The following is a 114,004-nucleotide window of genomic DNA, read 5'->3' on the forward strand; positions in this document are numbered from 1 at the left end:
GTCGCGTTCGCCCGCGTCGACCTCTGCCTGCTTCACCCGGTCGCGCACCGCGGTCTCGGTCAGGTCGAAGTCCTTCGCGACCTGCCCGACCGACCGGTCGCCCTGCCGGCACAGCGCGACGATCTCGGCTTTGAACTCCGGCGTGAACGAGCGGCGAGGCCGAGGCTTCTTCTTCCCCATGCTCTCCATGATGGACATCCTCCCCAGAGAGGCCAAAGCCCCTCATCCAGGGTGTCCGTCAAAGTGGATCAAGCCCACCTCCGCCCCACGGCCTCGTCGCACTCCCGACCCGCCCTCACTCCCATGCCCCGACCCACGCCTACCCGCACCTCCACCCCCGGCGCGTCAGCGCCCCCGCCCCAGTCCACCCTGGTGATCGACGTGCGAAGCGCGGAGAGCGGCGGAGCCGCAAACTTTTGACTTCGTGGCCCGTAGCGAAGCGAAGGGACACGAAGTCACGAGCGAGGGGCCACTTTTTTGTGGAGGAGCCCGCGACGGAGCAAAAAGTGGTGCCTCGCGAGCCGGCGCCGAAGGCGCCCAATAGAAGCAGCGCTGCATCGCCAAAAGCCGCCCGCCCTGCTCGCTACGCTCACGACCCCGGCCCACCACTCCCTGCACTTGCGACTTGGGTCGGCCTACCCGCCCCCGTCCACGACACCGGCCACCGGCTCGCCGCGCCCACGACTCCCCCACCGGCTCACTCCGCTTGCGACTTGCGTCAGCCCGTTCGCTGAGCTTGCGACTCCGGCTCACCGGATCACTACGCTCGCGACCCCACGCCGCCAACTCCCCACACTCGCGACTCGCGCCGGCCTACCCACCCCCTCCAGAACTCCCCCCACCGGCTCACTCCGCCTACGAATTGCGTCAGCCCGTACGCCGAGCCTGCGACTCCGACTCACCGAACTGCTGCGCTCGCGACCCCACGCCGCCGACCCCCGCACTCGCGACTCGCGTCGGCCTACCCGCCGTGTCCACGACTCCGGCCACCGGCTCGCCGCGCCCCCGACTCCGGCCGACCAAGCTCGCCGCGCCCATGACCCGCCGCCCCGCCCGGCTGCCGGCCCCGACATCCGCGTCCCGATCCGAGCCGAGCCGAGCCGATCCAGCCCAAACCAATCCGAGCCGATCCGAGCCGATCCGCCCCCTATGTCCCATGCGTGGCGGTGGCGTTGGGGCCCCGAGGAGCCCTACTCCACCTCCACCCCGTGGGACTCGGCGACGCCCAGGAGGCCGTTGCGGAAGCCGTTGGTGGTGGGGGAGAAGGTCCAGGTGTCGTCGGTGCGGACGAATGCGCCCAGGACCATGGCGGTTTCGCCCGGGCGGCGGGTGGGGACCGGGTTGTCGCCGAGCCGGCGGCCGTCGGCCTGGTCGAGGCGGGTGAGCCTGGCTCCGCGGAGGGCGGCCAGGTCGCCGTTGGGGGCGCGTTCCTGGTCGACGGCGGCGGCCAGGACCAGGCGGTCGGCCTCGCGGGGCAGCAGGGTCAGGTCGACCAGGAAGGCCACGCCGTCGCCGATCCGGACCGCGCCTTCGGGGCTGGCCGGGTTGTTGAAGAACACGAAGTGTTCGTCGCCGAGCACTCGGCCACGACGACAGACGAAGGCGCACGGGTCCAGGGCCGGCGCGTTGCCCGGTTCCCACGCGAGTTGCACCAGGATCCGGCTGCCGGGCGCGGCCGGCGCGGTGCCGCCCGCACCGGGGCCGAGCCGACCGCGCAGGCCGTGTTGTCCGAGCAGGCCGACCAGTTCGGGGCCGGTGATCAGGCCCAGCGGCTTGTTCCGGATGAACTCGTGGCTGCCGGGCCCGAACCCGGAGGTGGTCACCAGCAAACCCTTGTTCGCGCCGTGGTGTTGCACCGTGCCGGCCAGGTCCCGCACCGCCGTGGGCGGGACCGTGTTGCGGTAGCGCTTGACCTGCACGACGATCTTGCCGCCGCGGATCGGGTCCGGGTCCACCGCGACCACGTCCACCCCCTGGTCGCCGCTGCGCGCGGTGGTCTCGACCTGCATGCCCATGCGCTTGAAGAGTTCGGCGATCAGGTTCTCGAACTCGATCGGGTCCATCACGAACAGGTCCGGGTCGTCGTCGCCGGCACGCGCGGGCGCCGGGGTGATGGTCGGTGCCGGCGCCGGGGTCGGCGCCGACGCGACGCTGTCCGCGAGCCGGATCGGCTGTACCGGGGTGGGCCGATCCGGACGCGTGGACAGGGTCCCGCTCATCGCCTCCAGACACGCGACCGCGTCCACCCGATCGAGGCTGATCTGCCGAAACTCCCCGGCCTGCGCGGTCACCGTGAGCAGGTACGTGCGCCCGTGTCGACCGGTGGCCGGATTCACCGCCTGGACGAAGCCGTTGAGCACCACCGAATCGAGGATGCTCTCGTGGTCGGCGAAGAAGACCTCGGCCAGGATCCGGATCGCGCTCTGCGCCAGCACGTCGCGGTGGATCGTCCGTCGGTCGGTCGCGGTGCGCGCGACCTCCTTCTCCTGGTCGTCGGTCTTCACGTAGCGCACGCGCGCCACGGCCGGCACCACCTCGGTGGTCGGCAGTTCGTGGTCGACCACCAACTGCCGCGCGGCGGCGTCGAAGGCCACCGTCGAATGGTCGGAGAAGCCCTCGGGCCAATCCGGCGACGCCAGCAGGACGCCCTCGAAGTAGTCCTCGATCGCCTCGGGATCGCGCGCCGCGAGCCGCCGCACGAGGTCGTCCACCTGTTGGTTGCGCTGCGCGGCCAGCGCCCGCTGCCCGTTCGCCCAGTCCTCGAACTGCCGGTGGTAGTCGTTGTATCGCTGCTGCCGCTCGTACTCGGCGGCCTGCGCGGCCCGCAGGTCGTGGGCGTAGCGCGCCTGCGCCTGCGCCCGATCCTGCTCGTAGCGCGACTGGGCGCCGGGCGCGAAGCTGCCCAGCCCCGACGGCGCGGCCGGCTGATAGCGCGCCGGGTCGGGCATCGGGATCGGCCGAGCCAGTTCACCGGGTTGGAACGGTGGGATCTCCACGGCGCTGCGCAACCGCTCGATCCGAAAGCCCGGCGCACTCAGCCGGGCCCGCAGCACGCCTTGCAGTTCGGCGACCCGATCCTCGATCTCGGCGGTCCGGCGGGCCACTTCGGCCTCGCGGGACTGTTGATAGGCGCGCTGCGCCTCGCGGTCGGCCCGCGCGGCGGCCTTCTGCGCCTCGCGCCGGTTGCGTTCGTCGGCCCTGAGTTGTTGCTGGTGCGCCCGCAACTCGGCCTCGCGTTGCCGTTGTTGTTGCCGCTGCAGCTCGGCCCATGCCCCCAGCACGCCGGTGCTCCGCCGACTCGCCACGCTATCGCCCTTCCGCCCTGCACCCGTCCGCCCCCCGCGCCGGATCACATCCTGCCGTGTCGGACCGACCTACGCGAAGGCGGTCGGCGGGTTCGGGACGGATCGTCGTGGGCCTCAGCGCCCACCGCGCGAACCACCGCCCTTCGAACCTCCGGACGAACCGCTCGACGAACCGCTCGACGACCCACCCTTCGATCCACCGGACGAGCCCCGCGACGAAACCCCACCGACCCCGCCGCTCGTTCCCGACGAACTACCGGACGTGGAACCGGACAAGGAACCGGACGAAGAACCCGACGAAGAACCTGCGGTCGAAGACGAACGCGACCCGCCGCCGGAGGTGGCTCCCGGCAACAGAGGCCACAGTCGCGTCGAGGTCGACGTGGGCGTCGGGCCGGCCGTCGCGCTCTCCGTGAGCGATATTCCCGGCGGCTTCGTCGTCTTCTTGCCGTCACCGCCACAGCCCGACAGGATCAGGACACCCGCCAACACCCCGGCCACAGCCGTCGCGCCCGTCCGAATACCCGGTTTCCGTCCGCCTCGCATACACGCCCCCGTGGTCGAGTTTCGAGGGACTCTAGACCGGACCACCGGCCGCCGCAGCGGGGAATCCCCTCCCTCGCGCCCCTCCCCCACGGCGGCCGGACCCCCGCGCTACTCGCAGCCGACTCCGTCTCCGTCGCGGTCCAGGTGTTTGCCGTAGCCGGGGTCGCCGCGGTGGATCGGCGCAGCGCCCGCGGCCCGGACGGCGGTGCAGTTCTTGTAGTACGCCGGGCCGCCACCGCCGGTGCTGCTGCCGTCGCTCGTGCTGCTGCCGGCGCCCGGGTCACCGCCCGACGTCCCGGTACCGGACGAGCCCCCGGACGACGAACCGCCCACCGCAGAGCCGCCGTTGCTGCCGCTTCCGCTCGTGCCACCGCTCGTGCCCGGCGCCGGAGTGCTCGGGCGCGTGGTCGTCGGCGGCGCACTGGTCGCGGCCTGGGTGGACGGCGGCGCCGAACTCGGCGGCGCGGACGTCACCGGTGCGGATGTCGCCGGCGCCGTAGCGGACGCCGTACCACCGCTCGGCGACGGCTTGGGGCTGTCGGACCCCCCGTCGTCCCCACCGCAACCGCTCAGGGTCAGGGTCAACGTGACCGCCAGTGTCGCCGTGGCGACTCCGGGACGCAGGACCGACCCGGTTTTCGGCATGCGAAAAGCCGATATGCGCATGTGCGAGTTCCCCCCTCGAGATGTGCCGCCCGGGACTCTAGTCCCCTTCGGGGCCGCCGCTGCAGGCAACCACCGATTCCGTCGCGACCCCGCCGATCCTCGTGGGGTGCCGGGGTTCCGTCGAAGGTGTCCGGGTGCCGCGCCCGACAGCGCACGACCCGAATCGAGCGGTCCCACGCGCACCGGACATCCGGCCCGAGAACGAACACCGCCCGGCTTCCGGTCGCCGACATCGAGCAGTCGCGCGAACCGAAGGGCGTGGCACGGTGGTTGGCCTTCGTCGGTTCGTGGGGCGGCACCCTCGTCCCGGCGTGGACGCGGACCGCCCGAAGCGGGTCACCGAGCCGGTCCCGCGTGAGGGCCGGTCCCGCGTGGCCGGGTGGGTCGACGCCGAGCCGGGCCCGGGTCCCGGGAGAATGCTCGAATGAGTGCTTCCCGCGACATCCTCACACGCCCGGCCGCCGGGCCCGATCGCACGCTGCGGTACGGACCGGCGGCGGATCAACTCGTCGACCTCTGGCAGCCGGCGGCCGACCCGCGCGCGCTCGTGGTGGTCGTGCACGGCGGATATTGGCGGGCCGAGTACGACCGCAAGTACACATATCCGATGTGCGTAGCGCTGGCGGCCGAGGGCTACGCGGTCGCGAGCATCGAGTATCGCCGTGCCGGGCAACCGGGGGGCGGCCTGCCCGGCACGTTCGAGGATGTCGCCGCCGCGCTGGATCTGCTGTGCGCGGAGGCCGATCGGCCCGTGGTCCTGCTGGGGCACTCGGCGGGCGGACACCTGGCGGTCTGGGCGGCGCTGCGCGATCGGGTGCCGGCGGGTGGCGCGGGCCGGTTGCCGGCCGCGCCGCCGCTCGCGGGCGTGGTGTCGTTGGCGGGCGTACTGGATCTGGACGCGGCCCTGGCCCTGGACCTGGACGACGGGGCGGCGGCGGAGTTCCTGGGCGAGGACCGCTCCGAGGCGGTACTGGCCCAGGCGGACCCGACGCGGTTGGCGACGGGCGGCGTGGTCGGGCGGGGGCTGATCCTGCTGCACGGCGACGCCGACGAACAGGTACCGATCGCCCTTGGTCGGACCTTCGCGGCGGTGTCGGGCGCGCCGTTGCGGGTGTTGGCCGGCGTCGGCCACTTCGAGCCGGTCGACCCGCTCTCGGCGGCCTGGCCGGAGGTCGTCCGGGCGGTCGCGGAACTGGCGGGCTGACGCGGCCGATCGGGGCCGACGGCGGAGCATGGATGGCGGCCGGTCGCCGTACGCGCGACGGGCCGCTATCGCCGATTGGCCAGCAGTACGCCGATCCCGCCGATCACGATCCCGGCGAGCGCGGCCGGTCGCAGCGCCTGGTCGAGCAGGAGCCACGCGAGGATCGCCGTGGCGGCCGGGGTCAGGAAGAACAGCGTGCCGACCCGGCTCGCCGAGGATTGCCGCAACATCAGGTTGAGCAACGTGAACACGCCGATCGAATTGACCAGCACCATCCATCCGAGCGTGCCCACGAACGGCCCCCACGCGCTCACGTGCGGCGTCTCGAACAACAACGAAGCCAGCCCGATGAACGGCGCGCTGACCAGGAACTGCACCGCCGTACCGGTGCGCAGGTCGACGTCGTGCACGTAGCGCTTCTGGTACACGGTGCCCACGCTCAACCCGAGCAGCCCCAGCACGGCCAGGACCAGCGCCGGGACCGACAGCCGGCCGGGATCCGCGACGGCGAGAATCACGCCGAGCGTGCCCAGGCCGAAGCCAAGCCACTGCCGCACACTCACCCGCTCGCCGAGGAAGCGCCCGGCCAGGAGCGCGATCAGCACCGGATTGAGCCCCTGCACGAGAGCCACCACCGCAGCGGGTAGCCCCATCGAGAGCGCCGTGTACAACGCGCCGAACTGCAGCGCCTGGAAGAGCAGTCCGGCCACCATGACGTGGCCGAGTCGACGCCCGCGCGGCCACGGCGCGCGAACCGCGAGCGCGAACGCGCCGAGCAACAACCCGGCGAGCGCGAATCGGGCGAAGGTCAGCAGGAGCGGCGGCGCGGCGTCCACGCCGATCGCGCCGACGATGAACGCGCTGCTCCACAGCAGCACGAACACGGGCGGTATCGCCTTGCCGACCACGGCGGCTCGCGCGCCCCGGTCGCCCGAATCGGGCGACTGCGCGCCGGCGACGGACCGGGGGGCGGCACCTGCGCCGCCTCCGGCCTCCGACGCGGTTCCGGGACTCCCGCTGCTTCCGCCGCTTCCGGTATCTCCGCCGGTCCCGCCGCTTTCGGTGCTTCCGCTTCCGGTGTGTGCGGCATGTGCCGTGCGTGCGGTGGTCATCGAGGTCCCTCCCGGGTCACAGCATCGAGCGAGTAACTACCCAATCCGGTTACTCACCATGGCGCGCCCAGTCGTAACCTGTCAATCCGGTTATGCTGGCGGGGTGACCTTCACCTTCATCGGCGGCGACCTCGCGCTCGACCTGGTCGGAACACTGCAAAAGCGCCGCACCGAACCCCGCGACCTGCTGGACACGCCGGCCGCGCTCGGGGCGTGGGCGGTCGCCGCCGGCCTCGTGGACACCGCGCCGCCCGTCGACGAGGACGCACTCGCGACCACGATCGAGCTGCGCGAAGCGCTGTACCGGCTCGCGTGCGCCCGGGACACGGCGCAGGGGCACGGCGCGCGTGATCGCGCGACGCTGAACGACCTCGCCGCCGGCGCTCCGGTCACGGTGGCGCTGGCCGCCGACGGTCGGGTACGGCGTACCGGCGACATCGCCGCCGTCCTGGCCACGGTCGCGCGCTCGGCGGTCGTCCTGTTCGGCGGCGCGGACGCGGCGCGCGTCCGCGAATGCGAGGCGCCGACGTGCACCCGCCTGTACGTCGACTCGTCCCGGCACGGCAGCCGGCGCTGGTGCGACATGCGGGCCTGCGGAAATCGCGCCAAGGCGGCAAGCTTCCGCGCCCGCCACCGCGCCGCCGACGCCTGACCCGGCCGCCCCTCGGCGTGGGCCGGGGCCGCCCACCGGACCGCCCCGGCCCACCGACGAACGCTTTTCGCGCAGCCCTACCCGGGCGCGCCCAACGCCGAGGCGAGGATCCGCAGCGCCTTGTCGACCACGTCCCGGTCCGCCTCCGCGATCGGCTTCAGCAACCCGTCGAGCGCGTCGATCCGCGCGCGCATCGCCGCCCGCGCGCCCTCGCGCCCCGACTCGGTGAGGCAGACCAGGACCGAGCGGCCGTCCTCGGGGTTGGGCCGGCGCTCGATCAGGTCCTTGCGGGCGAGCCGGTCCACGCAGTGCGTCATCCCGCCCGACGAGTACATCACCAGCGGTTGCAGCTCACGCAGCGTCAGACCCGGCCGATCCGGTCGGGTCGCGAGGACGACCAACACCATGTACTCCGGCGCGGTCAGCCCCAACGCGCCGATGCTGCGCCGGTCGAAGTCCTCCATCGCGATCATCGCCTGATGCAGGCGCACCACGAAGCCCACCGAGGACGCCTCCACGTCCGGCAGTACCGCCGACCATGCCGACACCACGGAATCGGCGTAGTCGGTCTGTGCATCGCTCACGTCGTACTCCCTGACAGCCCGCGCCCGCTTGGTCCCGGGTCGCCACCGTAGTATCGGCGACCCGCCGCCGGCTCACAGCGTCCGAAAGTCCTCGAACGAGAACGCGGGCGAGACCACGCACGACACCAGCACCGCCTCCCCGGCCGCCGGCCGAGCCGCCTGCCACACCCCCGGCGGAATCACTACCTGCGGCTGCTCGCCCGCCTCCACGTCCGGGCCGAGAATCACCCGGCGCGGCCGGGCCTCGGGCGTCGTGCCGTCGCCGCCCAGGCGCAGTTCGAGCGGTCCGCCGCGATGCCAGAGCCACACCTCGGCGGACCTGACGACATGCCAGATGGACTCCTCGCCCGGGCAGAGCAGGTAGTAGATGGCGCTCGCGGTCTCCCGCGAGCCCGGGTATCCGGGCGGGGTCACATTCACCCGGCTGCGCCAGGTCTCCCGGTACCAGCCCCCTTCGGCATGCGGCACGAGCCCCATCACCCGGGCCAGTTCCGGCGGATCGAGCCGCGCCGGGGAAACGGTGGGACCGCCCCGGGTCTCGGACGCGGAGCGGGAAGCGGAGTCGGAAACGGAATCGGAAACGGAGTCGAACGTGGAGTCGGCATCGAATGCGGCGCCGGATACGGCGTCGGATGCGGAGGACATGGGTGCTCCCTCGGCTGGTGTCGGTTCCGGCGCCGGACGCGGCCGGAACCCACACCCTCACACGAACGGGCGCCCGAACCGGGCCTATCCCGCAGGTGCCGTGCACGGCGCGCCGCCACACACGTCCACGACCCGACCGGTGGCCAGGAATTCCGCCTTCTGTCGGCGGGCCACCGGCGAGTTGCGCGGGTCCGAGTGCGGATCACGCCCGTACTCGGGTCCGATCGGCGGCGTATTGCTCACCGGCGGCGCGGGCGACCCGCTGTCCCAGACCACCAGCGCGGACCCCCGGTAAGGCTCGCGCGGCAGCGGTCGAATCCCCCAGTAGGGATCCCGGTCGGGGTTGCGCCCGGGCGCGATCGCGGGCTCGTGGATGCGCGCCCCGATCGTGCGCGCCTCGGTCTCGGCGGTCACCGTGGAGACCTGGTGGTCGCCGAACGCGATCTGCATGAGCACCTGGTGGCGCGGTGTACGCGGCAGCGGACTGCGGTCCAGGCCGCTCGCGTAGCCGTTCGTCTCGCCCCGATCCCACAACATCTGGAACAGCGACAACACCACCTGCTGATCGAGCTTGTCCGGGAAACCGGCGTCCAGGATCTGTCCGTACGGCCCGAAGTCGGAGCTGCGGTTGAGCAGGACGCTGTAGTTCATCCCGGTCACCCCGAGCACACCACGCTTCGCGTCCTGGGACACCGCGAGCAGCGACCCGCCGAGAATGCCGCCCTGGCTGTTGCCGTCGTAGACCAGGCCCTTGGCGGTGTCGATCAACGGCCGCCCGTCGTCGGTCCGAAACGCCGGGTCGGCGCCGAAGCCCTGTTCGTGGATCATCCCCCGGCCCAGGAACAGCGCGTTCAGGAAGCCCTGTTGGGTGCGGTCCGGCACAGCGCCGAAACTGCCCGGGTCGGCCAGGGCGCGGGCCACGGTGGGCAGGTCCTCGTCCGCCATGCCGATCCACTTGGTGGCACAGAAGGTGATGTCGTGCTCGGCGGCCATCGCCTTGACGTTCCCGCCGCCCACCTCGTTGTTGCTGCCGAGCAGGCCGTGTCCGTACAACGATGCCTGCGAGGGCCGGTCGAACGCGGCCCGCGGGATCTCGCAACGGAACTGCGCCGCCTGGGTGTTCCCGGGCAACTGTCGCGGCAGCCCGTCCCGGCCGAGGTTGAGGGTGGAACCGGTGGGACCGCCGGGGCGGTTCAGGTAGCTGGGTACGGTGACCGTGCCGGTGACCTCGCGGGCGATCCGCGAATCCTGCTCCGGAGTCGGGTTCTTCACTCCGGTCACGGTGAACTGCGGCGCCCGGTCCCCGAGTCGGCCGAACGCGTCGTCGCGCATTCGGAGCATGCCGGCGGTGAGGTTTCGCTCACTCGCGACGGTGAAGTCCCAGGCCAGGTACAGGTCGCGACGCTCGACGCCGGCGCGATCGAGGCGATCCAGCGCCGGGCGCAGTTGCGCCTGCCGAGCGGCCGATGGGTCGCGGCGCGGCAGGGTCCGGCCCGCGATCCGGGCGAAGGTCTCCGGCGCGGCGATCACCCGTCCGTCCGCGTCGCGCAGGTTGCGCAGGCCGACGACGTAGCGGTGGCCGGGGACGAAGTTCCTGGCCGGGTGCACCAATAACGCTCGGCGGGTCGGGTCCGTGGCGTTGGCGTCGAGTTCGGCCCAGTGGGGCCAGCGTTCGCCGGTCTCGGTGTCCACGATGACGATCGGCGCGTTCCGGGCGAGCGATGCGCCGACGTCGGTGACCGGCGCCGCGCCGCTGCGACCGAGGTCGACGCCGGGGATCCGGGTGATCAGCGTCGAGCCGGGCGAGAAGCCGTCGTTGCGGTTCCAGGCGTCGGGCGTGGCGCCGTGCGGCATCATCGCCGCCGTGAACGCGACCCGACGTCCGGTGTCGGTGTGCCGATCGGCCTGCGTGTACCAGTTGTTCGGGAACGGCAGGAGACACGCGGCCGGGTCGATCGGATCGCAACCGGGTTCGCCGCCCGGGTGGTTCGGGTGCGCTTCCGCGGCGGGTGGGACCAGGAACGACAACGACAGGGCGGCCACGACGGCGACCACCGCGGCCGGCAGCCGGCGGCGGGGACGGTGCGCGGTTCGGCTCACTATTCCTCCAACTCCTACGGCGAGCGAGGGCTGTGCAGGAATATCCACCGACATCTTGCAGCGCTTGCGGCGCAAGGGGAACGGGGAGCGGAGGTGACGAGTGGGAATCGCGCACCCGGTCGGGAGCGCGAACGTTCCCCGTCACGGGGAGCCCGTGGCGGGGAACGCGATGGTGGGTGGATGTCGGATCGGGATCGGGCTGTCGGTCGGTCAGACCTTGGCGAGCGCGCCGGGGTCGACCGATACCTCGACCGTACGGAAGCCGCCGGCCACGCCGCGCAGCGTGAAGCACACGTCCGCACGGCCCATCGTGGTGCGCACGACCACTCCCGGTGCGCCTACCGGGACGGTCTGCTTGGTGAAGCCGCCGAGTGACTGCTTCGCCGTGACCTTGTCGCCTACCTTCATATTCATCGTTCCGTTTCTCCCCGTTGCGTACCTGCATGGGTCGCCCACACGCCGCGCGCCTTACCGGGTCGCCGAAGTCGCGCGGCGGCGGGATGTCACGGAGTACGGCTCGCCTGGGACCCGGCCATCGGCATGCGTGCCGGGCGGGGTCGTAGCGGCAGCCGGCACCAGAATACGGCGGACGTCGCGCCTTGGCGCCTGAATATCGGGTCGAGACACCTGGGTTTCATGGTGGAAGTCCCGTTTGTCGCCGAGCGTGGACGGCCCGGGTACGGTGCGTGTGCGATCGCCGCTTTCGCGGCGTACGGGTGATCGACTCGGCTCGATGGCAACCGACTTGCCGTCGCCCACGGTCATCGCGCCGGCGTGCGCCGGGCGCGGTGCGAATGCTCACTCGTACGGCGCAGCCACCGGCGCGTTCGCCCATCCGCCGGCCGACGATTGATCGATGACGCCGTCGCGAATGCAGCCGCCGGGTTCCGGGCAGCCACGGGCATGACCGCCGTACTGGTCGCCGCCGGCGCCTTCTTGATGACCCTGCTCGGCGGTTGGGTGGCGCAGCGCATCGGTGATCGCCGACACCTCGTCCTGGGCTTCGCCGCCGGGCTGATGCTCGGTGTGGTCGCCTTCGACCTGTTGCCCGAGGCGCTGGCCGCGGCCGGCGAACGGCTGGCCGGCGTACCCGAGGCGTTGTTGATGTTCGTCCTCGGCTTCCTGGTCCTGCACGTGATCGAGCGCTCGGTGGCGATCCACCGGGGGCACGAGGGCGAGTACGCGCCACATGCCCACCAGCACGCCCCGACCGTGGGCGCGGACGGACGGGCCAAGGGCATCGGCCTGACCGCCGCCGCCGCGCTGGTGGGGCACAGCGTGATGGACGGCTTCGCGATCGGCGCGGCCTTCCAGGCCGGTACGACGGTGGGCACCACGGTGGCGATCGCGGTGGTGGCGCACGACTTCGCGGACGGCTTCAACACCTACACGGTCACCCGCCTGTACGGCAACGACCGCCGCCGGGCGCTGGCCCTGCTGGGGGCGGACGCCCTGGCGCCGGTGACGGGCGCGGCCATCACGCTCGCCTTCACCATCCCGGAACACGCCCTCGGCCTCTACCTGGGCTTCTTCGCGGGCTTCCTGCTCTACCTCGCCACCGCCGACATCCTCCCCGAAGCGCACAGCCCACACCCCTCGGGCTCGACCCTGCTGTGCACGATCGCGGGCGTGGGCTTCCTGTGGTGGGCGATCTGGCTGGCGCAGTAGCCGGGGGCGTCCTGCGGGGCCGGTGGCGCCGGCGTGTTCGTGCCGGGCCGGTGGCGCGGGCCGTCGTTCAGCGCGACAGCGGGCCGGTGCGCTCGATCAGGTCCCAGCGATTGCCGTAGAGGTCGCGGAAGACCGCAACGACGCCGTACTTCTCCTGCCGCGGCGGCTCCTCGAAGATCACGCCGGCGGCGAGCATCCGGGCGTGCTCCCGGGCGAAGTCGTCGGTGTACAGGAACAGTCCGACCCGCCCACCGGTCTGATCCCCCACCCGGGAGCGCTGCTCCTCGTCCACGGCCCGGGCCAGCAGCACCGCCGCCTCGTTCGGCCCCGTGCCCGGCGGCGCGACCACGACCCACCGCTTGCCGTCCTCCATCGGGGTGTCCTCGCGCAGGTCGAACCCGAGGGCTCCGGTGTAGAACGCGATGGCCTCGTCGTAGTCCCGCACCACCACCGCCACCAGCCCGAGCCGATTCATCGCCCGCTCCCGCCGGCCGCAACCGCCGAACCGGCCGCGAGCGCGAGGCACAGCGGTGAGTAGGCCACCCGGTCCAATCGGCGAAAGCGCACCGAGGACGATCCCGGCGACGCGAGATCGGTGCGCCCGGCCAGGCCGAGCACCCCACGCAGACCCAGTACGCCGGCCACCCCGAACGCCCCGAGCCGAGCCACCGCCGGCCGACTCCTCGGTCGGCCCGCGACCAACAGCGCCGCCGCGCCCAGCGCCCCCGCGACGGCGAAGCACGCCGCCGGCCCGGGCACGCTCCCCCGTCCGACCACCGCGTCCGACAACGACTCCCGATCGGGCAGCGGCCACGACGACCCCAGCCCCCACGCCACATGCAGCCCGGCGAGCGCGGTCAGACTCCCCGCCGACATCCGCGCGGCAACACCCTCGATCGTCATGCGCCCCAAGCTACCCGGCGCCACCCACACCCCTCGGCCACGGGTCGGCGCCCGGCTCGTCGCGCCGGATTCCGCTGTGGGCGGACCTCCTTGCCTTCGAGCCACATCGGCGTAAGTTGAATTACATGATTACAACGAAGCAGGAAGCAGTCCGAGGCTGGTTCACCGGACGCCTCCCCGAGGCACTGTTCACCGCGCTCGTCGACGTGATCGTCGATCGCGAGGAGATCACCGTGATCGGCCGCATCCCCGAGCCGGATCTCGCCGACGACGTCTCCACCGACGAACGCGACGCGGCGCGCGACGGCCGGATCGCCGAATTCCGCGAACGTACCCGCGAGGACCGGATGGCCGTGGCCCGCGAGGCCGAGCGTCGCTTCGGCCGCAAGGTCTCCTGGGGCGTGGAATGCGGCGGCACCCGGGCCCTGTACACCACGGTCTCCGTGCCGGTGATGACCCGGTTGCGCCAGCCCGAACGTCAGGTCCTGGACACCCTGGTCGCCGGCGGCGTCGCCCGCAGCCGCAGCGACGCGCTGGCCTGGTGCGTACGCCTCGTGCAACGCAACACCGACACCTGGCTCACCGACCTGCGCGAGTCCCTGGAAACCGTCGAACGCATCCGCACCCAGGGCCCCGACACCACCCCCGCCGAGTAACGCCGGGCACCCACGAGGGCGGCGGCACCGGGCCGTCCCGGTGCCGCCGCCCTCGGTTCGTCGCGATCCGGCGGGCGAGGCCGGTGCACGAAGCCCGGCCCGGCGGCGGGCGAGGCGCCTCCCCGCCGCTCCCACCGAGACCAGCCGGGGCCGGACGCCTAGCGCGCCAGCCGCAACCGGACCGTCGTGCCCGTTGCCTCCGTCGAGCGGATTTGCACGAGGTCGCAGATCTGGTTGGCCATCCACAACCCGCGGCCGCCGTCCTGCTCGGGCGTGGGGCGGTGGCGGCCGGCGAGCGGATCGACGATGTGGCCGGCGTCGCGGATCTCGCAGACGAACGAGGCGCCCTCGGTCCAGACCGCGACCGTGCCGCGGCCACCGCCGTGCACGATGCTGTTGCCCGCGATCTCGCTCACCGCCAGGATCGCGTGGTTGACCTGCGCCCGCGACGCGTCGGCCATGGCGCGGCGGACCAGCGAGCGCACCTCGGCCAGTTCGCCGGAGCGGAACGCCAGGCGGTCGGCGTGCCGGGGCACCGCCGGCAGCTCCGGGCCGATCAGGGTCGCGGCGAAGTCCGTCGCGGCGAGCTGTATCCCGTCCCGCTCGACCGCACCGGTCAGCACCCGCGGATGCGACTGCCGTACGCCGTCGATCACTTCCCGGTCGAGTGCGGAGACGTCGTACGGACACAGGAGCTGCCAGGCCAGGTCGTCGAACGCGAGGTTGAGCAGCGCCTCGTGGTGTCGGCACTCGACGATCTCCTGGGCGGACCGGCCGGCCCAGATCGGCTCGCCGATGCCGCGGAACACGCGGGCCCCGTTGCGCTCCGTCCAGTCCTGCCAGACCGGGATGATCCGGGCCGGATTGCGGCCCACCCGCTCCATGTCGATCCAGGCCACCCGGTCGGCGTCCGCGCCCAGTTCGTCGCGCAGCGCGCCGGCTCGCGGTTCGATCACCGCGACGCCGACCGCCTCGTCGGCGGCCAGGCCGGCCCGGACGAAGTCGGCGGTGCGCTCGACGAACTCTTCGATGCCCGCGTAGAGCAAGGCGTCGTGCCGGAACATCGTCGCCGTCGTCATCGGGTCTTCACCTTCTCCAATACCAAACCCGGGACCCGGTCCCATCCGGCGAGCCGAACGAGCACACACAGTTCCTCGGACGCACGATGCACGACCAGGCGCCTCCCCGGCTGGATCCGCACCGCGGCCTCGACCAACGTACGTATGCCGGCGACGTCGATGAAGCGCAGCGACGACACGTCCACGTAGAGGTCACCGGTGCCGCCGGCGGTCTGCTCGACCAGGGCCGAACGCACGTGCGCACAGTTGTCCAGGTCGACCTCGCCGAGCAGGCGCACGCCCGGTGGCGGCCAGGTCCGCTCCACCCGGAGCACGCCGTCCGCATAGTCGACACCCATGCTCGTCCCTCCCACCCGCCGATCGTCGTGAGCAAGCTACCCAACACCGCCCGTCCGACACCGCTCACCTCAGACGTCGCCGCAACCACAGCAGTGCACCGTGTGCCTGGGCCCGTTGGAACGGGCGCAGCGTCGGCAGCCCGGGCGGGGCGGGCCGCAGGCAGCTCGCGGCGAAGAATCCGGCGGCGGCGGCCAGTACGGCGGTGATCCGGTCCGGGTCCACCCCTCGGGCCGCCAGGTGGGCCTCGATCAGGTCGACGGCCGGCTCGCCGTTGTGCATGATCACGCTCGGCGCCATCAGGACCACGTCGAACCACGCGGCGCCGCGGACCGCCCACGGCCAATCGACGAACACCACCCGGTCCGGGGTGAGCAGAATGTTGTCCGCCCGCAGGTCGCAGTGCACGAGCGCGGTTCCCTCGGCGGCGCTCGGCCAGTGCGCCTCGTGCGCGGCGAGCCGGTCCAGGTGGGCACGCGTCCACGGCCCGAACGACTCGGGGTCCACGCCGCGTGTCCAGGCGCCGAAGGTGCGGCCGAACGCGTCGACCACCGGGGGTACCTCGACGGGGGACGGATCCAGCGCGGCGGTGAGTTCGCGCTGGGCGGTCAGGACACGTTCGAGGTCCTCGGGGCGCCACGGCTGGGCCGGGGTGTGCCCGTCGACGTCCTCGAACGCCAACGCGACCCAGCCGTCCAGGTCGACCTCGGCGAGCAGGCGCGGTACGGGGACGGCGGCCGGCAGCGCGGCGGTGATCCGGGCCTCGGCGCGGTGCAGATCGGGGGCGTCGGGGTTGGCCTCGGCCCCGACGGCCTTGACGAACGCGCGCCGGCCGTCCGCGAGTTCGACGCGGGCGGCGACGCCGGGGGAGAATCCGCCGCGCTGGGTCACGGCGCGGGTGACCGGGGCGCCGAGCCGTGCCTCGACGGCGGCCCGCAGTCCGGCCGGCGCGGCCTCCCAGGCCATCCGGACGCCGGCGGCCTCGGGAGGCGACGACGCGGTCGGCGGGGTGGACGGGGTCTCGACAGCGCCCTGATCGCTCATGCCGCCAGGATTTCGATCGCACCCGCTCCCGGGCAAACCCTTATCAGCGCCCACCATCCGTGCCCGCCACCCCTGCCCACCGCCGGGCATCACGCGCCTCGGGGCCGATGCTCGCCCTCCGGCCGGCGCGGCACCGGGCCGACGTTATCGACGAGCGGCGCGCGGGCCGGCGCCCGGCGTCGGGCGACGAGCCGGTACGCGGTGACGCGCCGGCGGGGCGCACCCGGCCCACCAGGCAGGGGATTCGTATCGGCGGTTCGGCCGTTACCGTTCCGTCCAACTTCGGCCATGTGATGTCCACCTGACGCACCGTGGACCGCCGCTACCGTTGCCGGCATGATCCGCATCCCTCTTTCGTCCCTCGGAGTCGTCCGGTGATCGGTTGGTTCGAGGCCGTTGTACTCGGCTTGGTCCAGGGGCTCACCGAGTTCCTGCCGATCTCCTCCAGCGCGCATCTGCGCATCGTGTCGGCGTTCGCCGGCTGGGAGGACCCGGGCTCGGCGTTCACCGCCGTGACCCAGATCGGGACGGAGACCGCCGTCCTGATCTATTTCCGCAAGGACATCGGCAACATCATCGGCACCTGGGTGAAGTCGCTGTACACCCCGTCCCTGCGCGGTGAACTCGACGCGCGCATGGGCTGGTACATCATCGTCGGCACGTTGCCGATCGGGGTCCTGGGCCTGGTGTTCCAGGACACCATCGAGACCACGTTCCGCGACCTGCGGCTGATCGGCACGACGCTGATCGTGTTCGGTCTGATCCTGCTGGTCGCGGACCGGATGGCGCTGAACAACCGGGGGATGGACAAGCTCAACGGCAAGGAGTCGTTGATCTACGGCTTCGCACAGTCGCTCGCGCTCATCCCCGGCGTCTCGCGTTCGGGCGGTACGGTCACGGCGGGTCTGCTGATGGGCTACCGGCGCGAGGTTGCGGCGCGCTACTCGTTCCTGCTGGCCATTCCGGCCGTGCTGGCCTCGGGTGGCCTGGAGTTGTTCAAGATCGGCGAGGGTCCGGCACCGGCGTGGGGGCCGACGATCCTGGCCACCGTGGTCGCGTTCGTGGTCGGCTACGCGGCGATCGCGTGGTTCCTGAAGTACATCAGCACGCACAGCTTCACGGTGTTCGTCGCCTACCGGGTGGCGCTGGGCCTGGTCGTCCTGGGCCTGGTGATCTTCGGCGTGCTGGAGCCGACGGCGGGCGCGACCGAATAACCGCCCACCCGCCTTCGGCCGTCGGCACCGCTCGACCCGAACCCCTTCCGCCGGTCCGACGCCCGGGCTCGCCGCGTATCCGCCTGCGGCGAGCTCGGGCGTCGGGGCGTCCGCCGGACTCGGATGCGCGGATCGCCCTCCGCCGCTCTCACTCGTCGCCGAGCATGGCGAAGGCGAAGGCCAGGCGACGGTCCACCCAGGGGACCAGGACACGGACCGGTAGCCGGCGGCCGTCCGTGGTCATCACGAGTTCGCCGGCGGCCTTCCAGCCCAGGACACGTGGGCGGACCGGGCCGAGTGAACCGTCGGGGCCGGAGAGCAGGGTGTCGAAGGTGAGGCTGAGCGCGGTGTCCGCCGTGTGCGCGGCCAACCTGCGTGGATCGCTCGTGGTGAAGAGGTTGCGGCCGACGATCTCGGGCCGGCCGGGTTGGTCGATCCGCCACGTGTGCTTGAGCGGCCGACGGGCGGGCGGGATCCGGCGAATGGTGCCGACCGGTTCGCCGTCGGCGGCCCGGACCCGGTCGTGGCGTACGCCGTCGATCGTCTCGGCGGCGTCCACAGTGCAGAGCAGGTCGCCGTCCGGCAGGTGGAGCGAGCGGCGGTCGTCGCCGGCGAACGCGCACGGGGTGAAGAAGGCGCCCGACCCACCGCCCCGGAGGACGCGGATGCCGACCTTCGTATCGAGCGCGGACTTCGCGGCGGCGCGTGCGGGGGACGAGGCGAGCGGGCCGTAGGTGAACGCGCTCACGCTCCGCCAGTCGGTCGGGTCGACGCTCGTCGGCGCGTCCGCGTCGGGTATCGCGTCACCCGGTGTCGTCGGGGGTCGCACCGCATCGGGTTGCCCCCTGCGCCTGCCGAACACCATCCGAGCCCCGTCCTCCCGCGTCACGACACGTCGATGGGCGCTGTGCGCCGGTACGCGTCCGACCGTATCGGGAGCGCTCAGTCCTCCTCGAAGCCGGCACACACCGCCTTGCGGCCACTGCTGCGCAGCTCCACCTTGAACCGCTGGGTGAGCGCGGCGACCACGAGCAGGCCGCGGCCGGCCTCGGCGTCCTCCAGTACCTCGACGGGAGAGGGCAACGAGCACGGCAGACAGTCGAGTACCTCCACCCACAACACCCGGCCGTGCAACGACGCGGAGACCTCGTAGTCGCCGTAGTCGCCGGCGTGTTCGACGGCGTTCGAGGCGAGCTCGGAGGTGACGCGGACCGGGTCGTCGGATTCGAAGCCGACCCGCTCGCAGAAACGCCGCACATGCGCGCGGGCGGCGGAGACGGTCTGCGGTTTCGACACGAGTCGCACAGTCGAGCGCGTTCTGGACACGGTGGTGGCCACGTCTCCCCCTCCGGTCGGTCGGGCTGCCGAGAGCACCGTGATCGAATACACCCTGGAAACGGGCCCGAACTGCGATTATCGGTCGCCGAACGTCCGCGATCCGGTAGGAACCGCAGCAAGATCGGTGAACCACTTGGAAGTTACCGAATCCGAGCGCCTTCCGGGCGGATCGCTTGGCAAAGAAAACCGCGATTCGGATCGGACAACCCGCACGTATCACGTCAACCGGCCATCGGCGCCCGGCAGTTCACCGAATCCGCAGGTCACGGCCACCTTACCGACGATACGACGGAAGCGGGCGGTGGCGGGGCGGTGGCGAAATCACGGAATGGGTCGGGCGTGCCGGGCAGGCGTGAATGGGCGTGGAACGGCGCGCGTCGGGCGAGGCGATGGGCGCGTCGGGGGCGTGCGGATCCACTCCGCGGAGTGATGGTGCCCAGGTGGCGGGCGCGGCGGGTGGGTGCGGCGGGATTGCGGGCGGCGGGTGGTCGTGCCCCGCAGGCCCGGAAAGGGCCTGCGGGGCACGACCGCTCAGAACCGGACCGACCGCTCGATCGACTCGATCTCGGCGAACCGTTCGGTGGCGCTGCTCGGGGCCGAGGACAACATGTAGATCGGTACCGCCCCGGTGTCGATCACGGTGACCCGCAGCCGGAACGGCGCCACGTTCTTGTCCTCGGGCGCGCACTCGATGTCCATCAACCACGCGTTGCGGCCGTCGAGTCGGGCCGCCTCGCTGGAGCGGACCGAGTCCTGGGCCTTGGCCGGGTAGATCAGTTCGAGCTGGGTCCGGCCAACGGTCTCGGCCATCTCCGGCATCGAGCGCGGTTTGGCCACGTACACCTTGGTGTCCACCACGCCGACCATGAACGTCCCGAGCGGGTTCTTCGGGTCGGCGGTGGGCTTGGCGGTGGGGTCGGTGGCCTTGGGGTCGACCGTGGAGGCGACCGAGGAGTACAGGCCGACCACGGTGTCCGGCGGCTTGGCGTACCAGCCCTGGGGCAGCACGTACGACACGTGCGCCTTGGGGTCGCGGATCTCGCCGGGCCGGGCCGGCTGCGTGGGCGACGGCGTCGCGGACGGCTCGGCCTTGGCATCCCCGTCGTCGGCCGGGCCGCACGCGCCGACGGCTATCAGTGCGGCCACGGTCACCCCGAGCGCCGCCCGCCTCATCCCTCGACCTCCACGTCGCCCGCCTCGACCGCCGCGCGGTAGGCCGCCTCGACCTCGCTCCGGTCCGCGCCCTCGCGGTCCAGCAGGTGCGCGTACAGCAGGCGCGAGCCGTCGATGCCCGAGTCGAGCGCCCGCCGGATGTGCTCACGCGCGGCGTGCAACCGACCCGCGTCGAGTTCGGCGTCGCCGAGGTCGACCAGCGCGTCCTCCTGGCCCGCCTCGACCGCCCGGGTCAGCCACGCGATGCCGTCCTCGATCGCGTCGCCGTTGAGCAGCAGCCGGCCGAGGTTGGCCATCGCGAACTCGTCGCCCGCCTCGGCCGGCGGACGCAGCAGCGCCTCCGCCTCCGCGTCGCGGTCGAAGTCCTGGAGGAAGGCGGCGAAGTCGTTCGGCGCGTCGGGGTCACCGGCTTCGAGCGCGGAGGTGTACCAGCGCTCGGCCGCCTCGGGCTCGTCCAGCGCGTCCGCCAGCAGGTTGGCGATCGGCAGCGCCCACTGCGTCTCGCCGAGCCGATGCCGATCGATCAGCAGATCGACGGCGGCGTCCGCCCGGCCGGTGACCTCCAGCAGCTCGCTGAGCGCGTCCACCGCCTCGGCGTCCCCCTCCGCCAACGCCTCCCGCAGGATCGCCTCGGCGGTCTCGTCACCTCCCGCGAACATCAGCTCGCCGGCCTTGCGCCGAGCCTCGGGCACGCCGGAATCGGCGGCGTCGAGGTAGAGCTTGACGGCGGCATCCATGCGTCCCTCGCGCATCGCTTGGTCGGCCTGGGCGAGGTGGTCAATGCCGGACATGGTCCTGCTTTCGGATCGCGGGGTGTGGACCCACGAGCCTGCCACATCCCACACCGTTCCCCGCGCCTGCCACGAGTCGAGTCGGAGGTGCGCGGAGCCCACGAACGCAAGGTGCGGGCCCCGCTCAGAACGGATGTGGCGCGATGTCGCCCCGTACGGTGAACCACTGGGTCTCGGTGAACGCGTCGATGTTGGCGTCCGGGCCACCGAAGCGCGCGCCCGTGCCGGAGGCCGCCTGGCCGCCGAACGGCGCGTTCGCCTCGTCGTTGACCGTCTGGTCGTTGATGTGTACCAGTCCGGTGGGAATCGCGTCGGCGATCCGCATGGCCGACCGACGTCACCCAGGATGCCGAGCGAGAGCCCGTACTCGCTGTCCCGCGCGAGCGCGATCGCCTCCTCGACCGTGCCGAACGGTACGACCGGCGCGACCGGTCCGAACACCTCGTCGGCATACGCCGGCATCGTCGGCCGCACGTCGGCCGGCACCGTCGGCCGATAGAACAGCCCCTCGTGGGTCCCCCCGGCGGCCGGCCGCGCGCCCGCGGCCACCGTGTCCCGCACGAGCGCGTCGATCCGGCGCAGTTGGCCCTCGTCGATGATCGGGCCGAGCGCGACGTCCTTGCTCGCGGGATCGCCGACCGGCAGCCGATCGGCCCGTTCGGCCAGGGCCGCCACATAGTCCGCGTGCAGGCTTTAGTGGACCAGGTGCCGACCGGTGGTCATGCAGATCTGGCCCTGGTGCAGGAACGAGCCCACGCGCCGGCCGACGCGGCCTTGTCCACGTCGGCGCCCGGCAGCACGATCGGCGCGTTGTTGCCGCCGAGTTCGAGGTGGGCACGCTTGAGCAGGCGTCCGCAGGTCTCGCCGATCCGGCGGCCGGCCGCGGTGGATCCGGTGAACGAGACGATGCGGACTTCCGGGGCCTCGACCAGGGCCGCCCCGTCTCGGCGCCACCGGGCAGCAGGTGCAGGACGCCGGCGGGCAGCCCGGCCTCCTCGAACACTCGGGCCAGGACGACCCCGCCACCGACCGCCGTGCGGGGATCGGGCTTGAGCTTTCGGACTGCCGAATACGCCCTGGACGTTGCTACGAATCCGGACACGGCGGGCCAATACCTTCCACTGAACGGAAGCAACAGGAGCCCGGAACGAAAACCGAGCGGCTCGGGGCAGCGGCCGGAGATCGCGCAGCCCGGCCGAACGGCGGCCAGAGGTCGCGCGGGCGCCGAACAGGGGCGGGCGGCAGTGGCGTGGGCGCCGGGCAGGCGCCGATGGAAGTTGCGGGCGCGCGCAGCGTGGAAGGTGGGCGGAGGCTGCCTCGGTGCCGGGCGGGTGCACGGGGCGGGGCGTCGATCGGTAGGTCGACATAGGATCATGCGATGAACCAACCGACGCGACGCCACGTCGACTTCGCCCGCCTGCACAACTTCCGCGACATGGGCGGATACCGGACCGCCGACGGCCGCACGGTGCGTTGGGGCGCGCTGTACCGCTCCGACTCGCTCGGCAAGCTCGAAGGCGCGGACTGGGAGACGTTCCTGGCGATCGGGGTCCGCACGGTGATCGACCTGCGCTACCCCCAGGAGATCGCATACCGAGGTCGTGTCCCGGCCCACGAGTCGTTGACCTACCACAACCTCAGCATCGAGCACCGCCCGTACAACCAGCCCGACTTGGCCGAGGACGTACTGCCCGGCCCGTACCTGGCGGCCAGGTTCGCCGAGGTCGCCGAGGACGGCGTGCGTGAGATCCGCGAGGCGCTCGCGGTGATCGCGGCGGCCGAATCCGCGCCGGTGGTCTTCCACTGCGCCTCCGGCAAGGACCGCACCGGCCTGATCGCCGCTCTGGTCCTGGCCCTGCTCGGCGTCCCCGACGAGGACATCGTCGCCGACTTCGCGCTGACCGAGCTGGCCACGGCCCGGTTGCTCGCCGACTGGCAGGCCGAACACGACGGCGCGACGCCCCGCTGGCCGGCCTTCGGCCGCGCACCGGCGGAGGTGATGGAGCTGTTCCTGGCGGACCTGGCGAAGACGTACGGCTCCCTGCACACGTACGTCACCGACCGTCTCGGCTTCACCGAAGCCGAGATCGAAGCCCTCCGCGAGGCCCTCCTCGAATCGGCCGACGCCCCTACCGGCCCGGTTGTCGGGGGCGCCCCGGTCACCTCCGACACCCTGGGCACGCCCGTCACCCCGTGACGCGGTAGCCGCGCGGCTGCGTCTGCCGCGCGCCCGGCGCTCCCCCGGGCCCGCCCGGGCGCGCAGCCCGCAGCCGCGGTCGGGCGCGCCGCCCAGCCGAAAATGCCGGCCCCGGCCCCGGCCCGATGTGGTGGGGTGGCCGGATGAACGTGACCTCCCTGGCCTTCCGCACCGACCTGATGTTGCTCACCCTCCAGGGCAGCCACATCGACGAACGTGACGGCTACCTCGTCGTCCGGACCCCGGCCAACCCCACCTTCCACTGGGGCAACTTCCTTCTCCTGGCCGCGCCGCCCGCTCCCGGCACGGCCGCCGCCTGGATCGACACCTTCCGGCGCGAATTCCCCGACGCGACCCACGTCGCGCTCGGCGTCGACGGCACGACCGGCGCGGCCGGCGACCCGACCGACCTGGCCACCGCCGGCCTGGCCGCCGAGCGCAGCACCGTCCTGACCGCGACGACCCTGAACGCGCCCCCGCGACCCAACACCACCGCGACCTTCCGCATGGCCGAATCCGACGACGACTGGGCCCAGGCCGTGGCCCTCACCGAGGCCACCAACCCCGGCTACGCCCCGGCCGCCTACCGCGAATTCGCCACCCACCGCCTGGCCGGCTTCCGCAACCTCCAGGCCCGCGGCCACGGAGCCTGGTTCGGCGCCTTCGAAGACAACCGACTCCGCGCCGGTCTGGGCCTGTTCACCGACGGCCGCGGCCTCGCCCGCTACCAGACCGTCACCACCCACCCCGCCCACCGCAACCAGGGCCTCGCCACCACCCTGGTCCACGCCGCAGCCCGACACGCCCAATCCCACTGGTCGGCCGAAACCCTGGTAATCGTCGCCGACCCCACCTACCTCGCCATCGACCTCTACCGCGCCCTCGCCTTCACCGACACCGAATCCCAAGTCCAACTCAGCGCTGACGCAACCTGACCCGCAAGCCGCGCCAAATACCCACATGCGGGCACTACATCGCCATGACAGGCATCAAGTCCCACCCGGGACAGCCATATCGCCAAGTTTCGCGATCACCCCGGCGTTGCTCCGAGACCATGGCTATCCGAGACCGACTGCCGGACGAGCGCAGCGCCATCGACGTCTCCCGGCAGATTCCTCGCAGGCACCCTCACCGTCCCGCCGACCACATCAGGCCTGCGACTCAAGGCCGTCCGGGCCGTTCGTGGCGGCTGACGTCGTCGGCGGGTTACAACGCTGCCGACAGCACGGTCGACCAGTCCCACCCGACTAGCTCCGGAACCTGATCGACGCCATCGGCGTCGGAAGTTCCATAAACGGTTCGGAACGCCTTCGTCGGAAAATGATCCTGCCCGTTCCTTCAACTCGCGCAGGATTCCGGATATTTCACGGATCTCCTCGGCCGAGGAGATTCCGAGCCGGCTGCGGATCCCCACAAGGACGTCGTGGTCCGGGTGGCCGGAAGATCACACCACGCGGCCCACCAATTCATAGGACGGTTCTTCCAGGACCGACTCGTGGAAGAAATAGACGTCTCCAGTCAGGGCTCCGGATAGAAATTCCTCAAAACCCATCTGATAATCGATCCACGTGCTGTCCCAGTCGACGAGAACCGACCACCCACCGATCTTCATATGAGCCCTGGATCTCAAGAAAACCTGATTCCCAAACGGCGTGTGTCCGATCGGGAAGATTCCTCCCGCTGCCGGGAAGATCCGATACGGCACAAGTGACGGTTCAGTGCGTTCATACATGGAGGAAGTGGTTCTGATTTTCCGCCGTAGACTGAGACTGTCGTCCGCTTCGGGCGCCCGCGGATGAAAAAGTGTCAAGGTGTCACTGATCACACACGGGCCGTACGCTGATATAAACTTTTTGTAGTCGAGCGGAAGGTCGACTCCGAATTCGTTTTCGAAATCTCTCCAGTCGAAATCGACATCATGGTTCAATTGCGGTTCGCTAAGGATGCGTGAGAGCTCCACCTGATGTCCTTTGCGTACAGTCGTATCCGCCTTGCGGTCGGTTGTACACCGTGCAATTCAATGCATACCCACCACTGCCGTAAGCTACCATCCTGATCCGATCCGGCACCCCGGCGTGTCGCGTTGGGTCTCCGTAGATCGGTAGAACTCCAACGGATACCACCTGCCCCCCGGTTGCGGCGTTCTGAATGTCCCGCTCAAGGCCTGACATATCGGGGCTATTGGCCGGATTTTGATATCCGGCCACGAAATTCCGGAGCGTGTAACGCGCACCACCGGCATTATCCGCGATGAGGTGGAGAGCCGCCCGGTTGTCTGCGGGCAAGGTCGTGTAGCCCGCCGGTTTCCACTTCGGGTCCCGGCGAGTCAGGCCGGTTCGCACATCGTCCCCATCAATTATGGCGACCGCCCCGGTCGCTCGACAGTCTTCATCATCGGGGCCGAATTTTGTCATGGGCGCATAGAAGTATCCCGCCTCCTTGGAAGGGAGATCACGCTGACATTTATTTCCGGTTCGCCGTCGATTGATATCGGCACCGGAATCACCGAACCCCATGTCGGTGTCGATTCCCTCTTCAGGGAAGAAGGCTTTCAGCATCTCCAGCGAGTGCTCATCCTGTGCCACCTGGTCCGGATCGTATACCGGGTTTGGCTGCGAATTGGTAGCGCTCTGAAGCGTGTCGAAGGTCCGGGTGCCGTCCAGGAGACCCTTGATGATGGAGACCATCGGATCCGTAATGGGCGTGGCGGTAGTCGGCGGGCGGTTCTTCGGGGCGGTGGGGCGGTGTGGAGGCTTGGGCTTGGGCTTGATCGGCGGTTTGCCGGTGGGGCCCTTGCCTGGGCCCTTGGTGTTTCCGCCTCGGCATCCGATGACACAGCGGCCGCCGGGGCCGCCGGTTCCCGGGCCGGCACCGGGGCCACCGGTTCCCGGGCCGGTGCCGGAGCCGCCGCTGGATCCGCAGGCGCCATACGTGCGGCAGGCCCAGGCGTTCAGGTCGCCGGCGCGAGTGCCCGCCGCGGCCGAACTGGCGGCCGTGTTGTTCGCAGTCGTCGAGCGGGTCAACCACCAAGTGGACAGCACGGCACTCCCGGTGACGGTTCCGCCGCCGCTGCCGGTCCAGGAATTCCACTTGTTCTTGAGGCTGGATCCGGCGCTCTTTGCTCCGGACCACGCTCCCGAAACGGCGCCGGAGAGGGATTGGCCGAGAGCACCGCAACTCCTACGACATTGGTCGGCAAGGGTCGTACCTGCCCACGCGACCAGCATGCTGAGCGCGATCGCCTCCACCACACAACCGTCGATGCAGTGCCCACTCGGGTCCGTGTTCCCCAGCGGGTTGCCGCCCCCGTAGGCGTAGCGGTTTGCGTTGCCGGAAGGGCTCGGGTCGAGGGTCCAGGTGTCTCGGGAGTCGAAGCCGCCGCTTGCCGGGTCGTACCAGCGGCTGGCCATGTTGACCTGGCCGGTGGTGGGGTCGGTCCAGGCGCCTTGGTAGCCGAGGCCGGGGCGGGCACCGGTTTGGCTGGTGACCTGGCCGAAGGGGTCGTACGTGGTGGAGGTGGTGCGGTCGAGGGTGGTGGGGTCGAGGGCGGCGGTGACGTCGCCGTGCTGGTCGGTGACGGCGAGGGTGGCGGTGGTGCCGTTGCCGGTGGCGATCAGGTCGCCGCCGGCGGCTCGGGTGAACTTGGTGCCGCCGTCGGCGACGAGGTTGTTGGTCGTGCCGTCATAGGCGAAGCCGGCTTGGCCGTCGCGGGTGATCATCCGGCCCTGGGCGTCGTAGCCGTAGGAGGCGCTGTCCTGGGCGAGTTGCTCGAACGCGTCGAACTGCATCGACTTCGTCAGACCCGGAACGGTGATCGTGGAGCGGGTACCGCGCGGAGTGTAGGCGTAGGCGGTGTCCCCCGCGGTGAGCAGCCGGTTGCGCTCGTCGTAGGTGGCGGTCTTGGCGCCGGCGCCGGTGCGGTTGCCCGCGGCGTCCCAGGTATAGGGAGTGACGGTGGTGCCGTCGTTCCACTGGGTCAGGCGACCGGCAAGGTCGTAGGCATAGGTGTTGTTGCGACCGCCCGTGGCTGATTCGTCCTTGCCGGTCATCCGGCCGTCGATGTCGTAGGTGTACGACGTGGACAATTTCGACACGTCGTCGTGGCCGACCACTTCGTCGTTCGTCAGTCGCCCCAGGTCGTCGTAGGTGAACCGACGATCGGGTTGCGCGATCGAGCGCGCCGCCGCCCTGTTCGCCGACGGCCACTCGATGACGGGCCAGTGATCCCAGAACGTCTCGCCGGCCACGTTGCCGGAGCCGTCGTAGCCGAACTCCACGGTGTACCCGGTCTGTGGGTCGGAGGCGAGGTAGGGCTGCCCTTGGCGGTTGTAGGCGAAGCGCGCGGTGCCTGCCGCATCGGTGCGCTCGGCGAGTTGCCCCTCCGCATCCCACGTGTACTGCGCGTTGCCCGAGCTGCCGGCAGCGGTCAACTGCAGGCCGCGGTCGTTGTAGGTGTAGGTGTTCGTGGACTTGGGCGCCACCGCACCGAAGGTTTGTGCCTTGGTCAGCCGCCCGGAGTCGTCGTAGGCGAACACGCGCCTGTCCGTGACGGCTTCGGCGCCGGTGCCGGTCTGCTCGACCAACCGGCCCAGGTGGTCGTACGTGTTGTTCGAGCGCACGCCGCCCGGCGCCGATTGGCCCGTGGCCTGGCCCACCGCGTCGTACGTCGTGGTCCAGGTCCGGTCCGCGGGATTCGGATGGGCCGTGGTGGCGGGTTCGATCACACTCTCCGGCTGATCCCACGCCGTATGGGTGTAGACCGTGGAGTTGCCCTTGCCGTCCGTGAAGCGCGTTCGGTTGCCCATCGCGTCGTACCCGAAGGACGAGACGATGGAATCCGTCGCATTGACCTTCTCGGTCTGCCGGAGCAGGCGGCCGGCGGCGTCGTACACCGCGTCGGTCCTGCCACCGCCGGGCTTCGACGTCGAGACCTGGTTGCCGTTGGCGTCGTAGGCGAGGGACGACGCACGCAGCGAGACTTCACCGAGAGCGGAGCCGTTGTACCGCATGACGATGTCTTGGACCGCGTCCACTCGGCCCAGGGGGCTGTACACCCACCGGTTGCCTCGGCCCTGTCCGTCATAGGTCCGAACCAGGCGCCCCACTCCGTCGTAGTCGGTGACCATCTCGGCGACATCGCCCCAGCGGCGCGTGGGTTGGCCCGCCAGGTTGTACTCCTGGCGTATCTCGCGCCCTGTCGGCGACTTGGTCGACACCGGTCGGCCCGCGTCGTCGTAGGTCATCGTGGTGGTGAAGTTGTCAGCCGTCGGGAAGCGTTCGACCCGGGTGCTGGTGAGTTGGCGGCCCAGTTGGTCGTAGGTCGCCTCCGTGCGGGCGCCGTCGGGGTCGACGGAGGACAACCGGCGGCCGTTGGCGTCGTAGGTGTAGTGCCAGGTGGCGGGCTTCGGGGGTGCGTCCGCGAAGGGCAAGTTCAGCAGCGGGCCGCTGTCGGTCCCCGAGATCGCCAACGCGCTCTGTTGGACCGGCGCTTCAGGGGCCGTCTTCTCGACAATGTTGCCCATCCGGTCGTAGCGCACCTTGCCGGTCCGGCCGAGAGCATCGGTCGACTCCACGACGCGTCCGGCCTTGTCGTAGCGGACCTGTGTGGTGGCGGTGATCGGCTGGGTCGCGCCCGGCGGCGTGTACGGAGGCAGCGTGGTAGCGGTGGTGCGTCCGGCCCGGTCGGTCACGCTCGACGTGACGCGGCCGTTCGCATCGCGGGACACCACCGGTTCACCGAACGCGTTGTAGCCCACGGTCGTGGTCGGCCGGGTGTTGGTCGGCGCGGCGCCGCCCACCGTCACCTCGACGGTCGGGGACGCGGTGGAGACCTCGCGGCCCAGTACGTCGTACGTGTGCGTGACGGCGTACGTACTCGGCGTCGAGCCCGCCGCGTTGCCGTTCGGCGAGACCTCCTCCAGCACCAGGCCGCGCTGATCGCGCCGCACGGTGTCGACCAGTACGTCGTCCACGCGCGGAGTGCCGGTCTCGTTGTGGGCGGTCCGGCGCACGACGCGACCCGCCTTGTCGTACACGAAGTCGGTGGCCTCGGGCGTGGTGATGCCCGCGCCGGTGCGCTGCGTACGAGCGACGAAGCCGGCCGGGTCGTACGCCGTGGAGCTTTCCCGGTTCAGGCCCCCGGGGTCGAGCACGGTCCGCACCGGTCGGTTCTGCGTGTCGTAGGTGAAATCGGTGATCGTCGTGCCGCCGGTGATGCTGCGCGCCACGTTGCCCGCGCCGTCGTAGCTCAGCCGCTCCAGCACGATGTCCCGGGGGTCGTCCTCCGGCCGGTTCACGCCTCGCGCGATGGTCTCGGCCTTGGTGTCGTCGTCGTAATAGGTGTACGACGTCGTCGCGCCCATCGCGTCGGTGACCGAGGCCAGTCGGCCTGCGGGGTCGTAGGCACGGGACTCCACGACCAGATCGCGCGGAGTGCCGGACGGGTCGCCGTCCCAGCCGATCAGCACGGTTTCGGCGGGCAGCCCGCCCGGGGTGTAGGTGTAGTGGATCTCACCGCCGACCGGGTCGATGGTGGAGGCCAGGCGCCCGAAGGCGTCGTAGCCGGTACGCGTCACCCCGCCTTCCGGGTCGGTCGCGGTTTCCAGTCGACCCTTGGTGTCGTAGGTGTAGGTGCTGGTCCGGGTCGTGTCACCGCCGGTCAAATCGGCGGTCGATTCCTCGACCACACGCCCGTCGACGTCGTAGACGGTGCTGCCGCGAAGTGTGTGGGTGACACCGGTGATTTCGTTGCGTACACCCGGCCCGGTCGCGGTCGTCGGCCGCGAGGCGTGGTCGTAGGTCGTCGTCGTGGTCACGCCCGCCGGCACGCTGTCCGAGACCTCGGTGGTGGTGATCCTGCGGCCGAGCCCGTCGTGGGTCTGTCGGGTGATCAGGCCGACCGGGTCGGTGGTGGCCGCGAGGTCGCCGTTGGCGTAGTACGCGAACGTCGTTACCCGGTCGCCGGGTTGCGTGGTCGAGGCGAGCAGACCGGCGGGTACCGTGCCCCCACCGATCGCCGGTTCGGTCCCGGTGGTGTAGGCCCGCTGGGTGGTCGAACCGTCCGGTCGGGTCTCGCCGCTGGGGTGGCCGGTGGTGGTGTACGCGTACGTGGTCTTGTACGTGTTGTCACCGACCTCCGCGGAACGTGGGTCGCGCACCGCGATCAGTTGGTCGTTGCGCGGGTCGAGCGGGTTGTCCTTGTTCAGATAGAACTCCTGATAACCCGTCCAGCACTGGGTCGTGGTCCGGCACGTGGTGCGGGATATCTCGTTGCCGCGCGCATCGTGGCCGCTGATCACCGAGTTGCCGTTGGCATCGGTGACGGTGTGCCGGAAGCCGCCGCTGTCGTAGCCGTAGGTCGTGGTCGCACCCTCGACGTCGGTGACACTGAGCGCTCGACCGCGGAACAGGTCGTAGGTACGCCGTTCCTGACGGTTGTTCGGGTCGGTGACCGTGGTCGTGGTGGTGAGCGCGGCGCCTTCGGCGGAGTTGCCGCTCGCATAGTGGCGGGCGATCGTGTCGGCGCTGAGCGCCTGGTGATGGATCGCGACCTCGTCGATCGCGCCCTTGAAGTAGCCGCGCACGTCGGTCGGTTTGGCGGGCCAGGCGAGGTTGTTGATCGGTCCGGCGCCGATGGTGATGTACGGGTCCACCACGACGGCGGTCGCGTCCAACGGCGCCCCCACCAGGTTTCCGTCGAGATAGAGCCGCTGTGTCTTCCCCGGGACGTCCACGCTGAGCGCGGCGTGGTGCCAGCGCCCGTCGAGCACCGACTCGGTAGAAGTGATCGGTGCCGCGGTGCCGTTCCAGATCTCACCCCGCAATTGGCCGTCGGTGCCGACGTAGAGCATCGGCGTGGCCGGTGTGTCGACCCCCGAGTACGGCATGTCCTGCGTGGAGTAGCCCATCAGCACACCGGGGCCCTCGGCCTGGAACCACAGCTCGGTGGTGAACTGCGTGACAGCGGTCAATTGATCCTTGGGCATTCGGATGTGCGACGACGTGCCGTCGAAGCCGGCCGCGCGGTCGCCGGTGGCGCCGAACGCACCCTCGACCGCCTGCCGGACGTTCCAGGAACCGGCCGCGTCGGTGGCCGGTCCCGGTACCAGGTCGATCGGCGCCGTACCGCTGTCGCTCTCCGTCAGCGGCCAGTATCCCGTCGGACCGGCCGCGAGAACCGCCTTGCGGTAGTCGGGCGCGAGCCCGTCGGCCGCATCGGCGTGGGCGGCGACGGTGGCCGCGTCCAGGGTCTTGCGGTAGACGGCGACCTCGTCGATCCATCCCTCGAAGTACCCGGATCCGGCCGGTGCCTTCTCGTAGCCCGAGGTGGTACCCGCACCCACGAAGCTGCGCAGGCTCTTCTCGTGGAACACCGCGCCGCTGATCGTGCCTGCCACGACGCCGTCGAGGTAGAGCGTCTGCACGACGCCGTCGGTGGTGAGCACGACATGGTGCCATCGGCTGTCGTCGACGGATGTTTCGGTGACGATCTGCGGCAACGCCGTACCACTGGTGGTGAAGAACTTGGCGCGCAACTTCCCGTCGGTATCGACGTAGAGCGCCGGCGTGTAGGTCGTCTGCGATTCCCCGATGCCGGCCGACTGGTAGCCGAAGATCACACCCGGCTTCGACGTTTCGAAGGACATCTCGATGGTGGCCTGGGACGATCCGTGCACCATTCCCTGCGGCAACTCGATATAGGAGCTCGTGCCGTTGAACTCTGCGGAACCTTCGTCGAAGGTCGCGCCGTAGGGGCTACCGCTCGTGGCGAACGCCCGCGCCGCCCCGTTCGTGGCCCTCGCTCCCTGCTGCGAGGTGACCTCCGAGCCGGAGGTCTCGTTCAGCCGGTAGTACGACCATGGCCCCGAGGAGGCCACCGCCGCACGATAGGCGGGTGCGCTGTTCGGTATCACCGCCCCGCGCGCCGCAAAGTGCTCCGTCACCGCGGCGGCGTCGATCGCCCGGTCGTAGACCGCCACTTCGTCCATCGACCCGTCGAAGCGGCCGACCGTGCCGGGGGCCTCCGCCCATCCGCTGACGAATCCGGCGCCCAGGTACACCCGGCTCGAACTCTCGTGGTTGATGGCGCCGTTGATGCTGCCTGCCTTGGCGCCGTCCAGGTAGAGCAACTGCACGCTGCCGTCGGCCGTCAACACCGCGTGGTGCCAGCGGCTGTCGGTGACCGATTGGGCCGAGGCGACCGGTGCTGCCCACGCGGCATCCGCCTGCATGAACTTGCCGCGCAGCTTGCCGTTGGTGTCGATGTAGAGCGCGGGAGTATACGTACCGCCGACCCCGGCCGGATCGTCGATCGCATTGGACTGGTGTCCGACCAGCACCCCCGGCTTGTCGGTCCTGAACCACAGCTCGATGGACAGCCGAGGGTTGTTCCGCAGCAGATTCTGTGGCAACTCGACGTGGGACGTGGTCCCGTTGAACTCGGCCGCCGTGTCGTCCCCGCCCGCGAACGCACCCGCCCGACCCGGGATCACCTCGTGGTAGGTACCTGCTCCGGCGCTGCCGAAGGCGTTGTTCGCGCCGGTCCCGCCCTGTTCACCGAGGCGGTAGTAGGCGACCGGTGCGGACGCGGTGATCGCGCTCGCGTAGGCGGCGGAGGAGGCGGTGTAGGTCGGTGGGGCCACCTTCCAGGCGCCGCCGTTGGCGTCGGTGACCTGCGTGACGCGGTCGGTGCGGGCGTCGTAGGTCACCTCCGCGTGCGTCCGCCCGGACGGCGACGTGACCTTGGTGAGTTGGTTGGCCACGCCCCGTGCGGCGTAGTGCTCGGCCACACCGGTGGCGCCCAACGGGCGTTCGTAGAGCGCGACATCATCGATCGAGCCATTGAAATAGCCGATCGCTCCGGGCGATTGCGGGACACCCTGGGCGAAGCCCGCACCGACGAGCGTGTTGTTGCCGGCCGGGTGGTAGACCTCGCCCGAGAGCGTGCCCGCGACCTGACCGTCCAGGTAGAGCGTCTGCGCCGTCCCCGCCGCGGACAGCACCACATGGTGCCATTGGTCGTCGGTGACGATGCCGGCGGACGTGATCGGTTCCGGGGTGGCACCGCGCGTGAGGAAGCGACCGCGCAGCTTGCCGTTGGCGTCGATGTAGAGAGCGGGGTTGAACTCTCCACCCACGCCCGCCGGATCGTCGAGCGCACGGGCCTGCTGACTGAACAGCACCCCGGCCCCGGTCGTCTTGAACCACATCTCGACGCTGAGGAACGTGGACTTGCCCACGATGTCGGTTGGTAGTCGCACGGACGACGACGTGCCGTTGAATCCGGCGGCCTGGTCCGGGGAGCCGGCGAGCGCGCCGGCCTGACCGAGTGTCACGTTGCGGTATTCGGCGCCCTCGCGCGCGGCGGCGGTGGGCACGCTGTCGGCCGCGTTGCTCGTCGGGCCGGTATCGCCGAGCCGCCAGTACGAGCGCGGACCGGCGTCCATCACGACGGAGCGGTAGTGCGATCCGGTCGTGTAGTCGTAGCGTGTGCACGGCGCCGTCGGCCCGGTACCACCGGGGACCGGCGGGCACACGCTGGTCAGTCGGTCGCCGTCGTAGCCATACGTCCACACCGGGCCCGGGGTGGTGGCGTCGATCGGGTTCGTGCCGGCCTGGGTGACGTGTGCGCCGGTCCAGGTGAAGCCGAGATAGCGGCCCGAGGTCACGTCCGTGGCCCGGGCGATCCGACCGTCGGGACCATAGGTGATCTGCTGGGTACGGCCGGCGTAGTCGGCGACGGAGATCAGTCGGCCGGCGGCGTCGAAGGTCTGTCTGGTGCCGGACTTGTCGGCCAGTTGCCAGCCGCCGCCCGATACCGCGGTGAAGGTGGCGAAGCCGCCTGACGGTGCGGCGTAACTGCCGTCGGCGTTGCGCCCGAAGCGCATCTGACCGCCAGTGGCGAGCACCACGACCACGTTGCCCGAGCCGTCGTTGTCGGGGATCGCGCGCATGTCCCAGCGCGAGGCCCAGCCGGCGCCGAACGCGGTGTCGGTGCGCGGGTCGAGCGAGTTGTACGTACGCGAGACCGTCAGGTCGGGGCCGACCGCGCTCACCGAGGCGTCTGTGGCGGCCGTAGTGTAGTTGCCGACCTGTTCGTTGAACTCCCTGCCCGCCGCACCGGCCGCGAGCCGGCTGGTGATCGCCGGCTGCGGGACCTGGGTGGAGAACATCGCCTGCCGCGCGAATGTGCCGTCCGCGCCGCCGGAATCACCGACCGTGCCGTACCAGGAGTAGGTCTTGCCCCAGGTCAGATTCCATTCCTTCGGCACCGTCCACGGCGAACTCGGTTGCCAATCCGAAGTGTGGCAGTCCTTGCGGGTGTTCGCACCGTCGACTTCGCAGACCTCGAACTTGTAGCGCAGCGGCTGGTTCACCGGCCAGGCGTCCCGGTCGTGCCCGGTCACGTGCAACATCGGGGTCAGCGTCGAGAACGTGTACCCGCTCGGCGGCCAGGCCGTGTCGACGGCCGGCGGCCGGTTGGGGATGGTGAACACGGCCGGGTTCGGGCGCAGCGAGGCGTCGGTGCCGTCACCGATGTACGCGTACCAGGCATAGGTTCCGCCCTTGGCCAGGTTCCAACTCGTGGGCACCGTGAACGAGGCCGGCGTCTGCCACAGGGAGGACTGGCAGTTCTTGCGGTAGTCCTGTGCCTCGACCACGCAGACCTCGAAGCGATAGTCGAGCGAGGGTCGCGGCCAGTTGTCGGGGTCGTTGCCCGCGACCGTGAACGTCGGCGTCGTGCTGTCGGACTCGTAGCCGTTCCCGGGAGTCATCGAGGTGATGACAGGCCACTTGTTGCTGGTGCCCAGGGCCATCGGCAGTGGTGGAACGCCCAATTGGGAGAACTTGGGGATGTTGCTGCCGTCCATGTCCCATGCGAGGGTGTACGTCCCCGGGGGGAGCTTGGCGATGGTGGCGTCGAGCGTCACCGATTGGCCCGGCGGCACGTCGTTGGGCAGTTGGGTCCAGGCCACGGTGTTCAGTTCGGTGCCGCTCGCGTTGAACAGCCGGTAGTGCAGCGAGTGGATGCCCTTGGTCCAACCCACGGCGCCGTTGTTGGTGACGGTGACACTCGCGATGCCGTCCTGAGTGGCCGTCACCTCACGCACCAGGCTGTTGAACCGGTACGCGGCCCGGAAGGGCGTGTAGTCGATGTCGAGCTTGACGCCGCCGTTGGGCGCGGTGTCGAACTTCTTCCAGGTCTTCGGGTCGCCCTGGGCGGTGCGTACGGTCAGACCGTTGTTCGCGGCGCCGGTGACCCAGCCCTGGATCAGATCACGACCGCCGGTGCCGAGGTCGACGACGCCCCAGCCGTCGTTGCAGCCGTCCGACTCGTTGCCCAGGGCGAACGACGCCGAACCCAGCGCGGGTCCGTAGGAGGGACCCGGCCACCGCACCGAACTCGGATTCCAGGAACCGGTGTTGCCGTGCACGGTGACCGTACGCGGTGCCTGGCAGTCCCAGGAGTGAACGTTCCACATAGCGAGTCGGGCGCCGGTGATCGTGTTGTTCTGCAACTGGGCCGAAACCGCGGAGGTGTTGAGCAGGATCGCGGCGTTGGCGCAGCCGCTGTCGCAGTTGTACCCCAGGCGATACACGTCCGTCTGGAAGAAGTTGCGGCCCTGGACGATACTCACCGAGTTCGAGGCCGGCGTCACCGCGACCGTAGGGTCGACCTTGACCGGGTACACCCGTCCGGGTGCGTCGAGCCAGGCGCGGTCGAGCTTGACCCGCAACACCTGCGTCCTGTCGGCCCGCACGACGAGTTCGTAGGTCACGCCGCCCGACGTGGCGCCCTCGCCCGAGGCCGGATCGACTGCGGAGTCCATCATCCAGCCGTGCGGGATCATCGCCTGGACCGCGCCGGTGACATCGGTCAACGCCACGTTGCCACTCGCGTCCAGGCTCGCGGTGAGCCCGGCCAGATGCAGCGGGAAGTCCCAGGTATCCGGTGCGGAAGGCGAGTTCAGGAGGATCGTCTCCTTGATCTCGCCGTCGCCCGCCTTGAGGTTGACGTCCGATTGAGGGCGCGCACCGGTGAAGGTGATGCTGTCCGACACGGTCTTGCCGACGCTGGGAGTCGCACCGTCGAGGCCGAAGCCGACGCTGGTCCCGTTCCCCGTATGCAGCGTCGCCAGCCGGGCCGCGTCCGCCTTCGTGGCCACGTCGACGGGGTTGGCGGCGGCCCGCGTGCGCCACCAGTCAGGGTCGGTCGCACTGCCGCCCATCGGCGCGAGGGTGTCGTCGACTTTGGCCCACGTCCCGTCCGGCAGACGGTAGTTGACCGGGTCTTCGGAGACCTTGAGGGTGCGACTGCCGTCGGAGTTCTCGTAGACGCTGGTGTGCGAGTCGCGTTCGGTCGGCAGTTCTCGGCTCGTCTGCTCGTCGAAGGATGAGCCACCTGCGGCCTTCGGGGCGGGCGGAGCGGCGGCTGCGAGACTGGTGCCATCGGCCTGGGGCGCCGACCGGATCTGCTGGGTGCCGGCGCCCGCGAGCGGTCGCTCGGGCGTGGACTCGATTGGGGTGGGTACCAACGGCCCTTGTTCGGGCCCCAGTTCACCAGGAGCCTGGCCCGCAGGTCGCCCGGCGCCGCCCGCGCCCGCGCGGGTCTGTGCCGTGTCGGCCTGGTGCGAACGGCCGGCGGCCGATCCCCATTGCTGGCTCGGCTTCCCGTACTTGGTCCCGCCTTGGGTGGCGGCGGACACAACAGTCGCCCCGCTGACGGTAAGACCCACGGTCATCGCCATTGCGGCGAGGATCGCGGTCGGACGCTGCGCGCGCAGCCGGGCCGGCCCACCGAACACGGGTCTGCTCCCCCGGAGTTGGAGATATGACAAGCGCATATCCAAATACCGGCGGAGCAGTTGAACAATTTATTTGGTTCTATGTCGACAGATGATTCACATCATAGCGAGGCCGTACAACTTTTGAGCATTTCCAAGCGTCACCGCCGGCTCGACGGGAGCAGAACCCGGGTCGGTATCGGGACCGCCACCGGAGCCCGCTCGCTCACCCACGTGCCGCGGGTACGGCGCGCCCGCGCGGCCCGCCGCGGCGCCCGCCGCGCACGGCAAGCGCCCTTGGGGCGGGTCGGGTGGTCGCGATCCGGTGGTTGGCCGTCCGGGTGGCGGCGACGGCACGGTTGTAGCCTTCGCGAGCGGGTCGAGTGGAGGCAAGGGGTGTCGAGAACGTGCGGCAGCGAGTACTTGGGGGCGGGAATGCAGTGGAACTTCACTCGGACGCGGCTGCGTGAGGGGTACTCGATCGCCGACGTGGACGCGTTCCTGGCCTTGGTGCGCAGCAGCCTGGACGGCACCGCCGCGGTACCGCTGACGCCGGCTCAGGTGCGCGAGCAGCAGTTCGCCACCGTTCGACTGCGCGAGGGCTACGACGAGGACGAGGTGGACGCAGCGCTCGACGAGATCGAGGCCCGATTGGCGGCGCGCGGCGGGGCGTGGGGCTCCGCCGGGAGCCGCGGCGCGGACATGAGGGCGGACCGGGGCGCGAATCCGGGAGCGGACCGGAGTCCGGACGGGAATCCGGGCCGGAGTACCGATCCCGGCGCGGACCCGGAGGAGGTCCGGGCGGCGGCCGAGCGGTTCGCCGACGCACGCGCCGAGGCGGACGTGAAGGCGGTGACCCTGCGGCCCGCCGGGGAGCGCTTCGCGTCGGTCCGGCGCGGCTACCCCCGGGATACCGTCGACGCCCTGGTGAGCCGGGTCGCCGAGGCACTGCGCGGCCGGGTGCGGCTGACCCCCGAGGAGGTTCTCGCCGACCGCTTCGACATCGCCCGCCGAGGGTACGACCGCGCCGAGGTGGATGCCTGGCGCGATCGCACCGCCGATCTGCTGATCCGTCGCCGGCTGGACGACGCGGCCGGAGACTGAAGGCGGCAGGGCCCGCACGAGCAGACGAGCACGAGCCGCCGGGCCGGACGAACCGGGCCGGGCCCACCCGCACTCACCCCACCCGACCCGGGCCCGCCGCACACTCACCCCACCGCCGGGCCCACCCGCACTCACCCCACCGGGGCCGCCCCCGTCCGGATCACCTGCCGAATCGCCTCACCGCTCGCCAGGGCCTCCATCGCCTCGTTGAGGTCGGCCAGTTCCACCGTCGAGGTGTGCAGGTGCTCGACCGGCATCAGGCCGGCCCGCCACAGCGCCAGGTAGCGCGGGATGTCCCGACGCGGCACCGCGTCGCCCATGTACGAGCCGATCAACGATTTGCCCTCGCCCGCGAAGGCCAACGCCGGCACCGCGTCCAGCGTGCGGCCCGGTGCGGGCAGGCCGACCGAGACCACTCGGCCGCCCCGGTCCACCGCGGCCAGGCAGTCCGCGACCACGGCCGCGCTGCCGACCGCCTCGATCGCGACGTCCGGGCCGCCGTCGGTGAGGTCGCGGATCGCGCCCACCGCGTCGGCCGGGTCGTACGCGTGCGAGGCACCCAGCCGCAGCGCCAGGTCGCGTTTGGCCGGCACCGGGTCGACCGCGACGATCGGGTACGCGCCGGCCGCCCGCGCACCGAGCACCGCGGACAGCCCGACCCCGCCGAGGCCGAACACCGCGACCGACTGCCCGGGCCGCACCGCCGCCGTGTTGATCACGGCGCCGGCCCCGGTGAGCACCGCGCAGCCGAACATCGAGGCCACCGCGAACGGCACGTCGCGCGGGATCGGCACCACCGATTCCTGTGCCACCACCGCGAATTCGGCGAACGCGGAGACCCCGAGCTGGTGGTGCACGACCTCGCCCCCGGCATCGCGCAGCAACGCGGGGCCGTGCAGGAGCCCGCCCGAGCCGTTGGCCGCCGCGGCGGCCGAGCACAGCGCCGGGCGGCCCTCGTCGCAACGCGTGCAGTGGCCGCATCTGGGCACGAACACGAGCGCGACGTGCTCGCCCGGCGCGACCCGGTCCACCCCGGGCCCGACCGCCTCGACCACGCCGACCGCCTCGTGTCCGAGCGCCATCGGCAGCGGCCGGACCCGGTCGCCGTTGACCACGGACAGGTCGGAGTGGCACAGGCTCGCGGCGGCGATCCGGACCAACACCTCGCCCTCGCGCGGGTCGCCGAGTTCGACCTCCTCGATCGCGACGGGCCGGCTCGCCCGATACGGACGTTCGCGCGATATCCCACGCAGCACCGCTGCCCGCATCTTCACCGGGCGTCCGTCGCGGCCGCGTCCCGAGGGCTGAGCCGCACCACGTCCCGGCTCGCCAGCAGCGGCACCACCTGCCCGAGCACGATCTCGGCGAAGTGCGCGGAGGCGCAGTGCGCGGTGAAGTCGGCCTCGGCGTCGTACTCCTCGTACAGCACGATCGTGCGGGCGTCCTCGACACCCTGGTGCACGCGGTAGCCGCGACAGCCGGGTTCGGCCAGCGAACGTCGGGTCATCTCGTCGAGCAGCGCGAGCACCCGTTCCTGCTCGCCGGGGTTGGTCAGGTAGCGGGCGACGACAACATAACTCACGGTGTATTTCTCCTACTTGCATGAGAGCCGGCCTGGGACGGCGACCCGAGCGCCGCGAGCCGATCACGGCTCAGGTCCCACAGCCGGGGGTCGGACGTGGCCACGGCGACCGCGCCGAGCGCGAGCGCGGCGGCCGCGTCCTCGGCGGTCTCCACGAACCCGGCCGCGACGAACGGCGACATCGCGCGCTTGGCCTCGGGGGTCATCCGCGCCACGATCGGCGACGGCATGATCTCGACCAGGTCCGGGCCGCCGCGGGCGATCGCGTCGGTACTGCGGCGCATGTTCGAGCGGTCGGTGACGAACACCTTCTGCATGGTCAGCAGCCCGAGCGGGCGCCCCTTCTCCATCAGCGACAGTCGGGTGCTGACCATGCCGTGCGCGCCCATCGCCTTGAGGAACTCCAGGGCGCCCTTGTCCTGGGCCAGGCCCGGGCAACTGTCCACGTTGACGAACACCGTCTTGCCCGCCTTGCCGAGCAATTGCACGATATTCGGCAATTGCCCGACCGGGATGGACGCGAGGATGCACACCTTCGCCGGCGCGCCGAGGAAGTTCTGCAGGCGCTGGGGTCCGATGATCGACGCGATGACCGGTACCTCGGCGAAGGCGGACGACAACACGGAGGACATCCGGGGCCCGCTCGCGGGGCGTTGACTGGCGTTCATGACCTACCTGCGCTGGGTCTCGGCCGCCTCACGCATCGAAGCGGTTGGGGAGGCCCAGTTTGCCAGGATTGAGTATTCCGACCGGGTCCAGGGTCTCCTTGACCTTGACGAACGTGTCGAAACCGGCGCCGAGCGCGGCGGGCAGGTACGGACCGCGCAGCAGGCCGCAGCCGTGGTGGTGGCTCAGCGCCGCGCCCTGGCGGATCAGCACCTCGTTGGCCGCGTCCCACACCGCGCGGTACCACTCGCGCCGCCTGGGCCGGTCCACGTCGCCGCGCAGCGAGAAGTACACACACGCGCCGTCGGTGTACGCGTGCGACTGGTGCGCGGACGCGGCCAGCGTGCCCGGCACCGACTGGATCGTCGCGACCACCTCGTCGTACACCTCGGCCAGCGCGGTCCAGGATCCGGCGATCTCCAGCGTGTCGGCGACGAAGCCGGGGCCGGGGGTGAAGCCGTCGGAGGACTTGCCGACCAGCATCCGCTCCTTGAGCCAGCGCTCGAACACCGCGTCGCTGTCCAGTTCGGGGCCGTACGCCAGGCAGACCTCCTCGCTGACCTTCAGCATCGCGTCGACCAGGATCGGGTCGCCCTCGTCCGCGATCAGCAGCAGGTTGGTCTCGGGGTGGCCGAAGTGCACCCCGCTCTCCAGCTTGTCGTACAGGCGCAGCACGGCCGGGGTCGCGCCGCGCTGCATGATCTTGCGGCACGCGTCCAGGCCCTCGGCGAAGGTCTCGAAGCCGAACGCGAGCGCCTTGGCGTAGGTGGGCAGCGGGTGCACCCGGATCCGGGCGGAGGTGATCACGCCGAGCGTGCCCTCCGAGCCGATGAAGATCTGCCGCAGGTCGGGGCCGGTGGCGGCGCGCGGGTAGTCGCCGTAGGTGGCGCGCGTGCCGTCGGCGTGCACGACGTCGATGCCGACGACCATGTCCTCGATCTTGCCGTAGCGCGTGGAGAGTTGGCCGGCGCCGCGGCAGGCGATCCAGCCGCCGACCGTGGAGACGGCGAACGCGGACGGCCAGTGGCCGGTGGTGGCGCCGTAGGTCTCCTGGAGTTCCTGCTCGAACAGGTCGCCGAACATGCCGGCTTCGACGTCCACGACGAGCGATTCGGCGTCGAAGGAGCGGATCCGGTTGAGTCCGCACAGGTCGAGCACGACGCCGCCGTGCACGGGCAGGGCCGCGCCGGTGACGTTGCTGCGGCCGGCGGAGGCGGTGACCGGGATGCCGGCCGCGTTGCAGATCCGCAGTACGGCGGCGACCTGGTCGGCGTCGACGACCTCGACCACGACCGCGTCCGGGGTGGCCGGGCGGCCGTCGGTTTCGCCGATCATGGTGCCGGCCCACCAGTCGCGGGTGCGGGTGACGACGTCCTCGCGGTCGGTGTACACGGCCTTGGCGACGCCCTGCAGGTCGGTGATCACCGACGCGGGGACCTCGACCACGGCGCCCTGCAGCGACGCGTCGCCGGTGCCGACGGGGGTGTTGCGGGCCCATTTGGGCGGCGTGGGCGCGCCGACGATGTAGTCGCCTCGGTTGAACGGGTTGGTGATGGTCTGCCTGCTGATCACTGGTCTGCTCCTTCGGGTCGAGCGAGTTGTGGGGTACACCGGGTGTCGTGGGGGCGGGCGGCACGATCCGCCGTGTGTGTCACGCCCGTCGGCCGGCCCCGGCGGACGCGTGCGCTGCCTCGGCCGGCTCGAAGTCGCCCAGCAGCACCGCCTTCTCGTGCCGCACGGCGGCCAGGTAGTCGGCGACCTGGCGTTCGATCTCCGGCTCGGACAGGCCCAGTTCGGCACCGAGCAGCCGGCCCACCTCGGGCGCCGCGGCGGCCGAGGCGTCGCGGGCGAACAGGCGCGATCGGGTCCGGCGCGAGAGCACGTCGTCCACCGAGCGGGCCAGCTCCGAGCGGGCCGCGTAGACCACCTCGGCCCGGATGTACGGCATGCCCGCGACCACCGGTTCGGCCAGCGTGGCGTCCTCGGCGAGCAGGTCGGAGACGAAGCGCGCCTCGGTGCCGTAGCGCTCGCCCAGGTGCGCGGCCAGCCCGCCGGAGGCGGCGACCGCCTCGGCGTCGTAGCCGGCGCCGCCGATCAGCGGCAGGTTCGCGGTGCGGCTGCGGCCCTTGCGGCCGAGCACCTGCATCACCTTGTCGATCACCAGCTCGCCCATGTGCCGGCTGGTGGTGAGCTTGCCGCCGGTGACGGTGACCATGCCGCCGCGACCGACGGCGATGTGGTGGTCGCGGCTCATGTCGAGGGTGGCGCCCTCCTTCTTCCCCACCAACGGACGCAGCCCGCCGATACTGCCGACCACGTCGTCCGGGGTGAGCTTGCCCTCGAAGGCGGTGTTGGCGCCTTCGAGCAGGAACTCCATCTCCGGGCGGGTGCAGTGCACGTCGTCGACGGAGCCGCGGTAGTCCTCGTCGGTGGTGCCCAACACGACCGAGTCGCCCCAGCGGGTGCAGGTCGCGCGGCGTGCCCGGCCGGGGATGGGCACGGTGACCGTGCAGTCGATCCGGACCTTGCTCCACGGCACCACGATGTGTACGCCCTTGGCGGGTCGTACCTGCGGCTCGTGTGTGCCGTCGGCCATCGAGTCGACCGCGTCGCTCCAGACGCCGGTCGCGTTGACCACCGCCGACGCGCGCACGTCGAACCGCTCGCCGTCCACCTCGATCCGGGCGCCCGCCGCCCGACCGCGTTCGTCCAGGACCCGATCCACCTTGGCGCCGTTGAGCACGGTGGCGCCGAGCGCGGCGGCGGTGCGCACGATGGTCAGCACGAGCCGCGCGTCGTCGGCGCGGCCGTCGAAGTACATCAGCCCACCCTTGAGGTGGTCGGCCCGCAGCGTGGGCGCGTGCGCGAGCACCTCGTCGACGGTCAGCCGCTGGTGCAGCTTGCCGATCCGCCAGCCGCCGACCAGGTCGTAGGTCCACAGCAGACCCTCGAAGCCCTTGGCCAGCCGGGCATCGAAGATGCCCTCCTTCTCCAGGATCGGGAACAGGAACGGCAGCCGGTGCACCAGGTGCGGTGCGTTCTTGCGGAAGCGGTGCCGCTCCAGCAACGAGTGCCGGACCAGGTTGACGTTGCCCTGCTCGATGTAGCGCAGGCCGCCGTGCACCATCTTGGACGACTTGGAGGAGGTACCGGAGGCGAAGTCGTCCTTCTCCACCAGGGCCACGTCCAGACCGCGCGAGGCCGCGTCGAGTGCGGCGTACGCGCCGGTGACGCCGCCGCCGATCACGAGCACGTCGAACACGTGGTCCGCCAGCCGGCGCTTGGCCCGGCTCCGGTCGAGAAGCAGCGGCTTCCCTCTCGTGGCCGCCGCTGACGCACGCCGAGGCTTGCGGGCGGGCAAGGTGATCACAACATCAACTCCTGGAATCTGTCCGGCGGTTCGATGACCGGTCGCCGGGTGGTACGTGTTGCGGGTGGCCTCGCGGCCGACTGCGGGTCCGCGCCTCAGTCGAGGTGCGGTGTGAGCACGGTCCGCCAGGCGGCCCGTTGTTCCTCGCGTTGTCCGGGAGTGGTGGTCGGCGCGAAGACCCGGCCGCGCGGTTGCGCCTCGACCACCTCTTCGAGCGAGGACCACAGGCCCTCGCGCACGCCCGCCAGATAGGCGGTGCCGCGCAGGCTCGCGGTCGCCGAGTCGGCGGCGCGCTCCAGCGGCAGGCCGACGACGTCCGCCTGGATCTGCATCAGCGTGTCGCTGCCGGCCACGCCGCCGCCCACCCGCAACCGCCCGAAGGGGGCGCGCATGGTCTCGGCGACGCCGTCGATCAGGTCGCAGACCGAGTGGGCGATCCCGTCCAGCACGGCGCGGGCCACATCGGCCCGGGTGGTGGCCAGGGTCAGGCCGCTGAGCGCGGCGCGCGCCTCGGGTCGCCATGCGGGGGTGCGGATCCCGGCCAGCGCGGGCACGAACCACTCGCGCCGGCCCGACTCGGCCGTTCCCCGGGCCTGCGCGGCGAGTTCGCCGATCTCCGCGGGCGAGGCGAAGAAGCCCAGGTCGTCACACAACCAGCGCAGCGCGGACCCGGTGGTGGAGCAGTACGCCTCCAGGCTGAAGTGCGTGGTCTCGCCCTGCCGCCAGCCGGGTTGGGCCAGGACCCCGGTCACGCCCGGGATCGGCAGCGCGGGGGTGTCCCCGGTGGCCGCGTCCACGAACGTGCCGGTGCCGTACACGCACATCCCCTGCCCGGCGGCCAGCCCGCCGAGCGCGATCAGCGCCGCGTGCTGGTCGCCCATGACCGCAGCCAACGGCAGGTCGAGGCCCAGGAGTTCGGGGTCGATCCGGCCGTAGCCGGGGTCGTCGTCGGCGAACAGGTCGGGCAACAGGTCGAGCGGGTAGCCCAGTTGCCCGACCCACTCGTGGTCCCAGGCGTGTTCGCGGAGCAGGTAGGCGCCGACCGAACCGGCGTTGCTCGCCGAGACGGCGTGCGCGGCCCCACCGGTGAACTTCCAGGCCAGCCAGGTGTCCACGGTGCCGAACCGCAGCGTCCCGGCCGCGTGGGCGGCGGCCACCTCGGGCTGCTCGGCGAGTTGCCGGGCGGCCCACAGGAACGGCGCCCGGCTGCCCACCGGGCGACCGAGCCTGGCGGTGAGCGGCTCGTCCCATTCGGCCTCGTAGGCGAGCAGGTCCCGGGCGTACCGCCGGTCCTGCCACACACAGGCCGGCACCAGCGGCCGGCCGGTGCGCGCGTCCCACAACATCGCGGTGGCCCGCTGGGTGGACAGCGCGAGTGCGGCGATCTCGACGTCGTTCGCGTGCGCCCAGGCCAGCGCCTCGCGGCAGACGGTCAGGGTGGCCGTCCAGATCTCCACCGGGTCCTGTTCGACCGAGTGTTCATCGGGATGCCGCACCGCGATCTGCCGGTACGCCACGTGGCCCACCGTCCCGGAGTCCAGCACGACTCCGGCCCGGGTCCCCGTGGTGCCCTCGTCGACGGACAGGATGCCGAGGCGCCGTCCGGGAGCGTGCAACGTCTTCGTCATCACAGCCCTTTCGGTCCGAAATATGCGATTGCGATCTCCGCGTGCGAGTCTTTCGCGGGAGGTCTGCGTCAGCGGGCGAGCAACGCGGGGTTCGCGGGGCCGGCCGAATCGGTGGGCGACGCGGTGAGCGTGGGCACGTCCGGGTCCTCGTCCGGCGAGATCGCCCGGGTCGGGTCCCACTTGATCGCGATGCACGTGAGCAGACCCAGCAGCGGGACGATCGCCAGGACCAGGAACGTCTTGTCCAGGCCGATGCCGTCCTTGATCTGCGGGAACAGGTAGAGCCCCGCCACGCTGCCGAAGCTGCCGATCATCCCGGTGACGCCGGTGCCCAGGGTGCGCACCTCACTGCGGTAGGACAGTGCGGCGATCGACTTGCCGTTCGCACCCGGGCCGGCCGAGTGACAGAAGATGAACAGCGCCGGGAGGATGAACGCGATCCAGGTCGGCACCCGGTCGAAGGTCAGCCCCATCCCGACCAGCATCACGAACACGCCGCCGAAGCCGAGCGCCGAGCTGACCCGAAGGCCCAGTTTGCGGGCGAAGTACGCGGAGAGGATGCCGCCGACGATGCCGAAGGCGTTGAACACCATCGAGCCGATGGTGGCCTTCTCGAAGCTGTTGCCGAAGATCGCCAGGCTGATCACCGGCAGGTACCAGCCGACCGCGAAGTACTGCATGGACTGGCCGAGCGAGATGGCCGAGGACAGCAGGGTGCGGGGCAGGTACTTGCCGCGGAACAGGATTCCGGCCTGCTTCATGCCCACGTTCGGCGGCACCTCGTCCGCGTCCGCGTCGTCGTGCGCGGCGCCGGCGGCGGCCGGTTTGGCGGCGACGGCCTCGATCCCGTAGATCCGGTGCAGGTTGCGCGCCGCGTCCTCCAGCCGACCCTTGGTGGCCAGCCAGGTGGGACTCTCTACGAGGAAGGCCCACTGGAGCAGGAACAACGACAACGCGATCACCCCGGCCGAGCCGACCGACCAGCGCCAGATGTCCGCGCCGACGTCGAACTTGAAGCAGATCAGGGTGAGCAGCAGGTTGCCGGTGGTGGCGATGTACCAGATGCCCTGCCACAGGTTGAGCCGGCCGCGCAGCGACTTGGGGGTGTACTCGGCGAGCAGCGCCATCGCCACCGCGAAGTCGATCCCGTAGGCGACGCCGACCAGGACCCGGCCGATCCACACCACGGTGAAGTCGTCCGCGGTGGCCGCGATCACCGCGCCGGCCAGCGCGAACAGCTTGGCCAGCAACAGTGGGGGCACCCGGCCGATCCGGGTGGCCAGCCACCCGCCGATCGGGTTGAACAAGATCGCGAGGGCCGGCGCGGTGGCGGTGAGGATGGAGACCTGGGTACTGCTCAGGTCCATCTGCTTCGTCATCGGGGCGAGCCCGGCGCCGAGCGCGGCATTGGAATACGCGTCGAGGAAAAGGCCCCCGAACACGAGGAACCAGATGACCTTGGCCCGACCGGAGATTCTCCCCAGTCGGTCGATGAGCGCGACGACGTCCTTGACGCCTCTGACGCTCTGCTGCTGTGCCATGTACCCGTCCTCGGAAAAAAGGACCAGTCGGCGACACGCGAGCGCTAACGCGTAGGAGGGCACAGCGAAGCCACCGACAGGTGGTCTTCGTCTGTTCCTGCCAAAGAATGATCTGGACCCTACGAGGGACATTTTGGGCTGTCAAGGGTCCGTAAAGGACCGATCCACCGCCCACCCCCGAGGCGGCACGGCGCGCGACCGGCTCAGCGGGTCCGCCGCCGCGCGCCGGCTACCGGCGCCGCGCCGCCCCGTGTCACGCTGGCGCCATGAGTGATCGCCCAGTCATCCACGCCCACCACAACGGCCGTGTGGTCGAGCTGCCCGGCACCCTGGCGGACATCCGCGCCGCCCTCCCCGAGCACGAGCGGGCCGCGTTCGACCACGACATCCAGCACGCCGCCATCGACAACCTGCCGGCGGTCGCCTCCGCCTGGGCCAAGACTCCCGAGATGCGTGACCACGACGACGCCGTCGCCGCCCGAGTCGCGACCGGCGACCACCGCGGCCTGTACCACCCCGATGGCACACCGGTCGAGCCGTGAGCAAATACCGCGTGCAGTACACCGACAACGCGCTCGCCGGGTACAACGCCCTGACCGCCTCCACTCGCCGGGAATTCGACCGAGCCGTCGACGCCATGTCGCACTCGCCGCGCACCCACGGGGACGCGATCCGCGGCAACCCCGACCGGCGCACCGCGGTATTGGCCGGGGTGATCACCGAATACGAGGTCAGCTCCGGCGTCCTCGTGGTCACCATGCTCCACGTGCGCGGCCTGTGAGTCGAGGTCGGATGCCGACCGCGCGGCGGCATGGCCGCCGACCAGGGAATCGGGCGAAGATGGGGCCATGATCCACAAAGCTTCCGATGATCGTTACGAGTCGATGCGCTATCGCCGGGCCGGGCGCAGCGGGGTGCGGTTGCCCGCCGTGTCGCTCGGGTTGTGGCACAACTTCGGGGACACCCAGCCGATGGAGGTGCAACGGGCGGTGTTGCGGCGGGCCTTCGATCTGGGGGTGACGCACTTCGACCTGGCGAACAACTACGGGCCGCCGTACGGGTCGGCCGAGGCGAACTTCGGGGTGCACTTCCGGGCCGACTTCCGGCCGTACCGCGACGAGTTGTTCATCGCGTCCAAGGCCGGCTGGGACATGTGGCCGGGGCCGTACGGCGACGGCGGGTCGCGCAAGTATCTGCTCGCGAGTCTGGACCAGTCGCTCGCCCGGATGGGGCTCGACTACGTCGACGTCTTCTACTCGCACCGCTACGACCCGGAGACCCCGCTCGAAGAGACGATGGGCGCGCTGGACACGGCGGTTCGCTCCGGACGCGCGCTGTACGCCGGCATTTCCAACTACGGTCCGCAGGAGCACCGTCGGGCGGTCGAGATCCTGCGCGACCTGGGCACACCGGTGCTGCTCAACCAGTCGGCCTACTCGATCCTGGACCGCGAACCCGAGCGCGGCGTGCTGGACGCGATCGGCGAGACCGGGACCGCGCTGATCGCCTATTCGCCTTTGGCCCAGGGCCTGTTGACGGACCGATACCTGGACGGTGTGCCGAGCGATTCGCGGATGGCGGTGGGTCATTTCCTCACCACCGACCAGCTCACGAAGGAGCGTCTGACCCTGCTTCGCGCGCTGAACAAGCTTGCCCAGGGCCGGAATCAGACCCTCGCGCAGCTCGCGCTCACCTGGATCCTGCGCGACGAGCGGGTCGTGTCGGTGATCGTCGGGGCAAGCAGCGTACGGCAGTTGGAGCAGAATCTGTCCGCCGTCGGGCAGCCGGATCTGACCGCCGCCGAGATCGCCGAGATCGATCGGCTCTGCGCCGAGCTGTGACGTGGGCGGATTCGCGGCCCGCCGCGAATCCGCCGGACCGGACCTACGCCCGCGCCGCCGCGGACACGGCCAGTTCGCCGGCCTCGATCGAGGCCAGGGACTCGACCACCCGGCGGCCCGGGGCGGGCTCCATCGCGACGGTCGAGGACACCGCCAGGACGGCGCACCCGGCGGCCTCCGCCGAGGTGACGCCGACCATGGTGTCCTCGACCGCGACGCACGCGCTCGGCTCGACCCCGAGCGCGGTCGCCGCGGCCAGATAAGGGGCGGGGTCGGGCTTGGTCCGCGGCACGTCCTCGGCCGCGACGGTCACCGCGAATCGGGCCGACCCCAACGCGTCCCGCACCAGGTCCACGACCCGACGCGGCGACGCCGACACGATCGCCAACGGCACGCCGGCGGCGGCCAGTTTGTCCAGCAGCGCGAGGACCCCCGGCAGCGGCTCGATCCGGGCCTCGACCCGGGTCGTGAACGCCGCGTCCAGCGCGTCCGTCAGTTCGTGCACACACGGCGCCTCGGCGACCACCTCGTGCAGGTAGCTCGCCGTGTGCCCGATCGCGTGCCCGACCACGTCCGCCGCGTCCGTCTCCCCCAACGCGTAGCCGACCCGGCCGGCCACGTCCGCCACCGCCTCCCACCACAACTGCTCGGTGTCGACGAGGGTCCCGTCCATGTCGAACAACACGGCGGCGGGCGATACGGCGGACACACTGACTCGTTTCGATGGGCTGAGGCGAGGACGTCACGACCCTCTCAGCCCGACGTGAGCGCAGTGCCACGATCGGGTTGCGCGCACGTGAACGTGTGTGGACCCCAACGGCACGGGGTGCGGCCGGGCCCGGTCAGATCACCGCCGCGCGCAGCGACAGGACGTCCGGGAGGTGTTGGGCGATGCGTTCCCAGTGGTCGCCGTCGTGTCGGCCGCGGTAGACCTCGCCGCTGCGGGAGCCGAAGTACAGGCTGGTGTCCTCCGCGTCGTCGGTGCACATCGCGTCGCGCATCACGGCGGTCCAGAAGTCGTCCGGCAGGCCGTCGGCCAGGGCGGTCCAGGACTTGCCGGCGTCGTCGCTGCGGTAGACGCGGCATCGGCCGTCGACCGGGAAGCGCATCGCGTCGGCGGTGAGCGGGACCACGTAGACGGTGTCCGGGCGGCGCGGGTGGACCACGATGGTGAAGCCGAAGTCGGCGGGCAGGCCGTCGGCGATCGACTCCCAGGTCGCGCCCGCGTCGTCGCTGCGGTAGACGCCGTGGTGGTTTTGCAGGAACAGCCGTTCGGGGCGGTCCGGGTGCCGGGCCACCTTGTGCACGCACTGGCCGTACTCGGGATACTCGTCCGGTTGGAACGTGACGTGGATGCCGGTGTTGGACGGGCGCCAGCTCGCCCCGCCGTCCTCGGTGACGTAGACCCCGCCGGTGGACATCGCGACCAGGATCCGTTGCGGATCGGTGGGGTGCGGCAACACCGTGTGGATCGCCTGGCCGCCGAAGCCGGCCTCCCAGTGCGGCCGGTGCGGGTGGTCCCACAACGCCCGCACGAGTTCGAACGAGCGCCCGCCGTCCGTGGAGCGGAACAGCGCGGAGGGTTCGACGCCGGCGTAGAGCACGTCGGGTTCGGAGCGGGCGCCGGGCACCAGTTGCCACACCCGCTCGACCGAGGCGCCCGCGTCCGCCGGGAACCCGACCCGGCCCAGGTCCGGTTCGCGCCAGGTCGCGCCGAGATCGTCGCTGCTGACCACGACCGGGCCGAAGTGTTCGTGGACCACGCCCGCCAGCACCCGGGGCGCGGGCCCTCGGGTGTCGATCGCGACCGAGTAGACGCCGGTCATCGGATGGTGCGGCCCGGTGTAGGCCCAGGATCCGTCGCCATCCGAGCGACCGATCCACAGGCCCTTGCGGGTGCCGATGGCGAGCAGGACGGAATTCGTCATGGTGACCTCCAGGCAGCGTTCCGTACTCGGGGAACGCTACGCGGCGGCGGGGACAATCGCCCGATTCGACGCGATCACCCTGGTTTCGTGCACTTCCTCTCGGCAATCGGCCCCGTGCGATCGTGCTCGCGTGCTAAGGAAGCGGTCGGCGGCCGGCGAAGCCGAGGTCGAGGCGGTGGTACCAGCCGAGCCGGCGGTCGCCCTCCAGCCAACACAACAACACGGGTACGCCGTCCAGGTCGGCCGGGAAGTCCACGAGCAGCGGCGCGAAGCCCTTGAGTTCCGCGCCGGTCTGCTGGACCTCGGTCATCAGCTCGTCGAGCCGGGCCTGCATGCCCTTGAGTTCGGGCAACCCGCCCAGCTCACAGCGCGTCTCGCCGCGTTCCAGCGCGACCGCGACCTCCGCGGCGTCCGCCCGGACGGCGATCAGCTCGTCGAGCACCGGCAACAGCCGGGCCAGCTCCGCGCGTGCCTCGTCGACCGTGAACAGACCCATGCGGCACAACCTCCCGTGTCGTGCGCCGGCCGACGATGGCGCGCGCCGATGGTAGCGCCGCGGCCGACGCGCGGGGCCGCCGGCGCCCGCGAAGAGGTCAGCCGAAGTACTTGGTGTTCTCTTCCACGCCCGGAAAGGAAGCGTGATTGGCGTGCACACCGAAGATGCCGCCGGAGGATTCCGCCCGGCCGGTGCGCTCCTGTTCGATCCGGAGGCCCTCGTGGCTCGTGGTGTGCCCGCGCTTGCCGACCGTGACGGCGATGACCGTGACCAGCGCCATCAGGACGAGAACGAAAGAGATGATCGTGATCACGGTGCCCCCTGGGGGATTGTCCGGTCCGGCGCTTCGACTGTGCTACATGATCCATGCCCGCTCCGGCCCCGACGACCCATTTCCCGCGCACCGGGCCGCCAGTGCCCGCAATCGGGACTCGTCGCCGTCGGTGGACGAATCCAGCCGCAGGATCTCCTGGACGAAGCGGCGATTCATCGGCCGGCAGCGGACCTCCTGGGCCGCGACGGCCTCCGCCTCCAAGAGCGCGCCGACGGCTTCGCTGCGGCGGCCCACCGCGGCGAGGGCACGGGCGAGGTCGATCAGGTGCCGGGCCTGCCGACCGCGCGGCAGTACGGCGAGCGCGGCCGGGGTGAACCGACCGGCGATGGCCCGCGCGTACTCGCCGAGCAGGACATGCGCGGTGACCCGATGCAGCCGCACCTGGATCGCGCCGGGGTCGGCCCGCTCGGCCCCCTCCAGCAGGTCGCGCGTGGCGGGCCGATCGCCGAGCCGGGCCGCGGCCAGCGCCGCGCCGAGCCGCAGGGTGCGCAGCGCCGCCCGGCCGGGCCGGCCGCGGGCACCCAGCGCCGGGGCCAGGTCCGCCTCCGCGCCGAGCGCGAATTCGACGGCGGCACCCGCGCCTTCGTGCCCGACCATGGCGCCGGTGAGCCGATGGGCGGCCCGGGCCAGGACCACCACGTCGGCACTGCGGCCGGCCGAGGTGACCGCCCGGTCGGCGGCGCGCCACGCCAGCGCCGGTTCGCCGTACACGTGCGCGACGGCGGAGGCGAGCGCGAGCGCGGCGGAACGCACGACGGCCACGGCGGGCGCCGTGCTCCCGGCGCTCTCGGCGGAGTCGGCCGCCGACTCCGCCGGGCTCGCCCGCGTCGTCGCCCCCGCACCCGCGGTCGCCTCCAGCACCGAGGACACCACCCGGTCCAGGCAGCCGTAGTCCGCCGCCGCGTACGCGGTCCAGCCGTAGGTCAACTCCCGGCGCAGCACCCCGAGGTCGACCGGCGGCCCGGTGGTGCCACCCGCCAGCGCCGTGTCGGCCCGGCGCAGCGCCGCCCGTACCGCGGCGAGCGGATCGTGGTTGCGGGCCTCCCGGTCGGGTGCGGCGGGCAGCAGTCGGTCGATCCCGATGTGCAGGACGAGTGCGGCTTCGGCGAGCATCGACACGCGCGGGTCGGCTTGTCGGTGGCCGGCCTCCACGTCCTCGACCCAGCGCACGGATCGGCCCATCAAACGGGCGAATTCGGATTGGGTGAGGCCACGACGTGTACGCCAGTAGGCGATTCGCCGGCCGATTCCGGGCGCCGTCTGCATGTCGGGCCGCTCCTTTGGGTATTGCCGAGTGCGCGTCCGGTGACCGAGTCGCCGCGGGCCGACGTATCATCGTCGTTCTGCGCCGTTTGTACCGCACGGGCGGGAAGTTCCCCACGCACACTGCGTGGATTCTGTCGGCTGCCCCGCAGGTACCTTCGGCCGGGTCGCGGCAACCGCATTCGGGACCGGGTTGCCCTTGCGGGAGAGTCGATGAAAAAACTGTTGCGTGTCCCCGGGGTCGGTCGGACCCGAGCGGCTCGCTCGCGGCCGGGTCGTACGTTGTCGATCCGGACCTTGCTGGTACTGCTCACCGTGGTGCCCTCGATGGCCATGGTCGCCCTGTGGGGCATCGCCACCTACCGGTTGGTCGACCACGCGAGCAGCCTGGACAACGAGGTCTCGGTGGCCGAGCGGGCCGGCAACCCCAGTTACGCCACAATGGTGAATCTGCAACTGGAACGGCGGCTGACCGCGGGCTGGATGGCCAAGCCGACGCCGGCGACGGCCGAGGCGCTGCGGGCGCAGCGGGTCAGGACCGACGAGGCCGTGGGCCAGTTCGTCGCCTTCGCCGAAAGCGATGCGCGGGACACGCCTGGGCACGTGGTGCGCCGGGCGCACGAAATAGTGCCTCAGTTGACCCAACTCGCCGACGCCCGCCGCCAGGTGGACGCGACCGGCGCGGTCGGGCGGGATCGTTGGCTGGGTTACTACACGAAGCAGGTCGCCAACCAGATCTCCATGGTCCAGGCGCTGGCCGAGACCTCGGACACCGACGTCACCTTCGCGGGTCAGTTCCTGGTCATACAGTTCCGCGCCGGGGAGGCGTTGACACAGGAAGACATGACGGTCACGTTCGCGCAGGCCGGAGGCCGGTTGACCCAGCCGGACTTCGCCTCGTTCGTGCAGAACGTGGGCGTGCGTCGGCACACCCTCGAAGACGAGGTCGAGCCGTTCCTGCCCGCCGACCTGCGGCCCCTGTACGTGGCGCTGACGCAAAGCCCGGCCTGGCGGGACCTGACCGCGATGGAGGACGCGATCATCGCGGCCGTCGACGCCCCCAGGGACCAGCGGGCCGCGGCCGGCTCCGGGATACCTCTGCCTGCCGAACTGGCGAAGTGGCGCGAGACCTTCGATCAGCTCGCCATGCCCAACACGGCCTTCGACTTCGCCCGGGTCGAGCAGGTGTTCGCGGCGGGTGACGCGGCCACCTCGGACACCTGGAATCAGGTGTATCTGCTGAGCGCGATCGGCCTGGGCTTCGTACTGCTCGGCGCCCTGCTGTGTTGGCGGGTGACCCGCTCGGTGCGGCTGCGCCTGTCCCGGCTGCGCGACGCGACGGTGGAACTGGGCTCGCGGCGGCTGCCGCTGATCATCGACCGGTTGCAGCACGGCGAGCGGGTGGACCTGGCGGTGGAGGCGCCGGACGTGCCGGTGGGGCGGGACGAGATCGGCCAGGTGGCCTCGGCGTTCAACGCCACGCAGCGGGCCGCGCTCGACGGTGCGGTGCAACTGGCCCGCCAGCGCGAAGGCTTCGCAAAGGTGTTCGTCAACACGGCGCTGCGCACCCAGTCGCTGGTCAACCGTCAGATCGGTGAGTTGGACGCGATGGAGCGTCGGCACCAGGACCCCGAACTGTTGCGCGAGTTGTTCACCATCGACCATCTGGCCACCCGTCTGCGCCGCTATGAGGAGAACCTCGTGGTGCTCACCGGCAACCGGCCGGGCCGGCGCTGGAGTCGCCCGGTCCGGATCGTGGACGTGATACGCGGTGCGGTCGGTGAGGTCGAGGACTATCACCGGATCGAGGTGTATTCCGACCGTGACCTGCAACTGTCCGGGCCGTCGGTGGGTGGGTTGATTCACCTGCTGGCCGAACTCGTGGAGAACGCGACGACGTTCTCGCCGCCGGACACACCCGTGCATGTCCGGGCGGTCTCGGTGGCCAAGGGCCTCGCGATCGAGATCGAGGACCGCGGCCTGGGCATGTCGACGGACGAGTACGAGTCGGCCAATCGACAGTTGGCCGTCCCGGTGAGTTTCGATGTGATCGCGCTCGCCGAGGACGTGCGGATGGGCCTGTTCGTGGTCGCCCAACTCGCCGATCGGCTCGGGGTGGAGGTCACCCTGCGGCCCTCGCCGTACGGCGGCACGCTGGCGATAGTGTTCTTGCCCGAGGAATTGATCACCCGGAGTTCGGGTGCGTCCGGCGAACCGGACCGGGCGGCGGGGCCGTTCGAACACGCGCTCGCGGCGGATTCGGAGTCGGAGTCGGACATGCAGTCCTCGGTCGGGTCGGCGATCGACCCGACCCCGGTGGTCGGTGCGGCGCGCTCGCCCCGGGACGACGTCGAGTCGGACTCGCCGGATCGGCAACACCCCGAGCCCGTGCTGCGTTCGCTGGAGCGGGTGCCGGCCGCGCCCGTACCCGCCGGTGGCCTCGTCGCCACCGCCGAGGAGACCACCGCCGACGGCCGACGGGCATTGCCGCGTCGGGTCCGGCAGCGCAATCTGCCGATGCCGTTGCGTACCGAGGCGGCCGGCGGAGGCGAGAGCGACCCGGGAACCGGGTCGAAGCCCTCCACTCCGCGCGAAGCTGCGGCTACCTTGTCCTCGTTCCGGTTCGCGAGCCAACGAGCGCGCGAGGCGTCCGAACCGAGCGCGGCCGGCGACGAGTCCGCGATCGACACCGAACCCGGAACCGGGGCCGAGCCCGCACCGGGCCCGAGCCCCGCCGCCGGAAGCACCACGCACCCTGGGGAACCGTCATGACGAACACGCACGATCTCGCCGGCGGCACGGCCACCACCGCAACCGACAATCGGCTGGACTGGTTGTTGACCGACCTGGTCAAACGCGTGCATCAGACCCGGCACGCGATCGTGTTGTCCGAGGACGGGCTGCTGATGAGCCGATCCGAGACCATCCCGCGCGACGACGCCGAGCAATTGGCCGCCGCGGCGGCCGGGTTGCAGAGCCTGGCACGCAGCATCGGCCGGGGCTTCGCGGGCGGTTCGGTGCGCCAGACGCTGGTGGAGATGGATGACGCGTTCCTGTTCCTGACCGCCGCCGGCAAGCGCGCGCACCTGGCCGTACTGGCCGAACAGAGCGCGGACGTGGGAGTGGTCGCGTTCGAGATGAACATGTTGGTGAAGAAGGTCGGCGAGTACCTCGGGACACAGCCACGCGGCGACGGGGCGGGCGATCCGGCGGGTGGTCGGGCATGACGTCCCGGTGGGAGCAGTCCTGGGATGAGGACGCCGGCCCGTTGGTACGGCCGTACACGCTCACCCGGGGGCGCACCAAGGCCATACGGGACGCGGATCTGACCTTGATCACGCTCGTCACCACGGTCGCGCCGGACGAGCCCGGGGGCCGCGCCCCGGCCGCGGACGATCCGTCCGCGGCCGCGCGCCGCAAGGCCCGGGACGGGCGTGGCCGGCAGCCCGAGCACCAACAGATCCTGGAACTGTGCCGGGAGCCGCAGGCGGTCGCCGAGGTGGCCGCGCTGATCGACCTCCCGGTGAGCATCACCAAGGTGCTCGTCGACGACCTGCTCCGCGACGGCCTGGTGACCGTACGCGCCCCGCTGGCCCTGGCCCGAACCCCCGATCCCGCACTGTTGAAGAAGGTACGTGATGGTCTCCTTCGGCTCTGACCGGTTGCCCGAGCATGCGGCGGCGGTCAAGATCCTGATCGCGGGCGGGTTCGGGGTCGGCAAGACCACCCTGGTCGGCACGGTCAGCGAGGTACCGCCGCTGCACACCGAGGAGGTGATGACCGAGGTCGGCGTGGGCGTGGACGACCTGGTGGGCGTCGAGGACAAGTCCCGCACCACGGTGGCCCTCGACTTCGGCCGGATCACGCTGTCCGAGGACCTGGTCCTGTACCTGTTCGGCGCGCCCGGCCAGGAGCGGTTCTGGTCCCTGTGGGACGACCTGGCGATAGGCACGCTCGGGGCGATCGTGCTGGTGGACACCCGACGGCTGGAGGCCGGCTTCGGCGGCATCGACTTCTTCGAACGCCGAGGCATCCCGTTCGTGGTCGCGATCAACCGCTTCGACGACGCGGTCGAGTACACGGTCGAAGAGGTTCGCGACGCCCTCGACCTGGCCCCCGACGTCCCGATCGTCCCCTGCGACGTGCGCATCCGCACATCGGGCCGAGACGTCCTCCTGGCCCTCGTCGACCACCTGATGTCCGCCCCCCTGGCCCTCGCCTAGCCGACCCGGCCTCCGAGAACAACCGACCCGCCCAGGCACCCCCCAGCCCACGCAGGCACCCCAGCCCAGGCACCCCCAGCCATCCAGGCACCCCCTCAGCCCGTCCGGCGCTTGAGGACAACCCACCCGGACCGACTCCCGCCCGCCCAGGCACCCCCCAGCCATCCAGGCACCCCCTCAGCCCGTCCGGCGCTTGAGGACAACCGACCGGACCGACCCCCGCCCGCCCAGGCACCCCCAGCCCGTCCGGCGTTTGAGGACAAGGCGGGCCGCAGGCCGGCCCACCCGCCCACCCTCACCGCACCGCAACCCCCGCCCGCACCCCCGACAACCGCGCAGCCGACGTCCCCAGCCCACGAGGCCCATAACCCACCCGAGGCACCGTCGCCGCCCCGCCGCCACCCCGCGCCACAGGAACCGCGCGCGAGCCGACCCCATCCCCGGCCACCTGCCAAGGAAACGGCACCAGCGGCTTCGGGTCCGCGTAACGCAGGCAGTCCTGATGCCACTTCAGGATCGCCGCGTTCCAATCACCCAGCGCCACCGCGTACCCGTCCAGCGCCGCCCTGGCCATCCCGTCCAGCGCCAGGTCCTCGTACATCGCCGGAAGTTCCACCGCGACCACCCGCTCGAACTCACGCATCCTGGAGGTCATCAGGTCGTTCACGATCACCAGCGCGCGAGCGAAGTCGCAACCGAAGAAGCTCTGCACCACCAGCAACAGGTTGTGCAACTCCCCCTCGACCTCGATCTCCTTGCGGTAGGAGAACACGTCGTTGATCATCCAGCCGAAGTCGGCGGCCGAGTTCTCCATCGCCCGCACCGCACGCGAGCGGTACGCCTCGTCCGGCACCACGTCACCGTGCGAGAGCCGGGACAGGCTCTTGGTCAGGTCGGAGCCGAACGTACGGCGACGCATCTCGATGTAGTCGACCGGGTCCGGAACCCGATTGAGCGCCATGTTGGCCAACTCCCACAGCCAACTGTCCATCATCTCCTCGATGGTGCGCCGGAACCTGCGGCGCGACCGCGGCGACATCGGCCCGGCGGTACGGGCCCACAGGTCCACCAGCCCGCGCTCGATCGCGTCCGTCGGCACCGGCGTCGGCTCGCCGTCGACCGGCATCAGCGCCTTGAGTCGCTCGGTGTACACCTTGGCGCCGGCCTGGTCGAGCGAGCGGCCGAACACGATCGGGTAGTAGTCGTCGCCGTAGGTGCCCCAGGTCAACCACCCGGAGGCGAGGTCGAGTTGTTCCGGGCTCACGTCCGGCGCGATGCCCGCCGCGCACAGCGGCAGGTCGAATCCGCGCAGTGCCTCCTCGTCCCAGAGGCCCTCGCCGGTGATGCCGACCCGTGCGGCCCACTCGACGATGTTCTCCCGCGAGGCGTCCAGGTGTCGATTCAGTCGCGGCGCGAACGGCAGGTGGAAGTCCGGGATGTCGTACGGCTCGACCGGCTGGAACGGCACGCGCGTGTAGGCGCGCAGCCCGTTGTGCGACCCGGCCACCAGTCCCGGCAGGATCCGCGCCGCCGAATTGCCCAGGCCCTGCGGTCCGGCCAACACCCCGGTCACCGTCGGCACGTGGGACCCATCCGCCGAACCCGCTTCCGCACCGGCCCCGTTCATGTACCGGCTGGAGCGCATGTGCCACTCGTGCCCGCCGGACTGCCAGTCCTGGAGGCCCTTGACGTAGGCCATCACGTCCAGGCAGGACTGCGGGTCCAGGCCGTGTTCGAGGAACAGCGGCGGCAGTTCGGTGAACGTGGTGTGCTCGAACTGGTGCAGGCGCGAGGTGAGCAGCTCGTTGACCGCGTCGGCCGCCTCCTGCGTGGTGCAGCCGAGGAACTTCTCGAACACCAGGATCGCGTTCGCGTTCTCGCCCTCGTTCTCCACCTCGCGCTGGTACGAGAACAGGTCGTTGCGCAGGTGTACACCGTCGGCGAAGGTGTCCTTGAGCACCCGCATCGGCCGCGAGGCCGCGATCACCGCGGGCACCTCGGCGTTCGCCACGTATTCCACCAGGTTGGCCGACCACGGCGCGCCGCCCACCTTGCGGCGCATCTCGATGTACTCGACGGGGTTGGCGATCCGGCCCTCGTTGATGTTGGCCAGTTCCCACATCGATTCCTCGAGCAGCGCCTGGGTGCTCTCGGCGAACCGCTCCCGCCACTCCCGCGACATGCTCGGCACGGTCCGCGCCCACAGGTCGGCCAGGCCCTCCTCGACCTGGTTGGTCGGCTCGGGGATCTCGGCGGTGGAGTCCACCGGCATGAAGGCGCGCAGGCGTTCCAGGTAGCCCTTGGCACCGGCCAGGTCGCGGGTGCGCTTGAAGATGTCCAAGAAGTGGTCGTCGAAGAAGAACACCCAGACGTACCAGTCGGTGACCAGGTCCAGTTGCGCCCCCGTGCAGTCCGGATGGGTATAGGCGCACAACAGCGCGTAATCGTGCGAATCGAAATCGTGCTCGTCCCAGATCTCCGAGCCCTCGATCATCCGCATCCGGCGGGCCCAGGTCTTGGAATGCTCGCGCGCGCCCTCCAGATGAGGGTTCAGCCGCGCGGGGTACGGCACGTAGAAATGCGGGAGTTCGAAGGGTTGTGGCATCCGTGCGCTCCTTTCGCCAGGGCACACGGTAGGTCGCGCGAACCCGCCGGAGCGCACGACGGATCGGTTCTCGCTCGATCTGGTGAAAGGCACCGTCGCAGGCTTAACGATCTTGTTCGGCGGCCATACGGACGAAAAACCGCGACAGGCGGGCCGGCCCACGGGCGAGGATGGGCGTCATGACGACATCGAATCGCCTGACCCACATCCCGGCACCCGAGGGCGTGCGACCGGGCACCGGCTACACCAACGTGGTCACCGGCACCGGCCGGCTCGTCGCGGTCTCCGGGCAGATCGCTCTCGACGAGGACGGCAACCTGGTCGGCAAGGACGACCCGGGCACCCAGGCCCGACAGGTGTTCGAGAACCTGCGACGCTGCCTGGCGGCGGCGGGCGCGACCTTCGACGACGTGATCAAGTTGACCTACTTCCTCACCGACGTCGGGCACCTGCCGGCGGTGCGTTCGGCGCGCGACGAGTTCATCGACCCGACCCGGCTGCCCGCCGCTTCCGCGGTCCAGGTGGTCGCCCTGTTCCGGCCCGATCTGCTGCTGGAGGTCGAGGCGTTCGCCCTGGTCGACGACCCGACCGCACCCGGCGCATAGGGCGCCGGCCGCGGTCCGCGCCGGCGGCCCCGAAGCACCGCCGAGCGATGCCGGCATCATGCCCGGGCAGGTCGGCCCGCCGCGCGGGCCCCCGACGGTCTCCGAAGGGTGGCGGCAAGTGCTCGTGCAGGTACGCGTGGTCGGCGACGAGGGTTGCGAAGTCGCTTCGCTACAGCGCTGGTTGGCGATGGATCCGGAGGTCCGGGGCGGCACCGCGACCAGCTACGCCGAGGACGGCACGGTCGGCGCGATGGGAACCACGCTCGATGTGGTCGACATCGTGCTGAGCAACGGCGTCGGCCTGGGCGGCCCGATGGTGGCGATCGCCGGCCGGCGCCGCACCCGGGCACCGATGGCCGGCCCGAGCGGGCCCGACATCGTGATCCGCCGCGGCGAGGTCGAGGTGGTGCTGCCCGGCGCGACGGAGGCGGACCTCGCCCGGGCCGTGCGCGCGCTGGAGGAGCCCGAGCCCGGCACACCCGGGACCTGATTGCCCGTCAAAAAAGCCCGACGGTCGGCCGCTTCGGCCGACCGTCGGGCGTGTTTCGTACTCGTTCCTACACCAACGCGTCCACCGGGTTCGCCGTCAGGACGCCCGCCGCGACCGCCTCGTTCAGCCATTCCGGGAACTCCAGGAGCAGTTGGTCGTACAGCTCCCCGTCCGCGAGCAGCCTCGGGTCGTGTCCGGCGTGGAAGAAGCCCGCGTTGTCGACCACGCGCTGTTCCGGCACGGTGAGTTCGTCCAGCTTGCGCAGGAAGTCGAAGCCCTTGGCCTCGGGGTCGCCGAAACCGATGAACTGCCAGAAGATCGGCAGCCCGGCCGCCTCGCACAGCGCCTTCGCGGCGGCGGGACGGCTGGTCGGGGCACCGTCGGTCTGGAAGATCACCAGCGCCGGGCCGGTGCTGCCGGACGCGCGGTAGTGCTCGACCACCTTGGCGATCGCCCAGTGGTAGTTGGTCCGACCCATGTGCCCGTAGGAGCCGTGCAGTTCCTCGATCCGACCGACGTGGTTGTCGGGATCGAGGTCGGCGACGCCGTCGATGTCGGTGGAGAAGAACACCAGCGGTACGACCGCCTCGCCGAGCTGCGCGGACAGCGCGAGCGTCTGGTCGGCGAGGTGTTGCACGGTTCCGTCCTTGTAGTAGGAGCGCATCGAACCGGAGCGGTCCAGGACGAGGTAGACGGCGACATCGCGGCCGGTGAGCCCGCACTTGGCCACGGCCGCCGCGGCGGCCTCGCCTCGGGCACCGAAGCCGGGCACGGCCTCTTCGGCTCGGGCGGACGGCACCACGGCGATGCCGGTCGGTACCGGCGCGGCCTCGGCGACCACGAACGGCTCGACCTCGACCTCGACCTCGGCCGGGATCTCGGTCGCCGGCTCCGGCTCGGACACCTCGGCGGCCGGTTCGACGACCGTCGTCACCTCGGCCTGTTCGACCTCGACGGGTGTCGCGATCGACTGGGCCGGTACGGGAATCGACGCCGGCCCAAAGGCGTCGAACTCCGCCCGGGACACCGGGATGACGATCGGCTCCGGGACGGTCACCGGGTCCGGGACGACCACCGGCTCGGGGGTGACGACCGGCTCGGAAATGACGACCGGCTCCACAACGGCAACCGGCTCCGGGACGGCCTCCTGCGCCGCGGGGCCGACCGGCTCCGGCGCGATCACCGGCTCCGGGCGCACCTGCGGTTCGACGCGGCCGCTCGTCGGCTCGACGCGCGGCTTCGACTCCGCTTCGGCGACCGGCTCGGGCGCGACGACCGGGGACACGGTCGGTGCGGCGTCGAGGTCGGTCGGCGCGGCGGCCACGTCCGTCGTCTCGGGTGTCTCCGCCGCCTCGCGGGACGCCCGCGAACGAAGTACGTTGCGCAGCAGACTCCTCAAACCCATCGGCGAATCCTTACCTGTGTGGGGGACGCCGTCCCGATGATCAGGACGGTTACGTAAGGCTAGTCATGGCCCCGGCCGACCTGTGGGCGACCCGCGCGTACGACACCCCGACCGACCCCCGAACAGCCGAAGGCGGCCTACCCGTACGCCGAGCGGCGACCCCTCACACCCCCGCGAGCAGTACGAACGCCGCGTCCACCGCCGCGCACGCGGCCGCGACGTCGTCGTCGGTGAGCGCCGCCGACACGAACCAGCACGCCGAGCCGACCGCGTTGACGTGTACTCCGCGCTCCAACAGGGCGTGTCGGAACAGCGCGTAGCGCGCGTCGTCGCTCGCCGCCAGGTCCCGGTAGTTGCGCGGCGCGATGCCGTCGGCCGAGAAGACCACCTGGAACATCGCCCCGACACCCTGCACCACACACGGAATCGCGTGGTCCCTGGCGGCCCGCCGGATCGCCTCCATCACCCGGTTCCCGGCCGTGTCGATGTGGGCGACCACCGCCGGATCGGCGAGTTCGCCCAGCGTCACCAGGGCCCCGGCCGCACACAGCGGCGAACCGTTGTACGTTCCACCGTGTTTGATCCGGTTCGCACCGACCTCGTCCATGATGTCCCGGCGCCCGGCGAACGCCGCGATCGGCAACCCGCCGCCCAGCGCCTTGGCGTACACGGCGAGATCCGGGAGCACCCCGAACAGCCCCTGGGCGCCGCCGGGTCCGGTGCGAAAGCCGGTGCATACCTCGTCGAAGATCAACACGATCCCGCGTCGGGTGCACTCCTCGCGCAGCGTCTCCAGGTAGCCGGGCAGCGGCATCGTGCACGCGTTGTTGGCCACGATCGGCTCGCAGATCACCGCGGCCAGTTCGCCGCGATGCGCGTCCAGGATCTCGCGCAACACCTCGGCGTCGTTCCACGGGCAGATCACCACGTCGGCGACCACGCCGGCCGGCACCCCCGGCGAATGCGGGTGCGCGTGCGGCCGGGTGTACGGTCCGGCCTCGGCCGCGGTGGGCCGGTTGGAGACGGCGAGCGAGTCCGCCCATCCGTGGTAGTGGCCCTCGAACTTGAGCACCTTGTCCCGCCCGGTGAAGCCGCGCGCGGCCCGGACCGCGCCCTGGATCGCCTCCGACCCGGAGTTGGCGAACCGGACCAGGTCGGCGCACGGGATCATCGACCGCATGATTTCCGCCAGTTCGATCTCCGGGACGGTACCCGCGCCGAACATGGTGCCGCTCGCCAGGACTTCGGCCACCGCCGCACCGATGGACGGATTCGCGTGCCCGATGACCGCGCAACCGTACGAAATCAGGTAGTCGACATACTCGTTCCCGTCCACATCCCAAATGTGCGCGCCCTTGCCGCGCGCGATATAGAGCGGATAGGGAAAGGGACCGGTGCTCGTCGTGCGTGCGGAGGAAGCCGTTCCGCCCGCCAGTGAGCGTCGGGCCCGATCGAAAAGCATCCGACTGGTTTCGGTCGACTCGGCCGAGATCACGGAATACGCCACCTTCGCTCTTGACACCCGCCATGGACACTACGCAGGGTTTCTCTCCGTACCGTCGCGGTGAAAGCGAACGGGCCGGTCGTACCGATTCCGGGGGGTCACCCATGATCGAGAAGGTCGCCGTCGTCACCGGCGCGGGCAGCGGTGTGGGCCGCGCGTGCGCACTCGCCCTGATCGAGCAGGGCTGGTCGGTCGGCCTGGCCGGTCGGCGCAAGGTCGCCCTGGAGGAGACCGCCGGCCTCGCCCGGGATCCGCGCCGCGCCCTGGCGGTGCCCACCGACATCACCGACCCCGACGCGGTCGACCGACTGTTCGCGACCGTCGTGGAGCACTTCGGCCGACTCGACCTGCTCTTCAACAACGCCGCCGACACAATGGCCTACCTGCCCACCGAGGACGTCGAACTCGACGACTGGCGAAGGGTGCTCGACTCGATCGCCACCGGCAGCTTCCTGTGCGCGCGGGCCGCGTTCCGGATCATGAAGGAGCAACATCCGCGCGGCGGCCGGATCATCAACAACGGCGCCCCCTCGGCCCACGTCCCGCGCCCGGATTCGATCGCCTTCACCGCCGCCAAGCACGCCGTCACCGGGCTGACCAGGTCGCTGGCCCTGGACGGCCGGCCGCACGACATCGCCTGCGGGCAGATCGACATCGGCAACGTCACGCCGATCGACCGGCCGCAGCCGGCCGTCCGGCAGGCGGATGGTTCGCTGCGGGTCGAGCCCACCATGGACGTCGGACACGTCGCGGACATGGTGCTCGTGATGGCCGGGTTGCCGGTCGGGGTGAACGTGCAGTCGGTGACCGTCATCCCCAGCGCGATGCCCTACGTCGGCCGAGGCTGACCCGAGCCCGGCGGCCCCGCCGAATCGGGGCGCGGAGCCGCCTCCGCGCCCCGCCGTGACCCCGAACTCGCCGCCGGCTCCGGCCAGATACGCCTCGACCCGGGTCCCGCCGGCCAGTCGGCCGTGCAGTTCCCAGGCGATCATCCGATGCAGCCCGTCCAGGTGCACGATCCCCTCGCGCACCGCCAGCCCCGCGTAGTCCACCGTCTCGACCGCGCGGGTGCACAGGTACAACGGCGTCATCGGCGCGTCCCGTTGCCAGGCCAGCTTGTCCGCGCAGACCGGATTGCTGTGCGCGTAACGCCCGCGGGTCGAGCGCAGCCGACGCACCGCCGCGGCCAAGGTCAGTCCGCGCGGCGGCACCAGTTCGAACGTGCCACCCTCGCCCAGGTGCCACGGCAGGACGACGCCGAGCAGCGTGGCCCGGTCCAGTTCCACCCGCAGCCATCCGCCGGGCAACGCGTCGGCCAGGCGCAGCAGTTCCTCGCCCTCGGCGTTGCTGTTCCCCGCGTGGCCGCCCTCGACCGGGTGGTCGTGCCGGAATCGGTCGAAGACGACGTCGAAGCACACGGTTTCGAGAACCTTCAAGAATCGGATCCATTCGGGTGGCGGGCCGACGGGCGGCCGAACAACAAAGCGAACGGGCGCGGTTCGCCGGTCCGCGCTCAGGCCGGGTAGCGCGTGAAGTGGCGTTCCGCGAAGAGTTCGGGCCACCGTCCGCGATCGAGGTCCAGCTCCCGGGCCCGACCGAGCACGTGTCGCCAGTACGGCTTCACCGGCGGCCATCGGGTGCCGCACTGCCCGTACGAGCCGTCCACCATGTAGCGCGACCTGCCCCCGCTCGCCGGGCCCGGACGCCGGGCGTGGAACAGGGCCGAGTGCACCAGCACCGTGGAGCCGGGCGGCAGCCGGTCGATCAGCACCTCGCCGGGCAGTGCGGCGGTGCCCAGGTGCGCCCTCGCGTCCTTGTCCGCGACCTCGCGGTGCGAGCCCGGGAGCACCGCCAACCCGCCGACGGAGGCGTCCAGTCCACCGAGGTAGTGCAGCGCGTGGATCATCGTGAACGCCCGATCGCGCTGTGGGGTCTGTTCGTAGTCGTGGTGCCACGCCTTGCCGTCCGCGCCCGCCGGGCGCCGGTCGCTGTGCAGATGGTGGAACACGAAGTCGGCGCCCATCAACGCCCCGACCAGGGTCAACAGGGGCGGGTAGGCGGCCAGTTCGCCATGCGCGGCGAGTTCGATCTCGACCGACGGCGGCGGTCCCGACCGGCCGGTGTCCACGCAGGCGGCGATCGACCGCTCGCGCAGTCCCGAGTCCACCCAGTGGTCCACCTCGACTTCGAGCCGGGATACCAGTCCGCCGGGCAGGAAACCCGGCAGGAGCAGGTATCCGCACTCGGCGAATCCGTCGATCCGGCTTGCGTCGACCGCCATCGTCGGCATTTTCGGCATATGGAATTTCCCCCGTGTCGGTGACGCTCGGCAGCCGGCCCACCGGCAAAAGCGGAATACTGCCTCGCATTTCCCGGATGGAAAGTACATGGCCGACAGGAAAACAGAACGTGATCGAGCCGATACAAGAAATATCCATTGCCACGGAGATCCATGCACACATTCGACAGATTGGCCGGATCGTTTCCCCGGCGGGCCGGACCGATCGTGCCTTCGGCCCGATGGCCGAGAACGGCGCGGGGCCGGCCGAGCGGCCCGGGCCGGCTCAGCCCAGGAAGGTCAGCCGCACCGTGCGATCGGGGTTGTCCCGATTGGTGTCCACCATCGTGATCGACTGCCAGGTGCCCAGCGCCGGTTGGCCGCCGATCACCGGCAGCGTCGCGTGCGGCGGGACCAGCGCCGGCAACACGTGGTCGCGCCCGTGCCCGGGACTGCCGTGCCGATGCCGCCACCGCTCGTCGGCCGGCAACAGGTCCGCCAGCACCGCGAGCACGTCCTCGTCACTGCCCGCCCCGATTTCCAACACCGCCACTCCCGCGGTGGCGTGCGGCACGAACACGTTGAGCAACCCGTCCCGCCCGCCGGCCACCTCCCGCAGGAACCCGGCGCAGATACCGGTCAGGTCGTACACCCGTTCCCGCCGCCCGGTGGCGACCTCGAAAATCCGCGACACGACGCTCTCACTCATGCCGTCATGCTCGCGCAACGCCGGTCCGGTTCCGGGTCCCCGACACGGTCGTGTCGGGGATTGCTTTGCTTTCGGCCGAATGCGTACGGACAATATGGAGCAGTACCTACCTGTCGGTAAGGATGGCTCGGGATCGACGGGGATCGGCAGGGATCGCCCGGAACGGGAGACGCGCATGGCTCGGCGTTACCAGTGCGGCCTGGATGCCGCGATGGATGTCATCGGCGGCAAGTGGAAGGCGCTGATTCTGTGGGCGCTGCATGTCGAGGAGCGCCGCTTCGGCGAGTTGCGTCGGGCGGTGCCCGGGATCAGCGAGAAGATGCTGATCCAGCAGTTGCGCGAGATGGAGGCCCGGGGAATCGTGCACCGCGAGGTGTTTCGCGAGGTCCCGCCCAAGGTGGTCTACTCGCTGACCGCGCTGGGGCAGTCGCTGAACGAGGCGCTGTTGCCGCTGGGCGTGTGGGGACACGACCACGTCGAACAGATCGTGGCGACCGCGCCCGCGCCGGCCGGCGCGCCGGACCCGGCGGTGCCCGCCGCGTAGGTCGTTTCCGGGCGAAGTTTTCGGCATCGGCGAATGCCGGGAATAGCGCCGAGTGGTCTGCTATAACCGCGCGGGCGCACTCTCGGTGAGTCGTTGTTGACTTTTCGTAGCGCCCGCCGTAATTATTTCGGCAGCGAATATCCGGATTGTCTACGACGTCATCGTTGAGCCGCCGGGGTGTGAATATATGACCAAATACGTCCGAGTGTCCGAACAGTTGGCGCTGCCACGCGGTCCGGTCGATCCGATCATGGCCTCCGCCCGGCGGCTCGACACGTACCCCGTACACGTATGCCTGGACGAGGCCACCGCGCTCGCCCGATTGTGCGCCGAGATCGACGGTCGACGGGTCGCGCTGATCACCGACGACACCGTCTACGCGCTGCACGCGCGCCGGCTCACCGAACGACTGACCGCGACCGGACTGGACGTGGTGCACACGTCGTTCCCGGCCGGCGAGGCAAGCAAGAGCCTGCACACCGCGAGCACCCTGCTGGACTGGCTGGCCGGCACCTCGCTCGCCCGCCGCGACATCCTGCTCGCGGTCGGCGGCGGCGTCGTGATGGACACGGTCGGCTGGGTGGCCAGCGCGTACATGCGCGGCATCCCGTACATCAACGTGCCCACCACGCTGCTGGCCCACGTGGACGCCGCGCTCGGCGGCAAGGTGGCCATCGACCATCCGTCCGCGAAGAACCTGATCGGCGCGTTCTACCAACCCAGGGCCGTGGTTTCCAACGTCGGGTATCTGAGCACCCAGGACCGCCGGGGGTTACGCGCCGGGCTCGCCGAGGCGATCAAGACCGGGATCATCGCCTCGCCGGAGTTGTTCGAGCTGATCGAGCGCCGGCATCCGGCCATCCTGGCCGCCGAGCCGGCCCCCACCGCCGCCCTGGTACACGCCTCCAGTGTGCTCAAGTGCCGGTTGATCGCCCGCGATCCCTACGAGCGCGACCTGCGCCGGCCGCTGAATTTCGGGCACACCGTCGGTCACGCGGTGGAGACCGCGACCGGCTACGGCCCGATCCTGCACGGCGAGGCGGTCGCGTTCGGGATGGCCTGTGCGGCCCGGATCGCCGAACGACGCGGGCTGCTCGACCCGGCCCTGCGGGCGCGGGTGACCGGGCTGCTGGACCGGGTGCACCTGCCCACCACGCTGGCCGCGCTGCCCGCCCGCCTCGACCCGGCGACCACCGTCGAGGCACTCGGCCAGATCCGCAAGATCCGGGACGGCCGGTTGCGGTTCGTGTTGCCCACCGCGCTCGGCGAGACGGTGATCACCGACGACGTGAGCGACGAGGAGATCCACGCCGCGCTGGTGGTCTCCCCCGCCGCCGAGGTCTCGTTCGCCCGCACCCACGGAGGCACCGATGACTGAGCTGGACGTGTTCGTGATCGGCGGGGTCGGCCTGGACATCATCGTTCGGGTTCCCGAACTTCCCTTGCCGATACGAGACTTCAAGGTGCCGCCGATCCGCCGATACGTCGCGCACACGGGCAACGGAGTGGCCCTGGGCTGTCGGGCGCTGGGCCTGCGCACCCACTTCGCGGCCGTGCTCGGCGCCGACCCGGAGGCGGACTTCGTACTCGCCCACTACGCCGAACAGGGCCTGTCGTTCGCGCACGTCTCGCACCCCGCCGGCACGCCGCTCAGCGTCAACCTGGTCGGCCCGGACGGCGAACGGCTCTCGCTGCACGACAGCCGGTTGCCCGCGGACCTGGTCGTCGATCCGGAGCTGTACCGGCCCGCGATCGCCCGCACCCGGCACGCGCACGTGTCGATCGGCGGCTGGTCCAGGCCCGCGCTGGCCGAGGCGATCGAAGCCGGCGTGTCCACCTCGACCGACCTGCACGGCTGGGACGGGCACGATCCCGCCCGGGCGGACTTCGCCTACGGCGCCGGCCTGGTCTTCACCTCCACGAACCGGCTCGGCGACCGGGTCGAGGAGGCCGCTCGGGACGTGCTCGCCCGAGGCCGGGCCGAGGTCGTGGTCGCGATGGCGGGCGGTCGGGGCAGCTACCTGGTGCTGCCCGACCAACCGATGCGGCACGTGCCGGCGCTGGCCATGCGGGCCGACGAGGTGGTGGACACCAACGGCGCCGGGGACAGCTATGTTTCGGGCTTCCTGTACGCCTACCTGGCCGGCCGCGACTGGGCGGCCTGCGCCGCCGCGGGCACCCACGCGGGCGCGCACGCGGTGCGGACCGCGGGCACGCACACGTCGTTCATCACGGCGAAGGAGTTGGACCGTGCGCTCTCCTGACCGGGTCGGGAGCGAGCTCGCCCCCGGGCGGCGGTTCGGGCGACGGGTCGGTGGGCGCGGCCGACGCGAGCACGCCGGCCGGCGTGACGACGGCATCCCGGACGGTGCTTCCCGCACGGACCGCGGCCCCCGGCAACAGCACCGAGCGCAGTACGGTCGCACCCGGTTCGATCCGGCACCCGGGGTGCACGACACTGCCCTCGACCCGCGCCCCCGGCGGGATCTCGGTGCCCAGCAGACTCCCGGCCTCGTACCGCGGGTAGCCGTCCGGCAGGTCCGCCAGCGTGCGCGGGAGTTCCTCGGCCGCGATCGGGTGCGGGAGGGCCGGCAGCCGCAGTTGCTCGGTGCGGTAGCGCTCGACCGTGCCGATGTCGGCCCAGTAGTCGCGCACCGGATACGCCGTCACGCGGCGGCCCCGAGCGATCATCGCGGGCAACACGTCGCGGCTGATGTCGTGTTGCCAGCCGTCCTCGCCCAGCGCGGCCAGGTCGGCCAACACCTCGCGCAGCGCGTCGATCCGGAACACGCAGAACGCGGTGAAGACCAGGTCCGAGGTCGGCCGTGCGGGCTTTTCCACCAGGGCCCGGACCCGCAGGTCGGGATCGGTCTCGACCATCCCGAACAGGTGCACGTAGCGACGCTCGATCCGCTGGACGCCGATCGTGCAGTCCGCGTTCGCGGCCCGATGCGCGGCCACCAGCGGGGCGTAGTCGAACACGTAGACGTGGTCCGCGTGTTGCACCAGCAGGTCGGTCGCCCCCGGAGCGAACAGGTGGCGCGCGTTGGCGAGCAGCGCGTCCGCGGTGCCGCGTTCGGCCGGGCGGGCGGGCAGGATCGCGCCGGGGCCGCTGCGGGCCAGGGCGTCGTGCGGGCCGAAGTGCAGCCGGGTGCCCGGGTATCGGTCCCAGTGCGTGACCAGGTGTCGGACCAGGTCGGATTCCCGGTGCTGGGAGAGCAGGACCAGTTCGGGCAGGCCGGAGCGGATCGCGTTGGCCACGCTGAAGTCCACCAGTCGACACGAGGCGGCGTACGGCACCAGGGGTTTGCACACGTCGGCGGTGAGCGGGCCCATCCGCTCGCCCAGGCCGCCCGCGAGCAGGGCGCCGCGTACTCCGTCGAGCGTCACCAGGTCCGCCCCGGCGCCTGCCCTGCGGGTACCAGGGTGCGCAGCAGCGCGAGGGACGTGGCGATGCCCTGCTCCGTGGGCAGTAAGGCGTCCTCGTGTTCCACGTAGATCACTCCCCGGTAGTCGTCGTCGAGCAGCGCGGCCACGATGGCCGGCCACGGCAGGTCACCGGCGCCGAGCGCGCGGAAGCGGATCGCCGGGCCGGGTCCATAGCGCGACCAGCCCGCGCCGCGCGGCGATTCGGCACCGGACCAGCGCTGCAGGTCCTTCGCGTGTACGGCCGCCAGTCGCCCGCCCCAGCCGCGCACGGCCGCCACCGGGTCGTGGCCGGTCGCGGCGAGGTTGGCCGGATCCAGGCACAGCCGCACGCCGCTCACCGCCGAGAGCAGTGCCCTGGTACTCGCCGGGTCGTAGGCGACCTGCTTCGGGTGCGGTTCGAACACGACGCGCACCCCCAGCGCGTCCGCGAGTTCCAGGATCGGCCGGGCGGCGAGTGCCCACGCGTCCACGTTGTCCTGCCAACTCACCGCGCTGCCGGACCAGGACAACCAGCGCGTCAGGTCCGGCACCCCCAGCATCAGCCGGGCCAGCGGCGCACCCAGGCCGGCGGCCAGCCGTACCGTGTCGAGCGCGGCACGCGACCCGTGCGCCCGCTTGGCGTCGGCCGTCCCGGCGAACACCGGGTCGGTGTGCGGCCCGTGCGGTCCCAGCACCAACTGGGTGTCCCGGCTGTTGCTCACACAGCCCACCTCGACCCCGGCCGCCGCGCACTGTGCGCGGATCTCGCGATGCAGCCCCGGATCGGTGAGCCGCCCGGGCTCCACCAGCGCGAAGTGGCCGTCCGCGGGCAGATCCACCACGCCCACCTCCGCGTCCCGGGCCACCCGCAACGCCTCGCCCAGCCCGACGGGCGCCAGGGCGGCCAGGCACAACCCGAGCCGGATCGGCGCGCCGGCCGCGTGCCCGTTCGCGTCGCCGGCGGCGAACTCCGTTTCGGGGTACCCGGGTTGCCCGCGCTGTTGTTGTCGCTGTCGCGGGAAGTCGCGGGCGGCCCGTTCGTCCGGTTTCCCGGTCATCGGCGATCCCCTTCGCTCGACTGCGCCCCGGCACCTCAGAGGTTGCGGATATGTGCCCAACTCTTGGGCGGCGAACCATCGTTCGCAAGCAACGCGGCATATATCGCGGCGACCGGATCGACGATCACGGTCGGCGGTTCGGCCGCGCCGAGTTCGGTCACGATCCGCCGGCTCAGCTCGGCGGCGTACGGCGGACAGCCGCGGAACACACCGCCGTTGAGCACGGCCCGCCACGTCCCGGTCAGCCCGGCCGCGTCCCGGGCCGCGCGCACACCCGTGATCAGCTCGTCCACACCGGCGCGCACCACCTCGCCCGCCACCGCGTCGCCCGCCTGCCAGGCCGCGCACACCTCGGGTGCGAGTGCGGCCACCGCGGCCTTGGGAAACGGCTCGGCGGCCAGCCGACGGGCGAGTTCGCGCGGCTCGGCCGCGGCGAACAACGTGGTCGGCCGCCCGCGCCCGTCCGCCCCGCGCACGGCCGCCCGCAGGCCCGCCTCACCGAGCGCGTACGCGCTGCCCTGGTCGCTGCCCAGATACTCGCAGCCGCCGATCACGACGGGGGGTCCCGCGTCCGGCCCGGCACTCGCCACGCAGGCCGAGCCGGTGCCGGCCACCACCACGACGCCGCGCCCGGACAGCGGCGGTGCGAGCAGCAGCGGCGGCACGTCGCCGGAGACCACGAGCCGACCCGGCAGGCCCTGCTCGCGCGCGAGCACCGCCAGTCGGTCGATCGCCGCCGGCGCGGTGTCCATGGTGATCGCCGAGCTCGCGAACCAGCCGACCGCCGTACCGCTCAGGTCCGCGGCGATCTCGGCCAACAGCCGCACCAGCGTCTCCTCGGCGGCGGCGCCGGCCGAGGCGGGGTTCACCGACCCTCGGGTGTGCCGGATCGTGTCGAGCACCAGCGCCGTGGTGCGCGTGCCGCCGGCGTCGATCGCCCAGTATCCGCCGGCCCGGTGTCCCACAGTCGAAAGCCTCCGCAGTCCGTCGAAAAGCAATGTTCCGGGCCACGCTACCGGTGCACGTTGCCGGCCGAGGGTGCCGGCGAGGCAGTACGGTGGACGACACTCTCGGTCACCCCTCATGGACGGAGCGTCGATGCGGCACGGCGACGGTGTACTCGGGCTGGTCGCTCCCGCGACGAGTTGGGGGCTGTTCTGGGGCGGTTGGGCCGCACTGATTCCCACCATCAAGGACGAACTCTCCCTGGACGACCGGCAATTGGGTCTGGCGCTGTTCGCGGTCCCGGTCGCGGCGGTGCCCGCGATGTTGCTCACCGGGCCGCTCGCCCGGCGACTCGGGCCGCGCACCCTGCCGCTGGTGACCGCCGCCTTCGCGGGCGGCATCCTGGCCGTCGCGGCGGCCGGGTCCCGGTGGACGTTCGCCGCCGCGCTGTTGCTGATCGGCGCGGCCAGCGGCGCGATCGAGGTGGCGCTGAACGCCACCACGGCCGCCCGCGAGGCGCTCACCGGCGAGCGGCTGTTCAACAAGGTCCAGGCGGCCACCCCGCTGGCGATGGTGCTCGCCGCCCCGGCGGTCGGCCTGGCCCTGCATCTGGGTGCGTCCGCGCGGGCGATCCTGGTGACGATCGCGGTGCTGGTCGCACTCAGCGCGATCCCGGCGATCGACCGGCGGCGATGGCAGGAGCAGGAGGACCCCGAGCCGGCCGCGCACACCGACCGCGCGCACGGCCGACTCCTGGTCGGCCTGCTCGTGGTCGGCGCGGTCGGCGGCACCGTGTTGCTGATGGAGAACACCGTCGAGCAGTGGGGCGCGATCCACCTGGCGGACGGCCTCGGCGCGGGTTCCTTCCTGGCCGCGTGCGGCCCGGCCGCCTACATGGCGGGCCTGTCCGCCGGTCGCCTGCTCGCCCAGTGGCGCGGCGAACGGGTCGGCGACCAGGCGCTGGTCCTGGTGGGCGGTGTGCTGGGCGGCCTGGGGCTGGCCCTCGCGGCGGCGGCCTGGTCCACCGCGAGCACGCTCGCCGGGTTCGCCCTCGCCGGCGTGGGACTTGCCCCGGTCGTCCCGACGCTGCTCGCGGCGACCGGGCGCGCGGTCGCCCCCGAGCGGCGCGCGCAGGCGATCTCGCTGGTCACCACGGTGTCCTACGCGGGCTTCCTGGGCGCTCCCCCGCTGGTCGGCACCTTGGCCGGGCAACTCGGCCTGGGCACCGTCCTGGGCCTCGTCGCGCTGTGCGGAGCGGTGGTGGTGGCGGCGGGCAGTCGGTCGCTGCGCCTGTTGCCGGCCGAGGAGACGGGTGATCCGGCGCCGAAGGGGGGTACGGATCCGTCGACGGACCCGCCGGGCCGGGCCGATCGCGCGGCCGACCACGCCGGCGCGGGCGAACGAGGTTCGGCGAGCGCATCGGACGAACCACCCGGGTCGAGCGGGTCGCACCGACCCGGCCGGCCGAACCGGCCGCACCCGAAGGGGGTTTCCCGATGATCCGGGTCCTGGTGTTCGGCTCGGGATACATAGCCGGCCACGTCGGCACCCGATTGGCCCGCCTCGGCCACGGTGTCGTGCTCGGCTCGCGGCGCCGCCCGCGTACCCCGGAGACCAGGGGTCTGCGTTGGCTCCCGGTGGACGTCGCCGATCCGCGCCAGGTGCGTACCGTCGTCGACGCGGTCCGCCCGGACGCGGTGGTGGCCGCACACGGACCCTCGGACATCACCTGGTGCGAGGCCGATCCGGCCGGCGCGGCGGCCGTGCACGCGGCGGGCGCCCGACACGTGGTCGCCGCGCTCGCCGGCCGGACCGCGCGCACCGTACTGATCTCCACGGACAACGTGTTCGCCGGACGCGCGGACAGTTGCGGCGAATCCGACCCGACCACACCGGCCAACGCCTACGGCCGCGCGAAGCTGGCCGCCGAGACCGCCTACCTCGCCGGCGGCGACGCGCTCGTGTTACGGGTCAGCCTGGTGTACGGATGGGACCGGGCCGGATTGCGACCGAACTTCTTCACCACGTGTGCCGAACGCCTGGCCGTGGGCGAACCGGTCGCGGTGCCGGACGCGCACTGGAATACGCCGGTGTTGATCGACGACGTCGCCGCCTGGACCACCGCGCTGCTCGACTCGCCGCACACCGGCGTGGTGCACCTGGGTGGCCCGCGTCGGCTCTCCCGGCTCCGGTGGGCCCGGCACATCGCGACCACCTACGGCGTGGACCCCGCGCTGGTGACCGCCGTACCGCAGGGGGACACCGCGTACGCGTGCCGCCCGCGCAACGCGTGTCTGCACAGCGAGCGCGCCGCGCATCTGCCCGAACTGCGCGGTCTGGCCCCGGTGGACGTCTTCGCCGCGGACGCCGCGCTGATCGCCGGGCCGACGGGACCGCAACCACCCGCGCCGCCCGGGAGCCCGACCGCCCTCGACGCCCCGGCCGCCTTCGACACCCCAGCCGCCTTCGACGCTTCAGCCGTCTTCGGAAGGGACCAGCCCTGATGGACCGTCATCTGTTCCTGGCCAGCAAGCGCGCCGCAGTCAGTTTCGCCCCGGATCCGGAGAGCGGCACGCTGCGACCATGGCTCGCCCCCGGTGGTACCGGCAACGTGGTCGCCGAGCAGGCGGGCGTACTCGACGTCACCTGGATCGCCAGCGCGGACACCGACGACGATCATCGGGCGGCCCGGGAGAATCCCGAGGGCCTGGATCTGCGGCTGCGTTCGGGCCGGGACATCCGGGTCCGTCTGCTGCGGCACGATCGGGACACCTTCGAGGTGGTGCAGAACTTCCTCACCGCCCAGCTCATGTGGGCCGCGAACAACTACGGCTGGGATCGGTGGAAGACGCCGACCTTCGGTACCGAGACGTATGCCGGCCTGGAGCGGTTCGCCGAGTTCACCGAGGACTTCGCCGGTGCGTTGCTGGCCGACTCGGCAGACGTCGCGGACCCCACCTACCTGGTGCACGACTATCAACTCGTCGGGGTCCCGGCCCGATTGCGCGCGGTGCGGACGAACGCGCCGATCCTGCTGTTCGTGCACATCCCGTGGCCGTCGCCGGACTATTGGCGGATCCTGCCCAAGGCGATGCGGGTCGGCATCCTGGAGGGCATGTTGCCCGCGACCACCATCGGCTTCTTCGCGGAGCGCTGGTGCCGAAACTTCCTGGACTGCGTGGCGGATCTGATCCCCGACGCACAGGTGGACCGCAACGCGGGCCTGGTGCACTGGCGTGGCCGGCGCACCGGCGTACGCACGATGCCGCTCGGTTACAGCCCCCTCGCCCTGGAGGCGGATCGGCCACGTCTCCCGGAGGGGATCGCGGAGTGGGCGGGCGACGCACCACTGGTCGTGCACAGCGGCCGGACCGACCCGATGAAGAACGCCGAACGCGCGGTCCGGGCCTTCGTGTCGGCGCATCGCCTGGAGCCGGCGGTGCGCTCGTCCAGGTTGCTGATCCGGATGAATCCCAATCGGCTCTACGTCGAGGCGAACGCCGAGTACCTGCGCCGGGTGGAGTACACGATCGCCGAGGCGAACGCCGAACTGGGCCCGGACACCGTGCGGTTGCACTGCGACAACGAAGTCGAGCACACCATCGGCTGCTTCCGCCGGGCCGACGTGCTGATCTTCAACTCGACGGTGGACGGCCAGAATCTGAGCACCTTCGAGGCGCCGCTGGTCAACGAGCGGGACGCCGAGGTGATCCTGTCCGAGATGTGCGGCGCGGCCGAGATCCTGGCCCCGGTCTGCCGCACGGTCAACCCGTTCGACCTGGTCGAGCAGGCCGAGGCGTTGATCGCCGCCTTGACCGCGACCCCCGCCGAGCGCAAGGCGGCGGCCGAGCGGCGCCGCCGGGTCGCCGAGCCATGGACCCTGGAGGCCTGGGTGCGCACCCAGTTGGCCTGGCTGGACGCGGACCACCACGATGCCTGAGCCGATACCCCGATCGACACCCCGACCGATGCCTCAGCCGATGGAGGGGCCGTCGGCCGGGGCCGTCCAGGTCGCGCAATACCAGTTGGGCAACGCGGTGTTGGTTCGCGGCGAGGGCATTCGCTCGTGGGACTCCACCGGCCGGGAGTATCTGGACTGCGTATCCGGGACGTTCAACCTGGTGCTCGGGCACAATCACCCCGAGGTGATGGCGGCGGTGCGCGAGCAGACCGAGGAACTGGTGTTCGCCTCCTCGTCGTTCCGCACCGAGCCGACCGACCGGCTGATGTGCGATCTGGTCGCCCTCGCGCCCGCCGGCCTGACCCGGGTGAACCTGCGCAGCAGCGGCGGGTCGACCGCGAACGAGGGCGCGATCAAGATCGCCCGGCATCACACCGGACGGCGGGATGTGATCGTGCCGTTTCGGGGCCATGTCGGACAGACCATCGCGGCCACCGCGTTCAACGGCAGCAGCCGCATGCGCGCGCCGTTCCCGGTGCACGCCGCCGGCGCCCTGCACGTGCCCGACGCGTACTGCTTCCGCTGCTTCTATCGGCAGACCCCGGACACCTGCGGCATGTTGTGCGTGGAACGGATCGAGGACTTCATCACGTACGCGAGTTCCGGCAGCGTCGCGTGTGTGTTGATCGAGCCGATCAGCGGGATGGGCGGCAACATCGTGCCGCCGCCCGGATACTTCCAGGCGTTGCGGGCGCTGTGCGACGAGCACGGGATCGTGTTGATCTTCGACGAGATCCAGACCGCGTTCGGCCGCACCGGCGAGATGTTCGCGGCGGACCACTTCGGCGTCACCCCGCACATGATGACCGTCGCCAAGGGCCTGACCGGCAGCGGCCTGCCGCTCGCGGCCATCCTGACCGAGGAGCGCATGGCCGACTGGGACCGGTCGTTGCACGGTTTCACCTACGGCGGCCACACACTGGCCGCGGCGGCGGGGGTCAAGACGTTGGAGATCGTCCGCCGCCCGGGGTTCCTGGCCAACGTGCGCCGGGTCGGCGCGATCTTGAGCGACCGCCTGCGGGTGCTCCAGCGCGAGCATCCCGTGCTCGGGGACGTCCGTGGGCCGGGCCTGATGATCGGCGTGGAGTTGGTCCGCCCGGACAGCTCGAAGGCACCGGAGCTGGCCCAGGCGTTCCAACACCTCCTGCACGAGCGAGGCGTGCTCACCCGTGTGTCGGAACACGGCCTGGGCAATGTGATCGAGTTGCGGCCGCCGCTGATCCTGACGCCGACCGACGCACACCTGATCGCGGATCGATTCGGCGAGGCGCTGGAGATGTTGCGCAAGCGCACCGCATCCACCACGCCCGCGACGCGGGTGGTCCCGGGAGCACGGGCGGGCCGACCGGCGTCGTGCTCGGCCACGCGACCGGCCCACTCCGCCCCGACGACGTCCTCCACCACCGCCTCGGACTCGGCGGAATGAGGGTCGAGTTGGGCCCGTACGGCCCCCGCCTGCGGCTCGACCGGCCCGACCCGCCGGCCGGCGAGCACCGGGTGTCGATCCGGATCGAACTGGCCGGACTGTGCCGCTCCGACCTCAAGGAGGTGGCCCGCGAGCGGCACGGCCCCAGCCAGTTCGGCCACGAACTCGTCGGCGTGATACACGAGTCCACGCTTGCGGGCCGACTGCCCACCGGCTTGCGGGTGGCCTTGGACCCCAACGTCCGGCTCGCCCGCACCACCGGCTTCGCCACCGAGATGTACGCGGCCGGACCGGCCGAGCACCTGCTCACCGCGCTGCATCCGGTCCCGGACCGACTCCCGGCCCGGCAGGCCGTGTTCGCCGAGCCGCTCGCCTGCGCCGAACATTGCGTCGCGGCATTGGCCGGCCACCTGGGCATGCCCGTGGCCGGCCGCCGGCTGGTCGTGCTCGGCGCGGGCGCGGCCGGGTTGCTGATCGCCGGCTCCGCCGAACTGGCGGGCGCCGAAGTCACCTTGGCCAACCGCAGTGCCGACCGCGCGAAGTTCCTTCGGGACCGCGGCTTCGAGGTGCGCGCCATCGCGACGCTGCCCGCCGCGGCCTTCGACGCGGCGGTTATCGCCACCAGCTTCGTCCGCCCGGACATCCTGGCCGACGCCCTGCGGGTCCTCGTGCCGGCCGGCCTGGCCCTGCTCTACGGCGGTACCGCCCCCGGCGACGAACTCCGCGGCCTGCCGGTCGACCTGGACCACGTGCGCCGGCACGAACACGCGGTCCACACCACCTGGTCCGGCCACCGGGTCACGGTGGCCGGCAGCTACGGCACCACCCCGGCCGACTTCACCGCCGCCCTGTCCTCCCTTCCCCGGCTGCCCGTCGAACGTCTGATCACCGAGGAGATCACCCTCCCCCAACTACCCGCCGTCCTGCGCGAGCAGGTCGCCGGCCGCCCCCTCGGCAAGACCGTGATCCACCCGTAGCCCGGGGCCGGCCCACCCGTACCCGCCTCAGCCACTCGCTTCCGGTCGCTCGTCGAGCCTGGCCACCAGTCGCTCCTGTCGCTCCTTGAGTCCGGTCGGCGAATACTCGGCGAGCACCCGCCGCGCCTCCACCAACGGCCCCAACTCGGGCCCGGGTTCGGCCACCCCCCGGAACAACAACGCGGAGGCCGCCGCCGCCTGGGCGGTCACCCCGCCGGGTTCCAGCGCGGGCGGCAGGTGTCCCGCCCGGCCGTGCAGCATCCGCGCCCGCAGGATCGCGCCCTCCCAGACCCGCATGCTCTCCAGCCGCACCTGTGCGGCGAGTTCGTCGCACATCGCCTGAAGGTCGCTGCACTCCTTGTCGTGCGCGCACAGCTTGTCCTCGACCCGGCAGGCCAATCGCCGATAGCTGCGGGTGGCGCGCCACAACCGCCGCCGGGCCTCGGTGGCGCTGTCCGCGTAGGGGTTGTGCGCGACGACCTTCATCGCCATCGCGGTGAGCGCGAGCACGAGCATCAGCACCGCCACCGAACCGGCCGGGTAGCGCTGCGCGATGGTCGCGTCGGCTTCCTGGGCCGCGTCCCCGACCCGCAACACGGCCCACATGGCCACCGTGATCATGACGCTCGCGAGATAGAGCAGCGGCAGCGGGAAACCGGCCAGGATCGCCATCCCCGGCCGGTCCTTGAAGCGTTCCCGCAGCGCGTCGCGCCACCGATGCAGCGGCGACGCCATCACGTGCCCGGCCAGCAACATCGCCACCGCGAGGGCCACTCCGGGCAGGAACGAGACGACCTGCTCCGCACGCGAGGGCGATTCGCCGTCGACGGTCAGGTCCTGGAAGACCTGCCTGAAGAACCACGCGTCGAAGGCGCCCAGGGCGAGCACCATCGGCCAGCGCAGGATCTGGATCCAGGCGTCCCGGCGACGCCGGTCGTGCGCGCCGTCCGCGCGATGGCGCGCCTCGACGGCGGCCTGCGCGCTCCGGGCCGCCGCGAGGGTGTTCGCCGACTCGAACCGGGCCAACGCCCGGACGGCCTGCTCGCCGGCCGCGTGGGCCTCGATCACCTTGGTCCGGCCCCGGGCGAGTCGCTCCCGGTTGTGGCCGACGATCTCGGCGACTTCCCGAACGGCACGCAACAGCACCTGCATCTCGCCGTTGTCCAGCAGCTCGGCGTCGTGCGGGGGCGCCTGTTCCGCGTGCTGCACGAGGTTTCTGATCTCACAACCGCAGCCGTGTTGGCAGGTCGGCGATCGGTGGGTGATGGACACGCTGGACCTCTCGTTGTCTCGGGTACGACGAAGCGGTGGGAAGCGGTACGAGGGAGCAGGACGCGGACGCGGTAGGACCGAGGCGTCCGACCGAGCCGCGTCCTCGCGGCGGCGGGAGGGGTCGGGGCGGCCACCCCGACCCCGGTCGTCGCCCCGGTCAGGGCTGCACGGTCGCGACGATCTCGACGCGACGGTTGCAGGCCATGGCCCGGTAGTCCGGCACCGTGCCGCGATATTCGGGACTGCACATCGGATGCCGGTCGGCGTCGCCCCGGGCGGTCACGTCGGTGACGCCGCGCTTGAGGAGTTCGGTGCGCACCGCGTCCGCTCGGGCCTGGGACAGCTCCTCGCCGCGGGCCTTGCTGCCGCGCGAATCGGTGTTGCCGGTCACCACCACACGCACCCGGCCCAGCCCGATCAGCCGGTGCGCGGCGTCGTCGAGTTGCGCCAACGCCTCCGGCGAGAGTTCGGCGCGGTCGGTGGCGAACAGGAGCGAGTCCGGCAGCACGATGGTGGTCACCGGTCCGGCGGTCGTGGTCCGGCCGGTGGGGAAGTCGATCGCCGGTTCGGCGAGCGGATCGGCGGGCCCGCCGGCCGAGACGATCCGCGCGGCGCCTTCGACCCGACACGAGGCCGCCTTCGCGGCGGCACACATGCCCTGCCACAGGTCGACGAGCCACGCGGTCTGCGGTGACGAGGGCGGGTTGCCGGTACCGAGGTGGCCGATGCCGCGGATGGCCACGTCGATCCCGGCCAGGTCCGGCAACTCCCCTGCCCGGGCACAGGATTCGATGATCGTGGCGATCTCGGCACGGTCGAAGCCGACCGAACGCAGGTCCGCGCAGCCGGTGTTGACCAGCCCGTCGGTGGCGACCAGCACACGTCGGCGACCCTGCGGCCCGAGTTGTTCGCGGGTGGCGGCGAGCGCGCCCAGCAGGTCGGTGTTCGGGGTGCGCGCGGTGCCGCCGGCGACCTCGCCGATGCGCTGTCGCAGGCAGTTGGTTCGGCGCTGCCGCTCGTCCGCGCGCCGCCGGGCGACGCCGCGGACGGGGGTGACGACCGCCCGATCGACCTCCCAGCCGATCGAGGTTCGGGTGCCGTCGAAGCCGGAGACGGACAGATCGCCGCCTTCCAGTGCTTCGGGTGCCAGGTAGTCGGCGGCCAGCACGGTGGCGGGCCAGTCCGGAACCTCGCGGCCCGCCGGCGTGTCCCTGCCGGCCCGAGTGGATGCCGTGCGGTCCACCAGCACGGCGGTGTGCGCCGTACCGACGTCCCGGTCGTTGTCGGTCTTGCCCAACCACGCGCAGGGGCGCGCCTGGGGTGTCTCGAAGGCCCCGCACCCGGTAGCGGTGCCGAGCAGCGTCACGATCATCGCGATCGTGACCGCGATCCGGCGTCGGGGAGACGCCGCCGTCTGGGCAGTCACCGTGTCCTCATTCCTGGCGATCCTGGCGATCCTGGCGATCCTGGCGATCCGAAGTCCTGGCAGTTCGAAGTCCCGGCGATCGGAATCCCGGCGGTCCGAAGTCCCCGCGATCCGAGGTTCGCGGTGGTGGGAGATTCCCGGTGCCGGGAAATTCCTGATGATTCGAGGGGGAATCCACATTCGTAGCTGTTCCGAACCCGCCCGACCGGCGGTTACTGGAGGTGTCGGACCCACCGACCCACCGACCCACGGGAGTTGCGATGTCAGCCGGCCCGAACCCGGGTTCCTCGACCACGACCGACCCGACGACCGGTACACCGACGACCGACCCGACCGCCGATGCGCCGACGCCGGGACCGGCCGGTGCCGCGGGGCCCCGGGTCGGGCCGCCGGACACCCGTTCCGACCTGGCCGTGCTCGCGACCCTCCAGTCCGCCACCCAGTTCGCCGACACGAAGGTCGGCATCCTGGGCGCGGTCCAGGCGGGAATCCTGGCGACCGCGATTCCCCGGGCCGACGCGGTCCGCGATGCCTGGGAACGAGGTGGGGCGATCGGGTGGCTGGCGGTCGTCCTGCTCGCGGCCCAGGTGTCGGGTTTCGTGGCCGGGATCTACTGCGTGGCCCAGGCGTTGCGTCCCCGGTTGAACCCGCCGCCCGCGCCCAACCGGTTCAGCCTGCCCCTGCTGGCCGCCGGGGACGGTACCCCGCCCACCGGTGGCGATCGTTGCGAACAGCGGGAGATCTGGCAGTTCGCCCGGGTGGTGGCCGAGGTGGCGGTGATCAAACACCGCCATGTCGCCCGGGCGATCGTCTGCACGGGCGTGATGGCCGTCGCGGGCGGATCGTGGTTCCTGGTCGGCCCGTTGCTCGGCTGACCGGGCGGCGGGGGTCGGCCCGCCGTCCGGCTTGCTCGCTCAGCGCTCGTCGAACCGGGGCAGCGGCTCGGGCGGTCCGGATCGGGACGTCGGGCCACCCGGCATGGGCATCCCGAACACCTTCATGGCGCGCCCGAGTTGCTCCTCGTTGGTGACCACGAAGTCGAAGATGTCCATCTGCTGGTAGGCCTTGGTCTGGGCACTGAGGTAGTCGATGAACAACCGCACCTGCCCGGTGCGCTCGTCGAACATCCGGGCCACCTGGACGGCCGCCTCCTGCGGGCGCTCGGCGAGCAGTACCGCCCACGGCGTGGTCCAGGACAACGTCTCCACCTCGTGCGGCGTCAGCGCCCGGGTGCGGGTGCCGTCGGCGCCGCCCTCGATGCCGGTGACCAGTCCCTCGGCCAGGAAGTCCCGCCAGTGCGCCGAGACTTCGCGCAGTCGGCGAACCCGCAGCCGGGACAGGTCGTACTCGTGCTCGATCTGTTGCCGGCCCAGCGCCGCCTCCTGTTCCCGGTCGCGTACCTCGGGCGCCGGTTGCACCCGGGCGAGGGTCGCGCAGCGCACCAGTCCGTTCTCGAAGCACTCGCCGTCCGCGAGCACCGCGTTGACGGCGCGTTCGGCGTCCTCGACCCGATAGGGCTCGTGCTCCTGGGCGGGTTTGCGGATGCGGTCGGCGAGCCGGTCCGAAAGCCCCTCCTGGTACGTGTCGATGCTTCGCTGCAGGGCCGCCTCGTCGTGTCGTCCCTCCGCGCACCAGTCGCAGCGAATGTCGAGGTGGAACATGAACCCGCCGCCCCTGGCCGGGGTTTCCAGGGAGATCGTGGTCGTGCGGTGCACGGTCAGCAGCTCGGGAAGGTCCGCCCCGACGTGGACGGGTGAGCGAAAGACCGAACGCAGCCAGGTCCGCAGTCCGCGACGGCGGGGGGACCCGCCGAAGGTGCGCGTCGTGCCGGGCGTGAAGCTCATGCCTACCACCTTTCCTGAACGAGAATGTCGATGTCCGCGGCCGCGCCGTTGCCGACCCGCTGGTGATCCCACAGGCGCAGGTGGAACAGCAGCCGGGTGCGCAGTCCCCGGTCCGGGTCGGCGCACAGGTCGCCGACGAACTCGGCGACCGCCGCCACCAGGCGCTCGTCGTCGCCGGCCCGATCCACCCACTGACGGACGATGTCCCAACCGCGCCGCCGGACGCCGTCGTGCGCGCTGTGCATGATCTGCCGCGTCAGCACCAACAGGTCTGCTCGCGCGTTGGGTTCGTGCAGCAGTTGGGTCAGCGCCGGCACGTTGCGGTCGGCCGGCAGCCGGCTGATCAGTTGCAGGCACATCGCGGCGTCGATGTGCAACAGCGGGTAGGGCGATGCCGACCACAGGGCCAGGCGTTGCAGCACCTGGGTGGTCGATCCCGCGACGTAGAGTTCGCCCACCGCACCGCGCACGCTGCGCTGTCGAGACCTGGCGATCCGCTCCAGGCCGTCCAGTGCGTCGACCGGGAAGAGCGCGCCGATCGTGGTGCCGTACGCCTCCAGGGCACAGTCCTGATACCGGTGGGTGGCGGACCAGCCCTTGAGCAGTCGGCGAATGCGACCGGCGAGGCGATCGTCGGTCGCGGCACGTTCGAGCGCCCACGCGGCGGCCTTGATCCGCCGAACGGCGAGTGGGTCGACCCGGCGATCGGCGGCGGCCCAGTGCCGGAGCAGTTCCGACTCGACGAAGTCGAAGTCGAAGGTGGCGAGCAGCCCGACGGCCTGCGCCGCCGGCACCCGGATGCGCTCCTCGTCCCGCACCACGAGTTCCGCCAGCCACTCCAGGAGGGGAGCGCGCGCACCGCCGTGGTCGTGCCACAGGACTTCGAGCACCACCGGCACCAGGCCGCGTTGGCGCACCACCACCCGACAGCCCGGGTCGTTCGGCATCTTGCGGACCCGACCACCGGTGGGGTCGGTGAACCACACCTCCTCGTGCGCGGTCCAGTCGTTCAGGCTCTCGTGGAACAGCGGCATCTCGGGCGGCGAGGAGGGCGAGCGCACGCCGTGCAACAGGGCGGCCAGTCGTTGCGACTCCTGGCTCACCCGGGTCGGCGACAGGCCGTCGAGCACGACGCAGGCCAGCAGGAACGCCTTGGACCACAGCGAGATGCTCTCGTCCGGGCCGCCGCCGGCCGACTCCCCGCCCGCGGCGGATTTCACCGGCGGGCCCAACAGGAACTGCGCACGCGTGCGCAACCTGGCCCGCAGTCCCTCGGCCAGCTCGTCCGGTGGCACGTCGTCGAGTTCGTCGATCGCCAACTGCTCGGCCAGTGCCACGATCTCGGTGAACCTTTGCAGTCCGCCCAGTTCGTCCACCACCGCCTCGGCGGCCAGCAACTTGGCGGGGGCGTCCGGGCGTTCGGTGAGGCGGTGACACAGGTGGCGTTCCAGCACCGCTTCGCGCTCGGGCGGGCGATGCTCGACGAGGTAGCCCGCGAGGCCGTCCCGGTCCAGGGGTACGCGCTTGTCGAGCACGATCACCAGGGGCCGGTCCAGGGTCTGGCCGCCGAGCCGGTGCAGGAGTTGCGGGCGCAGCCGCTGGGCCCACCGGGCGCCGTCGCCCTCCAGCACGTGGGCGCAGCCGTGCTCCAGTCGGCCGGTGGCCGCCAGGTCCCGTGGATCCAGGTCGGGGTCCAGGACCACCACGCCGCCGCGTTCGAGGTCTTGGCGGGCCTCCTCGGCGGCCAGCCGGGCCGTGGTGCCCCGGCCGGTGCCGACGGCCCCGCACAGGATCGCCACGCCCTTGCTCTTCAAGGTGGCGACGAGCAACGTGTGCGAGGCCGGTCGCTCGTAGGTCTCGCGCAAGCGGTCCAGGGTGTCGCCGGGTATGGGTCCGTCGACCGGGTCGATCGGCCGGCCGGCGTCGGAGTAGAAGTTCTTGATGATGGTTTCCGCCGCGTAGGACCCGGCGCCGTAGGCGACCCCGCCCGCACGGATCCGGGTGTTGCCCTGCACGTGCGCGCCCCGGTAGTCGAGGCGGGCCCGGCGCAGATCGCGGCTGTTCGCCGCCTCCGCCGCCTCGGCGTCGATGTCGTCGTCCGGGACGTCGGTGGGCGGCGCCGCGCCCGCATCGCCGTCGGGCGCGGCGCCGGTGCGGGCGTCGCGTTCGGCGCCGTCCGCAGGGGGTGGGGTGGTGGGATCGGGTGTGCCGGGACTCGCGGGTGGGTCGCCGCCGGTGCTCGGGGTGTCGCTTTCGCTGTCCATGACCTGTCGTGTCCGTCAGTCGCGTCCGTTGATGGTGATGTTGTGCGCCGCGTGGCTGCCGGCGCCGAAGGTGACACCGCCGACGTCCTTGATCCGATGTACGTGCGTGCCCGCGCCGGAGCTGTGCGAGCCGGGCCGCTCGGGTTCGGGCCGGGTGCCGCGCCGGTCGGCGGTGTCCGCGGCCCGCGGCTGCTCGGCCGGGTCTTCCTCGGGCTCGAATCCGCGCAGTTCGGCGGGTCGGTGCTCCGGGACGTGCACCCAGCCGTGGCCGTCGTATTCCTTGGCCCGGACCGGAATGCGGGTGTACTGCGCGGGGTCCAGGCCCCGTTCGCGCAGGCGGACCACGTCCTGATAGAGCGAGTCGGACACGATCACCACCAGGTCGGTGGTGAGCGTCCGGGCGAGCACCCGCTTGAGTACGGGCGCGTCCAGCAGTCGGGCCACCGCGATCGGGGTCTGCCCGGCGTGGCCCAGCGCGGCCGGACGGGCCACGCCGACGTGCACCGCCATCCGCAGCCGCAGTCGATCCCGGGTCGGCACGTTGGCGTTGCGTTCCGCGAGGCAGCCCGCGAGGTGTCGGACGAAGTCGCCGACGATCACGCTTTCGTGCGTGTCGGGGGGCAACACCGCGAACTCCTGGTCGCCCTGCGCCTGACGCACCCACCGGGAGCGGTCGATCCCGGCGCGAGCCGCCGCGCGGTCGAGGATGGCGAGCAAGTCGGCTTGTGCGCACTCCTGTTGCGGGGTGTCCAGTCGGCTGTACTGCTCCACGTCGGTGGCCAGGCACAGCAGGCGCGAGATGGCAAGGTTCGAAGTCATCGGCAACTCGTCCGTTCCGAGGGGGAAATGCGCGGCGAAGGGGCGCGCGGTGGGTCAACTGTGCGACCGGGCACCGAAAATCACCCAGCGAGTCGTACTAATACGCCTTTGCCGGCGTCGGCGGCGGCCGGGCGTTGCGGTCAGCGGCCGTTCGGGGGCAGTTGGGCCAGTGCCCGCAACCGGGCCGGGTCGAGCACGGTGGTACGCCGGTAGCCGGTGGTCAGCAGGCGGTCCTCGCGCAGCTCGCGCAGCGCCTTGTGGATGGTGACCTCGGCCGAGCCGACCAGCGCGGCCAGCTCCGGCTGGGTCAGCGTGACGCCGATGACCACGCCGCGCGGCTCCGGGATGCCGTGCTCACCGGCCAGTTCGGCCAGTACGCGGGCCAGCCGCACCTTGACCGGATAGCCGCCGAACTCGATGCGTCGGCGGTTCGCCCAGCGCAACTTCTGTGCGACGACCCCGGCGATCAGGATGGCCGCCTCGGGGTGATCGCTCAGGAACTGCCGAAGTTCCGAGCGGCGTACGACACTCGCGGCGATCGGGCCGCAGGCCGTCACGGTCGCCGACCTCGGCGCGTCGTCCATCGCCGCCAGTTCGCCGACCACGTCGCCGCCGACGCGGATCGCCAAGAGCGACTCGTGCCCGTTCTCCAGCGCGGCGGTGACCTTGGTGATTCCGCTGCGCAGCAACACCGTGTGGTGTGATTCGTCGCCCTCGCGAAGGATCGTTTCCTGCGGCAGGTATCGGCAACGGGTGCCCAGCCGAAGCAGTTCGCGGCAGACCGGCGCCGAGAGGCGGCCGAGGAAGCTGCGGGCGGGCCACTGTTCCGGGGCGGGTTCGGTCGTGTTCGGGCACTCGGGAATTCGGCGATCCTCGGCTTCGTCGTTCGGCGACAACGGCGCCCCTCTCGGTCCGGGAGGTTATGGATATCGGTTGCAACGGCCCTGATCCACCCTCCGGTTCCACGAAGTCATCCCGTAGTGGTGTGCGCGGTAGTGCGTGCGGCGTGCCGGTTCACCCCGGCGCGACACCGGCGCACGCAGGCGCGCGAACGGCGCTCGACGAAGGAGCGCGGACACTCCCCCGCCCGAGGAGCACGACCTAGGATCGCGATCATGACGATCTCTCTGGGCGGGACCGCCCGCCGACTGCTCGACGCCGCGCACCCCGCGGTGCTGGCCACCGTCAACCGGGACGGCAGCCCGCAGACCTCGGTGGTGTGGATCGGACTCGACGGCGACGACGTGGTGATCTCCTCGCAGGCCGGCCGGCTCAAGGAGCGCAACCTGCGCCGTGAGCCGCGCGCGAGCCTGACCATCTACGATCCGGCCGATTCCGACGTCTACCTGGAGGTGCGCGGCACCACCACGATCACCGAGGACGTCGACCGGCGGCTCGCCGTCGCGTTGGCCGAGAAGTACGAGGGCCCCGGCGCGGGCGAGGAGTATCTCGCGCTGCCGGCCGAGTCGGTCCGGATCGTCATCCGCCTCACCCCGACCCGGCTCACCGGCCCGGCGGCGAACTGAGCGCTCCGCACGCGCGCCGACGGCGCGTCACGTGGCCGGACCGCCGAATCCGCGCAGGGCCCAGCGGGGACCGTTGTGGGTCAGGTCGACCCGGGTCAGCGGGCCCGCGTCCAGGTGCCAGAAGACGCTCGCGGGGGCGCGGAGCGCGTGCACCGCGACGGCGCGCGCGACGATCGGATGGGTGATCGCGACCACCCGCCCGTGGCTGGCCCGCGCCTGCTCGTCGAGCCACCGCGCGGACCGGTCCAGCACCGCGGCCAGCGACTCGCCGCCGTGCGGGGTCGCGGTCGGCTCGGCGAGCCACGCGGCCACCCCCGCCGGATCCGCGGCCAGCACCTCGTCCAGCGTGCGGCCCGCCCAGGTGCCGTGATCGCAGTCGCGCAGCGCCGGTTCGACCAGCGCGTGCGCCAGGCCGATCGCGATCGCGGTGTCCGCGCAGCGCGACTCCGGCCCGCGCACCGCCCGAGGCGGCTTCCCACCGGCCGGCGGCGCCGACCGCCGGGCCGCCGCCCGACCGTGCGCGGTGGACGGCTCGTCCAGGGGGAAAGCGGCCCGCCCGGTGGCGGCGGTGGCGGCATGACACAGCAGCGTGACGCGCGTACTCACCATCCGCCCTTCCGGTCGCGGCACCGGACCGGCCGGGCACAACAACCCACCCGGCTCGCCCGATCCACCCGATTCATCACGATCCATCCCGCCCGATCCGCCCGATGCACCCGGTTCAAGACTTGCACAAGGATCCCGCCCGACGGCCCGCGCCCGTTGACCCCGTCGGCGGGCGACCCCTAGATTCCGATCGACCTCGCGTCGCGACGAGGAAGCCGGTGAGACTCCGGTACGGGCGCGCCACTGTGATCGAGCCACCGACCCCGCGCGAGCGGGACCCGGCGGCCGTGAGTCAGACCCTCCCGCGACGCACCCCGCATCCGGGCGCGTTGCCCCGCAGGAGGATTTCGTGGCTCAGACCGCCGCTCGTCCCGTCGTCACACCGATCACGATTCCGGTCAAGGCGATCATGCCCTGGGCCGTGTTCGCCGGGGCGTTTCTGCTGTTCCTCATCTACTTCGTCGCCTCCGAGCAGGGCGCGGTCGCGCTCTTCTCGGGCTCGGGTGTGCACGAGTTCGTGCACGACGGGCGACACCTGCTCGGCTTCCCCTGCCACTGACGGCCGCGCGGTCCCACCGCGTGACCGGCACGGAACAGGTATCGCGCGATCCGTCCTCGCGGCGGGTCGCCAGACAGGAAGTCGACATCACGCATGGTGCGAAATCTGTTGATCCGCGGCATGCTCACCGGCGTGCTCGCCGGGCTGCCGGCCTGGGTGTTCGCGTGGGTGTTCGGTGAGCCGGAGGTCCGCAACGCGATCGCCTTCGAGGAGCACGAGGCGGGCGCGCACGGGGACCATCCCGAAAAGGAGATCGTCAGTCGTGGCGTGCAGAGCACAATCGGCATGCTGACCGGCGTGGGGGTGTACGGGATCGCGATCGGCGGACTGTTCGCGCTCGTCTTCGCGTTCGCGTACGGCAGGATCGGACCGTTCCGCCCTCGTGCGACCGCCGGGCTGCTGGCGTTGCTCGGGTTCGTGACGGTGATCGTGGTGCCGTTCCTGAAGTATCCGGCGAACCCGCCGGCGGTCGGCGACCCGGACACCATCGGGCGACGCACCGCGCTGTACTTCGGCCTGTTGGCGCTGTCCGTGTTGTTCGCGGCGGCGGCGGTACTGCTCGCCCGGCGGCTGACCCCGCGGCTCGGGGTCTGGAACGCCGTCCCGCTCGCCGTCGCGGCGTTCGTCGTCGCGGTCGGCGTCGCCATGTGGGCGATGCCGACGGTGAACGAGATCCCGGCCGAGTTCTCGGCCACGGTGGTATGGCGCTTCCGGGTGGCCTCTCTCGGCATCCACACGCTCATCTGGACCACGTTCGGCCTGGTCTTCGGCCTGTTGGCGGAACGTGTGCTCTTCCCCGTCGCCGATCCGCGACCCGAATCGCGGGTCCCGGCCGCCGCCGGTTGATCGGGTCGGCCCACCCGTGTCGTGGCCGGCATCCCTCACCGGCCACGACACCTCGCGCCGGCCGGGCCGGGTCGTACCCGGCCCGGCCGGCGGTGGCCCGACCCGACGCGTTCGGGTGGGATCGGCCCACCCGATAGGGTCGGTTCCCCGGATTTCCCCCTGCGGCAGCGACCGCCTTTGTAGGCTGCGAGACCATGCGCAAGATCGTTGTCGTCGGGATCGGCGGAGCCGGCCGCGCCGGGTGGGCCGATGCGCTCGGCGCCCGACTCGGGCTCCCGGTCACCCACTTGCCCACTCCGTACGACCGCGAGGACCGATCGACCACGACCGCCGAGGAGTTCGCCGACGCGCAGCGAGCGCTGATCGCGCAACCCGGCTGGATCCTGGTCGGCAACCATGCCCCGACGCTCGCCCTGCGGTTGGCCGCCGCCGACACCGTGGTCTTCCTGGACATCGGTCCGCCGGCCGCGATCGCCGATCTGATCGCCCACCGCCGACACCCCGAACCCGGCAGCCACGACCGGCTGAACCCGAGCGTGTTCCGCTCGGTGCTCGCCTACCGCCACACGGTGCGGCCCCGGGTGCGCCGGCTGATGGCCGAACACACCGACCCGGCCACGCCGGTACACACCTTCACCACGCACCGCGCCGCCGACCGCTGGCTGAACACCCTGCCGACGGCGCCCTGAGGGCCCACGACCGCTCAGCGCTGGACGGACCGCCGCAGCCGCCCCCATTGCGGATGCCACTGCCAACAACCGTCGTCCCCGCGCCACGCCCACGTGTGCCACAGGCCGCCCCGGTCGTCGCCCAGGACGAGTTCGAGGTGGCGAGGTCGACGGGCGGAGCCGGCGATGTGCAGGTACGCACGATCCGACGGGGGCAACGGGATGGGGCCCGTGTACAGGTTGCCGGCATCGACCGAGACACCCCCTTCCGCTTCGAGGATCACCATCGCCTCGTCCGGAAGCAGCACCATCGCCCGGGCCCGTGCCGGGCCGTACCGGGGCCGGCGCAGGTGTTCGGTCTGCGGCCCCGGGCTCAACCACACCCGGCCGTCCGCGTCGATCAGGCCGTACGCGGCCGAGGACACGCACGGCACGATCGCGACGACCCCGGCCGGCACCTCGCGCCCGCTGCCCGGATCGTGCAGGCGCCGCCAGTCCGGACCCGCGTCGATCCGGCACCACACACCCCCGTCGGCGTCGACGGCGAACAACCGCTGCCGAGCCCACGGAGCACCGGCCGCACGCACCCCGATCAACGCACTCGTCGCGCCGGGCCCCGGTTCACGCACCCACGGCGACCACGGCGACTTCGGCACCAGCGATTCCGGATCCACGGCCAACTCGCTCCGCCACAACCGGCCTTCGTCGTCGAGCAACCACAACATCTCCCGATGCAAGGACGGCGACGCGGCGGCGAGCGCCGACACCGGAGCAGGCGCCGGGTGGTCGAACGGCACCCATTCGCTCCACCGCTGCTCGACGTACCAGCGGTGCCACAGACCACGATCGTCGGCGGCGAACACCTCGTTGTGCGACTCGGCCAGCGAGGCGATCGTGAACACCGGGTCCGCCGGCCGGCGCGGCCCGCCGATCGGCACGGTCGCCGAAGCGTCGCGCAACCGACGCGCGACGACCCCCGCGCCGGGCCGCACGGCGGCGTCCGGGGAGGTCAACTCGTCGATCAGACGCAGGAGTTGCGGATCCACATCGGCCCGCCGCAGCAGCGCGGCCGAGATGCCCGCGGCCAGCCGCACCGCCTCCTCCTCGCGCAACTCCTGCACGGTGGAGGGAAGTTCGCCCAGCAGACACTGGCCCAGGATCACCCCGAGCGCCCACATGTCGTCCTCGGGCCGCACCCGGCGCCGCGTGCCGGTGGGCGCCGCGAGTCGTTGCGGCGACATGTAGGACAGCGTGCCGCCGAGGTCGAACGCGGACGTGCCGATCAGCGCCGACGTCACGTTGAAGTCGGCGATCTTCCACAACCCCCGGCAGCGCACGATGTTCCCCGGCTTGAGGTCCGCGTGCACCCAGCCGCGTGCGTGTACGTGTTCCAGCGCCGTCGCGATCCCGGACAGCGCCGCCGCCGCGTCCCCGGAGCGCAACGGGCCCTCGACGTCCAGGTGGTCGGCGAGCGAACGATCGCCCAGTTCCATCACCTGCACCAGGCAACCCGCGAACTCGCCCTCCTCGGCCACGAACGCGTCCACGTACGCCACCGCGTGCGGGCAGCCCAGGAGTTCCTCCTGGACCCGGATCTCGGCGAGCGCGGACTGCCGCTGCGCCGCGCTGCCCCGCGCGTGGTAGATCTTCACCGCGCGCCGCTCGACGATCCCGGCCGGATTGGCCCGCGCCCGGCGCGCCGGCAACACCCGCGCGAAGTGCCCGCTGCCCAGCGGCGCCGACACGTCGACCAGCCACTCCCCCACCCGCATATCGGTCATGCTGCGGATTCTAGGCAGCACGCGCCGGTGGCCGGTGGCCGAATCGGCGGCTCAACGATTGTCGCGCTGGTCCAACCCCGAACCCGGCGCTATCTCCGGCGAGTCGAGCAGCGAGGACTCCACACCCCCGACGCCCCAGCCGTAGGCCAACTTGTGTACTTCGAGGACGAAGAAGGAGTCGGTGGAGACCACCCCGTCGATCAGCAGCAGTCGGCGGTTGAGCAGGTCGGTGAAGTGGTCGGTATCGCGGCAGATCACCTCGACCATCACGTCGTACTGGCCGGCCACCATCACCACGTAGGACGTCTCCGGCAGTTCGCGCAGTTCGCGGCACACCTCCCGGGCGCTGCCGGCGCGGACCCGCATGCCGATCATCGCGAGCCGATCGAAACCGATCGTCAGCGGATTGGCGATGCCGACGATCTGGAGCGTGCCGCTCTCCTCCAGCCGCTGCACCCGATAGCGCACCGAGGACGCCGGGATGCCCAGGTCCTCGGCGATCTGCTTGTACGCCCGCCGGCCGTCGGCCTGGAGGATGGCGATGATGCGCCGGTCGATGTCGTCCAACGGGCCTGCGGGGTTCATGCGGCTGCTCCGGGTGTGCTGCGGCGCCGAGTTCGGCACGTCCTCTCGATCTTCGCCCGCCATCTTGCCCTGTTCCTCCCGCTCCTCGGGTGCGCCCCGCCCGCCGGTGCCGCCCGCCTCGGTCACGAATCGAAGCCCAGGCCGAGCCGGTCGAGGGTGCGCAGCCACATGTTGCGACCGCCGTGCGTGTCCTCGCGGGCCATCGACCAGCGGGTGGCCTGGATGCCGATCCAGCGCGCGGGCTCGGGCGGGAACGGGATCGGCTTGCGTCTGATCATCTCCAGCTCCGTACGTTCGGTCCGGGTCCCGGCGAGCAGGTCGAGCACCACCTCCGCACCGAACCGGGTCGCCCCCACGCCCAGTCCGGTGAAGCCGAGGGCGTAGCCGACCCGGCCGGCCGCGGCGGTGCCGGCGAACATGCAGAACCGGGTGGTCGAGTCGATCACGCCGCCCCACGCGTGCGAGAAGGCGACGTCGGCCAACGGCGGGAAGGTCGCGGCGAACTGCTCGGCGAGCACGTCGAACGTCTCCGGGCGCTGGGTCAGCGCCTCGTCCACCCGGCTGCCGAAGTGGTAGATGGCGTCGTAGCCGCCCCACAGGATGCGGTTGTCGTCCGTCTTGCGCACGTAGTGGAACTGGTTGCCCGCGTCGGTGACGCCGTGCGCACCGGTCCAGCCGATCGCGGCGAGCTGATCGTCCGTCAGCGGCTCGGTGGTCAGCGCGTAGTCGTACACCGGCACCATGCTCAGGCCGAGCCGGCGCAGCAGCGGCGGGTAGATGTTGGTGGCCAGTGCGACCCGGCGCGCGCCGACGATCCCGTACGGGGTGGTGAGCCGGATCAGATCGGCGGGCCTGGTGTCGATCGCGGTGACCTCGGTGCGTTCCACGATCCGTACGCCCGCGTCCAGGCAGGCCCGGCGCAGTCCCCACACCAGGCGGGCCGGGTCCAGGAGCGCGTAGTCGGGCTGCCAGACGCCCGCCGACCACAGCGGCGAGTCGACGTACGCCCGCAGCGCGTCGTCTTCGAGGTACGTGGCCTGCTCGCCGTGCCGATTGGCCACGGGTACGGACGCGCGCAGCGCCTGGGCCTGCCACGGGGTGGCGGCCACCGCGACCTTGCCGGTGCGGGCGAAGCCGCAGTCGATGCCGTGCGTGTCCAGGTCGCGTTCGAACGCGTCCAGGTTCCGCGCACCCAGGCGTTGCAGCGTGTCGATCTCGTCCGGCCAGCGCTGTAGGCCGTTGGCCAGCCCGTGGGTGAGGCTGGGTGAGCAGAAGCCGCCGTTGCGCCCGCTGGCGGCGTGGCCGCAGGTGCCCTGTTCGAGCACCAGGACGTCACGGCCGGGGTCGCGTTGTTTGGCGATCAGCGCGGTCCACAGCCCGGTGTATCCGCCGCCGACCACGGCCAGGTCGGTCCGGGTGTCCCCGACCTGGCGGGCCAGCGGCTCCGGGTGCTCGGGCCGATCCAGCCAGAACGGCTCCCGGGCGGTCCGGAGCAGCGCGGTGCGGTGGGTGGGGGTCATGCGGTTTCCCCTGCGGGTCGTGGCCGATATTCATGCTCTTGCTTGGCCTCGAACGCCGGCCGGGGCGGCGATGGCTCGGCTGACGCTTGGATGGCCCGGTTCGCGCGAACCGGCCCGGCCGGCGCTTGAGGCCACCTCGGACGCAGGCCGGGTCGAATCAGCCCGGCCCGCGTTCGAGGCCACCGGGCCGGGCCGGCGCGTGAGGCCCGGCCCGGCGATCGGGTCCCTCAGAGGTTGATGACGCCCGTCCGGAGATCGGACATGTCGAGGAGCGTGTGCTTGCCGCCGATCCGACCCCAACCCGTACCGCGGTTGCCGGCTCCGCCGAACGGCATGTTCACGTCCCAGAAGCACGTGCTGTCGTTGACCACGACCTGCCCCACGGCCATCTCCTCGACGAAGCGATACGCCGCCCGCATGCTGCTCGTGAACACCGCGCCCTGCAGGCCGAGCTTGTCGTCGTTGGCCAACCGCAGCGCGTCGTCCTCGTCCACCGCGGTGATGATCGGCACGACCGGGCCGAACGACTCCTCGCGCGAGAGCAGACTGTCCACCGGGACTTGGTCCACGACGGTGAACTCGTAGTACAGGTCGGTCGGCATGCCCTCCCGGCGCTTGCCGCCCAGAAGCACCTTGGCGCCCCGCTCGTGCGCGTCGGCGATGTGCCGGTCCATCTTCGCGGCGACACCCTCGTTGTTGAGCGAGCCCAGGTTGGTCGCGGCGTCGAACGGGTCGCCGAGCACCACGTCCTCGGCGGCCCGCAGTACGGCGGCCACGAACGCGTCGTGCACCTCGTCCACCACGATCACCCGCTCGGTGGCGCAGCAGACCTGGCCCGCACACAGGTACGCGCCGTAGACCGCGGCCTTGGCGGCGGCGTCCAGGTCGGCGTCCTTGAGCACCACCAGCGGGCCGTTGCCGGAGCACTCCATGATCGAGCGCTTGAGGCCCGCCGTGGCCTGGATCTTGGCGCCGGTCGCGGAGGAGCCGATGAAGCCGATCGCGTCGATGCCGTCGTGCCGCACCAGGGCGTCGCCGGTGGCGCCCTCGCCCGGGAGGATGTTGATCAGACCCTCGGGCACGCCGGCGGCGACGAACGCCTCCATCGCCTTGAGCACGGTCAGCGGCGTGTTGGCCGGCGGCTTGACCACGTGCGCGTTGCCGGTGGCCAGGCCCGGGGCGACGAACTCGGCGAGCATGAGCAGCGGGAAGTTCCAGGGGGTGATGATGCCCCACGTGCCGACCGGCGCGTAGAAGGTCCACATGCGCTTGGTGCCGTCGGTGGAGGGCATCGTCTCGCCGTGCAGCCGGACCGCGTCCTCGGCGTGCAGGTGGAAGAGCTGCGCGGCCTCCTCGATGTCGGCGACCGACTCGGCGAGCGGCTTGCCCTGCTCCAGGGTCTGCAGGCGGGCCAGCTCGTCGACGCGCTTGGTGATCTCGTCGCCGATGCGGTGACACAGCTCGGCACGCTGCCAGACGTTGACCCTGGCCCACGCGCGCTGCGCGGTGTTGGCGGCGGCGACGGCCTTGTCCAGGTCCTCCGTGGTGGGCACCGGGATGGTGGCGACGTACTCACCGGTGACCGGGCTGATCACGTCGTAGCCCTCGGCGCCGGAGCCGTCGACGTAGGCGCCGTTGATGAAGAACTGGTGACGGGCGGAGCCGTTGCTGCTCATGCGGGGGTCCCTCTCTGCCTTGGGGCGACGTTGTGCTCAGACTTCATCAGCAACTTTGACCTGTCAATAGATCTCAATGAGCAACTTCCACAGGTCTCATTTGTCGAATGAACAAAGACGAACCCTTGACGTGGTCGAAAACTCGGATCTATAACAGGGCCGACAGCAGGGCCACGGCGCCACCGCAGCCCGCACCCCCCTCCCCCAAGCGGCCGTCCCCCGGGCTCACCCGCCGGCCGCTCCCACCCCGCGAAGGGGACACAGATGTCCGCATCACCCAAGCCGGCCGCCTCCGGCTCCACCGGCCCCGCCACCTCCGGCACCGCGGCGAACCCGCCCGCGCTCGCCAAGAAGATGCGCTGGTACGACGGCTTCGCGATGTCGCTGACCATGCCCGCCGCCCTGATCGCCTCGCTCGGCGCGTCGATCGGCGGCCTGGGCGCGTGGGGCGCAATCGCCCTGTGGGCCGGCTCGATGGTCCTGGCCACGATCGCCAACTGGATCTACACCGAGCTGGCCGCGATGTTCCCCGAGTCGTCCGGCGGCATCGCGCACTACGCGACCGAGGGCTGGAAGAAGCGCGCCCCGTTCGTCGGTCCGCTGGCCAGCATCGGCTACTGGTTCCCCTGGACCACCGCGCTGTCCGTGTACGCGGGCATCATCGGCTCACTCGTCCAGGCCCAGTGGTTCAAGGGCCAGGACTGGACCCTGGACCTGGGCATCGCCGAGCTGACCTTCCCGATCGTGGTCGGTCTCGCGGTGATCGTGCTGCTGTTCGGCGCGGCCATGTTCGGCCTGCACGTCGCGATGTGGGTCGTCTACGTCACCGGCGGCATGCTCCTGGTGCCGCTCGCGGTGTTCATCGTGCTGCCGTTCGCCAGTGGCGACTGGAGCGCGAGCAACCTGCACTGGAACCTGCACGGCGCGGCGGGCATCCGCGAGTCGCTGGTGTGGCTGTACGTGATGGCCTGGACGTCGTTCGGCGTCGAGGTCTGCGCGACCTTCGCCCCGGAGTACAAGGACACCGTCAAGGACACCTCGCGGGCCCTGCGCGCGGGCGTGCTGTTCTCGCTGGGCGTGTTCATCCTGCTGCCGCTGGCGCTGGCCGGGTACGTCGGCGAGGGTGCGATCGCGCTCGACCCGACCACCTTCTACGTCGGCGCGTTCAACGACCTGGTGGGCGGCGCGGCCGACCTGATGGTGGTCTTCCTGATCGCGTCGCTGCTGCTGATCATGATCACCGGTCTGGCCGACGGTTCGCGCGTGCTCTACAACATGGGCAAGGAGGGCACCACGATCAAGCAGGTCGGCGTGCTCGACAAGCGCGGCGTGCCGGCTCGGGCGCTGATGATCGCGCTCGCGGTCAACGTGGTCATCCTGATCGCGCTCAAGACGCCGCTGGCGATCATCGTGACCGGCAACCTCGGCTACATCCTGACCCACATCCTGGCCATCTCCGGCTTCGCGATGTTGCGCAAGGACCGCCCCGACCTGGCCCGTCCGATCCGGCTGCCCGACTTCTTCATCCCGTTGGCCTGGCTGCTCGCCGCGTTCCTGACCGTGGTGCTGGTGGTCGGCGCGACCGGCTTCTCCATCACCGGCTACGGCGGCTACAAGGAACTCGGAGTCGCCTGCGGGGTGTTGATCGTCGGCGTCGCGCTGTGGCTGTACCGCACCAAGGTCCAGGACCCACGCGACGCGGCCGCGGCCCAACGCCGCTGAGCCGCACCCGATCACGAACGGGGTCCCGCACACCGGTGCGGGGCCCCGTTCGTCGTCGCCCGCCGAATCCCGCCCGGGCCCGGCGGGCACCGGGCACACTCGAACCATGACCACCGAACCCCCTCCCCCGTATCGACTGTCGACCTCCGTCGAGTTGACCGGCCCCGGAATCCGGTTGCGGGAGTGGACCGACGCCGATGTCCCGGCCCTGGTCGAGCTGTTCGACGAGGTCGAGACGGCACGATGGACCCCGCTCGCGTCGCCCTTCGACACCGATGCCGCCCGCGAGTTCCTGGCCAAGGGCCGGTTGTCGCGGGCCCGGGAGCGCTCGATCGAATTGGCCGTGACGCTCGACGGCGACGCGCCGTGCGGGGTGGTCATGCTGTTCGTCGGCACCGAGGAGGAGCCCGACGTGGCCGAGTTGGCGTACGCGATCGGGGCCGCCCATCGCGGCCGGGGGTTGGCCGCGAAGTCGGTCCGGTTGATGACCGATTACGCCTACCGGGTGGTGGGTGTCCGCGAGGTGGGCCTGCGGATCCCGCCGGACAACGCCGCCAGTATCGCGGTCGCCCGGGCCACCGGCTTCGTCCGCACCGACGCCCCGACGATCGTCCGCGACCGCCGCGGCAGTCCGTTCACCCTGCACATGTGGCTGCACCGGCCGGTGACCCCCACGCGCTGAGGCACACCGACCCCGGGGCCGGCCCGATCACCTCGGGGTCGCCGCGATGCGGTCGCGCAGTTCGAGATAGCGGGCGCGGCGATCCGGGCGGGCGCGGGCGGCGGCCCTGCGCAACATCGGCAACACCGGCGGACCGATCCGGGCCAATCCGTCGCCGGCCGCCTCGCGAATGGCCTGGTCGGAGTCGCCGAACAGGGTGAGCAGGGTCGGCACGGCGGGCTCCCAACCGGCGTGCGACAGGGTACGAATGGCCCCTCGGACGACATCGCGACGCGGGTCGTCGAGCAACTTCTCGGTGTTGCGCAGGTATTCGGGACGGTCCAGGATGCGCCGCGAGACCCGATGCGCGTGCAGCCGCACCCTCGGCACCGGATGGCTCAGCAACTCGACCACCAGCTCCCGGACCTGCGCATCGCGGCCATGCTCGTCGGCGAGTCGGGACAGGGCCCGGCGGGCCTGTTCGGGGGCGTCGCCGCGAACGACGCCGATCAGTTCGTCGCGCGTGGGACGCTCGGCGCCGACGGGCACGGCACGCCTGCGCAGCTCGATCAGCGCCGCACCGTTGCGGCCCGGAGCACCGGCCCGCAGCAGCGGTCCGTCGGTCAGGGTCAGCCGGTCGGCGAGGGCACGGTGGCCCTCCGCCCGCAACCGGCGTACCACCTCGGTCAGTTCCGGGGTGCGTCGGATCGACCGATCGAGCAACAGGTCGAGACCACCCCGGCGGCCCGCCGCGAGCCGGGTCCGCAACGCCTCGGCGAGCAGCTCGCCCGGGAGTCGACGGGCCGCGGCGAAGGCCTGTGCTCGGGTGGCCGGTGCGCCGTCCTCCCACCACGAGATCAGGAACGGCGCCATCCGCTCCAGGTCGTCCGGGCGCATCCTCGCGCACAGACCCGCGGCACGTTCCCGACCGGCCTCGTCGTAGCCGTCGAAATCGGTGATCGACAGCAGCTCCCGGGCGAGTTCGGCCCGCGGGGGCAGGTCGAACCCGCCGCGCAGCCAGGCGTCGAGGAGCACCCGCCGTACCGTCGGTTCCACCCACTCGCCCAACAACCGGGCGGCGGCGGTGCGGCGGGCCGGTTCGGCCGAGGCGAGCAGTGCGAGCAGCCGCTCGCGCTGGGCGGTCGAGCGGGGTTGGTCCAGATCGCCGGCCTGCGGAACACGCGTGGGCACCGCGGTGCGGGCGGCCTGCTCGGCCAGGGTCCACGGCGGTGCGTCGATCGGCTGAAGCTCCGTCAACCAGTCGAGCAGGGACGCCCGGGTCGACGCCTCGGCGTTCGGGAAGGCGTCGATCAGCGCGGCGACACACGATCGGGAGTCGACGTCGACGGGTTCGCCCGCAGCCCGGAAGGCGGCGAGCGCGCCGGCCGAGCGCACCGCGTCGCCGAGCGCGGACCGCCAGGCGGCCGCGGCGGCGGTGGTGCGGATCGCGGCGGCTGGGTCGATCGGCACCCCGGCGGTCGCCGATTCCGCATCCGCCGGCCCGAACACCTCGCGCAGCAACGCGACTTCGGCCTCCCAGGGATTGGGCCCGCGGCGCACCCCGGCCAGCGCCCGCTGCACGTCCTCGCGGGTGAGTACGGCCCCGCAGCGCCGCAGCACCGCCAACGGCGATCGACCGGCGAAGGATCGCGCCGGCAACGCGCGGATCCGACCCGCCAACCCGAAGCCGGCCACCTCGGACAACGAGCCCGCGATCGCTTCGAGCACCCCACCGACCCCGTCCACGGTGCCCAGTTCGGCCGCGAGCACGTCGAACGCATCTGCGAACGCGCGGTGTTCCGGATCCGACCAGGGCGCCGGGCAGGCATCGAGCACCAAACGCAGGACCACCGCCCGACTCGCGGGCCGCTCGCGCGCGAGCGCGAGCAACCAGGGCAACGCCCCGCGCAGGGCGTCCCGTTGGGCGCGGTTCGGCCGATCCGGCCCTGCGGCCAGGCGCAACACCGCCCGCGCGTCCCCGGCGGGTCGGCAAGATCGGGCGAGCATCGTCAGGTCGGCCCGGAGCTCGGCGTCCTCCGCCGTCGCCGGCTCGGCCGGCGCGTGGCCGTACGCCGCGAGTTCCGCCGCCAGGTCCGCCGGAGCGCCCATTCGCAAGGTGTGTCCGCCGGTTGCCAGGCCCGCGAGCAGCGGCCCGGCGAGCGGCGAGCCGCGTCGGACCAGCGCCGCCACCGCCGGTGCGGACAACTCGCGGTCCAGCGCGTCGAGCAGCAGCCCCCGCTCGCGGGCGTCCGTGACCCGCTCCGCCGCGGACACCACACACGCGGCGTATCCCGCGCCCAGAACGGCCCGCAGCGCGGCCGTCGCCGACTCGCGCAGGCCCGGGTTGTCGTGCCGGCCGAGCAGCCGAAGCAACGCCGGGACCTGGGCCGGCGTACCCGCGTCGAGCAGGGCCCGTGCCGCCGTCTTGCGGATGTTCATCACCGGGTGGTCCAGGCAGGCCGCGATCGCCTCGGCCGCCCCATGGGCCCGCGCCTCGCCGAGCGCCCGCAGGGCCTGCCGCACCGTCTGCGGGTCGGCGGCCGAGGTGAGCGGAATCAGGCTCGCGGACAACGACCCGGCCTCGTCGGGGGCGGCGGCGCGGGCCGACAGCGCGATGGCGCGCTTGCGGACGTGCGGATCGCGATGCCGGATCAGGTGGTGGATCCGTCGCTTGACGTCCGAGACACCGGTCCGACCCAGGAGGTCGAGCAGGACGGCCGTTTCGGCGGCGGTGATCCCCGCGCGGTCCAGCAGATCGAACGTGAGGTCGGCGAGCAGGACGTCGCGTGCCGCCTCCGGCCGGTCCGCGTCCAGGAGACACACCGGGCGCAACGCGCGGCGCCGGTACAGCCGTTCGCCGAGTCCGCCGATCGCTTCGAGCACCTCGTCCGGCACGACCGGTTCGGCGACCTCCTCCCCCCGGTCCGTCACCAGGTCGCTCACCACGCGCAGCAGCAGGTCGGCGAGCGTGGGAAGGGTGCGCGCGTCGCCGTTGCGGGCGAGCCGGCACAGCGCCTGCACCGGCCGTCGCGCGTCGAGGTCGGCGGTGAGCAGCGCGAGTTCGTCCGGATCGGGGATGCCCAGGTCGGCCGCGATCCGTTCGGGCAACTCCCGGCGGTCGAGCCGGGCGCGCAACTCCCGGCGGGCCTGCGGGTCGTCGGTGAGGTGCCACACCAGTTCCAGCGCCCGATCCGCCGCCGCGCGCAGGTGCGGCACGATCACGCCGTCCGGGTCGTCCATGGCCAGCCCCGCGCGCAGGGCCGCGACCGTGCGCGGGCCGCCGATCGCCTCCAGGGTGCGCAGCGCCGCCCCCGGGGCCCGGGGCAGGGCGGCGAGCACTGCGTCCTCCGCGTCACGATGGCGCAGTTCGCGCAGGACGGACAGGATCGGCTCCGGCCGCCGCGAGTCGGCCAGCCGCGCGGTGAGCACTTCGCCGACCGGCAGCTCGGGTGCGCCCTGCTCGGCCAGCGCGCGCAGCAGGTCCAGGCAGCGGGGCCAATCGGGATCATCGTCCGACACCGCCGTCAGCGCCCGCAGTGCCTCGTGCCGCACGGTGAACAACACGATCGCGAAGTGCACCGGGGAGACCCGGTGGTCGGCGAGCGCACACTCCACGACGGCCGGCACCTCGCCGGGTCGCACGAAGTGCCCACGTTGATGCATCGCCCGCAGACACGCCGCGAACGGCTCGGCGAACAGCAGCGGATCGGTGCGGGCGAGCGCCGACAGCGCCGCCGTATCGCCGCGTTCGGCGAACTCGCCGACCAGCGTGAGCGCGCGCCGCCGCCGCTCTCCGGGCAGGCGCGGATCCGCCGCGATCTCGCGCAGCAGCCCGGACAGGCCGAACCGGGCGGCCGTCTCCACGGCCTGCGCGTGCTCGGACACCGACCGCCGCAACGCGGCCTCGATCCCGGACGGCGCCGCGCCGAAGGCCCACGGCTCGGCGAGTTCGGCCAACGCGCCCGCAACCACGGGCGCGCCACCGACCGGATCCAGCAGCTCGACCAACCGGTCGCGCGCCCGCGCCGGGTCGAGCAACGCGCCGTGCACCGCCTCCCGCAGCACCCGCAGGGCCGCCGCGCGCAGCACCGGCTCGGGCCGGGCGAGCAACGCGCGCAGGTAGCCGTCCGGATCGGCCGGCGCCTCGGCGTCGATCGCGCGCACCGCCTGGTACAGCTCCTCGCCCGGGGGTTCGGCCCCCAGGGTCGCCTCGGGCCGGCCGATGATCCGCGCCCGCAACCAGGCGACCCGGACCCGGGCCGGCCACTCGGTCGGATTCCCGTCGGCGCGTCGTTCCGGCAGCGGCACCTGCGCCGACACCGACAGTCGGGCATACGCCTCGGCCGACACCAGGGCCGTCTCGGCGGGCAGCGCGGGCACGGTCGCCGGCAGGGTGGCCAATTCCGCGGCGGTGCCCGGATCGGCGCTCGCGGCACGCTCCCGGAGCAGCACGACGCCGAGGTGACGCAGCGCCGGGTCCGAGTGCCCGATCAGTGGCCGCAGCACCGTGACCGGGCAGGCCGTATCGGCGAAACGGGCGAAGAGCCAATCGACGTCGGCCCGCCGCACGGCATCGGACACGGCATCGGAAACGGCGGCATGATCCGAGGTCGTCATCGGTCGATCCTAGGCATCCGGTCCGGGACCGGACGAGCGAGTATTCCGCGTTCCCGCCCACCGGCGACGGGCCGGAGTCGCCCGATCGGCGACTCCGGCCCATCCTCGCGCTCACCGCGGCGTCGTCACGCGCGGCGGCGAAGGTCGCGCACCGGCCGGGGTCGGTGCGTCCGGGTCGGCGGGTCCGGGGTCAGCAGGCGCCCAGGTCCTGCCAGACACCCCATTGGCCGGTCGTACCCGGCTCCTCACCCTGGGTCCACCACTTCGCCTTCCACGAATGACCGTTGTGCGACACGCTGTTGTTCGCCGTGTAGATCGCCGCGCGGTCCCACGGCGTCGTGCTGCACGTGCTCGGCGGGACGGTGGTCGGCGGGGTCGTCGTGGGCGGGGTCGTGGTGGGCGGCGTGGCACCCGCGAACCGGACGGAGTACTTGGTGAAGTCCCAGGCGGCCTGCGGCACGCTGCTGCACACGCCCGAGGTCTTGCCATTGTTGTCCGGTGGCGTGCACTGACGGTCCCGGTTGACCGACCAGTTCGTGAAGCGCGCCATGTGGTGGCTGATCGCGTAGTCGTACACGGCCTGGAAGTCGGCCTGGTAGAAGTACTCTCCGGTGTCGCTGCGTCCGTTCATCTGCGAAATGCCCTCGTGCGCGTAGGCGGTGGCGGTGTCCCAACCGAACGTGTTGCGCAGGATGGTGTTGAAGTTGGTCAGCGCCGAGGTCTGCGCGGCGGCTCCGTTGAACCCGCCGTCGAACGGCATGATGGAGAAGTTGTCCGGGACGAAGCCCTGCGCCTTGGCCTCGTTGAGCATCTGCTTGCCGAACCAGCCGGTGCCGTCGGCGGTGGCGGCCGTGGTCACCGAGAGGTAGATGCCCGGGTTCCGCTGCTGGATGATCCGGGCCGCGCCGATCTCGTTGCGGATGGCCGCGGCGTTCTCGTACTCCGGTTCCTCCAGGTCGAAGTCCAGCGCCTTGAGCGCGTACTTGTCGATCACCTGTTGATACGCGGCGGCGGTGGCCTCGGGGGTGCCGCAGGTCTGGCCGAGCTTGGTGCCGCCGTAGCCGCCGGCGGAGGCCGAGACGTCACCACCCTTGGCCCGGATCGCGGCGATCACCCCGGCCACCGCGGTATCCGTCGAGGTCGGCTTGGTGCCGTCCCAAGTCGGCGTACAACCGCCGCCGTTGGGTGCCAGGATGAAGGCGAGCTGGAACGCCTTGAGGCCGGTGGCGTCCATCACCGCGCCGGCGTCCGGCGGGTCGTTGTCGAGCGGCATCAGGTAGGGGGCGGCGGCGTACCAGTTGCTGCCGATGCCGGTGGTCGCCGGTGACGCGGCGGGGCCGGCGGCGGTCGCACCACCGGTGAACGCGAACAGCGAGATCAACCCCGCCGACGCGGCTGCGGCGGCGAGGACGGGGACGTAGCGACGTGCCACGGGGGACTCCCTCGGGGGACTTGGTATAGACCAATGGCCAAAGGGTGGGCCTTCCCCTTCCGACCCGTCAATACATTGGACTGGACCAATTTCCGGGCCCGACGCGCACACCCGGACCGACCTGCGCATCCACCGGGACCGACCCGCGCGCCCACCCGATCCGACTCCGGGAGATTCCGCCGGGTCCGGACCGACGCGCACTCGCACCGCCCGCTTCGACACGTTTCCACACGATCCGGCGTGCTCGGTCAACTGCCTTGGTACATGGGCCAGTTACCGTTGGAATCGCACGCTCGGCCGCAGCGCGGAGGGCGCTCTTCGCCGCGCGTTCGACCTCGGCCGCCGGGCGGACCGACGCCCGATGTTCGCCCGGGAGTCGCCCGGGCGGGGAAACCTTTTCGTCGGGTCGCCTTCACCATCGGGCAGGCTCCGGGCACGAGGCCGCGACCGGCGTGTCGCGAGGTTTAGCCGGCCCGCATCCGGGCCCGCGCGCGCGGCGTGACATTCGCGCAGGTCAGCTCGGGTGTGGGCGGTTCGGGCCCGGTGGTGTGAGCCAGGTCACCGGGAACTCGGACCGACTTGGTCTGGACCTTTCGCGGTCCGACGGGGTTATATTCAACCGTCTTTACTAAACCGAGCATGCAATAAGTCCGCGCCGCGCAGGCGTCGGCCAGCCGAGGGGGCGTCCGTGAGCAGCATGGCGACATTGCCGGACGAAGCGGTCTTCGGCGAGCCCAAGTACTGGCAACTGCGCACCTCGCTGCTGAAGGCGATCGAGGCGGACTTCAGCTCCGGCGACATCCTGCCGAACGAGCGCGACCTCGCCGCCCGCTTCGGCGTCGCCCGGGCCACCCTGCGGCACGCGCTCGAACAGCTCGAACTCGAAGGCCGACTGGTCCGCAAGCGCGGCGCCGGCACCACCGTCGCCGGACCGCGCGTGGACGTCTCGCTCAGCGCCGAGGGCGAGGGCTGGCCGGGTGTGGACCTGCGCGACCGCGAGGTGATCGACTGCGCCACCGTGCCGGTCACCGACGACTTCGCGGACACCCTCAAGGGCCGCCCCTCGGCCCTGGTGCACCGGTTGCGCCGCCGACAGTTCTCGATGCGCCAGGTGGTCGGCCTGGAATGCCTGTACGTCTCCCGCGCCGTGGTGCCCTCGTTGTCCACCCGGGTCCCGGGCTTCGAGCGCGCCTCGCTGATGCTGCGTCAACTGCGTGGGCACCGCCTGGAGAGCCGGCACCGCGCGGTCGAACTGGGCGTGGCCGAGGCCGAGGAGGCGCGTTACCTGGAGCGCCCGCCCGGTACCGCCGTGCTGATCGTGACGACGACGTACACCGCACTCGGCCGGACCGCCGCGGTCACCGTGGCCACCTACCGCGCCGACACCTGCCGGCTGGCGTTCGCCGAGGCGGGGCCGACCGCGTTGCGGCCCGCGTCCTGATCACGACGCGAAACCTGGGTACCATCCGCGCCTGAGCGACGACGTATCCGACGGGCCCGACGGCCCGGTCGGACGTGCCGCGCGACGGCGCGACGAGAGGACATGAGCTGTGGCACAGGCGACGGGCGGGGACTCCTCCGTGGTCCGGCGGATCAACTCCGCGGCGACCCTGCGCACGTTGCGCGGTGGCGAGGTGTTGACCGTGACCGCGCTGATGGAGGCCACCGGCCTGTCCCGCCCCACCGTCGAGGGGGTCGTCGACGGCCTGCTCGCCGAGGGCCTGGTCGTGGAGACCACCACCGCCGAGAGCGAGGACGGCAGCCGGCCGCGCGGCCGGCCGGCCCGCCGCTTCCGCTTCCACGCCGAGGCCGGTCACCTGCTCGGCATCGACGTCGGCGTGCACCACATCCGGGTCGTGCTCGCGGACCTCGCCGGCACCATCGTCGGCCGGGCCGCGCGCACCGTCGAGGAGGACTGCGAGGCCGAGGATCGGCTCGAACGCGTGCGCGGCCTGATCAGCGAGACGCTGCGCCGGGCCCAGGTCTCCCGGGGTTCGTTGTGGGGCGTGGGCGTGGGCACGCCCGGGATCGTGAACACCGAGGGTGTGGTCACGCTGTCCTCGGCGATGCCGGGCTGGACCGGCCTGGACCTCGGCGGCCGACTCGGCCGCTCGTTCAGTTGTCCGATCCAGGTCGAGAACGACGCCAACCTGGCCGCGATCGGCGAACGCTGGAAGGGCATCGCGGTCGGTTCCGACGACATCGTCTACGTGATGGCCGGCCTCAGCCCGGGCGCCGGCTCGTTCATCAACGGCCGCCTGCACCGCGGCTTCGGCGGCGCCGCGGGCGAGATCGGCGCGCTGCACCTGCTGGGCCGCCAGGTCACCCCGGAGAACCTGCTGTCCACCACCGGCACGCCGCTGCCGCCACTGGACGAGGCGGCCGTCGGCGAGGTGTTCCGGCACGCGGCCGAGGGCGACCGGACCGCGACCGAGGCGGTGGACCGCTTCGTCCAGCGCCTGATCCACGACGTCACCGCGCTGGTGCTGGCACTGGACCCGGAGATCGTGGTGATCGGCGGCTGGGCGGCGGGCCTCGCGGACGCGGTCCCGCCGCTGACCACCGAACTGCGCCGACTGTGCCTGCGCATGCCCCGCGTCGAACTGTCCGCACTGGGCGCCGACGGCGTCGCGCTCGGCGCCGTACGAGTCGCCCTCGACCGAGTCGAACACCGCCTGTTCGCGGTCGAACACACGGGCTCGGCGCGGGCCTAGGCTCCTGTCCGGCGGGTCTTGGTGGGGCCGCGCCGCCCGGCACCGCACCTCGCCGCACCGGACGACGCGGCCCGCTCCACCAAGATCCACCGGACAGGGGGCCGGCCGCCGGGCCGGGTGCGGTGCGCCGGCTCGCTCATCGCCCGTCCTCGATCCCGACGTGCACCCCGCGCAGCTTCGGCGCGTCGATCTCGTCCAGCAACGCGATCGCGAAGTCCGGGTAGGACACCCGGCTTTGCGCATCGGCGGGCGCGACGCGGCAGTTCCCGGTTCGAACGCCCTCGTGGTCGAAGTCGCCCGCCGGGCTCAGCACGACCCACTCCGGCGCGCCGTCCCACGAGCGCAGCGCCGCGTTGCCCTCGCCGTGCGCGAGGAAGAACGCCCGGTACTCCTGCGGGTAGTCCGGCGTGTCCATCAGCGGTTCGCCGGACGCGGTCGGCAACACCGAGGCCAGGCCCACCCACACCAACCGCCCGACCCCCGCCCGGGACAACCCCGCGAGCAGCGCCCGCACCGCCCGCACGAAGAAGTCGCCCATCGGCGCGGCCGGGTCGTACACCGCCGCGATCGCCGCGTCGTGGCCCACCGCGAGCGCCGCCACCGCGTCGGCGTCGGTCACATCACCCGCGACCACCCGTACCTCCGGGCCGGCCAGATCCGCGTACTTCGCCGGATCGCGCACCACGGCGGTGACCCGGTGCCCCCGGCGCAATGCCTCCGCGACGGCCGTGCGTCCGGTCCGCCCACCCGCGCCGAAAACGATGATGCCGTTGCTCATGTGTCCACCTTGTTCGTCCGTCGATCCCTGGTCGCGACTGCCGCGGCCAAGCTACCCAGGGCGGTGGTTACCTCTCGGATACCTACTACGGTGGGCCCATGAGCGAGGCCACCGAAGAGCCCCTGTCCGCGGACATGTTCGATCCGGTCTGCCCGTCGAACCTGTCTCCGATCCGCTTCGGCGACAAATGGGCGGCGATGATCATCCGCTGCCTGGAGCACGGTCCCCGGCGCTTCTCCGAATTGCGCGTGCCGATGCACGGCGTCACCGCGAAGGTGCTCACCCGGTCGCTGCGCACGCTGGAGCGCGACGGTCTGATCAGCCGCACCGCCCACGATTCCCCGGTCCGCCGGGTGACGTACGCACTCACCCCGCTGGGCCGCAGCATGCTGGTCCCGATGGCCGCCGCGTGCACATGGGCAAAGACGCACTGGGACGAACTCCTGGACGCGCGCGAGGCGTCGGCCGACCTGAACCGGACCGCCTGACGGCACCGCCGGGCGGCGACGGCCCACCGCGCTATCGCGTCTCGGTCACCTTCGCCAGCGCCCGCGGCGCGTCCGGGTCGCAGCCGCGTCCCAACGCGACCTCGCGGGCCAGCAGTTGCAACGGCAGGATCTCCAGGATCGGCGACACCTCCTCGGCGACCCCGGTCGGCAGCACGAAGCCCCGACCGTACTCGGCCACCGACTCGGCGGACCCGATCACGTACAGATCCGCGCCCCGTTCGCGCAGCCGATCCAGCACCGGCCGCAGCGCCTGCCCGCCCGCACCCTCCGATGCCACCGCGAGCACCGGCCAGGCCCGGTCGACGATCGCGAGCGGGCCGTGCATCAGGTCCGCGCCGGAGAACGCCTGGGCGCCGATGTAGCTGGTCTCCATGATCTTGAGCGCGGCCTCGCGGGCGGTCGGATATCCGTAGCCGCGCGCGGTGACCACGAGCCGGTCCGCGAACCGGTAGCGCTCGGCGGGCGCCTCGACCTCGGCCTGCCGGTCCAGGATCGCGCGAGCCGCGTCGGGCAACACCCGGGCGGCCTCGCCGGTGCCGCCGCGCAGGTGGTCCACCAGCAGGAACAGGGTGAGCAGTTCGGCGGTGTAGGTCTTGGTCGCGGGCAGCGCGAGTTCGGGACCGGCGAGTACGTCCAGGTGCAGGTCGGACTCACGGGCGAGCACCGACTCGGCGTTGTTGGTCACCGCGAGGGTGAGTGCGCCGTCCGCGCGGGCCTGTCGGGCCGAGGCGATCAGGTCCGGCGAACCGCCGGACTGGCTCACCGTCACCACCAGGCAGCCGGCCAGTCGTTGCCGGGCGCGGTAGGCGGTCGTGGTGGACATCGAGGTGAGTCCCGCGGGCAGACCGAGCAACACCTCGGTGAGGTAGCGCGCGTACAGCCCCGCGTTGTCGGAGGTGCCACGCCCGGTGAACAGCACGAACCTCGGGTCCCGCGCCCGGATTTCCGCGGCGACCGCCCCGATCGCGTCGAGCCCGTCGGTCAGGATCCGAGCCAACCCTTCGGGCTGGGCCGCGATCTCACGGGCCATCACCGAGCCGGGAGCCGGGGCAGGGGCGGTGGGCAGGGGCGAAGCGGGCACGGGTGGTACCTCCGGCTACGACGAAGCGGAGCACGAAGTGGCGGACTCGACGTGCCTCGGACACACCGGAAGGACGCCCGGCGGGGTACCTCGACGGTATCCAGCACCCGGAACGGCACGCAATATTGGTCTGGACCTCTGCCCCACCGGCCCTTCGACGGGCACGCCGCCCAAGTCCCGTCGGCGCCGATCCCACACCGAGCGAAACAGCAGCCGGGAGGCCGGCCGGCCCCTCCCCGGCCGCAAGCGCAGTGAACCCCGTGGTGCTTGTCGGGTGGCTTCGGCCCCGGACGTGGGGGCGCGCCGGTGGGGTCAGGCGTTTTCGCGGGTGCGGGTGGGGGCCGGTTCCGAGGCGGGGGTGGGGACCGGGTCCGGGGTGGGGTTGGGGCAGGTCGTGCGAAGGGCGCGAAGGCGGGCGCCCGGGGCGGCGGCCAGTGCGCGGAGGCGGGCGCGGGGGGCGGCGGTCGAGGTGGCGAGGCGGGCGCGCGGGGTGTCGGTCCAGGCCAACCAGCGGGGGCGGGTGTGGCCGGCGAGCAGGCCCAGGACGATGGCGGCGCCTACCGCGATCAGGTGTTCGCGACCGGCCAGGTTCGGCAGGATGATCGACTCCAGGACCATCGAGCCGCCGGTGATGGTGAAGAGTATGGGTGCGCGGTGGATGACCGAGAGGTACGTGAACAGGCCGACCACCGCCGCCGACGGACCCGTGTCCAGCACGTGCGCGGCCGACGAGGGCAGGCCGAGTGCGTGGTCCGGACCGATCGCGATCATGACCCTGGCCCCCATCGTGCCGGCGAGGGTGGTCACGTAGGCGACCATCAGCGTGCGACCCGCGCCGAGCGAGAGCTGGGCGATGGCGAACGCGAGGAACAGTTGCGTGATGCCCGCCCAGACCGGCAGGTTCAAGGCCGGCACGAACAACGACACCGGCGTCCGGAGCAGCGCCAGCCACAGCGGCAGGTCGGCACTCACGCCGCCGACGAGCCGGACCACCGTCTTGCCCGCCGGCGTCTGCCCGATCGCGTGGAAGAAGATCACCGCGGAGCTGGCCACGACCGCGAGGGCGAGCCCCTTGCCGCGGCTGCGCCACAGTTGGCGCACCGGATCCGCGACGATGCCGCGCCACTCTCCGCACAACGTCCGCCACAGGAAGAGCAGCAGTTGCCAGGGGGCGGACCACAACCGGCCCCGCCAGTCGCGTCGCGTGGTCTTCGCGTCGTCGCCGGCCACCGGAGCCTGCACGGCATCCCCGGCCGCGGTCTCGGCGGCGACCGGCACCCGGGCCCGCGTGAGCGTGCCGGTCGGGGCGGATCCGCCGGCGACACCGTCGCCGTCGTCCCGGCCATCGTCGAGAACGCGCAACACTGCTGATCAACCCCCAACGACTCGTCGAGTCCGACGGCCACGGACCCGGGCCGGTGGCGATGTGGCGTTCACCACGCCCTGCCCTCGGCTGCGCCCCTCGATTACGGGGACACGACACACCGTCGGTGGATTGACGCTGGGCGGACGCTCCGCGGTTGCGACATTTTCCGGTCGGCCGGGCGATGCGAGGTGGTGAACCGCTTTCCGCGTCAAAGATTACCGACTGCCGGCGCCGACCATCGTCAACCCAATCGATGACTTCACCATGCCTGCGTCATCATCTGGTCGTACGTATCCCCTCCGCTCCCACGCCGACCTGCGCGGACGCCGATTGCCCGGCGTGGCCGTGCCGATTGCCCGGTGTGGCGACGGCGATTGCCCGGTGTGGCGACCGGCATGGTCCGGCAGACCTGCGGCCGGGTGGGCCCGGAATCGGCCCCGGATCGGCGTAAAACGCCTGGTGGGGAGCCGAATGCCCGGTGGGGGGTCAGGAGTGCGGAGCGGAGGTTCGGACACGATGAAGCCGCCCGCTCGTGGATGGTGGGATCCACGAGCGGGCGGCTTCGCCGAGGGCGGGAGGGGTGGGCAGGCGCGCCGAATACCGGTAGTCGTCCCGTGCCAAATCTTGCCCAGGTAGTGCCCAGATTTTGCCCAGGTTCCACACAGGTGGCTTCCGACGAGAAGCCGAACCGCCCCGATCCGCCACTCTCGCCCTCAGCCTCACCCTCACCCCGAGCTGAGTGCCTCCGTCGGGGGCAGTCGTGCCGCCCGGCCGGCCGGGTACAGGCCGGCGAGTGCCCCGATCGCCACCGATGCCGCGACGCCGCCCAGGATGGCCGGCCACGGCAGGACCAGTGGCCAGCCCTGTGCGTGGGCGTAGCCGCTGGTCACGATCAATCCGAGCACCACGCCGGCGACGCCGCCCAGGCCGGAGAGGGTGACCGCCTCGGTGAGGAACTGGAGGCGGATCTGGCCGCGACCGGCGCCCAGGGCTCGGCGCAGGCCGATCTCCTGGCGGCGTTCGAGGACGGAGATGACCATGGTGTTGGCCACGCCGACCCCGCCGACGAGGAGGGCGACGGCGCCCAGGCCGACGAACAGTGCGGTGAAGGTGTTCTTGGCGGCGAGTTGTGCCTCCAGCGCGTCGGAGGGTCGGCTGACCTTGACGCCGGCGGGGTCGGCCGGATTGGCCGTCGCCGCCAACACGTTGCGCACGTCGTTGACCGCGTTCTCGGCGGAGCGCTCGTAGATCCGGGTCGGATGCCCGTCGAAGCCGAGCAGGTCGCGGGCGGCCTGCCAGCCGACCAGGGCGGAATGATCCACCTCGGGGGCCAGCGGCACCTTGGCCAGGACCCCGAGCACGGTGAACCACCGGTCGCCGATCCACACCTGCCGATTCGGCCCGTCGACGCCGAGCAGCTCGGCCGCCCGCGCGCCCAGCACGACCGTGGGATAGCGCGAGTTGGCCGCGTTGAACCACTGCCCCTTCGCCACCCGGCCGCCGATCGTGGCGAGCAGATCCTCGCGGGTCGCGGCGACGGTGATGCCCCCGGTCACCCGCGGATCGATGCGGTCGGTGCGCCGCACGCTCCGCCCGTCCAGTTGGGCGGTGGCGCTGGCGGAGGTCACCGGGCCGATCCGGCGCACCATGTCCACCGCGTCCTCGGGCAGCGGCACCTTCCCGCCGAACATCGAGTCCCCCGGTCCGACCGAGAGCATGTTCGTGCCCAGGCTGCGGATCTGCTCCATCAGCCGCGCCTGGCTGGCGGTGCCGATGCCCAGCACCGCGACCATCGCGGCGATGCCGATCGCGATCCCCAGACCGGACAGGACCGCGCGCATCGGCCGACCGCGCACCCCGAGCAGCCCGACCCGCACCACGTCGACCGGTCCCAGCCGCGCGGTGTCCGGCAACGGCAACGGCGCAGGCCGGCCGACCAGGGTGTCCCGGTCCGTCGTCGTCATCCGTGCACCCCCACCGGCAGCGCACCGGAGACACCGCTGTCCGTGTGGATGCGGCCGTCGAGGATCTCCACCCGACGCGGCAGCGACCGGGCGATCCCCGGGTCGTGCGTGATCACCACGATCGTGGTCCCGTCTTCGTGCAGTTCGTGCAGCAGTCGCATCACCGTCGCCCCCGAGCGCGAGTCCAGCGCGCCGGTCGGCTCGTCCGCGAGCACCAACGCGGGTCGGGCGACCAACGCGCGGGCGATCGCGACGCGTTGCCGCTCGCCGCCGGACAACTCGCGCGGGACGTGGTCGAGTCGACCACCCAAGCCCACCCGGGCCAGCGCGTCGGCCGCGCGTTCGCGCCGCTCGCGTACCGGAATCCCGTGGTAATAGAGGCCGTTGGCCACGTTGTCCACCGCTGTGAAGTGCTCGGTGAGGAAGAACTGCTGGAACACGAAACCGATCCAGTTGGCCCGCACACCGGAGAGCTGACGGTCCTTCAGCCGCGCGACGTCGTGCCCGAGCAGCCGCACCACCCCCTCGGTCGGTCGGTCGAGCGTGCCCATGAGCTGCAGCATGGTCGACTTCCCGGAACCGGACGGCCCGACCACCGCCAGCAGTTCGCCCGCCCCGATGGTCAGATTCGCGTCGATCAACGCCCGCACCCCGCCGGGGTAGGACCGGCCGACACCGTCGAGTTCGATCACCGGCGGGGTACCGCCGGTGCTGCCGGGCGGCAGGGATTCGGCCGTCTTGCGCGATGCCGCGCGATGTCTCCTCATGCCTTGGGCACCCCGACCTTCAGTCCCTCGGTCACGCCGTCGCCGGTCACCTCGACCCGGCCGTTGGCGAACATCCCGAGTTCGACCTTCAACAGCCGGGTGCCGCCGCCGGG

At 71.6% G+C, this 114,004-nt stretch carries 93 protein-coding genes and 4 pseudogenes; 37 read left to right on the top strand and 60 right to left on the bottom strand.

Annotated elements, in window-relative coordinates; all coding sequences use genetic code 11:
* From ABZ374_RS27085 to ABZ374_RS27095, 3 genes are all read right to left on the bottom strand, one after another.
* A partial coding sequence (locus ABZ374_RS27085; RefSeq protein WP_360315459.1) for a transposase occupies positions 1-189 on the bottom strand: 189 nt, incomplete at its 3' end.
* Positions 190-1,190: 1,001 nt separating this feature from the next.
* Positions 1,191-3,281: a restriction endonuclease gene (locus ABZ374_RS27090; RefSeq protein ID WP_360315461.1), complete on the bottom strand. Its 2,091-nt coding sequence runs from the start codon at positions 3,279-3,281 to the stop codon at positions 1,191-1,193.
* Between the two features lie 678 nt (positions 3,282-3,959).
* Entirely contained in the window at positions 3,960-4,325 is a 366-nt protein-coding gene (locus tag ABZ374_RS27095) for an excalibur calcium-binding domain-containing protein (protein ID WP_360315463.1), read from the bottom strand.
* A 616-nt stretch (positions 4,326-4,941) separates the two neighbouring features.
* On the opposite strand from ABZ374_RS27095, the gene ABZ374_RS27100 reads away from it, so the two are divergent.
* Positions 4,942-5,721 carry an alpha/beta hydrolase gene (locus tag ABZ374_RS27100; RefSeq protein WP_360315465.1) on the top strand — a complete coding sequence of 260 codons (780 nt, stop codon included), beginning with the start codon at positions 4,942-4,944 and terminating at the stop codon, positions 5,719-5,721.
* Positions 5,722-5,786: 65 nt separating this feature from the next.
* On the opposite strand, the gene ABZ374_RS27105 is transcribed toward ABZ374_RS27100, so the two are convergent.
* Positions 5,787-6,605, bottom strand: coding sequence for a DMT family transporter (locus tag ABZ374_RS27105; protein WP_360315467.1), 819 nt, complete (start codon positions 6,603-6,605; stop codon positions 5,787-5,789).
* 331 nt (positions 6,606-6,936) lie between these two features.
* On the opposite strand from ABZ374_RS27105, the gene ABZ374_RS27110 reads away from it, so the two are divergent.
* Entirely contained in the window at positions 6,937-7,485 is a 549-nt protein-coding gene (locus ABZ374_RS27110) for an ABATE domain-containing protein (RefSeq protein WP_360315469.1), read from the top strand.
* 77 nt (positions 7,486-7,562) lie between these two features.
* On the opposite strand, the gene ABZ374_RS27115 is transcribed toward ABZ374_RS27110, so the two are convergent.
* The 4 genes from ABZ374_RS27115 to ABZ374_RS27130 all read right to left on the bottom strand — a co-directional run bounded on the left by ABZ374_RS27115 (position 7,563) and on the right by ABZ374_RS27130 (position 11,228).
* Complete coding sequence (locus ABZ374_RS27115; protein ID WP_360315471.1) at positions 7,563-8,069, bottom strand: MarR family transcriptional regulator; 507 nt, start codon at positions 8,067-8,069, stop codon at positions 7,563-7,565.
* Between the two features lie 72 nt (positions 8,070-8,141).
* Positions 8,142-8,714, bottom strand: coding sequence for a cupin domain-containing protein (locus ABZ374_RS27120; RefSeq protein WP_360315473.1), 573 nt, complete (start codon positions 8,712-8,714; stop codon positions 8,142-8,144).
* A gap of 84 nt (positions 8,715-8,798) precedes the next feature.
* Positions 8,799-10,814, bottom strand: coding sequence for a hypothetical protein (locus ABZ374_RS27125; RefSeq protein ID WP_360315475.1), 2,016 nt, complete (start codon positions 10,812-10,814; stop codon positions 8,799-8,801).
* Between the two features lie 210 nt (positions 10,815-11,024).
* Complete coding sequence (locus tag ABZ374_RS27130) at positions 11,025-11,228, bottom strand: hypothetical protein (protein WP_360315477.1); 204 nt, start codon at positions 11,226-11,228, stop codon at positions 11,025-11,027.
* A 489-nt stretch (positions 11,229-11,717) separates the two neighbouring features.
* Here ABZ374_RS27130 and ABZ374_RS27135 point away from each other — a divergent pair, with 489 nt between their 5' ends.
* The gene (locus ABZ374_RS27135; RefSeq protein ID WP_360315479.1) at positions 11,718-12,482 is read left to right on the top strand and encodes a ZIP family metal transporter; all 765 of its coding nucleotides are present in this window, start codon (positions 11,718-11,720) and stop codon (positions 12,480-12,482) included.
* A gap of 67 nt (positions 12,483-12,549) precedes the next feature.
* Here ABZ374_RS27135 and ABZ374_RS27140 read toward each other — a convergent pair whose 3' ends face one another.
* Both ABZ374_RS27140 and ABZ374_RS27145 read right to left on the bottom strand, forming a co-directional pair.
* Positions 12,550-12,957, bottom strand: a complete 408-nt coding sequence (locus ABZ374_RS27140) for a VOC family protein (protein ID WP_360315481.1) — start codon at positions 12,955-12,957, stop codon at positions 12,550-12,552.
* Positions 12,954-13,385 carry a DUF3995 domain-containing protein gene (locus tag ABZ374_RS27145; protein ID WP_360315483.1) on the bottom strand — a complete coding sequence of 144 codons (432 nt, stop codon included), beginning with the start codon at positions 13,383-13,385 and terminating at the stop codon, positions 12,954-12,956. Before ABZ374_RS27145 ends, ABZ374_RS27140 begins: the two co-directional genes overlap by 4 nt.
* Positions 13,386-13,510: 125 nt before the next feature.
* Here ABZ374_RS27145 and ABZ374_RS27150 point away from each other — a divergent pair, with 125 nt between their 5' ends.
* Complete coding sequence (locus ABZ374_RS27150; protein ID WP_360315485.1) at positions 13,511-14,041, top strand: hypothetical protein; 531 nt, start codon at positions 13,511-13,513, stop codon at positions 14,039-14,041.
* Between the two features lie 158 nt (positions 14,042-14,199).
* On the opposite strand, the gene ABZ374_RS27155 is transcribed toward ABZ374_RS27150, so the two are convergent.
* The 3 genes from ABZ374_RS27155 to ABZ374_RS27165 form a co-directional block, all read right to left on the bottom strand.
* The gene (locus ABZ374_RS27155) at positions 14,200-15,120 is read right to left on the bottom strand and encodes an anti-sigma factor RsbA family regulatory protein (protein WP_360315487.1); all 921 of its coding nucleotides are present in this window, start codon (positions 15,118-15,120) and stop codon (positions 14,200-14,202) included.
* The gene (locus tag ABZ374_RS27160) at positions 15,117-15,458 is read right to left on the bottom strand and encodes an STAS domain-containing protein (RefSeq protein ID WP_360315489.1); all 342 of its coding nucleotides are present in this window, start codon (positions 15,456-15,458) and stop codon (positions 15,117-15,119) included. Before ABZ374_RS27160 ends, ABZ374_RS27155 begins: the two co-directional genes overlap by 4 nt.
* A 64-nt stretch (positions 15,459-15,522) precedes the next feature.
* The gene (locus ABZ374_RS27165) at positions 15,523-16,500 is read right to left on the bottom strand and encodes an aminoglycoside phosphotransferase family protein (protein WP_360315491.1); all 978 of its coding nucleotides are present in this window, start codon (positions 16,498-16,500) and stop codon (positions 15,523-15,525) included.
* Between the two features lie 377 nt (positions 16,501-16,877).
* On the opposite strand from ABZ374_RS27165, the gene ABZ374_RS27170 reads away from it, so the two are divergent.
* The gene (locus ABZ374_RS27170; RefSeq protein WP_360315634.1) at positions 16,878-17,714 is read left to right on the top strand and encodes an undecaprenyl-diphosphate phosphatase; all 837 of its coding nucleotides are present in this window, start codon (positions 16,878-16,880) and stop codon (positions 17,712-17,714) included.
* Positions 17,715-17,862: 148 nt separating this feature from the next.
* Here ABZ374_RS27170 and ABZ374_RS27175 read toward each other — a convergent pair whose 3' ends face one another.
* The 5 genes and pseudogenes from ABZ374_RS27175 to ABZ374_RS27195 all read right to left on the bottom strand — a co-directional run.
* Positions 17,863-18,543 (bottom strand): hypothetical protein, encoded by a 681-nt coding sequence (locus ABZ374_RS27175; RefSeq protein ID WP_360315493.1) that lies wholly within the window; start codon positions 18,541-18,543, stop codon positions 17,863-17,865.
* Positions 18,544-18,656: 113 nt separating this feature from the next.
* Positions 18,657-19,010, bottom strand: coding sequence for an ATP-binding protein (locus tag ABZ374_RS27180; protein ID WP_355529903.1), 354 nt, complete (start codon positions 19,008-19,010; stop codon positions 18,657-18,659).
* A gap of 573 nt (positions 19,011-19,583) precedes the next feature.
* Entirely contained in the window at positions 19,584-20,225 is a 642-nt protein-coding gene (locus tag ABZ374_RS27185) for a hypothetical protein (RefSeq protein WP_360315495.1), read from the bottom strand.
* Entirely contained in the window at positions 20,222-21,016 is a 795-nt protein-coding gene (locus ABZ374_RS27190) for a hypothetical protein (protein ID WP_360315497.1), read from the bottom strand. The genes ABZ374_RS27185 and ABZ374_RS27190 overlap by 4 nt, the downstream gene beginning before the upstream one ends.
* A 124-nt stretch (positions 21,017-21,140) precedes the next feature.
* A pseudogene (locus ABZ374_RS27195) lies at positions 21,141-22,070 on the bottom strand (aldehyde dehydrogenase family protein); the annotation flags it as partial.
* Between the two features lie 324 nt (positions 22,071-22,394).
* Here ABZ374_RS27195 and ABZ374_RS27200 point away from each other — a divergent pair.
* Positions 22,395-23,213 (top strand): tyrosine-protein phosphatase, encoded by an 819-nt coding sequence (locus ABZ374_RS27200; RefSeq protein WP_360315499.1) that lies wholly within the window; start codon positions 22,395-22,397, stop codon positions 23,211-23,213.
* Between the two features lie 143 nt (positions 23,214-23,356).
* Positions 23,357-24,148 (top strand): GNAT family N-acetyltransferase, encoded by a 792-nt coding sequence (locus ABZ374_RS27205; RefSeq protein ID WP_360315501.1) that lies wholly within the window; start codon positions 23,357-23,359, stop codon positions 24,146-24,148.
* 509 nt (positions 24,149-24,657) lie between these two features.
* Here the strand turns inward: ABZ374_RS27205 and ABZ374_RS27210 are convergent.
* Positions 24,658-25,173, bottom strand: coding sequence for an SMI1/KNR4 family protein (locus tag ABZ374_RS27210; protein ID WP_360315503.1), 516 nt, complete (start codon positions 25,171-25,173; stop codon positions 24,658-24,660).
* Complete coding sequence (locus ABZ374_RS27215) at positions 25,151-36,748, bottom strand: LamG-like jellyroll fold domain-containing protein (protein WP_360315505.1); 11,598 nt, start codon at positions 36,746-36,748, stop codon at positions 25,151-25,153. The genes ABZ374_RS27210 and ABZ374_RS27215 overlap by 23 nt, the downstream gene beginning before the upstream one ends.
* Positions 36,749-37,519: 771 nt before the next feature.
* Here ABZ374_RS27215 and ABZ374_RS27220 point away from each other — a divergent pair.
* Positions 37,520-37,651: pseudogene (locus ABZ374_RS27220) on the top strand (DivIVA domain-containing protein); the annotation flags it as partial.
* Positions 37,652-37,699: 48 nt separating this feature from the next.
* Complete coding sequence (locus ABZ374_RS27225) at positions 37,700-38,101, top strand: DivIVA domain-containing protein (protein WP_360315636.1); 402 nt, start codon at positions 37,700-37,702, stop codon at positions 38,099-38,101.
* A 131-nt stretch (positions 38,102-38,232) separates the two neighbouring features.
* Here the strand turns inward: ABZ374_RS27225 and ABZ374_RS27230 are convergent, their stop codons facing one another.
* The 7 genes from ABZ374_RS27230 to ABZ374_RS27260 all read right to left on the bottom strand — a co-directional run bounded on the left by ABZ374_RS27230 (position 38,233) and on the right by ABZ374_RS27260 (position 46,888).
* Positions 38,233-39,375 carry a zinc-binding dehydrogenase gene (locus ABZ374_RS27230; protein ID WP_360315507.1) on the bottom strand — a complete coding sequence of 381 codons (1,143 nt, stop codon included), beginning with the start codon at positions 39,373-39,375 and terminating at the stop codon, positions 38,233-38,235.
* Positions 39,372-39,683, bottom strand: a complete 312-nt coding sequence (locus tag ABZ374_RS27235) for an antibiotic biosynthesis monooxygenase family protein (RefSeq protein ID WP_360315509.1) — start codon at positions 39,681-39,683, stop codon at positions 39,372-39,374. Before ABZ374_RS27235 ends, ABZ374_RS27230 begins: the two co-directional genes overlap by 4 nt.
* Positions 39,680-40,351 (bottom strand): glycerol-3-phosphate responsive antiterminator, encoded by a 672-nt coding sequence (locus ABZ374_RS27240; RefSeq protein ID WP_360315511.1) that lies wholly within the window; start codon positions 40,349-40,351, stop codon positions 39,680-39,682. Before ABZ374_RS27240 ends, ABZ374_RS27235 begins: the two co-directional genes overlap by 4 nt.
* A 28-nt stretch (positions 40,352-40,379) precedes the next feature.
* Positions 40,380-41,921 (bottom strand): FAD-binding oxidoreductase, encoded by a 1,542-nt coding sequence (locus ABZ374_RS27245; RefSeq protein WP_360315513.1) that lies wholly within the window; start codon positions 41,919-41,921, stop codon positions 40,380-40,382.
* A gap of 79 nt (positions 41,922-42,000) precedes the next feature.
* Positions 42,001-43,719 carry a glycerol-3-phosphate dehydrogenase/oxidase gene (locus tag ABZ374_RS27250; protein ID WP_360315515.1) on the bottom strand — a complete coding sequence of 573 codons (1,719 nt, stop codon included), beginning with the start codon at positions 43,717-43,719 and terminating at the stop codon, positions 42,001-42,003.
* A gap of 95 nt (positions 43,720-43,814) precedes the next feature.
* The gene (locus tag ABZ374_RS27255) at positions 43,815-45,347 is read right to left on the bottom strand and encodes an FGGY family carbohydrate kinase (protein WP_360315517.1); all 1,533 of its coding nucleotides are present in this window, start codon (positions 45,345-45,347) and stop codon (positions 43,815-43,817) included.
* Between the two features lie 68 nt (positions 45,348-45,415).
* Complete coding sequence (locus ABZ374_RS27260; protein ID WP_360315519.1) at positions 45,416-46,888, bottom strand: MFS transporter; 1,473 nt, start codon at positions 46,886-46,888, stop codon at positions 45,416-45,418.
* Between the two features lie 266 nt (positions 46,889-47,154).
* On the opposite strand from ABZ374_RS27260, the gene ABZ374_RS27265 reads away from it, so the two are divergent.
* The 3 genes from ABZ374_RS27265 to ABZ374_RS27275 all read left to right on the top strand — a co-directional run bounded on the left by ABZ374_RS27265 (position 47,155) and on the right by ABZ374_RS27275 (position 48,729).
* Positions 47,155-47,430, top strand: coding sequence for a hypothetical protein (locus ABZ374_RS27265; RefSeq protein ID WP_360315521.1), 276 nt, complete (start codon positions 47,155-47,157; stop codon positions 47,428-47,430).
* Positions 47,427-47,669, top strand: a complete 243-nt coding sequence (locus ABZ374_RS27270) for a hypothetical protein (RefSeq protein ID WP_360315522.1) — start codon at positions 47,427-47,429, stop codon at positions 47,667-47,669. Before ABZ374_RS27265 ends, ABZ374_RS27270 begins: the two co-directional genes overlap by 4 nt.
* Before the next feature lie 67 nt (positions 47,670-47,736).
* Positions 47,737-48,729: an aldo/keto reductase gene (locus ABZ374_RS27275; RefSeq protein WP_360315524.1), complete on the top strand. Its 993-nt coding sequence runs from the start codon at positions 47,737-47,739 to the stop codon at positions 48,727-48,729.
* A 43-nt stretch (positions 48,730-48,772) separates the two neighbouring features.
* On the opposite strand, the gene ABZ374_RS27280 is transcribed toward ABZ374_RS27275, so the two are convergent.
* From ABZ374_RS27280 to ABZ374_RS27300, 5 genes are all read right to left on the bottom strand, one after another.
* On the bottom strand, positions 48,773-49,438 hold the full coding sequence (locus ABZ374_RS27280; RefSeq protein WP_360315526.1) for an HAD family phosphatase: 666 nt from the start codon (positions 49,436-49,438) through the stop codon (positions 48,773-48,775).
* 133 nt (positions 49,439-49,571) lie between these two features.
* Positions 49,572-50,657 (bottom strand): exo-alpha-sialidase, encoded by a 1,086-nt coding sequence (locus ABZ374_RS27285; RefSeq protein ID WP_360315528.1) that lies wholly within the window; start codon positions 50,655-50,657, stop codon positions 49,572-49,574.
* Between the two features lie 133 nt (positions 50,658-50,790).
* The gene (locus ABZ374_RS27290) at positions 50,791-51,153 is read right to left on the bottom strand and encodes a DUF2203 domain-containing protein (RefSeq protein ID WP_360315530.1); all 363 of its coding nucleotides are present in this window, start codon (positions 51,151-51,153) and stop codon (positions 50,791-50,793) included.
* A gap of 97 nt (positions 51,154-51,250) precedes the next feature.
* Positions 51,251-51,466: a hypothetical protein gene (locus ABZ374_RS27295; protein WP_360315532.1), complete on the bottom strand. Its 216-nt coding sequence runs from the start codon at positions 51,464-51,466 to the stop codon at positions 51,251-51,253.
* Between the two features lie 42 nt (positions 51,467-51,508).
* Positions 51,509-52,753 carry a helix-turn-helix domain-containing protein gene (locus ABZ374_RS27300; protein WP_360315534.1) on the bottom strand — a complete coding sequence of 415 codons (1,245 nt, stop codon included), beginning with the start codon at positions 52,751-52,753 and terminating at the stop codon, positions 51,509-51,511.
* A gap of 279 nt (positions 52,754-53,032) precedes the next feature.
* On the opposite strand from ABZ374_RS27300, the gene ABZ374_RS27305 reads away from it, so the two are divergent.
* The 4 genes from ABZ374_RS27305 to ABZ374_RS27320 are packed head-to-tail and all read left to right on the top strand — an operon-like array spanning position 53,033 to position 56,973.
* Positions 53,033-55,522: a nitrate- and nitrite sensing domain-containing protein gene (locus ABZ374_RS27305; protein WP_360315536.1), complete on the top strand. Its 2,490-nt coding sequence runs from the start codon at positions 53,033-53,035 to the stop codon at positions 55,520-55,522.
* Positions 55,519-55,977 carry a roadblock/LC7 domain-containing protein gene (locus ABZ374_RS27310; protein ID WP_360315538.1) on the top strand — a complete coding sequence of 153 codons (459 nt, stop codon included), beginning with the start codon at positions 55,519-55,521 and terminating at the stop codon, positions 55,975-55,977. The genes ABZ374_RS27305 and ABZ374_RS27310 overlap by 4 nt, the downstream gene beginning before the upstream one ends.
* Entirely contained in the window at positions 55,974-56,408 is a 435-nt protein-coding gene (locus ABZ374_RS27315; RefSeq protein WP_360315540.1) for a DUF742 domain-containing protein, read from the top strand. The genes ABZ374_RS27310 and ABZ374_RS27315 overlap by 4 nt, the downstream gene beginning before the upstream one ends.
* On the top strand, positions 56,389-56,973 hold the full coding sequence (locus ABZ374_RS27320; protein WP_360315542.1) for an ATP/GTP-binding protein: 585 nt from the start codon (positions 56,389-56,391) through the stop codon (positions 56,971-56,973). The genes ABZ374_RS27315 and ABZ374_RS27320 overlap by 20 nt, the downstream gene beginning before the upstream one ends.
* Positions 56,974-57,268: 295 nt before the next feature.
* Here the strand turns inward: ABZ374_RS27320 and ABZ374_RS27325 are convergent, their stop codons facing one another.
* On the bottom strand, positions 57,269-59,578 hold the full coding sequence (locus ABZ374_RS27325) for a germacradienol/geosmin synthase (protein ID WP_360315544.1): 2,310 nt from the start codon (positions 59,576-59,578) through the stop codon (positions 57,269-57,271).
* A 179-nt stretch (positions 59,579-59,757) separates the two neighbouring features.
* Between ABZ374_RS27325 and ABZ374_RS27330 the strand changes: the two genes are divergently transcribed.
* Both ABZ374_RS27330 and ABZ374_RS27335 read left to right on the top strand, forming a co-directional pair.
* Entirely contained in the window at positions 59,758-60,183 is a 426-nt protein-coding gene (locus ABZ374_RS27330; protein WP_360315546.1) for a RidA family protein, read from the top strand.
* Between the two features lie 118 nt (positions 60,184-60,301).
* Positions 60,302-60,673: a hypothetical protein gene (locus tag ABZ374_RS27335; protein WP_360315548.1), complete on the top strand. Its 372-nt coding sequence runs from the start codon at positions 60,302-60,304 to the stop codon at positions 60,671-60,673.
* Between the two features lie 67 nt (positions 60,674-60,740).
* On the opposite strand, the gene ABZ374_RS27340 is transcribed toward ABZ374_RS27335, so the two are convergent.
* Together ABZ374_RS27340 and ABZ374_RS27345 are read right to left on the bottom strand one after the other, a co-directional pair.
* On the bottom strand, positions 60,741-62,078 hold the full coding sequence (locus tag ABZ374_RS27340) for a VWA domain-containing protein (RefSeq protein WP_360315550.1): 1,338 nt from the start codon (positions 62,076-62,078) through the stop codon (positions 60,741-60,743).
* Positions 62,079-62,241: 163 nt separating this feature from the next.
* A complete protein-coding gene (locus ABZ374_RS27345) occupies positions 62,242-63,600 on the bottom strand; it encodes a glutamate-1-semialdehyde 2,1-aminomutase (RefSeq protein ID WP_360315552.1) in 1,359 nt (452 codons plus the stop codon).
* An 86-nt stretch (positions 63,601-63,686) separates the two neighbouring features.
* On the opposite strand from ABZ374_RS27345, the gene ABZ374_RS27350 reads away from it, so the two are divergent.
* Complete coding sequence (locus tag ABZ374_RS27350; RefSeq protein ID WP_360315554.1) at positions 63,687-64,430, top strand: SDR family oxidoreductase; 744 nt, start codon at positions 63,687-63,689, stop codon at positions 64,428-64,430.
* 126 nt (positions 64,431-64,556) lie between these two features.
* Here ABZ374_RS27350 and ABZ374_RS27355 read toward each other — a convergent pair.
* The 3 genes and pseudogenes from ABZ374_RS27355 to ABZ374_RS27365 all read right to left on the bottom strand — a co-directional run.
* Positions 64,557-65,144, bottom strand: a pseudogene (locus tag ABZ374_RS27355) (DUF6309 family protein); the annotation flags it as partial.
* Positions 65,096-65,863 (bottom strand): phytanoyl-CoA dioxygenase family protein, encoded by a 768-nt coding sequence (locus ABZ374_RS27360; protein WP_360315556.1) that lies wholly within the window; start codon positions 65,861-65,863, stop codon positions 65,096-65,098. The pseudogene ABZ374_RS27355 and the gene ABZ374_RS27360, both read right to left, overlap by 49 nt.
* A 283-nt stretch (positions 65,864-66,146) precedes the next feature.
* Positions 66,147-66,569 (bottom strand): YjbQ family protein, encoded by a 423-nt coding sequence (locus ABZ374_RS27365; RefSeq protein ID WP_360315558.1) that lies wholly within the window; start codon positions 66,567-66,569, stop codon positions 66,147-66,149.
* Between the two features lie 175 nt (positions 66,570-66,744).
* On the opposite strand from ABZ374_RS27365, the gene ABZ374_RS27370 reads away from it, so the two are divergent.
* The 3 genes from ABZ374_RS27370 (at position 66,745) to ABZ374_RS27380 (ending at position 69,377) form a co-directional block, all read left to right on the top strand.
* The gene (locus ABZ374_RS27370) at positions 66,745-67,113 is read left to right on the top strand and encodes a helix-turn-helix domain-containing protein (protein ID WP_360315560.1); all 369 of its coding nucleotides are present in this window, start codon (positions 66,745-66,747) and stop codon (positions 67,111-67,113) included.
* A gap of 187 nt (positions 67,114-67,300) precedes the next feature.
* Positions 67,301-68,491, top strand: a complete 1,191-nt coding sequence (gene aroB / locus ABZ374_RS27375) for a 3-dehydroquinate synthase (protein ID WP_360315562.1) — start codon at positions 67,301-67,303, stop codon at positions 68,489-68,491.
* On the top strand, positions 68,484-69,377 hold the full coding sequence (locus ABZ374_RS27380; RefSeq protein WP_360315564.1) for a carbohydrate kinase family protein: 894 nt from the start codon (positions 68,484-68,486) through the stop codon (positions 69,375-69,377). Before aroB ends, ABZ374_RS27380 begins: the two co-directional genes overlap by 8 nt.
* Here ABZ374_RS27380 and ABZ374_RS27385 read toward each other — a convergent pair.
* The 3 genes from ABZ374_RS27385 to ABZ374_RS27395 are packed head-to-tail and all read right to left on the bottom strand — an operon-like array spanning position 69,343 to position 72,544.
* On the bottom strand, positions 69,343-70,503 hold the full coding sequence (locus tag ABZ374_RS27385; protein WP_360315566.1) for a sugar phosphate nucleotidyltransferase: 1,161 nt from the start codon (positions 70,501-70,503) through the stop codon (positions 69,343-69,345). The genes ABZ374_RS27380 and ABZ374_RS27385 overlap by 35 nt on opposite strands.
* Positions 70,500-71,579, bottom strand: coding sequence for a sugar phosphate isomerase/epimerase family protein (locus ABZ374_RS27390; protein WP_360315568.1), 1,080 nt, complete (start codon positions 71,577-71,579; stop codon positions 70,500-70,502). Before ABZ374_RS27390 ends, ABZ374_RS27385 begins: the two co-directional genes overlap by 4 nt.
* 35 nt (positions 71,580-71,614) lie before the next feature.
* Positions 71,615-72,544: a BadF/BadG/BcrA/BcrD ATPase family protein gene (locus ABZ374_RS27395; protein ID WP_360315570.1), complete on the bottom strand. Its 930-nt coding sequence runs from the start codon at positions 72,542-72,544 to the stop codon at positions 71,615-71,617.
* A gap of 133 nt (positions 72,545-72,677) precedes the next feature.
* Between ABZ374_RS27395 and ABZ374_RS27400 the strand changes: the two genes are divergently transcribed.
* From ABZ374_RS27400 to ABZ374_RS27420, 5 genes are read left to right on the top strand one after another with little or no spacing between them, the layout of a single operon-like run.
* The gene (locus tag ABZ374_RS27400; protein WP_360315572.1) at positions 72,678-74,024 is read left to right on the top strand and encodes an MFS transporter; all 1,347 of its coding nucleotides are present in this window, start codon (positions 72,678-72,680) and stop codon (positions 74,022-74,024) included.
* Positions 74,021-75,028, top strand: coding sequence for a sugar nucleotide-binding protein (locus ABZ374_RS27405; RefSeq protein ID WP_360315574.1), 1,008 nt, complete (start codon positions 74,021-74,023; stop codon positions 75,026-75,028). Before ABZ374_RS27400 ends, ABZ374_RS27405 begins: the two co-directional genes overlap by 4 nt.
* Positions 75,028-76,464: a trehalose-6-phosphate synthase gene (locus ABZ374_RS27410; protein WP_360315576.1), complete on the top strand. Its 1,437-nt coding sequence runs from the start codon at positions 75,028-75,030 to the stop codon at positions 76,462-76,464. The genes ABZ374_RS27405 and ABZ374_RS27410 overlap by 1 nt, the downstream gene beginning before the upstream one ends.
* Before the next feature lie 28 nt (positions 76,465-76,492).
* Positions 76,493-77,911: an aspartate aminotransferase family protein gene (locus ABZ374_RS27415; RefSeq protein WP_360315578.1), complete on the top strand. Its 1,419-nt coding sequence runs from the start codon at positions 76,493-76,495 to the stop codon at positions 77,909-77,911.
* A complete protein-coding gene (locus ABZ374_RS27420) occupies positions 77,908-78,888 on the top strand; it encodes an alcohol dehydrogenase catalytic domain-containing protein (RefSeq protein WP_360315580.1) in 981 nt (326 codons plus the stop codon). The genes ABZ374_RS27415 and ABZ374_RS27420 overlap by 4 nt, the downstream gene beginning before the upstream one ends.
* Before the next feature lie 27 nt (positions 78,889-78,915).
* Here the strand turns inward: ABZ374_RS27420 and ABZ374_RS27425 are convergent, their stop codons facing one another.
* Both ABZ374_RS27425 and ABZ374_RS27430 read right to left on the bottom strand, forming a co-directional pair.
* Positions 78,916-80,160 carry a hypothetical protein gene (locus ABZ374_RS27425; RefSeq protein ID WP_360315582.1) on the bottom strand — a complete coding sequence of 415 codons (1,245 nt, stop codon included), beginning with the start codon at positions 80,158-80,160 and terminating at the stop codon, positions 78,916-78,918.
* Between the two features lie 157 nt (positions 80,161-80,317).
* Positions 80,318-81,586, bottom strand: a complete 1,269-nt coding sequence (locus tag ABZ374_RS27430; RefSeq protein WP_360315584.1) for an OmpA family protein — start codon at positions 81,584-81,586, stop codon at positions 80,318-80,320.
* 260 nt (positions 81,587-81,846) lie between these two features.
* Between ABZ374_RS27430 and ABZ374_RS27435 the strand changes: the two genes are divergently transcribed.
* Entirely contained in the window at positions 81,847-82,461 is a 615-nt protein-coding gene (locus tag ABZ374_RS27435; protein WP_360315586.1) for a hypothetical protein, read from the top strand.
* A 39-nt stretch (positions 82,462-82,500) separates the two neighbouring features.
* Here the strand turns inward: ABZ374_RS27435 and ABZ374_RS27440 are convergent, their stop codons facing one another.
* From ABZ374_RS27440 to ABZ374_RS27455, 4 genes are all read right to left on the bottom strand, one after another.
* Complete coding sequence (locus tag ABZ374_RS27440; protein ID WP_360315588.1) at positions 82,501-83,430, bottom strand: hypothetical protein; 930 nt, start codon at positions 83,428-83,430, stop codon at positions 82,501-82,503.
* Positions 83,431-83,432: 2 nt separating this feature from the next.
* The gene (locus ABZ374_RS27445; RefSeq protein ID WP_360315590.1) at positions 83,433-85,694 is read right to left on the bottom strand and encodes a hypothetical protein; all 2,262 of its coding nucleotides are present in this window, start codon (positions 85,692-85,694) and stop codon (positions 83,433-83,435) included.
* A 15-nt stretch (positions 85,695-85,709) separates the two neighbouring features.
* The gene (locus ABZ374_RS27450; RefSeq protein WP_360315592.1) at positions 85,710-86,513 is read right to left on the bottom strand and encodes a hypothetical protein; all 804 of its coding nucleotides are present in this window, start codon (positions 86,511-86,513) and stop codon (positions 85,710-85,712) included.
* Between the two features lie 140 nt (positions 86,514-86,653).
* The gene (locus ABZ374_RS27455; RefSeq protein ID WP_360315594.1) at positions 86,654-87,409 is read right to left on the bottom strand and encodes a Crp/Fnr family transcriptional regulator; all 756 of its coding nucleotides are present in this window, start codon (positions 87,407-87,409) and stop codon (positions 86,654-86,656) included.
* 219 nt (positions 87,410-87,628) lie between these two features.
* Here ABZ374_RS27455 and ABZ374_RS27460 point away from each other — a divergent pair, with 219 nt between their 5' ends.
* On the top strand, positions 87,629-88,039 hold the full coding sequence (locus tag ABZ374_RS27460) for a PPOX class F420-dependent oxidoreductase (RefSeq protein ID WP_360315596.1): 411 nt from the start codon (positions 87,629-87,631) through the stop codon (positions 88,037-88,039).
* 27 nt (positions 88,040-88,066) lie between these two features.
* Here ABZ374_RS27460 and ABZ374_RS27465 read toward each other — a convergent pair whose 3' ends face one another.
* Positions 88,067-88,648, bottom strand: coding sequence for a histidine phosphatase family protein (locus ABZ374_RS27465; protein ID WP_360315598.1), 582 nt, complete (start codon positions 88,646-88,648; stop codon positions 88,067-88,069).
* A gap of 346 nt (positions 88,649-88,994) precedes the next feature.
* On the opposite strand from ABZ374_RS27465, the gene ABZ374_RS27470 reads away from it, so the two are divergent.
* The 3 genes from ABZ374_RS27470 to ABZ374_RS27480 all read left to right on the top strand — a co-directional run bounded on the left by ABZ374_RS27470 (position 88,995) and on the right by ABZ374_RS27480 (position 90,739).
* Positions 88,995-89,204 carry a CbtB-domain containing protein gene (locus ABZ374_RS27470; RefSeq protein WP_360315600.1) on the top strand — a complete coding sequence of 70 codons (210 nt, stop codon included), beginning with the start codon at positions 88,995-88,997 and terminating at the stop codon, positions 89,202-89,204.
* 93 nt (positions 89,205-89,297) lie between these two features.
* Positions 89,298-90,050, top strand: coding sequence for a CbtA family protein (locus tag ABZ374_RS27475; protein WP_360315602.1), 753 nt, complete (start codon positions 89,298-89,300; stop codon positions 90,048-90,050).
* A gap of 194 nt (positions 90,051-90,244) precedes the next feature.
* On the top strand, positions 90,245-90,739 hold the full coding sequence (locus ABZ374_RS27480; RefSeq protein WP_360315604.1) for a hypothetical protein: 495 nt from the start codon (positions 90,245-90,247) through the stop codon (positions 90,737-90,739).
* A 14-nt stretch (positions 90,740-90,753) separates the two neighbouring features.
* Here ABZ374_RS27480 and ABZ374_RS27485 read toward each other — a convergent pair whose 3' ends face one another.
* The 4 genes from ABZ374_RS27485 to ABZ374_RS27500 form a co-directional block, all read right to left on the bottom strand.
* A complete protein-coding gene (locus tag ABZ374_RS27485) occupies positions 90,754-92,499 on the bottom strand; it encodes a protein kinase (RefSeq protein WP_360315606.1) in 1,746 nt (581 codons plus the stop codon).
* 51 nt (positions 92,500-92,550) lie between these two features.
* Positions 92,551-93,210 (bottom strand): Lrp/AsnC family transcriptional regulator, encoded by a 660-nt coding sequence (locus ABZ374_RS27490; protein WP_360315608.1) that lies wholly within the window; start codon positions 93,208-93,210, stop codon positions 92,551-92,553.
* Positions 93,207-94,604, bottom strand: coding sequence for an FAD-dependent oxidoreductase (locus ABZ374_RS27495; protein ID WP_360315610.1), 1,398 nt, complete (start codon positions 94,602-94,604; stop codon positions 93,207-93,209). Before ABZ374_RS27495 ends, ABZ374_RS27490 begins: the two co-directional genes overlap by 4 nt.
* Before the next feature lie 227 nt (positions 94,605-94,831).
* Positions 94,832-96,280: an aldehyde dehydrogenase family protein gene (locus tag ABZ374_RS27500; RefSeq protein WP_360315612.1), complete on the bottom strand. Its 1,449-nt coding sequence runs from the start codon at positions 96,278-96,280 to the stop codon at positions 94,832-94,834.
* 264 nt (positions 96,281-96,544) lie between these two features.
* On the opposite strand from ABZ374_RS27500, the gene ABZ374_RS27505 reads away from it, so the two are divergent.
* Both ABZ374_RS27505 and ABZ374_RS27510 read left to right on the top strand, forming a co-directional pair.
* A complete protein-coding gene (locus tag ABZ374_RS27505) occupies positions 96,545-98,002 on the top strand; it encodes an APC family permease (protein ID WP_360315614.1) in 1,458 nt (485 codons plus the stop codon).
* A 106-nt stretch (positions 98,003-98,108) separates the two neighbouring features.
* Complete coding sequence (locus ABZ374_RS27510; RefSeq protein ID WP_360315616.1) at positions 98,109-98,684, top strand: GNAT family N-acetyltransferase; 576 nt, start codon at positions 98,109-98,111, stop codon at positions 98,682-98,684.
* 27 nt (positions 98,685-98,711) lie between these two features.
* On the opposite strand, the gene ABZ374_RS27515 is transcribed toward ABZ374_RS27510, so the two are convergent.
* Positions 98,712-103,280, bottom strand: a complete 4,569-nt coding sequence (locus tag ABZ374_RS27515) for a HEAT repeat domain-containing protein (RefSeq protein ID WP_360315618.1) — start codon at positions 103,278-103,280, stop codon at positions 98,712-98,714.
* 190 nt (positions 103,281-103,470) lie between these two features.
* A complete protein-coding gene (locus ABZ374_RS27520; RefSeq protein WP_360315620.1) occupies positions 103,471-104,712 on the bottom strand; it encodes a carbohydrate-binding protein in 1,242 nt (413 codons plus the stop codon).
* A gap of 697 nt (positions 104,713-105,409) precedes the next feature.
* Between ABZ374_RS27520 and ABZ374_RS27525 the strand changes: the two genes are divergently transcribed.
* The gene (locus tag ABZ374_RS27525) at positions 105,410-106,153 is read left to right on the top strand and encodes a GntR family transcriptional regulator (RefSeq protein WP_360315638.1); all 744 of its coding nucleotides are present in this window, start codon (positions 105,410-105,412) and stop codon (positions 106,151-106,153) included.
* 109 nt (positions 106,154-106,262) lie between these two features.
* The gene (locus tag ABZ374_RS27530) at positions 106,263-107,426 is read left to right on the top strand and encodes an ROK family transcriptional regulator (RefSeq protein ID WP_360315622.1); all 1,164 of its coding nucleotides are present in this window, start codon (positions 106,263-106,265) and stop codon (positions 107,424-107,426) included.
* Positions 107,427-107,562: 136 nt separating this feature from the next.
* Here ABZ374_RS27530 and ABZ374_RS27535 read toward each other — a convergent pair whose 3' ends face one another.
* On the bottom strand, positions 107,563-108,204 hold the full coding sequence (locus ABZ374_RS27535; RefSeq protein WP_360315624.1) for an NAD(P)H-binding protein: 642 nt from the start codon (positions 108,202-108,204) through the stop codon (positions 107,563-107,565).
* Positions 108,205-108,302: 98 nt separating this feature from the next.
* Between ABZ374_RS27535 and ABZ374_RS27540 the strand changes: the two genes are divergently transcribed.
* The gene (locus ABZ374_RS27540; protein WP_360315626.1) at positions 108,303-108,692 is read left to right on the top strand and encodes a helix-turn-helix domain-containing protein; all 390 of its coding nucleotides are present in this window, start codon (positions 108,303-108,305) and stop codon (positions 108,690-108,692) included.
* A 31-nt stretch (positions 108,693-108,723) separates the two neighbouring features.
* Here ABZ374_RS27540 and ABZ374_RS27545 read toward each other — a convergent pair whose 3' ends face one another.
* From ABZ374_RS27545 to ABZ374_RS27565, 5 genes and pseudogenes are all read right to left on the bottom strand, one after another.
* Positions 108,724-109,743, bottom strand: a complete 1,020-nt coding sequence (locus ABZ374_RS27545) for an SIS domain-containing protein (protein ID WP_360315640.1) — start codon at positions 109,741-109,743, stop codon at positions 108,724-108,726.
* 363 nt (positions 109,744-110,106) lie between these two features.
* Positions 110,107-111,159: a hypothetical protein gene (locus ABZ374_RS27550; RefSeq protein WP_360315628.1), complete on the bottom strand. Its 1,053-nt coding sequence runs from the start codon at positions 111,157-111,159 to the stop codon at positions 110,107-110,109.
* A 726-nt stretch (positions 111,160-111,885) separates the two neighbouring features.
* Positions 111,886-113,124, bottom strand: coding sequence for an ABC transporter permease (locus ABZ374_RS27555; protein ID WP_360315630.1), 1,239 nt, complete (start codon positions 113,122-113,124; stop codon positions 111,886-111,888).
* Positions 113,121-113,891 carry an ABC transporter ATP-binding protein gene (locus ABZ374_RS27560; protein ID WP_360315632.1) on the bottom strand — a complete coding sequence of 257 codons (771 nt, stop codon included), beginning with the start codon at positions 113,889-113,891 and terminating at the stop codon, positions 113,121-113,123. The genes ABZ374_RS27555 and ABZ374_RS27560 overlap by 4 nt, the downstream gene beginning before the upstream one ends.
* A pseudogene (locus tag ABZ374_RS27565) lies at positions 113,888-114,004 on the bottom strand (efflux RND transporter periplasmic adaptor subunit); the annotation flags it as partial. The pseudogene ABZ374_RS27565 and the gene ABZ374_RS27560, both read right to left, overlap by 4 nt.

Origin of the sequence: Embleya sp. NPDC005971 (assembly GCF_040629175.1) — a bacterium.
In the GTDB taxonomy this organism is placed as follows: Bacteria; Actinomycetota; Actinomycetes; order Streptomycetales; family Streptomycetaceae; genus Embleya.

Excerpts from the sequence above, each read along its gene's own strand:
- ABZ374_RS27100 (WP_360315465.1), top strand. The coding sequence starts at position 4,942 with ATGAGTGCTTCCCGCGACATCCTCACACGCCCGGCCGCCGGGCCCGAT.
- ABZ374_RS27120 (WP_360315473.1), bottom strand. The coding sequence starts at position 8,714 with ATGTCCTCCGCATCCGACGCCGTATCCGGCGCCGCATTCGATGCCGAC.
- ABZ374_RS27130 (WP_360315477.1), bottom strand. The coding sequence starts at position 11,228 with ATGAATATGAAGGTAGGCGACAAGGTCACGGCGAAGCAGTCACTCGGC.
- ABZ374_RS27135 (WP_360315479.1), top strand. The coding sequence starts at position 11,718 with ATGACCGCCGTACTGGTCGCCGCCGGCGCCTTCTTGATGACCCTGCTC.
- ABZ374_RS27140 (WP_360315481.1), bottom strand. The coding sequence starts at position 12,957 with ATGAATCGGCTCGGGCTGGTGGCGGTGGTGGTGCGGGACTACGACGAG.
- ABZ374_RS27145 (WP_360315483.1), bottom strand. The coding sequence starts at position 13,385 with ATGACGATCGAGGGTGTTGCCGCGCGGATGTCGGCGGGGAGTCTGACC.
- ABZ374_RS27150 (WP_360315485.1), top strand. The coding sequence starts at position 13,511 with ATGATTACAACGAAGCAGGAAGCAGTCCGAGGCTGGTTCACCGGACGC.
- ABZ374_RS27155 (WP_360315487.1), bottom strand. The coding sequence starts at position 15,120 with ATGACGACGGCGACGATGTTCCGGCACGACGCCTTGCTCTACGCGGGC.
- ABZ374_RS27160 (WP_360315489.1), bottom strand. The coding sequence starts at position 15,458 with ATGGGTGTCGACTATGCGGACGGCGTGCTCCGGGTGGAGCGGACCTGG.
- ABZ374_RS27165 (WP_360315491.1), bottom strand. The coding sequence starts at position 16,500 with ATGAGCGATCAGGGCGCTGTCGAGACCCCGTCCACCCCGCCGACCGCG.
- ABZ374_RS27185 (WP_360315495.1), bottom strand. The coding sequence starts at position 20,225 with ATGAGGCGGGCGGCGCTCGGGGTGACCGTGGCCGCACTGATAGCCGTC.
- ABZ374_RS27190 (WP_360315497.1), bottom strand. The coding sequence starts at position 21,016 with ATGTCCGGCATTGACCACCTCGCCCAGGCCGACCAAGCGATGCGCGAG.
- ABZ374_RS27200 (WP_360315499.1), top strand. The coding sequence starts at position 22,395 with ATGAACCAACCGACGCGACGCCACGTCGACTTCGCCCGCCTGCACAAC.
- ABZ374_RS27205 (WP_360315501.1), top strand. The coding sequence starts at position 23,357 with ATGAACGTGACCTCCCTGGCCTTCCGCACCGACCTGATGTTGCTCACC.
- ABZ374_RS27225 (WP_360315636.1), top strand. The coding sequence starts at position 37,700 with ATGAGGGCGGACCGGGGCGCGAATCCGGGAGCGGACCGGAGTCCGGAC.
- ABZ374_RS27240 (WP_360315511.1), bottom strand. The coding sequence starts at position 40,351 with ATGAACGCCAGTCAACGCCCCGCGAGCGGGCCCCGGATGTCCTCCGTG.
- ABZ374_RS27255 (WP_360315517.1), bottom strand. The coding sequence starts at position 45,347 with ATGACGAAGACGTTGCACGCTCCCGGACGGCGCCTCGGCATCCTGTCC.
- ABZ374_RS27260 (WP_360315519.1), bottom strand. The coding sequence starts at position 46,888 with ATGGCACAGCAGCAGAGCGTCAGAGGCGTCAAGGACGTCGTCGCGCTC.
- ABZ374_RS27265 (WP_360315521.1), top strand. The coding sequence starts at position 47,155 with ATGAGTGATCGCCCAGTCATCCACGCCCACCACAACGGCCGTGTGGTC.
- ABZ374_RS27275 (WP_360315524.1), top strand. The coding sequence starts at position 47,737 with ATGATCCACAAAGCTTCCGATGATCGTTACGAGTCGATGCGCTATCGC.
- ABZ374_RS27285 (WP_360315528.1), bottom strand. The coding sequence starts at position 50,657 with ATGACGAATTCCGTCCTGCTCGCCATCGGCACCCGCAAGGGCCTGTGG.
- ABZ374_RS27290 (WP_360315530.1), bottom strand. The coding sequence starts at position 51,153 with ATGGGTCTGTTCACGGTCGACGAGGCACGCGCGGAGCTGGCCCGGCTG.
- ABZ374_RS27300 (WP_360315534.1), bottom strand. The coding sequence starts at position 52,753 with ATGCAGACGGCGCCCGGAATCGGCCGGCGAATCGCCTACTGGCGTACA.
- ABZ374_RS27310 (WP_360315538.1), top strand. The coding sequence starts at position 55,519 with ATGACGAACACGCACGATCTCGCCGGCGGCACGGCCACCACCGCAACC.
- ABZ374_RS27315 (WP_360315540.1), top strand. The coding sequence starts at position 55,974 with ATGACGTCCCGGTGGGAGCAGTCCTGGGATGAGGACGCCGGCCCGTTG.
- ABZ374_RS27320 (WP_360315542.1), top strand. The coding sequence starts at position 56,389 with ATGGTCTCCTTCGGCTCTGACCGGTTGCCCGAGCATGCGGCGGCGGTC.
- ABZ374_RS27325 (WP_360315544.1), bottom strand. The coding sequence starts at position 59,578 with ATGCCACAACCCTTCGAACTCCCGCATTTCTACGTGCCGTACCCCGCG.
- ABZ374_RS27330 (WP_360315546.1), top strand. The coding sequence starts at position 59,758 with ATGACGACATCGAATCGCCTGACCCACATCCCGGCACCCGAGGGCGTG.
- ABZ374_RS27340 (WP_360315550.1), bottom strand. The coding sequence starts at position 62,078 with ATGGGTTTGAGGAGTCTGCTGCGCAACGTACTTCGTTCGCGGGCGTCC.
- ABZ374_RS27350 (WP_360315554.1), top strand. The coding sequence starts at position 63,687 with ATGATCGAGAAGGTCGCCGTCGTCACCGGCGCGGGCAGCGGTGTGGGC.
- ABZ374_RS27360 (WP_360315556.1), bottom strand. The coding sequence starts at position 65,863 with ATGGCGGTCGACGCAAGCCGGATCGACGGATTCGCCGAGTGCGGATAC.
- ABZ374_RS27365 (WP_360315558.1), bottom strand. The coding sequence starts at position 66,569 with ATGAGTGAGAGCGTCGTGTCGCGGATTTTCGAGGTCGCCACCGGGCGG.
- ABZ374_RS27370 (WP_360315560.1), top strand. The coding sequence starts at position 66,745 with ATGGCTCGGCGTTACCAGTGCGGCCTGGATGCCGCGATGGATGTCATC.
- aroB (WP_360315562.1), top strand. The coding sequence starts at position 67,301 with ATGACCAAATACGTCCGAGTGTCCGAACAGTTGGCGCTGCCACGCGGT.
- ABZ374_RS27380 (WP_360315564.1), top strand. The coding sequence starts at position 68,484 with ATGACTGAGCTGGACGTGTTCGTGATCGGCGGGGTCGGCCTGGACATC.
- ABZ374_RS27390 (WP_360315568.1), bottom strand. The coding sequence starts at position 71,579 with ATGACCGGGAAACCGGACGAACGGGCCGCCCGCGACTTCCCGCGACAG.
- ABZ374_RS27400 (WP_360315572.1), top strand. The coding sequence starts at position 72,678 with ATGCGGCACGGCGACGGTGTACTCGGGCTGGTCGCTCCCGCGACGAGT.
- ABZ374_RS27405 (WP_360315574.1), top strand. The coding sequence starts at position 74,021 with ATGATCCGGGTCCTGGTGTTCGGCTCGGGATACATAGCCGGCCACGTC.
- ABZ374_RS27410 (WP_360315576.1), top strand. The coding sequence starts at position 75,028 with ATGGACCGTCATCTGTTCCTGGCCAGCAAGCGCGCCGCAGTCAGTTTC.
- ABZ374_RS27415 (WP_360315578.1), top strand. The coding sequence starts at position 76,493 with ATGCCTCAGCCGATGGAGGGGCCGTCGGCCGGGGCCGTCCAGGTCGCG.
- ABZ374_RS27420 (WP_360315580.1), top strand. The coding sequence starts at position 77,908 with ATGAGGGTCGAGTTGGGCCCGTACGGCCCCCGCCTGCGGCTCGACCGG.
- ABZ374_RS27435 (WP_360315586.1), top strand. The coding sequence starts at position 81,847 with ATGTCAGCCGGCCCGAACCCGGGTTCCTCGACCACGACCGACCCGACG.
- ABZ374_RS27440 (WP_360315588.1), bottom strand. The coding sequence starts at position 83,430 with ATGAGCTTCACGCCCGGCACGACGCGCACCTTCGGCGGGTCCCCCCGC.
- ABZ374_RS27445 (WP_360315590.1), bottom strand. The coding sequence starts at position 85,694 with ATGGACAGCGAAAGCGACACCCCGAGCACCGGCGGCGACCCACCCGCG.
- ABZ374_RS27450 (WP_360315592.1), bottom strand. The coding sequence starts at position 86,513 with ATGACTTCGAACCTTGCCATCTCGCGCCTGCTGTGCCTGGCCACCGAC.
- ABZ374_RS27460 (WP_360315596.1), top strand. The coding sequence starts at position 87,629 with ATGACGATCTCTCTGGGCGGGACCGCCCGCCGACTGCTCGACGCCGCG.
- ABZ374_RS27465 (WP_360315598.1), bottom strand. The coding sequence starts at position 88,648 with ATGGTGAGTACGCGCGTCACGCTGCTGTGTCATGCCGCCACCGCCGCC.
- ABZ374_RS27475 (WP_360315602.1), top strand. The coding sequence starts at position 89,298 with ATGGTGCGAAATCTGTTGATCCGCGGCATGCTCACCGGCGTGCTCGCC.
- ABZ374_RS27480 (WP_360315604.1), top strand. The coding sequence starts at position 90,245 with ATGCGCAAGATCGTTGTCGTCGGGATCGGCGGAGCCGGCCGCGCCGGG.
- ABZ374_RS27485 (WP_360315606.1), bottom strand. The coding sequence starts at position 92,499 with ATGACCGATATGCGGGTGGGGGAGTGGCTGGTCGACGTGTCGGCGCCG.
- ABZ374_RS27495 (WP_360315610.1), bottom strand. The coding sequence starts at position 94,604 with ATGACCCCCACCCACCGCACCGCGCTGCTCCGGACCGCCCGGGAGCCG.
- ABZ374_RS27500 (WP_360315612.1), bottom strand. The coding sequence starts at position 96,280 with ATGAGCAGCAACGGCTCCGCCCGTCACCAGTTCTTCATCAACGGCGCC.
- ABZ374_RS27505 (WP_360315614.1), top strand. The coding sequence starts at position 96,545 with ATGTCCGCATCACCCAAGCCGGCCGCCTCCGGCTCCACCGGCCCCGCC.
- ABZ374_RS27510 (WP_360315616.1), top strand. The coding sequence starts at position 98,109 with ATGACCACCGAACCCCCTCCCCCGTATCGACTGTCGACCTCCGTCGAG.
- ABZ374_RS27515 (WP_360315618.1), bottom strand. The coding sequence starts at position 103,280 with ATGACGACCTCGGATCATGCCGCCGTTTCCGATGCCGTGTCCGATGCC.
- ABZ374_RS27525 (WP_360315638.1), top strand. The coding sequence starts at position 105,410 with ATGGCGACATTGCCGGACGAAGCGGTCTTCGGCGAGCCCAAGTACTGG.
- ABZ374_RS27535 (WP_360315624.1), bottom strand. The coding sequence starts at position 108,204 with ATGAGCAACGGCATCATCGTTTTCGGCGCGGGTGGGCGGACCGGACGC.
- ABZ374_RS27540 (WP_360315626.1), top strand. The coding sequence starts at position 108,303 with ATGAGCGAGGCCACCGAAGAGCCCCTGTCCGCGGACATGTTCGATCCG.
- ABZ374_RS27545 (WP_360315640.1), bottom strand. The coding sequence starts at position 109,743 with ATGGCCCGTGAGATCGCGGCCCAGCCCGAAGGGTTGGCTCGGATCCTG.
- ABZ374_RS27555 (WP_360315630.1), bottom strand. The coding sequence starts at position 113,124 with ATGACGACGACGGACCGGGACACCCTGGTCGGCCGGCCTGCGCCGTTG.
- ABZ374_RS27560 (WP_360315632.1), bottom strand. The coding sequence starts at position 113,891 with ATGAGGAGACATCGCGCGGCATCGCGCAAGACGGCCGAATCCCTGCCG.